Origin of the sequence: Micromonospora sp. NPDC002575, assembly GCF_042889525.1 — a bacterium.
GTDB classification, from domain to species: Bacteria; Actinomycetota; Actinomycetes; order Mycobacteriales; family Micromonosporaceae; genus Micromonospora; species Micromonospora carbonacea.
The window spans coordinates 111018-222612 of the sequence record NZ_JBIARA010000004.1 but is presented as its reverse complement, the minus strand read 5'-3'; the positions used below and the strand labels follow the sequence as shown (position 1 = coordinate 222612).

Here is a 111595-nt window from a genome sequence, read left to right as displayed (position 1 = left end):
CCCGCCGGCCACCTACGGCGGCGGGGAGGGCGAACCCCGGGTGAGCGCCCGCGAGGCGATCCTGCGCGACCCGGCCTTCACCGACCAGCAGCGCAGGACGCTGCTGGAGTTGCTCGACATCTTCCAGCAGGCCAACCGCAGCCGCCGGGCCTGAGCGCGGGTCGAGGGCGCAGACGCCCCGGCCAGGTCGCCCGTGGCCAGCCGTACGCCCAGGGTTGCGCCGTCGCCGGGCGCACCGGGCAGCCGATGCCGGCTGGCGGACGCCGCGCCGGCCGCCGGTCTTCCCATCGCCGCAGCGCTGCGGATCGTCCACGAGCTGACGGCATCGACGGGGCTGCCTGGGGCGAAAGATAGGCTTCGGGCGGCGTCCGAGCGGCCTGAGGAGAACGGGTGGTTGGCAACATGGTTCGCGCAGTGGTCGCGGCCTGCGGGCCTCCGGCGTGAACGACGGGCTGCGTCCCGGCGACCCGGCCCGACTCGGTGGGTACGAGCTGCTCGGCCGGCTCGGCGACGGCGGCATGGGCAGCGTCTTCCTCGCCCGGTCGCCGCAGGGGCGGCGGGTGGCGGTCAAGGTCGTCCGCCCGGAGCTTTCGCACGACGACGAGTTCCGGGCCCGGTTCCGCAGTGAGGTGAACCGGGCCCGCCAGGTCCCGCCGTTCTGCACGGCCGAGGTCCTGGACGCCGACCCGGACCACGACCCGCCGTACCTGGTGGTGGAGTACGTCGAGGGTCCCAGCCTGGCCCAGTTGCTCCAGGAACACGGGCCGCTGGGCGCGGCGCAACTGCACGGCATCGCGGTCGGGGTGGCCACCGCGCTCACCGCGATCCACGGGGCCGGGGTGATCCACCGCGACCTGAAGCCGGCGAACGTGCTGGTCGCGCCGGGCGGGATCCGGGTCATCGACTTCGGCATCGCCCGCGCGTTCGAGGCGACCAGCCAGCACACCCGGACCAACCAGATGGTCGGAACGGTCTCGTACATGGCTCCGGAGCGGTTGGACACCTCGTCCGGCCAGCCGGCCGGGCCGGCGGCGGACATCTTCGCCTGGGGCGCCCTGGTCGCCCACGCCGCGACCGGCCGCAACCCGTTCGGGGGTGACTCCGCCACCGCCATCGCCATGCGGATCCTCACCCAGCCTCCGGACCTGACGGGCCTGGGCGGGCCGCTGCGGGAGTTGGTCTCCCGGGCGCTGGAGAAGGATCCCGCAGCCCGGCCCACCGCCCGGGAGCTGCTCGACGAGTTGCTGACCGCAGCGGACCACGGGCTCGGAGCCGCCCCGCGGAGCGTGACGCCCGCGCGGGCCCCGGGCGCGGGGTCGGCGTCGGGCATTCCGCCGGCTGCCGCCGTCGAGCAGGGCCAGCGGCCGATGCCGTCGGAAACGGGCACGGCCAGCCGCACCGGCTCGAAACGGCGTCGTTGGCTCACCGGGCTGGGCGCGACCGCCGCGGTGGTCGCGGTGCTGGTGCCCGCCTTCCTGTTCGGTCCGAAGCTGTTTGGCCGCGCCGACCCGGACCCCACCGGCTCGACCGAGGTCGGCGGGCCGGCGACGACCGGGCCGGCCTCCACCACGCCGGCACCCGCATCGGGTACGCCGAGCGGGTCGCCGTCGCCCGCCACGGTCGACCGCACCCGGGCCATGCTGGCCGGCCAGCGGCGCGTCCTGCTGCACGTCGTGGAGATCGACCGTGACCTCTCGCTGCCGTACGACGGCAAGGTCCACGTCGGCGACGGCACCGGCCGGGACGCCCTCTTCGTGCTCGAACCGGTCGGCGTCGACTACATGATCAAATCGCTGAACCCGGACATCGCGCACCGGCCGTGTCTCGGGGTCAAGATCGATTCTGAGGGGTACGCGTCGCTGGTGGGCGCCGACTGCCAGCCGACCGACGCCACCCTGTTCGGGATCTCGCGGGAGGGCAAGGACGACAAGGGGCGCATCTCCTACTCCATCATCAGCGAGAAGTACGGGGTGGTGCAGTGGAGCCCGAGCCAGAAGAAGATCTACGTGGAGGTTCTCGGCGACGCCCCGGTCGGCACGACGTTCAGCCTCGTCGACCGAGGCGCGGCCTGACCGGGGCGCGGCCCAACCGAGGAGCGGCCTGACCGGGGCGCAGCGGCTTTGCCTGCCTCAGCCGGCGGCGCGTGGCCGGCCCGTCTCGTTGCCCGGACGTCGAACGACACCAGGTCCCCGCCGTCGAAGCCGGCCCGCCGGCTGCCGTCGCCTCAGCTCGTGCCCGCGGGGTCGAAAAGGGGATCCGGCGGGCCGGCGGTGACCCGCTCGGCGTGGTGTTCCGGCGGCGGGAGCTGCCTCGCCGGCTGGCGGGAGTGCAGGCGTACGCCCGCCTCCGCGCGCCGTGCGGTGACGCTGAGGGTGACCATCCGGACCGGCTCCGGCGGTGGGGCGAAGCCACGGGAGCCCCAGCGCACCCAGATCGGCACCCGCCCGGCGGCGGCTTCGGCGAGCAGCTTCTCGACCGTACGGCGTCGGTCGGTGTGGTCGACCTCGATCACCACCGGCGGCGCGGCCGGCCGGGCGCAGGCGACGTCCACGACCGAGTGTTGCCCGGACATCGGCGGGGGCAGCGGCATGACGCTGGCCGCCCGCCGGTACACCCGCCATCCCTGCGCCGCGCCCCACTCGGCGATCGTGTCGACGAGCAGTTCGGTGACCCGCTCGGTGGTGAGGTCGACGAAGGTGAGGGCGGCGAGCCGGTCGGACAGGTCCTCGACCAGGCGCGCGGTCATCGGCATGCCCGCACGATAGCCACCGCCGCCGCACCTACGCCATTGATCGACGCGCGACTATCATCAACGCATCCAGCCCACTCGATCGAGAGGCGCCCCAGTGAAGAAGCTCGTGCGGAACGCCGTGGTGGCCACCCTGCTGACGGTCGCCGGCACCACGGCGGTGGTGGCCAGCCCGGCCCACGCCCTCCCGTACCCGAAGGACAACGAGAGCATCACCATCATCTACTACTCCGACGCCAGCAGGACGGTGGAGGTCGGCATGGTCATCTACGGCAACTGTCTCGACGACTTCCAGTGGGGCGTCCGCACCGCCTACTCGACCATCAACCACGTCACCTGCCCCAGAGACCTGTAGGGGCTCGGGTGGGGCCGGCTCGTCGTCGGCCCCACCCGAGAACAGACCGCCGGCTCGGCTCCGGCGGCTCAGCGGCGGACGCCCACCCCGCCCTCCACGGAAAGTCCGCGCCCGCCGCGCGGCAGCCCGCGGTGAGCCGCGCCCCGAATGTCTGGCACCTCGCGTGGCTGCCCGCAGACCCGCCGTGTCGTTGATCCGGTTGTGTCCGTCGACCACCCGGACGACGGTGGGCTGCGGGTGTCGGCCAGGCCGACGCCGCGAGGTCGAGGAGGTCGCCATGACCCGCCAGCGGGAGACCGTCGAGGTCGATCCGGTCCTGTTCCGCGCCGTGTACGACTCACCGGCCTCGCTGCCCGGCCGACACCGCTGGGTCACCCCCGAGCACGACGTACGCCGGATCGAGAAGCTGCTCGGCATGCCGGCGCGCAGCATCGGCGCACCGCTGTGGGTCAGCGGCGACGAGCCGGACTGCCCGAAGTGCGGCCGGCGGATGACCTGGCTGGACATCGTCTCGTCGGCCCTGCACGGGGTGCACGAGCCCACGATGATCGCCCGGGTGATCCTCGGCGAGCGCCGGTACGTCAACACCGAGGTCCCGGACGCCATCCCCGGGGTGTACTGCGTCGACTGCCGGACCCCGATCGACGGGCTGCGCAGCTTCAAGTGCCACAACTGGGCGTACGCCTTCGAGGCGCTGGAGGACGTCGTCGAGCGGATGTCCGGCGGGGTGCAGCAGGCCGTCCCCGGCCCGGCGTGAGCGAGCTCGCCCCGGCGGTGTGAGGAGGGGACCCTTCTCTACCGTATGCGTTAACAAGGGGCCCTTCCTTACCTAGGGGCGGGGCGGCGGCCGGGTGGGGACGGCGGCTCCGTCGGCGGTCGCCCACGCGGCGTCGAGGGCGGCCCGCTGGGCGGCGAGCAGCCCGGCGAAGCCCTCGGCGCGGGCGGCGTCCGCCTCGTCGGCGACCAGGTCGGCCAGCTCGTCGGTGGGAGTTCCGTCGACGGTGGCGCACTCGTACGCGGCGAACTTGGTCAGCTCCAGCCGCTCGCCGGGGCACAGCCGGCCGCCGACGGCCAGCCAAAACCGGTCGGGGGTGCAGTCGGTGTCGGTGGTGAACCCGTCGGGGGCGGCGAGGTCGTGGGCCACGGCGACGGCGACCCGCTGCGCGCTGCGCGCGGTGCGGTGCACCAGCACCCCGTCGAGGCCACCGGCGCGACCGGCCTCGGCGGTCAGCGGGTCGTGGATCACCGAGGCGGCCCGGGGGTCGTCGGAGTTCTCCGGCACCCGCTCGTTGGCCAGCAGGTCGGAGCAGACGCGGACGTCGACCGGGGCGTCCACGGCCTCGACGGCGTAGCGGACGGCGGCGATCGGCCGGCGGGGCAGGGAGACCAGCCGGGTGCTGGTGATCCGGACCCGGTGCCCGCCGGGCGAGGTCCAGTCGGTGCGCCGGTGCACGACGCCGGCCCGCAGGTCGAGCACCCGCTCGTGCTGGCGCAGCGTGCCGGTGCGCACGTCCAGCGGCTCACGCGGGCCGCCGCCGGGCCCGACCCAGAGCCGGATCAGCGCGGCGTTCTGCGCGCTCACCACCGTGTCGGAGCGCTGCGGGAAGGCGTAGCCGTCCTCGGGGTACGTCAGCTCGCGCTGCTCGTGGAAGCCGTTGAGGTAGCTGCCCGGCATGCCGCACGGGACGCCCTCGTCGAGGTTGCCGCGCCAGCCGACCCAGCCGTTGCCCAGCGCGAAGACCGACTCGGTCTCGCCGAGCCGGTCCAGGTCGGCTTCGGTCCGTCGGATCCGCCAGCCGTCGTCGGGCGGCACGGGCCCGCTCGACTGTCGATCGGCGCTCGGATCACTGGGCACGGGGCCTCCCGGGGTCGGACGGTCTTCCTCCACCGAAGCAGACCCGGCCGGGTGCCGCCGGGACGGCCGATGTCCCGGGCTGGGCCGGTCGGCGCGGCCACACCCGGGCTCCGACCAGGGTCGGGGTGCCGGCCCGGCCTTCGTCCAGCGCGGTGGCCCGGTCAGTTTCCTGGCGCGAGGTCAGGTAAACAGCGGATGAACTTTTGGTAGGGTGAATCATGATCAACGCTGGTTTGTCATCGATTCCACCCTTCAGCGATGGTCTCTACCACGACGTCGTCAGCTTCGCCGACGGCACGCCCGAGCCGGTCCAGTGGTTCGCCGCGCACTTCACCGAGTGGTCGATCGTCCTGCTCGGGCTGCTCCTCGTGGCGGCCGCCCTGCCCAAGCTGGGCGCCGGGCCGCGCAACCTGGCCCTCGCCGTGGCCGCGCCGGTCACCGTGGTCCTCGCGTACGGCGGCAGCGAGTTGCTCAAGACCGCCGTGGACCAGGACCGCCCCTGCCGCGTCCCGACCGACCTGGCGATCATCGCCGAGCGGTGCCCGCCCGTGGGCGACTGGTCCTTCCCGAGCAACCACTCCACGATCGCCGGCGCGCTGGCGACGGCGATCGTCCTGCTCTCGCCCCGCCTCGCCTGGTACGCGGTCCCGCTGGCCGTGCTCGCCGCGTTCTCCCGCGTCTTCGTCGGGGTGCACTACCCGCACGACGTGCTCGCCGGCCTGCTGCTCGGCGCGCTGGTCACCGGCGTCGGCGCCCCGCTGCTGGCCCGGCCGACGGCTGAGTTCCTGCGCCGCCTGGCCCGCCCCGTGAAAGGAGGGGCCCCTTGTTAACGCATACGGTATAGAAGGGTCCCCTTCTCACCACCAAAGCGCGGAGCAGCGTGCGGGCGGAGCAGCGCGCGGGCGGAGCAGCGCGCCGGGGGCGGGTCAGTCAGCGGGCCAGCAGCAGGGCGGTGACCGCGCCGAGGGCGAGGAACGGGCCGAACGGCAGGTGGCTGGACCAGCGGACCCGGCGGGCCAGCAGCAGCGCCAGGCTGGTCAGCGCGGACAGCGTGAACGTCACCAGCAGGCCGAGGACGAGGACGGGCCAGCCGTGCCAGCCGAGCAGCGCGCCCACCCCGAGCGCCAGCTTGGCGTCGCCGAGGCCGAAGCCGCGCCGGCCGAGCAGCAGGGTGGTGGCGGCGAAGGCCAGCGCCAGCCCGGCCCCGGCGAGCGCGGCGCGCAGCCAGGGGGCGATCCCCGCCGAGGTCGCGGCGGCCACGCCGTAGAGGGCCAGGACTCCGGCGGCGGCCGGCCAGGTGAGCCGGTCGGGCAGCCGGTGCACGGCCGCGTCGATTCCGACCAGGGGCACCGCCCAGCACAGCCACCAGGCGAGGGCCGCCCGTTCGGCCGGCGCGCCGGGCACCGCTACGAGCACCGCCAGGGCCGCCAGGGCGGCCAACTCGACCGTGCCGGCCGGCGCGCCGATGCGGGCTCGGCAGCCGCCGCACCGGGCCGCCGGGCCCAGCGCCGGCCAGGGCCGGTCGAGGCCGAGCGGCGTGCCGCAGCGCGGGCAGGCGACCCGGTCCGGCTCCCCCGGCGGTACGGCGTACCGGGCGACCGCGAGGCGGAGCAGCGGCGTGCCGGCCAGCAGTGTCGTCAGGCGTACGCGAGAAGACCGGCCCGGCGCGGGGGCCGGGGCGGGCGGCTGCCGCAGCCGTTCCCCGGTCACGTCGGGCCCCGCGACCTGGACACCCCGGGACGGGGCGACACGGTGAGTAGTTCTCGGCTGGCCGGCGTGTAGCGGATGGCGCGGAATCCGGCGACGGCGCGTGCCTCCAGAGCGCCGGTCGAACGGGGCGTCTGGTCGGCGACGATTCCCCGCCGACTGGGGGGCAATTCGGGCCTACCCGCCTGGAGCGGGCCAGCATTCGAGCCGAACGGACCAATCGCCGGCGACACCCCAACACTGTGACGGCGGTCACCATACAGCACCGGGGCGCGAGACGGCACATCGACGCCCACCATCCGTGATCACCGCCGCCCATCACCCAAAGTATTCGGACAGATTGCCTCTGTTGCATCGCCAGGCGTCAGCTTATGCTCGCCCCTTGAGTACGGCGCAACCCCAGCATGAGGCGTCGGAGGCCCCAGAAGACATCGGCGCACGGCTCTTGGAAGATCAGCACAGGTAAATGCGGCGGTGAAGCGAGAGGCCCGGATGAGTTGATCCGGGCGCACTGCCGCACGCCCGGAGGCGGTCGGTGCACCGCCCGCCCGGGTCGCCAGCGAGGAGGCGCGGCGTTGCGAACACGGCATCCCGGCCGATGGATGATCTTACTGGTCACGGCCCTGATCGCCGCACCGATGGCCGCCTGCGGCACGGAGCCCGAGGCCACCGCGCGCCCCCATCCGGCGGCCCGGTCCAGCGCCCCCGCGACGCCGACCCCCGCCGAGGATAGGGCGGCCCGGGAAGCGGCGCTGGCCGCCTATTCCGGATATCTCGCGGCGTCGCGGGCGGCGAGCCGGCGCAGCGATCCGCGCCACCCCGAACTGGCCAAGTTCCTGGCCGACCCGTTGTTGACCAGGGTTCGACTGGCAATTCGCGAAGCTAAGGAGCACGGTGCCGTGCGTACCGGGACATTCGTTTCCGACCCCACCGTCACCTCGGTGAGCCTGGACTCCGTCCCCGCCACCGTGGAGATCCAGGACTGCCTGGACACCACCGGCTACCGGCTGGTCGACGCCAAGACCAAACGGGTGGTGCCCGGCTCGGGCGGCGGCCGGCACCTGGCCACCGCGACGGCCACCCGGTACCACGGCCGTTGGTTGATCAACTATGGCGCCGGCCACGAGGACCAGCCATGCTGACCCGGTGGGGTCGCCGCCCGGCCCGCTCCGCCGACGGCAGGGGACGGCTGCCCGCCGCCCGCCCCGGGCTGCTGCCCGCGACCCGCCCCGCACGGCTGCTGGCCGCGATCGGCCTGGTCCTCGCGCTCGCCGTGGCGGCGGCCCCGCCGACCGCCACCGTCGCGGCGGCCCGCGAGGGCGGCATCGAGTGCCCCATCGGCCAGAACGACTGCGACGTCTGGGACGACGACCCGGGCACCCCCGGAAACCCCGGCGGCGGGAACCCCGGCGACGGCGACGGATCGAGCGGCGGCAGCGGCACCTGCCAGTGGAACGGCAAGGTACTCCCCTGCTACGACGACCAACTCGGCTGGTTCAACAACGGCGACGGCTGCTACTACAAGCTGGCGAAACCGCAGCCGGAGGGCACCCCGGAGGGCAAGCAGTGGTACGTGGCCACCTGCAACGGGGGCGACCTCGGCAGCGTGGACACCGTCCTGCTGGACGCGCCCCCGCCCGGCTACGGCACCCCGCCCGACCCGGAGGAGCTGGCCCGCCGGGCCCTCGCCTCGATCTCGTTGCTGCCGCCCCGGGCGGCCATCGCCCCCCGCAAGGACGTGGGCCCCGGGCTGGTCGGCCTGCCGGTGTGGATGTGGGCGAGCCCCGGCGAGGACTACTTCGGCCCGCTCCGCGCCTCGGCGTCCGACCGGGGCCTGACGGTGAGCATCACCGCGAAGGTGGACAACATCGTGTGGGACATGGGCAACGGCGACAAGGTGACCTGCTACGGCCCCGGCACCCCGTACGACCCGCGGGGCCCGAAGGCCGGCGGTCCCTCGCCCGACTGCGGCTACCACGACGGCTACGCAAAGGCCGACAAGTACGAGACCTTCGCCACGACCCACTGGACCGTCGACTGGACGGCCACCAACGGCGTGAGCGGCGAGATCCCGCAGACCCGCACCAGCGGCATCATCCAGGTCCAGATCGACGAACTTCAGGTGGTGACGCGGTGAGTCTCGCTACGCGCAACGCGGCCGGGCAACCGGTGGACGCTCCCGTCGCACCGCCCCGGGTCGTCCGGCAGCGGCGCGTCCGGCCCGGCCTGCTCGGCCTCGCCGTGCTGCTGATCGCCCTCGGCGGCCTCGGCGCGGCGTTCGCGGTCACCTCCGTCCGGGCCACCGGCAGCTACCTGGCGGTCGCCCGCCCGGTCGAGGTGGGCCGCACGCTGGGCGCGGACGACCTGGTCACCGTGCAGGTGGCCGGCGGCCAGGGGCTGCGGCCGGTGCCGGCGGCCCAGCTCGACGACGTGGTCGGCATGCGGGCGGCCGTCGCCCTCACCCCGGGCACCCTGCTGACCCTCGGGCAGCTCACCGACGACCCGCTGCTCGGGCCCGGCCAGCAGCAGCTCGCGCTCGACCTCGCCCCGGGCCGGGTGCCGGCGAAGCGGCTGCACCCCGGCGACCGGGTGCTGCTGGTCAGCACCCCGGATCGCAGCTCCGGCGGGCAGGCCGCCTCCAGCACCCGGTTCGAGGCGACCGTCATCGACACGGCCACCCCGAGCACCAGCAGCGTGGTGGTCTACGTCGCGCTCACCGCCCGGGACGTGCCCGCCGTCGTGGCGCTCGCCGCCCAGAGCCGGATCGCGGTCGTGCTGACCCGGGCGGCCTGAGCATGGCGATCATCGCGCTGGTCTCGGCCAAGGGCTCGCCGGGCGTCACCGCGTCCGCGCTCGCCTGCGCCCTGACCTGGCACCGGCGGCTGATCCTCGCCGAGTGCGACCCGGCGGGCGGCTCGATCCTCGCCGGCTATCTCGGCGGGGCGCTGGACGGGCCCCGGGGCATCGGCGAGCTGGCCGTCGGGGAGCTGCGCGACGGCAGCCTGGAGACGGCGTTCTGGTCGCAGTTGGTCGACCTGGACGCCCCGCGCCGGGAGCGGCTGCTGCTGCCCGGCGTCGTGGACCCGGCCCAGGCCGGCAGCGTCGCCCCGCTCTGGCAGCGGTTCACCGACTTCTTCCTCGACCTGGAGCGCGGCGACCCCCCGTACGACGTGCTTGTCGACTGCGGCCGGCTCCAGGTCGCCGGGCCGCCATGGCCGATCCTGCGCGCCGCCGCCGTGGTCCTGCTGGTCACCCGGGCGCGGCTGCCCGACCTCTCCGCCACCCAGGCCATGGTCCGGGCGATCGAGCGGGACTTCACCGAGCACCGGGTGCCGCCGGGCACGCTGCGGCTGCTGCCGGTCGGCGACGGCCACGGCCGGGGCGAGATCAGCAAGGCGCTGCGGCTGCCGGTGATCGCGCGGCTGCCGGACGACCCGCGTACCGCGGAGGTGTTGACCCTCGGCGGAACCGTGCGGTCCGGACGGCCGCTGATGCGCGCGGCCGGCGCCCTGGAGGTGCCGGTCCGGGCGCTGCTGGACCGCCGCCGGGCGCGGCTGGCCTGGCCCGTCACCCAGGGGGTGCCGGGTGCGGTTTGAGCCGGTGTCACACGACCCCCGGGTGACGCGGCAGCCGGCCGCGACCTCCATCGCGCCCCCGCTCGCCCCCGCGCCGGCCGGCGGCCACCCGCAACCCGCGCCGCCGGCGGGGGCCGCGCCGGCGCCGCCCGTCGCGCCGGCGCCGCCCCGGCCCCGGGTCGACTTCGCGGTGGTACGCGAGCTGCGCCGCGAGCTGAGCGAGCGGCTCACCCTGTGGCAGCGCGGCCGGGAGTTCGACGCCGACGCCGAGGACGTCGAGCGGGCCCGGCTCGCCGTCGCGGTGGTCGCCGAGTACGCGGACGCGGTCCGCCGGGCCGGCACCCCGATGGCGGCCGGGGAGGAGCGGCTGCTGCTCGACCAGGTGACCGCCGAGCTGGTCGGCCTGGGGCGGCTCCAGACGCTGCTGGTCGACGACAGCATCGAGGAGGTGCACATCCTCGGCTGCGACCAGGTGCGCATCACCCGGCACGGCGGCGGGGTCGACTGGGCCGACCCGATCGCCGACAGCGACGACGAGCTGGTGGAGATCCTCCAGGCGGCGGCCCGCCGGGCCGGGGCGACCGAGCGATCGCTGTCCACCTCGAAGCCGACCCTCGACCTGCAGTTGCCCGACGGCAGCCGGCTCGCCGCGGTGTTCCTGGTCAGCCACCGCCCCTACGCGGTGATCCGCAAGCACAACACCCTCGAAGTGAGCCTCGACGACATCGCCGGCGGCCGTGGCGACCTGGACGAGATGATCGACCCGCTGCTGCGCGACTTCTTCCGGGCGTCCATGCGGGCCGGGCTGAACATCATGGTCGCCGGCCTGGCCGGGGCGGGCAAGACCACCGTCATCCGGGCGCTGATGGACGAGATCCCGGCCGACGAGCCGTACGTGCTGCTGGAGGAGAGCCGGGAGCTGCTGCCCACCCGCCGGGGCCACAAGCACCGGGCGGTGATGAGCTTCGAGGCCCGGGAGGGGCACGGCGAACGCGGGCTGGACGGCCGCCCGGCCGGCGAGGTGAGCATCGCCGACCTGATCCCCGTCTCGCTGCGGATGGGCGTGCTGCGGATCATCGTCGGGGAGGTGCGGTCCCGGGAGATCGTGCCGATGCTCCAGGCCATGACCACCAGCCGGGGGTCGATGTGCACCATCCACGCCCGGTCGCCGGGCGGGGTGGGCGAACGGATCGTCGAGCTGGCGCTCTCCCACGGCCGGGAGATGACCGTCGACCAGGCCCGCCGGATGGCCGGCAACGCCCTCGACCTGATCGTCTACGTCACCGTCGAGGACGAGACGGCGATCGGCGGGCGCAAGCACCGCTTCGTCTCCCACGTGGACGAGGTCATCGGCGTCGGCGAGGGCAGCCGGATCACCACCACCACGGTCTTCGGTCCGGGCCCGGACGGCCGGGCGGTCCCCCGGCACCTGCCGGAGCGCGTCCGCGACCAGTTGCTGCGGGTGGGCTACGACGCCCGGCTGCTGGGCCGGTGGATCGACGCCGGCACGGGGGCGTGGCGGCGGCCCCGGCACACCCGGCTCGGGGCGCGGGTGGTGGCCCGGTGACCGCCGACATCGAGCTGATCGCGGTGGTCTCGGGCGCGGCGTGCGTGGCCGGTCTGGTGCTGGCCGTCGTGGCGCTGGTCGGCACCACCCGACCGGCCGGTCCGGCCCCCGGCGTGGGGCCCGGCGGCGGGCTGAGCCGGCTCTGGCTGGGCTCCGGCACGCCCCGACAGCGGCGCAACCACCAGCTCCTGCTCGGCGGGGCGGTGCTGGCCGGCGCGCTGGCGTTCCTGCTCACCGGGCTGCCGGTGGTCGGCCTGCTGGTCGCCGTGGCGGTGCCCGGCGCGCCGTGGCTGTTCTCCGTCGGCCGGGCCGAGCAGCGGGCCATCGCCCGGATCGAGGCCGTCGGCGAGTGGACCCGCCGGCTCAAGGACGTCTCGTCGACCGGTCAGGGCCTCCAGCAGGCCATCCTCGGCACGCTGGCCACCGCGCCCGAGGAGATCGAGGAGGAGGTACGGCTGCTCGCCGCCCGCCTCCAGGCCGGCTGGCTGGCGAAGTCGGCGCTGCTCGCGTTCGCCGACGAGATCGGCGACCCGGTGTGCGACCAGGTCGTGGCGGCGCTGATCCTGCACCTGTCCGACCGGGGCGAGCGGCTCGGCGACGTGCTCGGCTCGATCGCGGGTGCCGCCGCCGCCGAGGTCGCCACCCGGCGGGAGATCGAGGCCAAGCGCACCCAGCCGCGTTTCGCGGTGCGCTTCCTCACCGGCATGACCCTGCTGACCGTCGCGTACGGGCTGGTCAACACCGACTACGTCCGCCCGTACGGGACGCCGGTCGGGCAGGTCGTGATGCTCGTGCTCGGCGCGGCGTTCGTCGGGCTGCTGGCCTGGGTGCGGTCGATGAGCCAGCCGCCCCGGCCGGCGCGTTTCCTGCCGGCCCCCGACCCGGCGGAGGCGATCGGATGATCCTCAACTGGCACCTCACCCTGGCCGTCGCCGGCGGGTCGGCGGTGGGCCTCGGGCTGTTCCTGGTGGTCCGGGAGGCGCTGCCGGCCGCCCCGGCGCTCGGTCCCGCCCTGCGCCGGCTGCACCAGCCGCCGGGCACCGGCCGGGCCGCCGCGGGGCGCGGGCTCGACTGGATCGGCGGGTTCGCCCGCTGGCTGCGCCCGCCGCACCGGCAGCTCGCCCTGCTCGACCGCACCCCCGAGCAGTACGCCCTGTCGCTGCTGCTCTCCGCCCTGGTGGGGCTGGTCACCCCGACCTTCCTCGGGGCGGTGTTCTTCCTCGGCGGCGTGTCCGTGCCGCTGGCCGTGCCGCTGCTGGGCAGCCTCGGCATGGCGTTCGTCGCCGCCCTGATCGCGCACCGCAGCGTGCTGACCCGCGCGGACGCCGCCCGGGACGAGTTCCGCCAGGCGGTCTGCACCTACCTGGACCTGGTGGCGTTGCAGCTCTCGGCCGCGCACGGCCCGGTGCAGGCGCTGGAGCGGGCCGCGGCGGTCTGCGACGGCTGGGTGTTCGACCGGATCCGGGAGTCGCTGCGGATCGCCCAGATGCAGATGCACTCGCCGTGGGACGAGCTGCGCGAGCTGGCCGACCGGATCGGCATCCCGGAGCTGGGCGACGTCGGGGCGATCATGCGCTCGTCGGGCAGCGAGGGCGCGCAGGTGCACGACACGCTGCGCAGCCGGGCCGACTCCCTGCGCGACCAAATCCGCACCGACAACCTGGCCCGCGCCGAGGGCGTGACCAGCCGGCTGGACATTCCGGGCTCCCTGCTGGTCTTCGTGCTGCTCGGCTTCGCCGTCTACCCGTTCCTCGCCCGGTTGTGAACCCCTCCCCCTCCGAAGGAGCACGTCATGCACCTCGTCACCTACCTGCACGTCGCGCTGACGACACGGCTGGCCGAGCTGCGCCGCGACGGCGAGCGCGGCGACAGCCCCGTACCGACCGCGGTGATCATCTTCGGGCTGGTCGCCGTGGCGATCGCCGTCACCGGGTTCGCCCTGGCCAAGGCCAACGACTGGATGAGCAACATCCCGGACCACCAGGCCCCGCAGGCTCCGCCGGCCCCGTAATGTCGAACCGCCCCATCCCCGTGGACCTGAGCCGGTCGGCACCCGCCGACCGGCCCGCCGGCCTGCGCCGGCACGGGCCACCCCGGTCAGGGGCCGGCCTCGGCCGGCGGGCCCGGCAGCGGCTTGGCGGCGGCGTACGGCTCGGCCGGGCGGTCCGGCGGCGGCTCATCCGGGGCGGGGCGGACCGGGGGGCCAACCCGGTGGAGCTGGCGGTGGTGATGCCGGCGATCCTGGTGCTGCTGTTCGCCTCGATCCAGGTCGCCGCCTGGTTCGTCGCCCGCGCCACCGCGCTCAACGCCGCGCAGAGCGCGGTCAACGCCCAGCGCCTGTACGAGGCCCCCGCCGGGGCCGGCGAGGCGCGGGCCGTCGACTTCCTCACCGCCGCCGGGGACTGGCTGGTCGGCTGGGACCAGCCGGGGCCCGCCTGCGTCACCGGCGTCGCCGAGGTGACCTGCACGGTCAGCGGGGACTCGCTGTCGGTCATCCCCGGCGTCAGCTTCCCGGTGCGCCAGACCGCGCGCGGCACGATCGAACGGTGGACGACGGGATGAGCCGGCGCCGTCGCCCCGCAGCCGAGCGCGGCTCGGTCGCCATCGAGGTGGCCGTCCTCGCCCCCGCGTTCATCGGGCTGATGGTGCTGGCCGGCGTCGCCGGGCGTACCGCGATCGCGCAGGAGGCGGTCCAGTCGGCGGCGCACGACGCCGCCCGCGCCGCGTCCATCTCCCGGGACGCCGATACGGCCCGCGAGCAGGCCCTGGACGCCGCGCAGAGCCAGCTCGACTGGCAGCGGGCCAACTGCGCCGGCCAGCCCACGCTCACCCTGCGCGGCTCGGTGGGCGGCTCGCCGGTCAGCTTCGCCGAGGCGTTCGACAGCGACCCCGGCACGACCGCCGCCGTGACGGTGCAGGTCACCTGCACGGTCAGCTTCACCGACATCGACCTGGCGCTGCTGCCCGACATGGCGGGCAGCCGGACGATCTCGGCCAGCTTCACCTCCCCGCTGGACCGCTACCGGAGCCGGTCGTGACCGCCCGCGTCCCCGGTGCAGCTGCGCACCCCGCCACCGCCGAAGATCCCGGCGAGGGTGTGGACACCGCCCGCGCCACCGGCGGGGGCGAGGGCGCGGGCACCGCCCGTGTCGCCGGCGCGGGGCGTCGGTGGCGCGGCGACGACGGCCGGGTCAGCCTGTTCCTGGCGGCGGCGATGATCGGCGTCCTCGCGATCATCGGCCTGGCCTTCGACGGCGCCGGGCAGCTCCGCTCCCGGCAACTGGCCGACAACCTGGCCGCCGAGGCGGCCCGCACCGGCGGCCAGTCCATCGACCGGGCGAAGGCCATCCAGGGCGGGCGCAAGGAGATCGACGAGACGGCGGCCAGGGCGGCGGTGACGAGTTACCTCGCCGCCGCCGGCGCCACCGACCACAGCGTCGAGTTCCCCGTCGTCGACGGGGAGAAGCTCATCCGCGTACAGGTCACCGTCACCTACGACCGCTACCTGCTCGGCTTCTTCGGCTTCGGTGCCGACGTCACCGTCTCCGGCGAGGCCACCGCACGCGCCCTCACCGAGGGCCCCTAGGAAGGGAAGGCACGCCATGGCCGCACCGGGTCGCTCCGCCGTACGGCGGGTCGGGCAGGTACTCACCGGGTTCGGCGCGCTGGTCGTGCTGATCGCCGTGCTGGTCGGGGGGCCGGTGGCGCTGATCGCGTTCGCCGGGAACCCGCTGCCCGACCACGTGCCCACCCTCGCCGAGGTCGGCGCCACGCTGACCAGCCGGGACGACGGCCAGCTCTTCCTGCGGGCGCTGGCCCTGGTCGGCTGGTTCGGCTGGGCGACCTTCGCCTTCTCCGTGGTCGTGGAGTTGGGCGCGCAGACGCTGCGCCGGCCGGCGCCCCGGCTGCCCGGGATGAGCCGGCAGCAGCGCGCCGCCGCGGCGCTGGTCGGCTCGGTGGCCCTGATCATCGCGGCGAGCCCGGCCGCCGCCAGCGCGGCCACCGTGCTGTCCGGCCCGTACCCCGCCGCCGCGCCCGTCGCCGTCGCCGGGACACCGGCGGCCCGCCCGGTCGCCGCGCTGCCGGTGGTCGACGCCCGGGCCACGACGCCGACGGCCGCCGACCTGCGGCAGGAGGCGGAACCGGCGGTGTACCGGGTGGCCAAGGGCGACTACCTGGGCGAGGTCGCCGAACGCTACCTCGACGACTTCGACCGCTACCGGGACGTGGCGAAGCTGAACCGGCTGGGCGACCCGGACCGCATCCGCCCCGGGCAGCTGATCACGCTGCCCGACGGCGTCCACGACGCCGGGGCCCGCCGGCACGCGACCGGCAAGCTGGTGGTCCGGCCCACGACGCCCGCCCCCGGCGGTACGGCCACCCCCCGGCCCCCGGCCGCCCCCGCCACCCCGCCTGCCGCCGACGCGCCGGCGGCACCGGGTGCGGCGCAGTCCTCGCCCACGCCGCCGTCACCCACCTCGCCACGGGCCACCCGTCCCGCCCCCGGTCCCTCCGCCGCCCAGCCGCCGGCCGGGTCGGCGTCGGACGGCTCGTCGCACGGCACCCAGCAGGTCGCCCAGCCGCCCTCCGGGCCGCAGCCGGCGATGGCCGCCGGGGCGTCCCGGGCGGGCGCGGGCGACCAGGTGAACCGGCCGCTCGCCGTCTCGGCGGTGCTCGCCGTCGCCAGCATCGTCGGGGCGCAGATCGGGGCCGTCCTCGGGCTGCGCCGCCGGCCCGCGGTCGTCAGGGCCACCAGCAGCGCGCGGGCCCTCGTCAGCGGCCGGCACCGCCGGGACTGACCCCCGAGCCGAGGCACGGGGCCGAGCCAGGCGGCCCCTTGATCGACTTCATGTCGCCGACATGGGGGTATCCGGCGCGCGGGAAGCCGCCATGTCGCCGACATGGCGGTGGGCTGCCCTGAGCCCGGCCGGCGGGCCCGCCGGCCGGGCTCAGGGCAGCCTCGCCTCCAGGACCCCGTCGACCACCCGGGTCGGCAGGATCTGTTGGTCGTTCCCGGACGGCCCGTGTACGACCTCGCCCCCGTTGAGCCGGAACGCGCTCCCGTGCCAGGGGCAGACGACGCAGGCGTGCCCGTCGATTTGGGTGACCTCGCCCTCGCCGAGGGGGCCGCTCTGGTGCGGGCAGCGCTCCAGCATGACCGTGACCTCGTCGCCGTGCCGGTAGAGGATCACCGAGACGTCGTCCACCTCGCGGGTGACCAGCTTGCGCTGGGGCAGCGTGGCCATGTCCGCCAGCGGGTGCCAGCCCTCACCGATCCGGTGCAGCTCAGAGATGCTCTGGTTGACCTGCGCCCCCTGCTTGTACGCGAGGTGCCCGCCGAGGTACGCCCCCGCGCTCGCCGCGCTCAGCCCGAGGTACGCCAGCGCCCGCCCAGTCCCGTGCCGCCCGCGCAGCCGGGCCGCCAGCGAGCCCGCGTACAGGGTCAGGCCGACGGTGTTGGCGGCGGCGTGCACCAGCCCGACGCGGCGCTGCTCCCGGGAGAGGGCCGCCCAGTCGTTCAGGCCGGCGATCGCCGCCGGGAGGGCACTGACGGTGCCCAGCCCGACCAGGGCGGTGGCCGCCCGGCGTTGGCCGGGCATGAGGTCGAGCACGGCCGCGCTGATCCAGGAGCCGACCGGCACCTGCACCATCGCCGGGTGCAGCGGATGACCGAGGAACACGCCGTGCAGCAGGTCGCGGACCCGCTGCGGGCGCAGGGTGGCCTGGACGACGCGCTGCAACCGGTCGCCGGTCCGGTCCAGGGCCGAGGTCTGTTCGAGTTTCGTCAAGAGTGCCCGCATTCCGTCCGACTTCCCGGCAGAAGCGGTCGCAAACCGGGCAGCCGGGCCGGGTGTGTCCGGCGTACGCGCGGGTCGGACGCGGGGCTCGGCTACAGCCAGGGGCCGCTGCGGCAGATGAACTGGGTGGTGCCGCTGTACTGGGTGCTGCTGCCGTCGAAGTAGCTGTAGCTGGCCCGCACGGGGTGGCCGAGGTTGCTGGCCGGGCAGGCGGCGAAGAGGGTCGGCCCGGTGGTCGTGAAGGTGCCGACGCTGCCGGAGTACCAGGTGACGGTCCAGGTCGTCGTGCCGGTGCTGCTGCCGTCGCAGTAGAACTGCGACGCGCCGGACTCGCAGAAGGGCGCCGGGGCGGCGGCGAGGGCCGGGGTGGCACCGGCGGCGAGGCCCAGGGCGGCGAGGGCGGACGCGGCCAGGGCCTTGACGGTGGTACGCATGAAACCCCTCCCGACGTAGCCAAGTGATGACTCAGCGCCACGCCAGCCTAGCCGTCGCATAGACCTGCCTGAATTAGCCGTTCGGTCGGTCGGTGACCGGCCAGCGGTCGTGGTGCACCGCCTCGGCGAGGGGCCGGCGTCGCCGCCACCCGTGCCGCTCCAGGTCGGGCACGGCCTCCAGGTGCGTGACCGGCCCGAGGCAGAGCCAGGCCACCGGCCGGATGCCCGCCGGCACGCCCAGCAGCTCGGCGAGGAACGACTCCCGGTAGAAGGAGACCCACCCGACGCCCAGCCCCTCGGCGGTGGCGGCGAGCCAGAGGTTCTGGATGGCCAGGCAGACCGAGTAGAGGCCGGCGTCGGCGATGGCGTGCCGACCGAGCACGGCCGGGCCGCCGCGCTGCGGGTCGTACGTGACGACGACCGACAACGTCGACTCCAGCACCCCGTCGATCTTGATTCGCGCGAACCGTTCGGCCGCCGCGCCGTCGAGGGTGGCGGCGAAGGTGGCCCGCTCGGCCTGCACGTGCCGGTGGAACCGGCGGCGTACGGCGACGTCCCGGACCAGGACGAAGTCCCACGGCTGCGAGTAGCCCACGCTGGGCGCGGCGTGCGCGGCGTCGAGGATCCGGTACAGGGTGTCGGCCGGCACCGGCGCCCCGGTGAACTGGGCCCGGACGTCCCGGCGGCGGTGGATGGCGTCGTAGAGTTCCACAGGCAGGCTCCCGCTGCGCTCGGCCCACCCCGGCGGGCCCGCGCCGGATTCGCACCGGCTTCCCGATTCTTCCCGCGCCCGCGGGGCGCCTCGCATGATCGTGCCGCCGGCGATGCTAACCCGCGTCAGCGGCTCAGGGTCCGGCCGGGCAGCTCCCCGTACGTGGCGAGGCAGCGGACGGCGAAGCGGCGCGGGTCGGCGAATCCCCAGCGCGCGGCGGTCGCGGCCACGGAGGTGCCGTCGCCCGGGGTGGCCCGGGACAGCTCCCGCCGGGCCAGGACGTAGCCGAGTGGTTCCGCGTCCACCCGCAGGTCGAGGGCGATGCTGATGTCGTCGATGCAGAACGCCCCGGCGTTCCACCGGTCGTGGCGCAGCGGGAACCGGTCGGCACGGCGGCCAGCCGCACGCGGCGGCCGTATGCGGCCTCGTGTCAGTTCCGCAGGGTCTGGCTCGGCGACCGCCCATAGGCCCGGCGGTACTCCGTGGCGAACCGGCCCAGGTGGACGAAGCCCCACCGGACGGCGACGGCGGCCACGGTGAGGCCCGCGCCGGGCTCGGCGGCCTGGAGTTCGTTGTGCACCCGCTCCAGGCGCACCCGTCGCAGGTAGCGCGTCGGGGTGGTGTCGAGGTACTTCCGGAATGCCTGCTGGAGCGCCCGCGCGCCCAGCCCGGCCGCGACCGCCACGTCGGTCACGGTCAGGGCCTGGTCCGCGTACTGCTCGATGTGGGCGATCGCGCGACGGACGGCGGCCGGCGCGACGGCCCCTGCGCCCCGCGTCGGCGCCCCGGTCATCGTCGTGTTGGGGAACGTGGCCAGCGCGACGGCCGCCAGCAGGCCCGTGGCCTCCGCCTGCACCAGGGCGTTGGCCCCGAACGCGGTGTCCGGCAGCGCCACCCGGGTGAGATAGCGCATGGTGTTGCGCCAGAGCTGCGCGGCGGACGGGGACACCGGCAGCAGCCCCTGGAACCGCAGGTCGACCGGCGCGAGACCGCACCGCTCCTGCGCCACCCGCCAGACGTCGGCGAGGGGGAGCTCGACGGCGACGACCTCCATGTCGCGGTGCAGGATCGCCCTGGTCCGCCGGGGCGGCACCAACATCAGGTCACCCGCGCCGGCCATCACCTCCCCGGCCCCGACGTCGACCCCCCAGCCGCCCGAGAGCACCTCCGCCACCCCGACGACGTCCCGGGTGAACACGTCGTTGTCCGCGTTCATCGGGTAGCGCACCCGGGCGAGGCTGGCCGAGCCGAACCGCGCGTGGTCGGCCCGGAAGACGACGCCCCGGCGGCGGTCGAATGTGCGCAGCCGATGGTCCGGATAGGCGGCCAGCAACCAGCCGTGCGCCTCGTCCGGGTCGTCCGTGACGAGTCGCGACCACGACCCCGGCGGGTCGGCGGGGCCCTCCTCCCCGCAGTCGACCCGCTTCGTCACGGACGACTCCACCCCGGTACGTCCTGTCACGGCATCTCCCCGCATCGCCAGCGGCAGCGCCGACCGGCGTCCCTCGCCCTCACCCTCACCCGGGCCCACGGCGGCGGGCGGCGCGTACCGCACGAGTTCGCGTCGCCACGTTGAGTGGCCCTTCAGCGCGCATTCTGGCCGTCGACAGGAGACAGGAGAAGTCGCCACGGGCCGGGCTGTCCGCCGCGCGAAGCCGATGTACGTACTACGAACACGAACCGTCGTCCGCACCGGGCCGCGTCCGCGCTGGTGCGTCGGCGTCCGAACAGGGCATGCTGTCCCGATGGGGGTACGGGTCGAGCACGCCGCCGCGGTGACCACGGTGATCCTGGATCGGCCGGCGGCCCGCAACGCCGTCGACGGTCCCACCGCCCGGGCCCTGGCCGACGCGTTCCGCGCCTTCGAGGCCGACCCGGCGGCGGCGGTGGCCGTGCTGTGGGGGGCCGGCGGCACGTTCTGCGCGGGCGCGGACCTGAAGGCGATCGGCACGCCGAGCGGCAACCGGGTCGAGCCGGACGGCGACGGCCCGATGGGCCCGACCCGGCTGCGGCTGTCCAAGCCGGTGATCGCCGCGATCGCCGGGTACGCCGTGGCCGGCGGGCTGGAGCTGGCGCTCTGGTGCGACCTGCGGGTCGCCGAGTCCGACGCGGTGCTCGGGGTGTTCTGCCGGCGCTGGGGCGTGCCACTGGTCGACGGGGGCACCGTCCGGCTGCCGAGGCTGATCGGCGAGAGCCGGGCGATGGACCTGATCCTCACGGGCCGGCCGGTGCCGGCCGAGGAGGCGTACGCGATGGGGTTGGTGAACCGGCTGGTCGCGCCGGGTGCGGCCCGCGCGGAGGCCGAGCGGCTGGCCGCCGAGATCGCCCGGCACCCGCAGGCGTGCCTGCGCAACGACCGGGCGGCGGTGCTGGCCGGCGCGCACCTGCCCGAGCCGGACGCCCTCGCGGTGGAGCTGGCCTACGGCGCGGAGTCCCTCGCGGCCGGCGCGGCGGCGGGGGCGGCCCGGTTCGCGGCGGGCGCGGGCCGCCACGGCGCCCCCGCCTGACGGGCGTCGCCCGGCTACCTCAGGTCGCGCAGGGCCGTCTCGATCGCCCGGTGGAACGTCGGGTACGCGTAGATCATGTGCCGGAGCCGGCTCAGCAGCACCTCCGCGTGCACCGCCACCACCAGGCCCGACAGCACCTCGCCGCCGGCCGGGCCGACCGAGGTGGCCCCGACCAGCACCCCCCGGTCGGCGTCCGCGACCAGCTTGACGAACCCGTCGCCCCGGTGGATCCAACCCCGGGTGGACGAGCCGAGCCGGCTCACCCCGACCTGCACGTTGATGCCCCGCTCGCGGGCCTGCCGCTCGGTGAGCCCGACCGCGCCGATCTCGGGGTCGGTGAAGGTGACCCGGGGCAGCGCCCGGTAGTCGGCGTGCGGCACCCCGCCCGCGATGCCGGCGCCCTCCGTGCGCGCCGCGCCGCCGACGGCGCTGGCAGCGCCGCTCGCGTCCGCGCCGGCCTGCGCCCGCCGGACGTGGTCGAGCACGTCGGCGACCACGATGGCCGCCTGATACATGGCGACGTGGGTGAACGCGCCCTCCCCGGTCAGGTCGCCGACGCCCCAGATCCCGTCGGCGGCGCGCAGCCGGTCGTCCACGGCCAGGAACCGCTGCCCCGGGTCGACGCCGACGGTGTCGAGGCCCAGCTCCTCGAGGTGCGCCCGGCGGCCGGTGACCACGAGCAGCCGCTCGGCGGTGAACTCGGCCCCGCCCGACGCCCGCAGCGTGAACGTCCGCCCGTCGTGGTCGACCCGTTCGGCCCGTACCTCGGTGGCGATCCGCACCCCGTCGGCGCGCAGGGCGGCGGCGGCCACCTCGGAGGACTCGGGCTCCTCGACGGCGAGCACCCGGCCCGACGCCTCCAGCACGGTCACCTCGACGCCGAACCGGGCGAAGACCTGGGCCAGCTCCAGCCCGATCGCGCCGCCGCCGAGCACCAGCAGGCTGCCCGGCAGCTCCTCGACCTCGATGGCCTGCTGGTTCGTCCAGTACGGCGTGTCGGCCAGCCCCGGCAGCGGCGGCACGAAGGGCCGGGTGCCGGTGCCGAGCACGATGCCGTGCCGGGCCTGGAAGACCCGCTCGCCGACGCGGACCCGCCCGGGGCCGTCGAGCGACCCGCTGCCCCGCACGAACCGGCCGCCCTTGCCGGTGAACCGCTCCACCGCGACCCGGTCGTCCCACGTGTCGGTGGCTTCCTCGCGGATCCGCTTCGCCACCGGGGCCCAGTCGGGGCGCACCTCGGCCTCCCCCGCGAACTCGTTGACCCGCCGGGCCTCGGCGACCGCGTTCGCCGCCCGGATCATCATCTTGCTCGGGATGCACCCCCAGTAGGGGCACTCGCCGCCGACCAGCCTCCGCTCGATGCCGACGACGCTCAGGCCGGCCTCCGCGAGCCGTCCGGCCACCTCCTCGCCGCCGACCCCGAGCCCGAGCACGACCACGTCCACCAGTTCCGGTTCCGCCATCGGACCAGCATTCCGCACCGGAGCACCGCCGGCCACCGTGAGGGCGGGCCGATCGCGGTACGGGTCATCGGCCGGCGGGGGCCAGAGCCGGGCCGGGCACCGCGACGGGGGTGCCGGCGGGGGTGAGCAGGGCCCGCCCGGCCACCGCCATCCGCCGCCGCCGGGGCACCAGCGCCCGCCGGGTGAACACGTCGTAGTCCTGGGCGGCGACCTCGTCGAGGATGCCGCCGTAGAGGGCGTACGCGGTGCGCATGCACGCCTGGGAGGCGGGGGCCAGCAGGGTCACGCCCGGCGCGGCGGCTGCGTAGTGCGTCTGGGCGCGGCTCACCTCGTACTCGACGAGGTCGCGGATCCTCGGGGTGGCCCGGCCCCGGGCGGCGGCGGCGAACAGGTCCTCGCGGGTGACGTCGAACTTGGCGAGGTCCTCGTCGGGCAGGTACGTCCGGCCGCGCGCGAGGTCCTCGGCGACGTCCCGGATGAAGTTGGTGAGCTGGAAGGCGAGGCCGAGCTGCCGGGCGGGCTCGCGGGCGGCGGCGGGGTCGCAGCTGCCGAGGATCGGCAGCATCATGGTGCCGATGACGGCGGCCGAGCCCTCCATGTAGTCGAGCAGGTCGTCGTAGCTGGGGTACGCGGTGACGGTCAGGTCCATCGCCATGCTGCGCAGGAACGAGGCGAAGTCGGCCCGGTCCAGGTCGAAGACGGCGATGGTGTGCAGCACGGCGGGCAGCAGCGGGTCGTCGACCGGGGCCCCGCCCAGCCCGGCCAGGAAGCGGGCCGACCAGTCGTCGAGCCGGGCGGCCCGCTCGGCGGGCGGCAGGTCCTCGGTGCGGTCGACGATCTCGTCGGCGTACCGGGTGAATCCATACAGGGCGTGCACGTGCCGCCGTTTCCAAGCGGGGAGCAGGCGGGTGGCGAGATAGTAGGTGCGGCCGTGACGTCTGTGCAGCTCGCGGCAGCGGTCATAGGCAGCGGTGAGGTCGACGTCCACCGGCCCTCCCTCGAATTCGACGCATCAATCGACGCAACTCGTAACCCTAGGGTACGCTCGCCGACATGGCCAACGACGCAGTTGCGGGTAATGCGCTCCGCGTCGCGCCGGCACAGCCGGAAGCGACGGACGATCCGGTCCGCGGCGTACTGGCCGCGTTCACGAAGGACCTGGTCAAGGGGGTCGACGCGACCCTCGCCACGTTCCTCGCCGCCGAGGTTTCCACGCTCGCCGAAATCGACTCGGCGATGGGCGAATTCGCCGCGGCGGCGCGCGACTGCGTGCTGGCCGGCGGCAAACGGGTGCGCCCCACCTTCGCCTACTGGGGCTGGCGGGGGGTCGCCGGCGGGGCCGAGCCGCTGCCGGTGGTGCTGCCGGCCCTCGCCGCCCTGGAGCTGCTGCACACGTTCGCCCTCGTGCACGACGACGTGATGGACGCCTCCGACACCCGGCGCGGCCGTCCCACGGCGCACCGGGCCGCCGCCGCCCGGCACGTCGCCGCCGGCCACACCGGCGACCCGGGCCGGTTCGGCGAGACGGTGGCCGTGCTCGTCGGCGACCTCTGCATGGTGTGGGCCGACCGGCTGCTCGCGCACGCCACCGTGCCGCCGGCCCGGCTGCTCGACGTCCGGCGCTGCTACGACCAGATGCGCGTCGAAACGGTCGCCGGGCAGTACCTCGACGTCCTGGGCGCGAACGACGCGGCCAACTGGTCGCTGGACCGGGCCCTTCGGGTCGCCCGCTACAAGACCGCCAGCTACACCGTCCAGCGTCCGCTGCTGTTCGGCGCGGCCCTGGCCGGCACCGACGCCGACGGGCCGCTGACCGCCGCGTACACCCGCTACGGCCTGGCCGTCGGCGAGGCGTTCCAGCTCCGCGACGACCTGCTGGGCGTCTACGGCGACCCGGCGGCCACCGGCAAGCCGGCCGGCGACGATCTGCGCACCGGCAAGCCGACCGCCCTGCTGATGCTCGCCCGCCAGCTCGCCACCGCGACCCAGCGCCGGGCGCTGGAGCGGGCCGGCACGCTCACCGCCGCGCACGAGGTGTCCCGGCTCGCCGAGCTGGTCGCCGACACCGGCGCGGTCGCCCGGGTCGAACGGATGATCTCCGAGCGGGTCGCCGACGCGCTGGCCGCGCTCGACACCGCGTCGATCGACGAGACCGCGCGCACCGCGCTGACGGGCCTCGCCACCGCCGCCACCGCGCGGCGGGCATGATGGGCAAACTCGTGAGGGAGGTGGTCGCGTGCGCACCGTGACCGGACGTACGGACCGGGTGGTGGTCGTCGGCGCGGGGCTCGGCGGGCTGGCCTGCGCGCTGCACCTGGCCGGCAGCGGACGACAGGTGACCATGCTGGAACGCGAGGCGGTGCCCGGCGGCCGGGCTGGGCGGCTCGGCGTCGACGGGTACGAGTTCGACACCGGCCCCACCGTGCTCACCATGCCCGACCTGATCGCCGAGGCGCTCGGCGCGGTCGGCGAGGAGCTGGGTGACTGGGTCGAGCTGATGCCGCTGGACCCGGCGTACCGGGCCCACTACCCGGACGGCTCGACGCTGGACGTCATCACCGACACCACCCGGATGGCCGCCGAGATCGCCTCGGTCTGCGGGCCCCGGGAGGCCGACGGCTACCTGCGCTTCGTCGACTACGCCCGGAAGCTGTGGCGGCTGGAGCGGGCCGACTTCATCGAGCGCAACCTCGACGCCCCCACCGACCTGCTCACCGGCAACCTGCTGAAGCTGCTCGCGGGCGGCGCGTTCCGCCGGCTCCAGACGAAGATCGAGCAGTTCTTCCGCGACCCGCGCACCCAGCGGATCTTCTCCTTCCAGGCCATGTACGCCGGGCTCGCCCCGCACGACGCGCTGGCCATCTACGCCGTCATCGCGTACCTCGACTCGGTGGCCGGGGTCTACTTCCCGCGCGGCGGCATCCACGCGGTCTCCCGGGGGATGGCCGGCGCGGCCGAGAAGCACGGCGTGCAGCTCCGCTACGGCACCACGGTGGCCCGGGTGGAGACCGCGAACGGCCGGGCGACCGGGGTGGTCACCGCCGACGGCGAGTTCGTCGGAGCCGACGTGGTGGTGCTCAACCCGGACCTGCCGATCGCCTACCGGGACCTGCTCCCGCCGACCCGCCGACGCCGGTTGACCTACTCGCCGTCGTGCGTGGTGCTGCACGTCGGCTCGCGGCAGGGCTATGAGAAGATCGCCCACCACAACATCCACTTCGGGCGCTCCTGGAAGGGCACGTTCGACCAGGTGATCCGGCGGGGGGAGCTGATGACCGACCCGTCCCTGCTGGTCACCAACCCCAGTCGCACCGACCCGGCGGTCGCCCCGGCCGGCGGGCACACGTACTACGTGCTCGCCCCGGTGCCGAACCTCGACCGGGCCCCGTTCGAGTGGCGCGGCGACCTCACCCGCCGGTACGCCGACCAGCTCGTCGAGACGCTGGAGGAGCGCGGGTACGTCGGCTTCGGCGCCGGCATCGAGGTGCTGCGCGCGGTCACCCCGGCCGAGTGGGCCGAGCAGGGCATGGCCGCCGGCACCCCGTTCGCGTCCGCGCACAGCCTCTTCCAGACCGGGCCGTTCCGCCCGTCGAACCTGCACCGGACCCTCGACAACGTGGTGTTCGTCGGCTCCGGCACCCAGCCCGGCGTCGGCGTGCCCATGGTCCTGATCTCCGGCAAGCTGGCCGCCGCCCGGGTGACGGGCGGCGACCGGTGAGCGCCCGAGCAGTGGGATGTACGCGGTGAGCGCCCGCGAGGAACACCTGGTCGAGCTGGTCGACGACGACGGCCGGGCGCGGGGCGAGGCGACCGTGTCCGCCGCCCACCAGCCGCCCGGCCGGTTGCACCGGGCCTTCTCCGTGCTGCTCGTCGCCCCCGACGGCCGGGTGCTGCTCCAGCGCCGGGCCGCCGTGAAGACCCGGTTCCCGCTGCGCTGGGCCAACTCCTGCTGCGGCCATCCCGCGCCGGGCGAGTCGCTGACGGCCGCCGCGAACCGCCGGCTGGGCGAGGAGTTGGGCGTCGGGCCCGTCGAGCTGACCGAGACCGGCGTGTACGTCTACTACGCCGAGGACCCGGCCACCGGCCGCGTCGAGTTCGAGTACGACCACGTGCTGCGCGCCGACGTACCGGGCGACCTGCCCGTGCGGCCGGACCCGGCCGAGGTGGCCGAGCTGCGCTGGGTCGACCCGGCGACGCTGGAGACCGACCTCGACGGCGACCCCCGGGCGTACGCCCCCTGGCTGGGCGGGGTGGTGAACCGCCTGCTGCACCCGTCCCCGCCGACGCGCGCCACCAACGGCCCCGGCGCGGCCCCGGCCGGTCCCCCCGTGGACGAGGCCGACGAGGCGGCGGAGCGGTCGGGTGGGCGATGAGGCGTTGAGCGCGGGGGCCGTGGCACGCCGCCTCGGTGTCGCGGTCACCACGCTGCGCACCTGGCACCAGCGGTACGGGCTGGGCCCGAGCCAGCACCTGCCGGGCCACCACCGGCGGTACACGGCGGCCGACCTCGCGCGCCTGGAGATCATGCGCAAGCTGACCGCCGAGGGGGTCACCCCGGCCGAGGCGGCCCGCTGGGCGCGGCAGGTGCCCGCCCCGGGCCCAGCCGGCGGGCCGGGCGGCGTCGTCGCCAACCGGGTCCGGCCGGGCAGCAGGCGCGACGGCGGCGGACAGACCATCCCGGTCGGCCGGGCCGGGCCGGCGGCCCGGGGGATGGCCCGGGCCGCCATGCGGCTGGACTCGGTGGCGATCGGGGAGACGATCGCGCACGCCCTGGCCACCGACGGCGTCGTGGGCACCTGGGATGGGCTGCTGCGCCCGGTGCTCGTCGGCATCGGCGAGCGGCACGCCGCCACGGCCGGCCTCATCGAGGTGGAGCACCTGGTGTCCCGGTGCGTCTCGGAGGCGTTCGCCGCCGTCGCCCGCGCCGCCTCGGCCCCCGGCCCGGCCCGCATCCTGCTCTCCTGCGCCGACGAGGAGCAGCACACCCTGCCGCTGGAGGCGCTCGCCGCCGCGCTGGCCGAGGCCGGCGTCGCGTACCGGATGCTCGGCGCCCGGGTGCCGGCGGCGGCCCTGGTCGAGGCGGTCAACCGCACCGGCCCGGCGGCCGTGGTGGTCTGGTCGCACACCCGGGCCACCGCCGACCCGGCCCAGCTCACCGCGTTACTGGCGAGCCCGCGCCGGCCGCTGCTGGTGCTGGCCGCCGGTCCCGGCTGGCGGGCCGACTCGCTGCCGGCCGGCGTGGTCCGCCCGGTCGACCTGGCCGAGGCGGTCTCGCTCGCCCTGGCCGTGCGGGACTCACTGGACCAGTCGACGGGGGACTGACCGCCCTGCCGCCGGTTGCGTTCCGTCCACTACGGTCGAGTGGCCCACGGTCCCCGACCCCTCGGAGTGACGATGAGCGCACGGAGTGCACTGGCACTCGGCCTCTGTCTGACGCTGTTCCTGGCCGGCTGCGGCGAGCGGACGACCGACCGGCGGCCGGAGGCCGCGGCCTCCCCCGCGACACCGACCGCGTCCCCGCCGGAGCCGACGCCCAAGCCGACCGTCGCGCCCAAGCCGACCCGCACCACCCCACCCCCGCTGCGCCCGCGCCCCACCAAGCTCCCGGCCGGGCTGCGCCGGACCACGGGCGGCAAGGCCGTGGCGTTGACCTTCGACGACGGGCCCGACCCGGCCTGGACGCCGAAGATCCTCGACCAGCTCAAGGCAGCCGGGGCGAAGGCCACCTTCTGCGTGGTCGGCACGCAGGTACGCAAGCACCCGCAGCTGGTCGCCCGGATCGCCCGCGAGGGGCACCAGCTCTGCAACCACAGCTGGCGGCACGACATCGACCTCGGCCGGCGGCCGGTCGCCGACATCCGCGCCGACCTGGCACGCACCAACCGCGCCATCCGGGCGGCGGCGCCGGACGCCAAGGTGACCCTCTACCGGCAGCCGGGCGGGCGGTGGACCCCGGAGGTGGTGGCGGTGGCGAAGCAGCTCGGCATGCGATCGCTGCACTGGGCCGTCGACCCGCAGGACTGGGCGAAGCCCACCGCCCCGACGATCAGGAAGCGGGTCACGGGCGCGACGAAGCCTGGCTCGATCGTGCTGCTGCACGACGGGGGCGGGAACCGGGCCGCCACGGTGGCCGCCTGCGCCCATCTCATCGGCGACCTGAAGCGGCGCTACGGGCTCACCCGGATCGGCTAGACCGCCCGTGACCTGCCGGTTTGTGGCTGGATGTGCCGCCGGCCATACCGATTTGTTTCGTGGGCCGACCGTCACGTATGCTTTCGAAGCCTCCGGCGGGGCCGGATGGGAGCAAGTCCGCTAGAAGTTGCGAGTGTGCAATGATGGCGGGGCCGCCCTCATCGTCTAGCGGCCCAGGACGCCGCCCTTTCAAGGCGGTAGCACGGGTTCGAATCCCGTTGGGGGCACGACCGGCGCAAGCCGGAGCAACACCGGTAACACCAGCAAGGTCCTGTGGAGCAGTCGGAGTGCTCGCCGCCCTGTCAAGGCGGAGGTCGCGGGTTCAAGTCCCGTCAGGACCGCAAGCGCTGACGCCGCGCGAAAGATGCGCGGCGTTCTGCGTATCGGAGCAGGTGCCCTGTCGGCGGCGACCCCGCCACTTGGGTACGATGAGCCGAGCAGCACGGCCAGGTAGCTCAGTTGGTACGAGCGTCCGACTGAAAATCGGAAGGTCGGCGGTTCGACCCCGCCCCTGGCCACATAGCCTTTCGCCGGGCTACAGAGGTCCCCACCAGCGGCAACGCAGGTGGGGATCTTGCTTATGCAGCCCCGGCGGGTCGTAACGATCGATGCTGTCCTTAGTTGACCGCTGGGCACCCATGATCAGTGCCGCTAGTTGCACGTAGGGTGCACGCCAGTTCACCCCCGCATGCGGGGGAACAACGACAGCGCCGTCACCTCGCCCACGTCGAGCGACTCCGGGCGATGCCCTACCCGTGGGAGTCACCACAAGCAGCATGAGTGGCCTCGGCGCAAGGCAGCACGGCGTGCCGCCACGACCACTCGGCGCTACTGTCCGACATTCGGGCGCAACGGGTCCGCAAGCCGGCACTTTGCAAGCTGCACTCCCGGACAGCAGCCGGTATGGTCCGGGCCTATGGGACAGGAGATCGACGGTCCGACAGCCGTCCGGCAGGACGTCGCACGATACTCGCTCCGCAGCAGCCTCCTCGTTCCCGCCTCCGCCGAACGGGCCTTCGCGGTCTTCACCGGCGCCCTCACCGACTGGTGGGTGCCGGAATACACCTGGTCCGGGCCGGCCGAGTTGGTCGAGTTGGGCGTCGAGCCACACGCCGGGGGCATGCTCTACGAGATCGGCCCGCACGGCTTCCGTGCCGACTGGGGTCGGGTGCTGACCTGGGATCCGCCCCGCCGTCTGGTGTTCGTCTGGCAGATCGGGCCCGACCGGGTTCCGGTGCCCGACCCGGCGCGGGCCAGCGAGGTGGAGGTGCTGTTCCTTCCCGAGGGCCCGGAGTGGACCCGGGTGGAGGTCGAACACCGGCACTTCGACCGGCACGGCACGGCCGCCGAGGGATACCGGGAGGCCCTCACGGCCGGCTGGCACGAACTGCTGACCCGCTACCTATCCTGCGTCCTGCACCCCCACGAAAGCTGACGGTCAGCGGGTGAGGCCCGGGGCCGGCCGGGTTGCGGGGGTCACCCCCCGGCCGCCGAGGTCCGCACGTCGACCCGCCGCCGCGCCCGAGCCGAAGCCGGTGCCGGCGAGCCGCCTCGGCGCGGCCGTGCGCAGCCGGGGATAGACCTCGGCCACCCGGCGCTGGACCCGGTCCGAGCGGTCGGCCAGCACCAGCGCGACGGAGGGCGCGCCCGATTCGGCGACCGCGCCGGCCTCCGCCGCCGCCAGCCGCGCGCCGACCGCCTGGGCGAACCCGGCGAGCCAGGACCGCCGGAACGCGGCCGGGTGCTCGCCCGCCGGGACCCCGGTGGCGGCCAGCCCGTGCGCGGCCTGCACCAGCAGCGACGTGAAGAGCAGGTCGACCCGTTCCAGGTCGCTGGCGAAGCCGAAGAGGTGCATCGCGAAGCCGTCGCCGTGCCGGCGGCGCACGCAACGGCAGCGCAGCGGGTCGGCGACGGCGGCGAGCAGGCCGGCCTTGTCCCGGGCGTACGGGGCGACGACCTCGACCACCCGGTCGCCGACCGGGTCGGTGGTCGGGTCGCGGGCCGCCAGCAGGGCCCGGTCCACGCCGTAGCGGGCGATCAGCTCGGTCGCCTTGGCCGTGAAGGCGGCCGACTCCTGGGGCGTGCAGGCCGGGTCCTCGGCCTGTGCCAGCAGCTTGCGCACCTTGGCGAGCATGGCCTGGGACATGCCACCAGAGCTATCACACCGTCCCCGCCACGGCGGGCCGACGCCGCGAAGATCGACCAGTATCATCGTCCCGGTCGGTCGGCCGTCCCACCCGGACGGTCAGCAACCCGTTGGAGGCACCCATGTCGTCCCCGGTCGTCCGCCTGCTGTCCAGCTCGACGGCCGCGGCCGTGTCGGCGCTCGCCGTCGCCGCGCCCGCCGTCGCCGCCCCCGCCCAGTCGCTGGTCGCCGGCAACCTCGCCGGCACGTACGCCACCTGCTACGGCGGCGCCGTGCGCTCGTACTTCCAGACCGGAAGCTGGGGCGGCGAGGCCGGCACCTACCGGACCACCAGCCGCTGCGCGGACGTCAACGTCCGTAACGACAGCAGCTTCGGCACCCAGGCGTGCGTGGTGTTCGTCGACAAGACCAACAACTGCAACTACTGGACCTACCTCCCCGCGAAGTCGGGGTGGACGACGGTGGCCACCAACGTCCGCGACGGGGTCAACTTCCGGGTCCGCTTCCAGAACCTGCGCTACGAGTACGAGCCGCTGATCGCGTACCACGCGTTCTGACCGGCGACGCCCGGTGCTCGGCCCCCTGGTCGGGCGTCGGGCGTCAGCCGGCCCGGCTGCGCAGGGTCGCCACCGTCGAGCCGGCGAGGGTGAGCAGGCAGTCGGGCAGCAGGCCGTCGGCGACCGCCGCGCCGAAGAGCGCCTCCCCGGTGTCGGCGTCGGCGTTGGCGTACGCGCTGACGAAGCGCGCCACCCAGCGGGTGTCGTAGCCGGCCTCGTCGATGCCGGGGAAGTCGAGCGCCGCGCCGCCGGTGGCGGGCACGTCCCCGACCATGGTGGCCGCGAGGCACCAGGCCACCCCGTACGCTCCGGCGAGGCCGGCCCGGTCGACCACCTTGTCGAAGGTGCCCACGACCGCGTCGCCGTCGCCGGCGAGGGCGGAGTGGAGCACGGCGGTCGCGTCGTCCAGCGTCTGCTGCGGTACGTCCGTCACCCGCCGAACTGTACGTCCGGTGGTCAAGCGGTGACCACCCGAGAGCGTGCGCCCCGTGACAGTCCGTGCACCGCCGGGGCTAGCAGGGGTTTGACCCTCCTCCACGGTCCCGCCGATCAGCCAGGCACGCTAATGTGCGCAGCGGACCTTTCCCGGAGGAAGGACGACCATGTTCTTATCACCCGGCTCGCGCGTCGCCGCTCTGGCGGCGTGCGGGGCGCTGCTCCTTGCCGGTGCTGGCTGCGGCACCGACAACTCCGAGGAGGCGACCACCACCCCACAGGTCCGCCTCTACGGCAGCGACGGCAACATGACCAACGCGTACGCCGCGGAGTTCAAGGAGCGCTCCGACCTGCTCGACGGCATGAAGGGCACGACCCCGCTCACGCCGTTGCCGGACGCCTTCAAGAACCGCCTCCGCGCCATCAACCCGAAGCTGGGGGACTATCTCTACTCCGCCGAGTCGTACGACGCCGTCATGATCAGCGCGCTGGCCGCGCAGCTGGCCGGCAGCACCGAGCCGGCCGCGATCGCCAAGCAGATCGTCGGCGTCACCAACAACGGCGAGCGGTGCGAGAAGGCGGCGGACTGTCTGCGGCTGGCGCGGGACGGCCGGGACATCGAGTACCGGGGCGTGTCGCTCAACCGGGCGGGCTTCACCGACGCCGGTGAGCCGGCCACCGCCAGCTACGCCACCCTGACCTTCGGCGAGGAGAAGCTCGACGACGGCAAGACCGAGTTCGTCGGCGCCGGCGACGAGTCGGCGGCGAGCACCAAGAACCCGCCACGGCCCCACCGGCAGCGCGGCGCGGCGAAGGCCCCCTCGGCGCCCCTGGTCCTCGGCGGCCTGCTGCCGCGCACCGGCGACCTGGCCATCGCGTACCCGCCGCTGGCCGCCGGGGCCGCGCTCGCCATCAAGGAGATCAACGCCGCGGGCGGCGTGCTCGGCGAGGACGTGGTCTGGGTCGACGGGGACGACGGCACCAATCCGGCCGTGGCCAAGGCGACCGTGGCGAAGCACATCTCCGAGGGCGTGCACGTCATCATCGGCGCGGGCGCGTCGGGCATCTCCCGGGCCGTCCTGCCGGACGTGGTGGCCGCCGGCCTGGTGCTCTTCTCGCCGTCCAACACCGACGCCGGGCTGACCTCGGTCGAGGACAAGGGGCTCTACTTCCGCACCGCCCCGCCGGACAGCCTCCAGGGGCGGGCCCTGGCCGACGTGATCCTGCGCGACGGGCCGCACCGGATCGCCCTGGTCGCCCGGAAGGACTCCTACGGCGAGGGCCTCCAGGAGAACGTCCGCGCCGAGCTGGAGCGGGCCGGCATCGACGGCGACCGGGTGAAGCTGCTGACGTACGAGCCGCCGGCCGACGCGAAGGCCCCGCCGCTGGACTTCACCGCCGGGGCCCGCGAGATCAAGCAGTACGGCGCGGACGCCGTGCTGGTCATCGGCTTCGGCGAGTCCGCGCAGGTGATCCGGGCGCTGGCCGACTCCGGAGTGCAGATCCGGCACTGACCCGACCTGGTCGCGCGACGGCCGCCCCACGATCCTCGCGGGGCGGCCGTCGCGGTTCCGGCCGGAGCTGTCGTCGAGCTGTGGTCAGCGGCCCCGGCGGCGCTCCAGGAACTCGGTCATCCGCCGGCGCTTCTCCTCGTCCTCGAACAGCACCGCCTGGCTGACCAGGTCGAGGTGCGGGTGGGCGGCCGGGGGCGCGTCCACGGCCAGCTTGGTCAGCCGCAGCGCCAGCGCGGACCCCTTCGCCATCTCGTCGAGCAGCCCGTGCGCGGTGGGCAGCAGCTCGGCCGGGTCGTCGACCACCCGGTTGACCAGGCCGATCCGCAGCGCCTCGGCGGCGTCCACCCGGCGGCCGGTGAAGAGCAGCTCCTTGGCCCGCGCCTCGCCGACGAGCGCCGGCAGCCGGTGGGTCGCGCCCGCGCCGGCCAGGATGCCCAGCCGCACCTCGGGCTGCCCGAACACCGCGCGGGCCGTGCACACCCGCAGGTCGCACGCGTACGCCAGCTCGGCCCCGCCGCCCAGCGCCGGCCCGTCCACGGCGGCGACGGTGGGCATCGGCAGCGCCCGGACCCGGGCGAACGCCGCCGAGTTGATCGCGGCGAGCGCGTCGAGCCGGCCGCGTTCGCGGAGCTGGCCGATGTCCGCCCCGCCCGCGAAGATCCCCTCGGCGCCGCCGGTGAGCAGCAGCAGCCGGGGCCGGGCCTCCAGCTCGGCGCAGACGGCGTGCAGCTCGGCGATCAGGTCGGCGTCGATCGCGTTGCGCTTCTCCGGCCGGTCGAGCGTGACCACGAGCCGGTCCTGACCTTCCTCGACGCGCAGCCCGCTCACCGCTTGCCGCCCTCGTCCCAGCGGTAGAAGCCCTGCCCGGACTTCCGGCCCAGCTTCCCCTCGGCGACCATCTTCTCCAGCAGCGGCGGCGGCGCGAACCGGTCCCCGTACGCGGCCTGGAGGGTGCGGGCGATGTCGAGCCGGACGTCCAGCCCCACCAGGTCGGTCAGCTCCAGCGGGCCGACGGGGTGCCGGTAGCCGAGCACCATGGCCTTGTCGATGTCGGCGGGGCTGGCCACCCCGTCGGCGACCATCCGGATCGCCTCCAGGCCCAGGGTCACCCCGAGCCGGGAGGTGGCGAAGCCGGGCATGTCGCGTACGACGACGGGGTCCTTGCCCAGCCGGCCGGCGAGCGCGACGGCCGCCGCGGTGGTCTCGTCGGCGGTGGCCGGGCCCACCACGACCTCCAGCAGCGCCATGGCCCAGACGGGGTTGAAGAAGTGCAGGCCGAGGAAGCGCTCGGGCCGGTCCAGCCCGGCGGCCAGCTCGGCGATGGCGATGCTGGATGTGTTGCTGCCGAGCAGCGCGGGGCGCAGGGCGGCGGCGTCGCGCAGCACCGCCCGCTTGAGGTCGAGCCGCTCGGGGACGGCCTCCACCACCACGTCGGGCCCGGGCGCGACCTCGCCGAGCGAGGGGCGCAGCGTCAACCGGTCCCGGTCGGCCGCCGCCGCGTCGGCGGTGAGCTTGCCGCGCTGCACCGCCCGCTCCCACAACTCGCCCAGCCGCGCCGCGGCGGCGGTGGCCCGGCCCGGGTCGACCTCCACCAGCTCGACGCGGTATCCCGCGCCGGCCGCCACGTAGGCGATGCCGAGGCCCATCGTGCCGGCCCCGACGACGACGAACCGACCGCTCATGACGTCTCCTCGCTCCGCCCGGCGCGCGGGGTCTCCGCCGCGCCGGGGCGCTCGCTGCACTGGCTCATGGGTGCGACCCTATGCAGCACCGCCACCCGGCGGATGCGTGGGGGCGCGTCGATCCGGGTAAGGACGGCCGTCAACCGAGGGAAGGACCCGACATGAGCCAGGCACCGGAGAGTGTGGAGACCAACGAGACCGTGGAGACCCGGGGCGACGAGCGGGTCGACCTGCTCCGCGCGGACACCAACAACGACGGGAAGACCGACGTCTGGGTGGTCGACACCGACGGTGACGGCCGGGCCGACCTGTTCCAGTTCGACACCGACGGCGACGGCAAGGTGGACATCACGATGGTCGACCTCGACGAGGACGGCACCCCCGACGAGGTCGTCGACGGCGACGGCGGCCTCCCGCCCGAGCAGCTCCCCCCGACCGTCGAGGTCTGAGGTGCAAGGAGGGGCCCCTTGTTAACGCTTTCTGTTGCACAGGGGGCCCCTGCAAACACCTCAGCCCGTGAGCGTCAGCGTCGCCAGGTAGTACGGGGCGTCCCGGTCGTCCACGTCGGCCAGCCGCCACGGGGTGCCGCGTACGAGGTCGGCCAGCTCGGCCACGGAGCACACCAGGTAGTCGAACCACTCGGTGCCCAGTTCGCGGTAACGCAGGCGGAGCCGAAGCTGGCCGCCGAGCCGGCCGAGCCGCCGGTTGCGCTCGTGGTAGCCGGTGTGCACCGGGTCGCTGGTGCCGTACGGGTCGGTGCCGTGCGCGATGACCTGCGCCCCGGGCCGGGCGAGCGCGGCCAGCGCGGCGAGGAACGCCGGTGCCCGGTCCCGCCCCTCGATCAGTCCGAGGTTGTTGCCGAGCAGCAGGAACGTGTCGTACCGCCGGCCGTCGGCGACGTGCTCGTCGACCGTGCCGTGCACCAGGTCGCGTACGCCGCGCCGCCGGCACACCTTCAGCGCGCCGAGCGAGGTGTCCAGCCCGGTCACGGGCACGCCGCGCTCCTGGAGCAGCAGCGCGATGCGGCCGGCGCCGACGCCGACGTCCAGCGTCTCGCCGCGCACCCGGTCGACGGCCCGGTGGTCGTACGGCTGCCAGTCCTCGGGCCCGGCCAGGTAGTGGGCGGCGGGCGCGCCGTTGATCAGGCCGTCGTCCCGCTCGATGACCTCGATGACCGGCCGGGGCAGTCGCCCCCCGGCCAGCGGCCGGGCACCGACTCCGCGCTGGACGGCGAGCGCGTCGCGCAGCAGTTCGCCGAAGACGTCGCCGATCCTGGGTTCTCCGGTCACAGGGTTCACGCTATCCCCGCTGTCCCCGGGCCGCGCGGTCGTATCCTGGCGGCGTGACCACCTTGGACCGGCTGGGCGCCGAGAAGTACGTGCTGTTGACCACGTTCCGCAAGGACGGGCGGGCGGTGCCCACGCCGGTGTGGGTGGTCCGCGACGGTGACGCGCTCGCCGCGTGGACCGTCACCGACTCGGGCAAGGTGAAGCGGATCCGGCGTAGCGGCGAGGTGACGGTCGCCCCGTGCGACGTGCGGGGCCGCCCGCACGGTGCGGCGGTGCCCGGTCGGGCGACCATCTGCGATCCGGCGCAGACCCGCCGGATCCGCGAGTTGCTGAAGCAGAAGTATCGGCTGGTGGGCCGCCTGAGCCTGCTGGGCAGCCGGCTGCGCCGGGGCGAGGGCGGCACGGTGGGCATCCGGGTGACCCTCGCCGAGGGGGCCGCGCCGGGGGACGAGGGGGCGCGGTGAGCGGCCCGGACGCGGATCAGGGGCGGCAGATGCGCTCTGCCACCCCTGATCCGATCGTCTGAAGGAACTTGCTCAGTCCCCTTGGCGTTGCTGGGGGATCTGCCCCTGCAGCAGGGCGCGAACCTCCGACTCGCGGTAACGGCGGTGGCCGCCCAGGGTGCGGATGGCGCTGAGCTTGCCAGCCTTGGCCCACCGGGTCACCGTCTTCGGGTCGACACGGAACATCGACGCCACCTCGGCCGGTGTGAGCAGCGGCTCCGGTTCGTGCGTTCGCGATGCCATATCGGTCACTCCTCCACAGGTATAGACATCGGCCGGGGTCCCGCCGGCCGACGCGTCTCCCATGGTCCGGCTAGTCCCCGATGTCCGACATGGGCCGAACGGCCGAAGGTCCCTAGACGGACGGATGAACCATGCCCGATTTATACGACTAATACACGCCAGAATCCACCTTATTTGGACTCATAATCACTGGTCGTGATGCTCCAACTACGAGACCATCTCACCTTGGGAGCGCTTCCATGGGTGGTTTGCTCCCCCTTGGGGCGTTCTTTCCCCAGGTCAGCGCTAGTTACACCGCTCGAGCAACTGGACCGCCCGCCACCGCGCGACGAGCCGGTCGTACGCCGCCGACGCCTCCTCGGCCTCCCCCTTGGACAGCCCGGCGAGGCCGCCGGCGACGAGCGCCGGGGAATCGTCCTCGGCGAGGGTCTCGTCGGAGAGCAACTGGACCAGGCCGCCGTAGTCCAGCTCCACCACCGAACGCGGGTGGAACTCCTCCAACCACCGCGCGGCCTCCTCGACCGCCTCGGTGATCGGCGCCTCGCCGACGGTCTTGCGCAGCACCGACAGCGCCCGGGACGACCGGCGGCGGGCCTTCGAGATCTCCGTCCGGTAGCGCAGCGCGCGCCGCCCGGGCCGGGTCACCAGGTCCCGCTCCTCGAAGTCGAACAGGACGAACCAGCGCAGCGGCACGCCCCACGTGGCGATCTGCTCGTGCACCCTCGGCACGCCGTGCTCCAGCACCCGGGCCCCGCTGCGCCAGTCCTCCACGACCGCCTTGGCCTGCCCCGCCAGGACCGGCGGGACGAACGCGTCGGCCAGCACCGACGGCACGCCGTCGCGGGCGCTCAGCGCCGCCTCGGCCACCCGGATCCGCAGGTTCCACGGGCAGACCAACAGGGCGTCGTCGACCTCCAGGACGTACGCCTCCTCGGGCAGGTCGGGCAGGCGGGTCCAGCCCGCGCCGAGCGCCTCGATGACCGCCGTCCGCTGCCGCAGGGGCCCCTCCGACGGGGCCACCGCCCGCCCCTGCTCGACGTAACGCCGCCAGAAGGATTGGCGATCGCGGTCGAAGGCGGTCAGCGGCTCGTACACCCGCAGGTACGAAGCGAAGAGCGACGGCACGGCGCGATCCTCCCACGAGACGGAACCCGGACGCCCGCAGCGCCCCCCGATCAGGCGCGCTGGCCCCCGGACGCCCGCGGCCGGGCGCGCTGCGCACGACGGTACGGCGTCGGCCGGTACTAGGCTCGGCAGCACCGGCACCATCCCGCCGGACGCGCCACCAGGTCCGCGTCCCACAAGGACGCACACCGTCACAGGAGTCAGCCATGGGCGTTTTCACCAGCACCGACGACCCGTCGTCCACCGGCCACGAGCAGGTCGTGTTCTGCCAGGACACGCAGACCGGCCTCCGCGCGATCATCGGCATCTACTCCACCGCGCTGGGCCCCGCGCTCGGCGGCACCCGCTTCTACCCGTACGCGAGCGAAGAGGCCGCGCTGGCCGACGTGCTCGACCTGTCGCGCGGGATGGCGTACAAGAACGCGCTCGCCGGGCTGGACCTGGGCGGCGGCAAGGCGGTCATCTGGGGCGACCCGGACCAGCTCAAGAGCGAGCCGCTGCTGCGCGCGTACGGCCGCTTCGTCGAGTCGCTCAACGGCCGCTACTACACCGCCTGCGACGTCGGGACGTACGTGGCCGACATGGACGTGATCGCCCGGGAGACCCGCTACGTCACCGGCCGCAGCGTCGAGCACGGGGGCGCCGGGGACTCCTCGGTGCTGACCGCCTGGGGCGTCTTCCAGGGCATGCGGGCCGCCGCCGAGCACGTCTGGGGCGCGCCCACCCTCAACGGCAGGCGGGTCGGCGTGGCCGGGCTGGGCAAGGTCGGCAAGCACCTGACCCGGCACCTGCTCGACGACCACGCCGAGGTGGTGGCGACCGACGTCGACCCCCGGGCCCGCGAGTGGGCGCGCGCCAACCACCCGCAGGTCGAGCTGGTCGACGACGCCGCCGCGCTCGTCGCCGCCGACATCGACGTGTACGCCCCGTGCGCGCTGGGCGGCGCCCTCGACGACGACACGGTGCCGGCGCTGCGGGCGAAGGTGGTCGCCGGGGCGGCGAACAACCAGCTCGCCCACCCGGGCATCGAGAAGCTGCTCGCCGACCGGGGCATCCTCTACGCCCCCGACTACGTGGTGAACGCCGGCGGGGTGATCCAGGTGGCCGACGAGATCGAGGGCTTCAACTTCGAGCGGGCCAGGCTCCGGGCCACCCGCATCTACGACACCACGCGGCAGATCCTGCGGCTCGCCGACGACGAGGGGGTGCCCCCGGCGGTGGCGGCGGACCGGCTCGCCGAGCGCCGGATGGCGGAGGTCGGCCGGCTGCGGACGATCCACCTGAGGTGAGGACCACCGCCCCGCGGCGCGGGACCGGGCCGCGGTGAGGGGTGCGCGCTGCGGTGAAGGTCACAGTCCGGCCCGGGACGCCACGGCCCCGGCTCCGGCGACCGGGCCGGGCCCGGGGGCGGGCGGCGTTAAGCTGGAAATCGGGGTGATTACTACCCAACTGCCCGATGTCACGAGTGATTCGGCAACCGCCCCTTACCTCAGTACAATCGGTGACGGCTGGATGACTGCGACGCGCAGAGCCGGCCTGCGGTAACCCGAGGTGCCGAAGGGCGGCATCCCCATGTACCGTAAGAGCCACGAGAGATGCCTGACGTCATCGGGGCCCGCCTTCGGGCTGCCCCGAATTCTGTGCGAGGGGGTCGAGCCATGGGGCGCGGCCGTGCTAAGGCCAAGCAGACGAAGGTGGCCCGGGAGTTGAAGTACCACTCCCCGAACACCGACCTCACCGCCTTGCAGCGCGAACTGGCGGGTGCTGGTAAGTCGAACCACGACTTCGACGACGACTACAAAGAGTATGTCGACGACGACGACGAGGATCACGCGGACGAGGACCCGGACCCCTGGGTCCGTCCGACCCGTTGACCCCCGGGAGCAACTGAGCACGCGGCAGTCCGCGTGCTTGCGTTTGTGCACGTCCCGGGGCCGGCGTACCAACCGATGATCAAGGATCTGTCCACCGGACCCCGTTCCGGGCGATCGGCAGGTCCTTGATCTCGGAGCCGTACCCTCAGCGGGGCCGGTTGTTCCAGTTGTAGAACGTCGGGATGTTCTCGAAGTGGTTCCAGGCGCACACCGCGCCCGTGCCCTCCCCTCCCGCCGCCTCCGACCGCAGCCGGCGCGCGTCCTCCGCCTCCTGGAGCAGCGCGACGAGCCCGTCGGCGGCATCCCGCACCCGGTCGACGACCGGGCCCTCCGTGGCCCCTCCGACGCGCTCAGGCTGCCGGTGTCCGGTGTTCTCGGGCATGGTCCAACACTCCCTCCAGTAGGCGGATCTTGCTGTTGCGGCAGTGCTCGGTCTCCGTACCGTCGAAACGCCCCAGCTCGAAGTAACGGTTGGCGGCGTGCCCGCCCCCGCAGAACCCGAAGTACGGGCAGGACGTTCGGCACGCCTCCACGCCGGCCAGGAACTCACCCACCCAGCCGGTCGACCGCTCCGCGCCGGCCACGATCTCGGCCAGCGGGGTCGTCAGCACGTTGCCGCTGCTGAAGTCGCCGTACCGGGGGTCGGAGAAGCCGGCCAACTCCGGGGAGAGCACGACCACGGAGCCGTCGTGGCCGACCGTGGGGATCGGGTCCAGCCGCCGGGGCAGCAGCCCGTCGGCGTTGCCGTCGAGGACCGCCGCCGCATACCGCAGCGACCACTCCACCTCGCGCAGGTGGATGCGGGGATCCCGACGCCAGGCGGCCACCAGCTCCGCCCAGAACGCCCGCACCTGCGCCGCCTCGTGGGCGTTGCCCCGGGTGTTCACCCCCTCCTTCTCCTCGATGTTGACGCCCAGCACCTCGCAGCCCAGGCCGAGGAAGTAGTCGTACAACTCGGCGGCCCGCCCCGGCTCCGGGTCGTTGACCACGGCCAGGGCCGAGAAGGGCAGCCCGTGCCGGCGCAGCGCCGCCACGCCCCGCACGATCCGGTCGTACGCCGGCCGCCCGGCCCGGGTGACCCGGTCGCCGTTGCGCCCGCGCGGCCCGTCCACGCTCACGCTGACCCGCACCCGGTGCGCGGCGAGGAACTCGCACCAGGCGTCGTCGATGAGGGTCGCGTTGGTCTGCACGTGGTGCTCGACCTCTGGGCCGAACGGGGCGATCAGCGCGGCCAGGTGCTCCCGGCCGGCCGCCAGGGGCTCCCCGCCGTGCCACACCACCGAGAAGCGGCCAGCCGCCGCCCAGCGGTTCACCGAGACCGCGACCGCCTCGGCGACCGCGACCGGCATCCGCCGGTCGGCCGCCCGCATGGGGAGGTAGCAGTATGCGCAGTCGAGGTTGCACAGGGTCGTTGGCTGCATCACGACGTACGACGGGACCGGGGAGATCCCCCGCATCCCGCTGAACGGCCGTCCCCGAGCAGCCATCGCCCTCCTTCCCGACCCGAGGGGCGCCCCTCAGGCTAGGCGGCGACGGCCGCTCGGGTGAACCCCCGACCAGACGCCGAGCAAATCAATGGCTCTCGATGTTAACCCCGCGTGTGCTGGCCGACCATCTGCACCTTGCCGGTGCCCTCGATAATCTCGCCGGCCTGCCAGGCGTCCACGCCCCGCCCGGTCAGCGTGGCCAGCGCCCGGTCGGCGTCCTCGGCGGAGACGATCGCGAACATCCCGACGCCCATGTTGAACGTCGCCTCCATCTCGTGGTCCTCGATCCGGCCCTTGGACTGGATCAGGTCGAAGATGGGCTGCGGCTTCCACGTGGAGCGGTTGACCACCGCGTCGACGTGCTCCGGCAGGATGCGCACCAGGTTGCCCGGGATGCCGCCGCCGGTGACGTGCGCGATCGACCGCACCTCGGCCTCGGCGATCAGCTTGAGGCAGTCCTGGGCGTAGATCTTCGTCGGGGTGAGCAGCTCCTCGCCGAGGGTGCGCTGCCGGCCGAAGTCCTCGATCACCACGTCGAGCCGCATCCGGCCCGCGCCCAGCAGCACGTGCCGCACCAGGGAGTAGCCGTTGGAGTGCAGGCCCGAGGAGCGCATCGCGATGACCACGTCGCCGGTCTCGACCCGCTCCGGGCTTAGGATCTCGCTCTCCTCCACCACGCCGACGCCGGTGGCGGAGACGTCGTACTCGTCCGGACGCAGGACGCCGGGGTGCTCGGCCGTCTCGCCGCCGAGCAGCGCGCAGCCGGCGTACCGGCAGCCGTCGGCGATGCCCGCGCCGATCTCGGCCACCTTGTCGGGGACGACCTCGCCGCAGGCGATGTAGTCGAGCAGGAACAGCGGCTCGGCACCGCAGGCCACCAGGTCGTCCACGACCATGGCGACCAGGTCGATGCCGATCGTGTCGTGGATGTCGAGCTGCTGCGCGATCACCAGCTTGGTGCCCACCCCGTCCGTGGAGGACGCCAGGATCGGGTTCTTGTATTTCTTCGTGTCCAGCCGGAACAGGCCGGCGAAGCCACCCAGGTCGCCCATGACCTCCGGGCGACGGGTCTGCTTGACCTTGGACTTGAGCAGCTCGACCGCGCGGTCGCCCGCCTCGATCGAGACGCCGGCGTCCGCGTACGAGACCGAGCGTTTGCGCGCCAGGCGGCCGTTGCCGGCCGTCCAGGGCTGGCGGTCGCCGCCGGCGCCGGTCGGGCTGCTTCCTGTGCCGCTGCGCTCGGAAACGTGCGTCACGGTTCTCCCCTTTTGTGGTTCTCGCGGGATCCGGCGGTGGCCGGTCGGCCCGCGTCGGGCGGTGCTATTGGCGGTGTACGGTCGCGCCGCCCGAAGTGGCGACGAGCGGTGGGACGGCGTGCCCGGGGGCGTCCGGGGCATCGGCGACCCGGCGTCCCACCCCTTCGAGCACGTGCTTGCCGATCAGGTTCCCGGCTGGCAGCTCGATCGGGTATTCCCCGTCGAAGCAGGCCCGGCAGAGCCGGGTCTTCGGCTGCTCGGTCGCGGCGATGAGGCCGGGAAGCGAAACATAGCCCAACGTGTCGGCGCCGATGGACCGCCGGATGCCCTCGTTGTCCAGCCCGTTGGCCAACAGCTCGGCCCGGGTGGCGAAGTCGATGCCGTAGAAGCACGGCCAGTTGACCGGCGGGGAGGAGATCCGGACGTGGACCTCCAGCGCGCCCGCCTCGCGCAGCATCCGCACGATCGCCCGCTGGGTGTTGCCACGCACGATCGAGTCGTCGACCACCACCAGCCGCTTGCCCCGCACGTTCTCCCGCAGCGGGTTGAGCTTCAGCCGGATGCCGAGCTGGCGCAGGGTCTGCGAGGGCTGGATGAACGTCCGGCCGACGTACGGGTTCTTCATCAGGCCGGCGCCGTAGGTGATGCCGGACTCCTCGGCGTAGCCGATGGCGGCCGGGGTGCCGGACTCCGGCACCGGGATGACCAGGTCGGCCTCGACCGGGTGCTCCTTGGCGAGCTGGCGGCCGATCTGCACCCGGGCGGCGTGCACGTTGCGCCCGGCGATGGTGGCGTCCGGGCGGGCGATGTAGACGTACTCGAAGAGGCAGCCCTTCGGCTCGGGCGCGGCGAACCGGGCCGAGCGCAGGCCGTTCTCGTCGATGGCGATCAGCTCGCCCGGCTCCACCTCGCGGACCACGCTCGCGCCCACGATGTCGAGCGCGGCGGTCTCGCTCGCCACCACCCAGCCGCGCTCCAGCCGGCCGAGGACCAGCGGGCGCACGCCGTGCGGGTCGCGGGCCGCGTAGAGCGTCGACTCGTCCATGAAGACGAAGCTGAACGCCCCGCGCAGCTGGGGCAGCACCTCCAGCGCGGCGGCCTCGACCGAGAGATCCGGACGGCTGGCCAGCAGCATCGTCACCAGCGAGGTGTCGTTGGTCGAGCCGTCGGCGGCCAGGCCCCGCTCGGCCACCTCGCGCTGCAACTCGGCGGTGTTGACCAGGTTGCCGTTGTGCGCCAGCGCGATGGTGGTGCCGGCGCTGGTGGACCGGATGGTCGGCTGGGCGTTCTCCCAGGTCGAGCCGCCGGTGGTCGAGTAGCGCGCGTGCCCGATCGCGAGGTGCCCGCGCAGGCTCGCCAGGGTCGGCTCGTCGAAGACCTGGGCCACCAGGCCGAGGTCCTTGTAGACCACCACCCCGGAGCCGTCGCTGACGGCGATCCCGGCGGCCTCCTGGCCACGGTGTTGGAGGGCGTAGAGCCCGAAGTAGGTCAGGTTGGCGACCTCCTCCCCCGGCGCCCAGACACCGAAGACGCCGCAGGCGTCCTGGGGGCCGGGTCGTTGGGGATCGAGATCGTGGCTCAGCCGGCCGTCGCCTCGGGGCACCTGCCGCTCCCTCATGCTGGTCGGGACTGGCCGGGCCGGACGGATGTGCTGGTCCGCGTTGCCCGGCCGGGACCACTGTCGTCGCCTGACAGTGTACGCGAATCGGTGTCAATACAGTAAGTCACGATTCGCCTCCGCTGCGTGACCACACGGGTGGGCTAATCACCCAGGTGGAGCGGAAGGTGCGCGGAGAGGTCGGCACGGACCCCGCTGACCCGTACGCGGCCCTCGGTGACCGCGTCCGCCCAGCTCCGCCGGCCCGTCGCGAGCTCCAGCCAGGTGGTCGGGTCCAGCTCGACGACGTTCGGCGGGGTGCCCCGGGTGTGTCGGGGACCGGGAATGCACTGAACTGCACCGTAAGGTGGGACACGCACCTCCACCGATCGGCCGGGGGCACGCTCCGTAAGGGCGGCCAACAAGGCACGGACCGCCGCCCGGAACACCGGCCGTTCGGGGGTGCGACCCTCGTCGAGCGCGGCGAGCGCCTCGGCGACCGCTGCGGACTTATTGTGCGGAGAGGACACGACGGGACGATACGACCCGGCTCCGGCGCTTTCGACGTTGGCCCTGGGTCGCGCCGATCCGGTCAGACAAGGCATAGTTGCCGACGGCGTATTCGTACCGTGATGATCCCCGGCCCGGCGCCCCGCCGGCGGAGGGAAGTCAGACCGGAAGGCGGTGGACGTGTCAACACACCGACGTGCCTGGCAGCAGCGGGCGGGTGTGGTCGTGGCGCTGGCAATCGGCGCCCTGCTCGCCGTCCCCGCCACACCCGTACTGGCCGCCCCCGGTGTCGGCAACGTGTCGGCTTCGCCGAGTTCGGTCGACGCTGGTGGCACCGTGAAGGTCACCTACAGCCTGAACTTCGCCAATCCCGACGAACCGGCCGACGTGCAGGTCAGCTCGAACAACTCGAAGCTCACCTGCCTCGATGGCTGTTCTCGCGGACGCGTTGACCAGAGCGGCAGCTACACCGCGACCTTCCGGCTCGCCCCCGACGCCGCCAACGGCTCCGCCGTGATCACGGTCAAGGCCACCGACTCGAACAATCAGAGTCAGCAGGGCTCGACGACGGTCACCCTTGTCGGCAAGGCCGCGCCGACGACCCCGTCTGAGGTGGAGACCGTCAAGTCGGTCTCCGGCAAGGTGGTCGCGGCGGCCAACGGCGAGGCGGTGCCGAACGCCGTCGTGATGCTCCAGGACAGCGCCGGGCACCGCTACGAGACCACCAGCAACGGCAGCGGCAACTTCAGCTTCACCGGCAGCACCTCCCGACCCATCGCCCCCGGCCGGCTCGACATCGGCGCGATCCAGGGCGAGGTCCGCGTCACGAAGTCCTTCACCGCCAGCGCCGGGCAGAGCGTGAGCGGGCAGCGGCTCAGCCTCGCGATCAAGGTCGAGGTGAGCCCGAGCCCCAGCCCGTCGGCCAGCGAGGAGCCGCTGCCTTCCGACGAGGCCACCGACGACGTCACCGACGAGCCGACGGAGGCCGCCCCCGCCAACGCGAACAACGCCGCCTCGACCGAGGAGGACAGCGGCATGTCGTGGCTGCTCATCCTGCTCGGCGGCCTGTTCGTGGCGGTCGGCGTCGGCACCATCGTGCTGCTCTGGATGAAGCGCCGGGAGACCGGCGACGACGGCGACGACGCCCCGAAGGGCGCCGCCGCGGCGGGCGCGATCCCGGCCGCCCGGGGCGCGTACGGCGGGGCGGACGACCAGACGCGGGTGGTGAACCGGGTCGGTGCCGGGCCGGACCCGACGATGGTCGGCGGCACCTCGCTCAGCGACGCCCCGACGATGATGCACCGGCCGGTCGTCGACGACGTCCCGCCGGACCCCTACGGCGCTCCGCCGGCCCCGTACGGCGCGGGCGGCCAGCAGCAGGGCGGCTGGGGCGGCGGCTACGGCGACGAGCCCCAGACCGGTGGCTACGGCGCGGCCGGCGGGTACGGCAACGCCCCGGCCTCCAGCGGCGGCTACGGCAACGCGGGCGGGTACGGCGCCGACGCCCCCGCCTCGGGCGGCGGCTACGGCACTGCGGGCGGCTACGGCGCCGACGCGCCCGCCTCGGGTGGTGGCTACGGCTCCGCCCCGGCGTCCGGCGGCGGCTACGGCAGCGCCTCCGCGTCCGGCGGCTACGGCAGCGCGCCGGCCTCCGGTGGTGGCTACGGCTCCGCCCCGGCCTCGGGCGGCGGCTACGGCAGCGCGCCCGCCTCGGGCGGCGGCTACGGCAATCCCGGCGGCGGGTACGGCGCCGAGGCGCCGACCTCCTCCGGTGGCGGCTACGGCAACCGCGACTACGGCGCGCCCGCAGGTGCGCCGGCCGGCGGGTACCCGGGCCAGGGCGGTGGCGGCTACGGCGGCGAGCGCTACGACGAGCCGACCGGACGGTACACCGGCGACGGCACCGCCTCCTACCCGCCGCCCGCCGCGGACCCGTACCCGACCAGCACCTACCAGCCGGAGCAGGGCCACGGCGGCTACGGCCAGCCGGAGCCCTCACCGTACGGCGGCCGGGGCGGCGAACCCACCGGCGGCTACGGCGCGGCCGAGCCCACCGGCGGCTACGGCGGTGGCGGTTACGGCCAGCAGGGCGGCGGCTACGACGCCGGCCAGCAGCAGGGCGGCTACGACCAGCGCGGCGGGTACGGCTCCGAGGGCTACGGTCAGCAGGGCGGGTACGGCCAGCAGGGCGGCTACGGTCAGGAGCCTCCGCACCAGCGCGGCGGCGGCTACGACGACCGCGGCTACGAGCAGCCGACCAGCTACGACCAGCAGCAGGGCGGCGGCTACTACGGCGACCAGGCCCCGCAGCAGGGCCGGGGCCGGCCCGACGGCCCGCCGCCGCAGCAGCAGGACCGGGGCGGTCGCCGGCTGGACTGGCTGGACGACTGACCGACCCGGGCCGGCGGCCCGCACAGCACGCGACGACGCGGAAGGCGGCTGCCCGGAAACGGGGAGCCGCCTTCCGCGGTAGGAACGCGTGAGCCGCCGGGTCGGCCCCGCTCAGGGCCGGGCGGCGGAGAAGACGCCCCGCCGCAGCACCGGCACCACGCCCGAGACGCCGACCTGGACGGCCACCTCCACGTCCCCGCCGAAGCCGCCCTCGGCGAGTTCCCGGCCGGAGACGCAGCCGCGCACGGCGGCCGGGACGTCCGGCGTGGCGGCGAGCGCCGCCAGTGCCATCGCCGCCTCCACCGACAGCCCGCCGGGGACACCGGAGAGCGCGTCGAGCACGCATGCCGCCCCGAGCTGGTCCTCCACGGACGGGCGCAGGGACCCGTCCGGCCAGCGTTCCCCGGAGGCCACCACGCCGACCGGGGCGTCGATCGAGCCGTACCCCTGGTCGGTCAGCCAGCGCCCGACGGCGCGGGCGTTACGCAGGCAGGCCGCGACCACCGGCAGGCCCGTGGCGCTGGCGGCAGCGCTGATCGCCGAGCCGTTGGGCGAGGGCAGCACCAGGTCGGCGACGGCCGGCGCGGTGCGCAGGGCCGCCGGGGAGAGCGACCACGGCTGTTCCGGGGTCGTCTGCCGGCGGCCCACGGCGGCGACCGCGCCGACCCGGCGGGCGTACTCGGCGGCCTGCTCGCCCCAGGGGAACGGGTGCACCCGCATGCCCCGGGCGACGGCCACCTCCACGGTGGTGGTGAACGAGAGGACGTCCACCACCACCAGGACGGCGCAGACCCGGCCGAGTTCCGCCGCGCCGGCCAGCCCCCAGTCGAACCGGGCACCCGAGCCGGGCTGGGCGTGGACCGTCGCGGTCACGCCTCAGCGCTGATCGGGTACGGCCGTCGGACCTGCCTCACCGGAGTCGGAGCCGTCGGTCGCCTCCACGCCGTCGACCCGCTGCGGCTCGGCCCCGGCCGGCGATTGTCCACCGTCGGCCGGCTGCGCCGCGTCGCCGACCGGGGACGGCTCGGCGACGGCCGGGGCTGCCGTGTCGGCGGGCGGTGCCGGCGTCGTCGCAGCGGCAGGCGGTGCCGCCGCCTCGACGGGCTCGGCCGGCGTCGCAGCGACCGGCTGGGCCGGCGCCTCGACGGCGGGCGGCACCGGCGGAGCGGCGACCGGCACCGCGGCGGTGGCCCGCGCGGTCGGGTCGGCCGGCTCGGCCGGCTCCGACCCGCCGAAGAGCCGGGGCAGCGTGGCGGTGTGCGCGGCGGACAGCTCGTCCAGGCCGATCCGGAACTGGTCGCGCACCTCCAGCGCGCCGCTCGCCGAGTCGGTGACCCCGATGAACTCCCACGGCACCCCGCGCTCGGCGCACAGCGCGGTGAACGCCTTCTCGTGGCCGCGCGGCACCGAGACCAGGGCCCGCCCGGCCGACTCGCTGAACAGGAAGACGAACGGCATCGAGCCGCCGGCGAACTGCTCCGGCACCGCGATCACCGCACCGACCCCGCGCCGCAGGCAGGACTCGACCAGGCTCTGCGCGAGACCGCCGTCGGAGAGGTCGTGCGCCGAGCTGAGGTGCCCGACGCGGGCCGCCTCGGCCAGCAGGTCGGCGAGCTGCCGCTCGCGGCCCAGGTCGACCTGCGGCGGGATGCCGCCGAGGTGCTCGTGGGTCACCCAGGCCCACTCGGAGCCGGAGAGCTCCACGTGCGTCTCGCCGAGCAGGAAGATCTGGTCGTGGTCGCCGCCGCCGCGGGGGACGAAGCCCATCGGGACCCGGCTGGCGACGTCGTCCAGCACGCCGAGCACGCCCACCACGGGGGTGGGGTGGATCGCCGCCGCGCCGGTCTGGTTGTAGAAGCTGACGTTGCCGCCGGTCACCGGGATGCCCAGCTCCAGGCAGCCGTCCGCCAGGCCGCGCACGGCCTCGGCGAACTGCCACATCACGCCCGGGTCCTCCGGCGAGCCGAAGTTGAGGCAGTTGGTCACGGCGATCGGCTTCGCGCCGGTCACGGCCACGTTCCGGTACGCCTCGGCCAGCGCCAGCCTGGTGCCGTGGTACGGGTCGAGGCGGGCGTACCGGCCGTTGCCGTCCAGCGACAGGGCGACGCCGAGGCCGGTGCGCTCGTCGATGCGGATCACGCCGGAGTCCTCCGGCTGGGCGAGCACGGTGTTGCCCAGCACGTACCGGTCGTACTGCTCGGTGACCCAGGTCTTGTCGGCGAGGTTCGGCGACGCGATCATGCGCAGCACGGTCTCGCGCAGGGCCTCTGGCGTCGACGGCCGGGGCAGCGTCTCGGCGCGGTCGGCCTGGAGCAGGATCAGGTCGGCCGGCTCGCGCATCGGGCGGGCGTAGACCGGACCGTCGTCGACCAGCGACCCCGGCGGGACGTCCACGACGAGCTGGTCGCGCCAGGTGATCACCAGGCGGCCGGGGCGCCCGTCCGGCGACGGCGCGGTGACCTCGCCGATCGCGGTGGCCCAGACGCCCCACTTCTCGGCGGTCTTGAGCACCGCCTCCAGCTTGTCCGGGGCGACGACCAGCAGCATCCGCTCCTGGGACTCGCTGGCCAGGATCTCCTGCGGCTCCATCGACGCCTCGCGCAGCGGGACCCGCTCCAGCCAGACCCGCATGCCGGTGCCGGCGGACGCCGCCGTCTCGGTGAGCGCGCAGGTCAGGCCCGCGCCGCCGAGGTCCTGGATGCCGACGACCAGCTCGGCGTCGTATAGCTCCAGGCACGCCTCGATCAGCAGCTTCTCCATGAACGGGTCGCCGACCTGCACGGACGGGCGGCGCTGCTCGCTGCCCTCGTCGAAGGTGGCGCTGGCCAGCACCGACACGCCGCCGATGCCGTCGCGGCCCGTCCGGGCGCCCATCAGCACCACGACGTTGCCGGGGCCGGTGGCCTCCTTCTTCTGGAGCCGGTCGACCCGCAGCACGCCGAGGCAGAGCGCGTTGACCAGCGGGTTGCCCTGGTAGCACGGGTCGAAGACGACCTCGCCGCCGATGTTGGGCAGGCCGAGGCAGTTGCCGTAGCCGCCGACGCCGGCCACCACGCCGGGCAGCACCCGGGCGGTGTCGGGGTGCTCGGCCGCGCCGAAGCGCAGCGGGTCCATCACGGCGACCGGGCGGGCACCCATGGCGAGGATGTCCCGGACGATGCCGCCGACACCGGTCGCCGCGCCCTGGTACGGCTCGACGAAGCTCGGGTGGTTGTGCGACTCGACCTTGAAGGTCACCGCCAGCTCGTCGGAGACCTGGACCACGCCGGCGTTCTCGCCGATGCCGGCCAGCAGCCGGTCGCTCGGCGGGGCCTTCTCGCCGAACTGGCGCAGGTGCACCTTGCTCGACTTGTAGGAGCAGTGCTCGCTCCACATGATCGAGTACATGGCCAGCTCGGCCTGGGTGGGACGCCGGCCGAGGATCTGCCGGATCCGGTCGTACTCGTCGTCGCGGAGGCCCAGCTCGGCGTACGGCTGGAGCTCCTCGGGGGTTTCGGCGGCGCGCGGCACGGTGTCCAGGCCGTGCGCCCAGTCGACGGCCGGGACGGGCCGGGACGACTCGGGGTGGACCGGCTCGCCGGGACGGGCGGCCGGGTCGACCGGGCCGGCCTGCGGCGCCACGGTGGCCGCGAAGGGCTCCGCCGGGGCGGCCGGAAAGCCGCCCGGGGTCTCCCGTACCGCCGGGTCCGGATGGGTGGTCATGACCTCTCCTCGCTGCGCTCGCCGCCCGGGGGGCGGTGGAGCCGACCGTTGGTGCCGCGCACGGTCACGCCGGCGCCCCCACCAGGTGCTTGAGCACCGAGGTGAAGAAACCGAGGCCGTCCAGGGAGGGGCCGGTGAGCGCCTCCACGGCGTGCTCGGGGTGCGGCATGATGCCGACCACGTTGCCGGCGGGGTTGGTGATGGCGGCGATGTCGCGCTGCGACCCGTTGGGGTTGCCGCCGACGTAGCGGGCGACGACCCGGCCCTCGGCCTCCAGCTGGTCCAGCGTGGCGGCGTCGGCGACGTAGCAGCCCTCGCCGTTCTTGACCGGGATCAGGATCTCCTGGCCGGGCTGGAAGGCGTTCGTCCACGCCGTGCCGCCCGCCTCGATCCGCAGGACCTGGTCGCGGTTGCGGAAGTGCAGGTGCTGGTTGCGGGTCAGCGCGCCGGGCAGCAGGTGGGCCTCGCAGAGGATCTGGAAGCCGTTGCAGATGCCGAGCACCGGCAGGCCGCCCCGGGCGGCGTCGACCAGGGTCTCCATCACCGGCGCGAACCGGGCGATGGCACCGCAGCGCAGGTAGTCGCCGTAGGAGAAGCCACCGGGGAGGACGACGGCGTCCACCCCGCGCAGGTCCGGGTCGCCGTGCCAGAGCCGGACCGGCTCGGCGCCGGCGATCCGGACCGCACGGGCCGCGTCCCCGTCGTCGAGCGAGCCGGGGAAGGTGACCACACCGACCCGGGCGGTCACGGGTGCGCGCCCGCGGTCTCGTCGGTCTCGACCAGGCGGACGGTGAAGTCCTCGATGACCGGGTTGGCGAGCAGCTTGTCGGCGATCTCCCGGGCCCGGTCCAGGTCCGGTTCACCGGTGAAATCGATCTCGATCCGCCTGCCGATCCGGACAGAGGCGACGTCGCTGACGCCGAGCCGGGGCAGCGCGTTTGCGACGGCCTGGCCCTGAGGATCGAGGATCTCGGGCTTGAGCATGACGTCGACGACGACGCGAGGCACTGGGCACTCCTGACTGTGTACGCAGTTGGGTGCCGACCCACAACGGGCGAGCGCAGCCAGCCTACCTGGCAGATACCGCCTCAGCCGCACCGGCCGGGCGCGGTTCAGGCAGTGATCAACATTACCGCCGGGACGCGGGGCCGCACCGCGTCCGATCCCACGCGAAACGTCCCGGAGCAGGCGGTTTACCACGCCAGTGGTCGCCAAATTGTTACATCAGCTAGTCTCGATCAAAGCCTTGCCGCCGGAATTGACCACCCCTAGCATTCATCGGCATAGGTCAATGCAGACCTGGCGGGTGACCCCCGCGCCCGCCGGCACAACCGACCCGGCGACCCCGGGTCCTAGGCAAGGAGTACGTCCCGATGCGTATCCGTTCCCTGCTCGCCGTGGCCGGCGCCGCCCTGGCCGGCGTCCTCGGCGTCACCAGCGGCGCCACCGCCGCCCCGGCCGGCCCCCAGCCCATCATCGGCGGCGGCACCGTCTCCTCCGCACCGTGGGCCGCCGCCGTCTTCAGCAACGGCTCCTTCACCTGCTCCGGCAGCGTAATCGCCTCGACGTGGGTGCTCACCGCCCGACACTGCGTCAGCGGCACCATGTCCGTCCGGATCGGCAGCGTCTACTACGCCTCGGGCGGCACCACCCGCACCGTGAGCGCCTCGTACACCCGCTACGACCTGGCGCTGCTGCGGCTCTCCAGCGCGGTCAGCACCTCCACCGTCTCGCTGGCCAGCAGCAACCCGCCGGTCAACTCCACCAACACGATCTACGGCTGGGGCATGACCTGCTACAGCGGCTGCGGCGCGTCCAGCCAGCTCAAGACGGCCAGCGTGCGGGTGACCAGCACGAACGTCACCGACGCGTACGGCGGCCAGGCGATCCGGAGCACCGCGGTCAACGGCAACGCGTGGCGGGGCGACTCGGGCGGGCCGCAGTTCTACAACGGCCAGCAGGTGGGCGTCGCCTCCACGGCCAACGGCGTGAGCATCCAGAACTACGGCAGCGTCGCGTACAACCGGGCCTGGATCACCTCCGTGGCCGGTGTCTGACGGTTAGCGCCCGCCTCGGCGCGGATGGTCGGCCAAGCGCCGACCGTCCGCGCCGACCCCTTTTGCAGCATCCGATCAGGTGACCACAGCCGACGAACCGCCGCCCGCCGGTGCGACAGCATCAGAACCGTGCTGGTCGTGACGACGGATCAACTGCCCGGCTACGAGATCCGCCAGATCCTCGGCGAAGTGGTGTCCTCGATGGCCAGGACGCGCAACCCGTACCGCGAGGGGGTGAAGAACCTCCGCGGCGGCGCGTACGACCCCATGGCGCCGGACAACCTGACCCGCTGGCGTACGGACTCGGTGGCCCGCCTCGGCGAGGAGGCCCGCCGCCTCGGCGCGAACGCCGTGATCGGCATGCGCTTCGACAGCCGGGACTGCGGCGAGATGTGGATGGAGATCTGCGCGTACGGCACCGCCGTCATCGTGGCCGCCAAGACGCCGGACGTCATGCCCCCGGACCAGCCGATGATCGCCGCCGACACGGCCCACGACCCGGCGATCGCCGAGGCCCCGGGGGGCATAGCCGAACCGGCCAGCGCCCCCAACCTCTCCTCGGCCGCCGAAACCCCCACCCGCAACCCCTGACCCCAACCCACCCACCCCACTCCCGCCCACCGGCCCGCGCTCGCCCACCCCGGCTCGGGCCGGCCGCGCTCGGGCCGGCCGCGCTCGCCCCGGGCGCGCTCGCCCCGGTGATCAAGAGAAAAGTGTCAAAGTTGATCTTCCGCGTGACGCAAACCTCTTGATCACCGGGGCGAACCGGGGGGCGCACCGGGGGCGGCGCGGGTGGGTGGGGCGGGGCGGGGGTGGGTTAGAGGATGGGGGGTGGGGTGTAGGTGGCTGCCTTGGGGTGGGTCAGGGCGATCTTGGCGATGCGGGTGGTCACCCGGTCGACCTGGGCGCCGGCGGTGCCCACGAAGGCGGTGCGGTCGGCGATCAGCGCGTCGATGTCGGCGCGGGACAGGCCCAGGCGCGGGTCGGCGGCGAGGCGGTCGAAGAGGTCGTTCTCGGTGACGCCCTGCTCCCGCATGGCCAGCGCCACGGCCACCGCGTGCTCCTTGATCGCCTCGTGCGCCGCCTCCCGGCCGACGCCCCGCCGCACCGCCGCGACCAGGATCTTCGTCGTGGCCAGGAAGGGCAGGAAGCGCTCCAGCTCCCGGTTGACCACCGCCGGGTACGCCCCGAACTCGTCCAGCACGGTGAGGAACGTCTGGAACAGCCCGTCGGCGGCGAAGAACGCGTCCGGCAGGGCCACCCGGCGGACCACCGAGCAGGAGACGTCCCCCTCGTTCCACTGGTCGCCGGCCAGCTCGCCGACCATCGACAGGTAACCCCGGATGATCACCGCGAAGCCGTTCACCCGCTCGCTGGACCGGGTGTTCATCTTGTGCGGCATCGCGCTGGAGCCCACCTGGCCGGGCTTGAAGCCCTCGGTGGCCAGCTCCTGGCCGACCATCAGCCGGATCGTGGTGGCCAGCGACGACGGCGCGGCGGCGACCTGGGCCAGCGCGGCGAGCACCGCCAGGTCGATCGAGCGCGGGTAGACCTGGCCGACGCTGTCCAGCACCCGGGCGAAGCCGAGGTGCTCGGCGACCCGGCGCTCCAGCTCGGCCACCTTGTCGGCGTCGCCGTCGAACAGGTCGAGCTGGTCGGCGGCGGTGCCGACCGGGCCCTTGATCCCCCGCAGCGGATACCAGTTGATCAGGTCCTCCAGCCGCTCGTACGCGATCAGCAGCTCCTCGGCGGCCGACGCGAAGCGCTTGCCCAGTGTGGTGGCCTGCGCGGCGACGTTGTGCGACCGACCGGTCATGACCAGGCCGGAGTGCTCGTTGGCGAGCCGGGCGAGCCGGGCGAGGGTGGCCACCACCCGGTCCCGGACCAGCTCCAGCGACGCGCGGACCTGGAGCTGCTCGACGTTCTCCGTGAGGTCCCGGGAGGTCATCCCCTTGTGCACGTGCTCGTGCCCGGCGAGCGCGCTGAACTCCTCGATCCGGGCCTTCACGTCGTGCCGGGTGACCCGCTCCCGCTCCGCGATCGAGGCCAGGTCGACGTCGTCGAGCACCCGCTCGTACGCCTCGACCACGCCGTCGGGGACGGCCACGCCGAGGTCCCGCTGGGCGCGGAGCACGGCGAGCCAGAGCCGCCGCTCCATCCGAACCTTCTCCTCCGGCGACCAGAGGGCGACCAGTTCGGGCGAGGCGTAGCGGTGGGCGAGCACGTTCGGGATCGTCGTCACGGTGCCCATTCTCCCGTACGCCGAGACCGCCGCCCGCGCCAGCCCGTCCCTTGCGGCGGGGCGGGGCCGGGGCGGGACGGCGGTGACGTCGCTGGTCAGACGCGCGGGATGTCGTGCACCTTCGCGGTCACCACGAGGGTCTTCGACTGCTTGCCGTGCGCGTTGCGGACCGTCAGCGTGTAGGTGTGCTCCTGGACGTCGCCCTCGCCGCCGGAGCAGGGGAAGTTCACCGTCTCGCTGCCGGCCGGCGGGTAGTTGTCGCCGTACACGCCGGGGCCGTCGACCGAGAGGGCGACCGAGTCGACGTTGCTGGTCTTCCACTCCACGACGACCGGGGCGCCGGCGATCGGGTTGACGTTGGTCCCGGCCGGGCAGGTGGGCTTCTGGGCGACCCGGAAGTATCCGATGGTGGGGCCGCTGGGCTTCGTGCCGGACCCGCCGCCGCTGCTGCCCGTGGACCCGCCGCCCGTGGCACCACCCCCCGTCGAGCCACCTCCCGTCGAGCCGCCGCCGGTGGAGCCGCCGCCCGTCGAGCCGCCGCCGGTGGAGCCGCCGCCCGTCGAGCTGCCCCCCGTGGACCCGCCGTCGGTGGAGCCGCCGCCCGTCGTGCCGGTGCCGGTCGCGCCGGTGCCTTCGTCGCCGGAGCCGGCGGCGGCCGGTGCGTCGGCGGGCGCCTCGGTCACGGTCGTCTTCGCGGTGGACCCCCCGGAACCCGTGGCGGTGGACGCGCAGCCGGCGGCGGCGAGCGCGACGGCCAGGCCGACGACGACGGGGGCGACGTGGACGGTGCGGAGCAGGACTCGACCGGGCATGGCCACTCCTCGACGGGTGCCGCCGGTGACGTCCGGGCGGGCTGGATCCACAGTAGGAACGCCCGGCAACAGGGGTCAGTACGGCGCGGGCCGACCCGTCAGCGCCGCGTAGAGGCCGGCGGCGGCGGCCTGCTCGGAGTCGTACGACTGGCGGACGTCGTGCGTCCCGCGTTCGTACAGGCCGATCTCCCAGCGCCCACCCGGCGAGCGGCGCAGGAACCAGAAGTCGGGCGGGACCGGCACGTGCTCGTGCACGTCCTCGATCTCGAAGGCGTCCGGGGACAGCCCGGCCGCCAACAGCGCGGCGCGTACCTGGTGCCGGTCCACACCCGACCTCCGTTCATCCGATTCGTCGTCAGCAGACGGCCGGGACGCCGCCGCGCTGGAGCGGGACGGCGCACGGCGTCGCCTCCAGGTTCTCTTCCACCAGGAAACCGTGCGCGAGCAGCCAGGTGACGCTCAGGTTGCCCCCGGCCTGCGGCAGGTACGCCGGGTTGAGCTGGAACTGGGTGCCCATCCCCGGCTGGGCGAACCACGGGGCGATCGGGCCGGAGTCCACCGGGAGCGGCTTGACCACGCAGTAGACGTGGTAGTTGGCCAGCGGCGCGTCGGCCGGCGTGTTCAGGTTCGACGGCGGCAGCGACCGGGCGCTGAACGGGGTGCCGAGCGGGGCGAGGAACGCGCCGCCCGGGAAGCCGAAGCGGTCGAGCCGGTAGCCGGGCAGCAGGGTCTGCTTCTCCTTGATCGGCACCCCGTCTGGACCGAGGACGAACCCGTTCGCGGGCGGGTAGACGTACGCGGTCTGGGTGGCGTTGCCGTACTGCTGGAGGAACTGCGCCTCGGTGAGGCCGCCGAAGCGCTGGTAGCCGGCGAGCAGCGGACCGACCGGCGGCGCGGCGGGCAGCGTGGCGGGGCCGAGCAGGGGGTTGTCGTCGTAGAACTGGGTGGTCGGCGGCGCGTTCGGCGGGACGCCGGGGCGGCACAGGCTGTCGCCCACGGGCGGCTGCGGCTGGGCGGGGCCGGCGGGTGCGGCGTCGCCGGAGCCCCGGAGACCAGCACCCTGGAGACCAGCACCCTGGAGACCAGCACCCTGGAGACCAGCACCCTGGAGACCAGAGCCCCAGAAACCGGTGCCGGCGCCCCCGAGGCCGGCGGCGGGCCGGTCGGCGATGAGCCGCGTGCCATCGGCGTCGGTCGGGGCGGCCTGGGCCGCCACGGCGGGAAGCAGGGCCAGGGCCGCGCCGGCGAGCGCCGCCAAGGCCCAACGAGGCAGTTTCACATCAAACCTCCAAAAACGGGACAGAAGCTGCCCTCATCCTCAGGAGGTCGGAAACCTGATGTGAGACTTCGTGCGCTTTTCTACCGCTAAGGGGTCAACGCAGGCGGTACACGGTCACCGGGCCGGCGACGAACGCCACCTCGGCGAGCCGGGCCAGTTCCGGCGACACCGGGCCGGCGGCCGAGTCGGCGAGCAGCCACCGCACGCCGTCCTCTCGACGCGCCCGGTCCAGCTCCGGGGCGGCCGGCGCGGTGAACAGCCGCTCGTTGCGGGCGAACAGCTCGGGGTCGGGGGCGGGCTGCCGGGGGTACGAGAAGCCGTCGCGGGCGTGCCCGGCCAGGGCCTCGTCCGTGTAGCCCCAGCTCTCCACGAGCGTCCGCCGACCGCCCAGCCCGCTCACCCAGAAGGCCCGCGCGTCGCAGTGCGCGACGGTCGGCACCGGCCGGCAGTGCACGTTGGTGGCCACCACGTCCTCCGGGCCGGCGTGGGCGTCCAACCACAGGGCGGCCCGCGCCTCGTCCCGGGTGAGCGCCCAGGGGCGTTCGGCGGCGGTGAGCGACCGGGGCGGATCCCCGATCCGGCGCGCGGTCCACTCCAGGCCGCCGGCCACGCTCGCCCCGCAGAACGCGGCGACCAGCCCGGCCAGCGCCGCCCGCGTGCGCCACGACGCCCCCGCCGTCCGCGCGCGCCACGACGCCCCCGCCGTCCGCGCGCGCCACGATGCCCCCGCCGCCCGCTCGTCCCCGGGCACCGTCGCAGCCCGGGGCCGCAGGGCCGCCGGGAGCCGGCCCCCGGGCGGCACCGGGCCCCGGGCGCGCCGGGCCCGCAGCCCGACGAGCAGGACGGCCAGCAGCGCGGCGACGCCGGCCAGCAACAGCACCCGGCCCGCCGGCACGGCCATCGCCCACAGCCAGGCCCGCCGGGTCCGCTCGGGCGGGGCCAGCGGGTCGAGCAGCCACTGGGCCGCCGCGCCAGCGGTCGCGGCGACCGCCACGGCCGGCCACCACGGGCGCGCACCGGCCAGCAGCCACGCGGCCAGCAGCGCCCCGAACGGGACCACCGCCATGAAGAAGTAGAGCTGGCTGACCGACGGATGGAAGAAGGACCAGGCACCGCCCGCCCCGGCCAGCAGCGCCCCGGCCAGCAGCCACGCCGCCGGGTCGAGCTTGGCGCCCCGGCGGGCCAGCAGCAGCACGCCGACGAACCGGGGCGCCTGGAGCGTCAGCCACCAGCCGAGCACGGCCAGCGCGAAGAGCCACCCGGCAGCGCCGGCCGCCGCGAGCCCGGGCGGCAGCAGGCCGCCCGCCGCGATGCCCCCGCCCGCGCCGACGGTCTCCCGCCACGGCGCGAGGAACCGCAGCACCCCGAACACCTGCGGCGAGAGCACCCCCGCGCCGCCACCGGCGAACAGGCGATACCCGACGGCCATGGCCGCGACCAGCACCGCGAACAGCGACGCGACCGCCCACGGCACCCGGCGGGCCCGCCGGGCGGCGACCACCCCGGCCAGCGCCACGCCGGCGATCAGCGGGGGCAGGCCGCTGGACTTGGCCCCGGCGACGGCCAGGCCCGCCGCCGGCACCAGCGCCCAGCCCCACCCGGGCCGCCGGCCGCGCACCACGTCCGCGCAGACGCCGGTGAGCAGCAGGAGCAGGGGCAGCAGGTACGTCTGCGACGGGCTCTCCACGGACAGCGGGAGGGTGCCGCTGGCCGTCGCAGCGGAGCCGAGGGAGAGCGACACCCCGAGATACGCCGTCGCGGCGGCGACCGGGCCGGCCCACCAGCGTCCGCTGAGGTCACGGGCCAGCCCGGCGGTGACGACGACCGCCGTCGCGGCGACCGGCACCAGCCACAGCCGGAGCAGGACGGTCGCCGGGTCCGTACCGGTGATCATGCTGGCGCTGGCCAGGTGCGCGTCGACCAGGTAGTGGTAGCGCAGCGGCTCCCCGGCCAGTTGCGGCAGCTCGAAGGGCATCGTCCGGGTCAGCTCGTGCACCAGCCCGAGGTGGTAGAGCAGGTCCTGGTAGTAGACGTGGTCCACCGGCGGCAGCGGGTTCGCCCGCCAGCCCACGGCCGCCCAGGCCACCACGAGGACCAGCACCCCGGCGACCGCGATCGTCCAGCGCAGCGGCAGCGGCCGGGGTCGGGCGATCCGCCAGTGCCGGCGCAGCCGGGGCGCCGCGACGAACAGCGCCAGCACCGGCACCGGCCACCAGCGCAGCGCTGGCTGCGTGCCGGTGGCCGTGGCGAGCGCCCAGGCCGCGAGTTCCAGCAGCAGGCCGACGGCGGCCCCGTAGCCCAGGTCCTCCGGCAGGTTGCCCCGGCTGCCCCGCAGCGCCCGGTGCACGAGCGTGCCCGGCAGCACGAGGGCCAGCGCCCAGTAGGCGACGTAGCGGGCGACGTCGCCGCCCGGGGTGCCCGTCCACCACCAGCCGGCGACCAGCGCGGCGAGCACCGCCGCCCAGGCGAGGGCCGCCGCGACCCGGCGCGCCGCCGGACCGCCCCGGCCCGCCGGTGCGTCCGGTGGGGCGGGCGCGTCCGCCGCCACCGGCGAGCCCTGCGTCAGCACCGCCGGTTCAGTCACCGGCCCGGCCAGCCGCCACCGTCACGGCCGGCGCGTCGGCCGTGCCGGCCGGGTCGACGCCGCCCGCCGCCGGGCCGGGAGCCCCTGCCAGGTCGGCGGGCACCCCGCCGGAGCCGAAGGGCGCCTCGGCGGAGTCGAAACCGACGAGGTGGGTGGGCCGATCCTGCACGGTGCGGTAGATGCGGCCGACGTACTCGCCGAGCAGGCCGAGGCAGATCAGCTGGACGGCGCTGAACAGCAGGACCGCCACGAACAGCGAGGTCCAGCCCGGGATGGTCGCGCCGTCGGCGTACGCGACCAGGCCGAGGACGGCCAGCACCAGGCAGGCCGCGAAGCTGACCACGCCGAGCCAGGTGGCCAGCCGCAGCGGCGCGGCGGTGAAGTTCGCCGTGCTGTCCCAGGCCAGCGCGATCATCCGGCGCAGCGGGTACTTCGTCTCCCCGGCGGCCCGCGCTGCGCGGGAGTAGCGCACCTCGGCGGCGGCGAAGCCCAGCGAGGGCACCAGGAGCCGGTAGACCGGGGTGCGCTCGGGCAGCCGGCGCAGCACCTCCACCACGTCCCGGCTGACCAGCCGGAAGTCGCCCGCCTGCGCGGGCAGGTCCGCGCCGACGATGCGCCGCATCAGCCGGTAGTACAGGCCGGCGGTGCCGCGCTTGAACGGCGTGTCGGTACTGCGGTCGGCGCGCACCCCGTACACGACGTCGACGCCCCGCTCCCGGGCCGTGGCCAGCATCTCGGGGATGACCTCGGGCGGGTCCTGGAGGTCGGCGTCGATGGAGACCACCCAGCGGCCCCGCGCCCGGTGCAGCCCGGCGGTGAGGGCGGCTTGGTGGCCGCTGTTGCGGCGCAGCCGGACCAGCCGGAGCTGGGGCCAGGACCGGGCGTGGTCGAGCAGCAGCCGGGCCGTGGCGTCCCGGCTGCCGTCGTCGACGGCGACCACCTCGTACGTGGCGTCGGTGCCGTCGAGCACCGGCCGGAGCCGCTCGACGAACACCGCGACGACGTCCTGCTCGTTGTACATGGGGACGACCACGGACAGGTCCAGTGCTGCCCCGCCTGCGCTGATGTCCATCGCCGGCCACCCTGCCGGTCCGAGGCCACCACAGCCACACGCCGAGTTGAACGCCCGGTGAACGCCGGGCGTCAGCGCTCCAGGATCGCGGTGACCCCCTGGCCTCCGGCCGCGCAGATCGAGATGAGCCCCCGGCCGGAGCCGGCCTGCGCGAGCAGCTTGGCCAGCGTGGCGACGATCCGCCCGCCGGTGGCGGCGAACGGGTGGCCGGCGGCCAGGGACGAGCCGTTGACGTTGAGCCTGTCGCGGTCGATCGACCCGAGTGGGGCGTCCAGCCCGAGCCGGTCCTTGCAGAACTCGGGCGACTCCCAGGCGGCGAGGGTGGCCAGCACCTGCGAGGCGAACGCCTCGTGGATCTCGTAGTAGTCGAAGTCCTGCAACGTCAGCCCGGCGCGGGCCAGCATCCGGGGCACCGCGTAGGCCGGGGCCATCAGCAGCCCCTCGTCGCCGTGCACGAAGTCGACGGCCGCCGTCTCCGACCAGGAGAACCAGGCGAGCACCGGCAGGTTGCGCTCGGCCGCCCACTCCTCGCTGGCCAGCAGCACGGTGGACGCCCCGTCGGTGAGCGGGGACGAGTTGCCGGCGGTCATCGTGGCCTGTTCGGCGTTCGGGCCCCGGTGGCCGAAGACGGGCTTCAGCGAGCCGAGCTTCTCCAGGGTGGTGTCGGGGCGGAGGTTCTGGTCCCGGGTGAGCCCCAGGTAGGGGGTCAGCAGGTCGTCGAAGAACCCCCGCTCGTACGCGGCGGCGAGCCGCTGGTGGGAGCGGAGCGCCAGCTCGTCCTGGGCCTGCCGGTCGACGTGCCAGCGCAGGGCGGTGCGGGCGGCGTGCTCACCCATCGACAGCCCGGTACGCGGCTCGGCGTTGCGCGGGATCTCCGGCTGGAACGGCTGGAGCGGGCGCAGCTTCGCCGCGACCTTGAGCCGCTCGCCGAGGGTGCGGGCGGAGTTGAGCCGGAGCAGGGTGCGGCGCAGCTCCTCGTTGACGGCGAGCGGGGCGTCGGAGGTGGTGTCGACGCCCCCGGCGATGCCGGCCTCGATCTGCCCGAGGGCGATCTTGTTGGCGACCAGGATCGCCGCCTCCAGGCCGGTGCCGCACGCCTGCTGGATGTCGTACGCCGGGGTGTGCGGGTCGAGCTTCGAGCCGAGCACCACCTCGCGGGTGAGGTTGAAGTCCCGGGAGTGCTTGAGCACCGCCCCGGCGACGACCTCGCCGACCCGCTGCCCGGCCAGCCCGAACCGCGCGACGAGCCCGTCGAGGGCCGCGCCGAGCATGTCGGCGTTGGACGCGCTGGCGTACCGCGAGTTGGACCGGGCGAAGGGGATGCGGTTGCCGCCGATGACCGCCACCCGCCGGATGCTCTGCACGATCCCGCCTCCGTTTCAGGACTTGCCCACAACCTACTGGCCAGTAGGCTACGCCTATGACCGACAGGTACGCGAGCTTCGTCCGATCGGGGGCCGGCCGCGCGCTGGTCAAGCGCCTCGGGCTGCCCGACCCGCCACGACTGCGCCGGCACGCCCCGGGGGACCCGCTGCTGACCGGGCCGGCCCTGCTCGGCTCGGCCACCGGCGGCCGGCTCGCCGGGCCGGTCGGCACGATCCTGACCGCCGCCGGGGTCGAGCTGCGCGACCCGGCCACCGCCGAGGCCCAGGAGCGCTTCGGCGCCCTGGTGTACGACGCCACGGGCATCACCGACTCCACCGGACTGCGCCAGCTCTACGACTTCTTCCACCCGCGCGCCCGCGCGGTGCTGCCCGGCGGCCGGGTGATCGTGCTCGGCACCCCGCCCGACGAGTGCGGCACGCCGCGCGAGGCGACCGCCCAGCGGGCCCTGGAAGGGCTGACCCGCAGCATCGGCAAGGAGTTCGGCCGGGGCGTCACCGCCCAGCTCGTGCACGTCACGGCGCACGGCGACGCCGGCACGGCCACCGGCCTGGAGGCCACCCTGCGGTTCCTGCTCTCGGGCCGCTCGGCGTACGTCTCGGGGCAGGTCGTCCGGGTCGGCGTCGGCGCGGCCGAGCCGCCGGCCGACTGGGACCGGCCGCTCGATGGCCAGCTCGTCCTGGTCACCGGGGCGGCCCGGGGGATCGGCGCGGCCCTGGCCCGGGTGCTGGCCCGCGACGGCGCGCAGGTCGTCGCGCTCGACGTCCCGGCCGCCGGGGACGAGCTGGCCGCCGTCGCCAACGAGATCGCCGGCAGCGCCGTGCAGCTCGACCTGACCGCCCCGGACGCGCCCACCCGGCTCGCCGACCACCTCGCGTCCCGGCACGGCCGGGTCGACGTGGTGGTGCACAACGCCGGCATCACCCGGGACCGGACGCTGGGCCGGATGGACGCCGACCGGTGGGACAGCGTCATCGACGTCAACCTGTCCAGCCAGGAACGCATCAACGACGTGCTGCTGGAGCGCGGGCTGATCCCGGCCGGCGGCCGGATCGTCTCGGTCTCCTCGATCGCCGGCATCGCCGGCAACCGGGGCCAGACCAACTACGCCACCTCGAAGGCGGGCGTGATCGGGCTGGTGCAGTCACTCGCCCCGGCGCTGCGCGAGCGCGGGATCAGCGTCAACGCGGTCGCTCCCGGGTTCATCGAGACGCGGCTGACCGCCCGCATCCCGCTCGTCGTGCGGGAGGCGGGCCGGCGGATGAACAGCATGGCCCAGGGCGGCCTGCCCGTGGACGTCGCCGAGACGATCGGCTGGCTGGCCTGGCCGGCGAGCGGCGCGGTCAGCGGCAACGTCGTCCGGGTCTGCGGCCAGAGCCTGCTGGGGGCGTGATGACCGGCGCGGACGCGCAGGGCCGGGCCCTGCTGGAGCTGCCCCGGCTGCCGCAGGCCGGCCCGCTCTACCGGCGGGCCCTGCTCGGGGCGCTGCCCGGCCCGGGTCGCCGCCGGGGCGACGCGCTGCCGCAGGTCGAGCTGGCCGTCGCCGGGGTCGCCGTCGACCGGGCACACCTGGCCGACTACGACCGGGTCTGCGGGTTCCGGCTGGCCGACCGGCTGCCGGGGACGTACCCGCACGTGCTGGGGTTTCCGCTGGCGCTGCGGCTGATGACCGCGCCGCAGTTCCCGCTGCCGCTGGTCGGGCTGGTGCACGTGGCCAACCGGATCACCGTGCGCCGGCCGGTCGAGGCGGGCGAGACGCTGGACTTCCGCGCGTACGCCGAGAACCTGCGCCCGCACGAGCGGGGGCGGCAGGTCGACGTGGTGCTGGTCGGGTCGGTCGGCGGGGCGGAGGTGTGGCGCGGCGTGTCGACGTACCTCGGCAGGGAGCGCACGGCCGGCGGCGGCGCGCGGCGCGACCGGGGTGAGCGGCCCGCGGCGCCGGCCGCCACCGCCTCCTGGCGGGTGCCGCCGAGGGTGGGCACCGACTACGCCCGCGTCTCCGGCGACCACAACCCGATCCACACCTCCCGGCTGGGCGCGCGGTTGTTCGGCTTCCCCCGCCCGATCGCGCACGGCATGTGGAGCAAGGCGCGCTGCCTGGCCGCGCTGGAGAGCCGGCTGCCGGAGGGGTACACGGTCGAGGTGGCGTTCAAGCTGCCGGTGCCGCTGCCGTCCACGGTGGCCTTCACCGCCACCGCCGACGGCCCGGCCTGGGAGTTCGCCCTGCACGACGCGCGGACGGGCAGGCCGCACCTGGCGGGCTCCGTGCGCTGATCGGCGGCTCAGGCCGGCGCTTCGACGCGAGGGCTTGGCATTCACTCTTTCGTGCGCTAAGTTGTTCTCACGTTGAGATGTTCTCACAGTGAGAGAGACGCCGTGAACGAGCAGGAGTTCCTCGCCGCCTACGACCCCCGGGCCTACCCGGCGGTCGCCGTCACCGTCGACGTGGTCGCCCTGACCGTCCGGTCCGACGCGCTGCACCTGCTGCTCGTCCGCCGGGGCGGGCCGCCGTTCGAGGGCCACTGGGCGCTGCCCGGCGGGTTCGTCCAACCCGATGAGGACCTGGCGGCCGGGGCGCGGCGGGAGCTGGCCGAGGAGACCGGCCTCGGCGGCGAGCGGCTGCGCCGCGTCCACCTGGAACAGCTCGGCAGCTACGGCGACCCCGGCCGCGACCCCCGGATGCGGATCGTCTCGGTGGCGTACCTCGCGTTCGCCCCCGACCTGCCCGACCCGGCCGCCGGCAGCGACGCCGACGACGCGATCTGGCTGCCCGTGACCGCGCTGAGCAGCCGGCAGCTCGCCTTCGACCACGACCGGATCATCGACGACGGCCTGGAGCGGGCCCGGTCCAAGCTGGAATACACCCCGCTGGCCACCCGCTTCCTCGACACCGAGTTCACCATCACCGAGCTGCGGGCCGTCTACGAGACCGTCTGGGGGCACCCGCTGCACCCCGGCAACTTCCACCGCAAGGTGCTCTCCGTGCCCGGCTTCGTGGAGAGCACCGGCGCGAGCACGGAACGCGGCGGCACGCGCGGCGGCCCCCGCGCCAAGCTCTACCGGGCCGGCGACGCCCGGCTGCTGCACCCGGCGCTGCTGCGCCCCGCCCGGGAGGAGACGGTGCGGTGAACACCCACGAGGCCATCCGGCTGGTCACCGCCGCCCGCACCGACGCCGACCTGTTCGGCGCGGACGCGTCGGCCCACCGCTACCGCGAGCTGGTCGCGGCCCTGCACCCCGACCGGCTGGGCGCGCTCGACCCGGCCGTACGCGCCGCCGCCACCGACGCGTTCGTCCAGGTCACCAACCGGTGGCGGGCCGGGCGGGCCAGCGCCGACCCGGTGGTCCTCGGCGGCCACCGGCTCGGCCCGCTCGCCCACACCGGCGACCTCGCCGACCTCTACGACGTCGGGTCGGACCGGCTGCTCAAGCTGCCCCGCGACCCCGCCGACAACGACCTGATGGCCCGCGAACAGCACGCGCTGCGCACCATCGAGGAACGCGGCGACCCCCGCTACCTGCCGTACGTGCCCCGGCTCGTCGACACCCTCCGGCACCGGGACCCGGCCACCGGGGCGGAACGGCGGATCAGCGTGCTGGCCACCGCGCCCGGTCTGCACAGCCTCGACGAGGTGCGCCGCGCGTACCCCGGCGGGCTGGACGGCCGGGACGCGGCCTGGATGTGGCGGCGGCTGCTGGTCGCCCTCGGCCTGGCCCACCGGGCCGGCGTCGTGCACGGCGCGGTGCTGCCCCGGCACGTGCTGATCGAGCCCGACGGGCACGGCGTGGTGCTCGTCGACTGGTGCTTCTCCGCCGCCACCGGGGGCACGATCCCCGCGCTGGTGCCCGGCCACGAGGACTGGTACCCGCCGGAGGTCGCCGCCCGGCGGGCCTGCGGGCCCGGCACCGACCTGGCGATGGCCGCCGCGTGCATGGCGTGGCTGATGGGCGACCGGGCCCCACGCGAGCTGCGCGCCTTCGCCCACGGCTGCCGCCGCCCGGCGCTGCCGTCCCGGCCCGACGACGCGTGGCGGCTGCTGCGCGAACTGGACGAGGTGCTCGAACGGCTCTACGGGCCGCGCACCTTCCGACCCTTCACCCTCAACCCCTAGGGAGGCTGCCATGGGCAGTGGAATGTGGTCCACCGACGTGTACGACGCCGCCGACCGGTACCGCCGGGCCACCGGCAAGAGCGCGTTCGCGTACAGCGACAGCGGGGCGCGCAAGGTGCACCCCGCGCTCGACCCGCGCGACGCGATGCGGGAGAGCCGCGACTCGGCCGAGCACCCGCAGTCGACGGCCATCTCGGTGCTGTTCGACGTCACCGGCTCCATGCGGAACGTGCCCCGCACCCTCCAGGCCAAGCTGCCGCAGCTGCTCGGGCTCCTGCTCCGCCAGGGATACGCCCGCGACCCGCAGATCATGTTCGGCGCGATCGGCGACGCCACCTGCGACCGGGTGCCGTTGCAGGTCGGGCAGTTCGAGTCGGACAACCGGATGGACGACGACCTCGGGCGGATCGTGCTGGAGGGCGGCGGCGGCGGCCAGATGACCGAGTCGTACGAGCTGGCCATGTACTTCATGGCCCGGCACACCGTCACCGACTGCTGGGAGAAGCGGGGCCGGCGCGGCTACCTGTTCATCATCGGCGACGAGCTGGCCTACCCCCGGGTCGACCGGCGGCAGGTGAGCCGGCTCGTCGGCGACGACCTCCGCGAGGACGTGCCGCTGGCCCAGATCGTCGACGAGGTGACCCGGCGCTGGGACACCTACTACCTGCTCCCCGCCGGCAGCAGCTACGCCGGCAGCACGAAGGTGCTGGACTTCTGGCGCGACCTGCTCGGGCAGAACGCCGTCGTGCTCGACGACCTCGACGCGGTGTGCGAGACCATCGCCCTCACGGTCGGCCTCGGCGAGCAGGCCGTCGACCTCGACCAGGGCCTGGCCGACCTCAGGAAGGCCGGCTCGAAGGCCACCGGCACCGTGTCGAAGGCGCTGGCCCGCCTCGGCCGGGGCAGCCGCGACCAGGTGGCCACGCTGCCCGCCCCGTCGACGCCGCCCACCCGCGGGGTGACCCGGCTGTGAACCACGTGCTGGTGGTCGACCTCGGCTACGGCGACGCAGGCAAGGGCACCGTCGTGGACTGGCTCTGCGCCACCCGGCCGGTCCACACGGTGATCCGCTTCAACGGGGGCGCGCAGGCGGCGCACAACGTCGTCCTGCGCGACGGGCGGCACCACACGTTCGCGCAGTTCGGGGCGGGCACCTTCCGCCCCGGCGTGCGGACCCACCTGTCCCGGCACGTGGTGGTGGACCCGCTCGCCCTGGCCGCCGAGGCCGACCACCTCGCCACGGTGGGCGTGCCCGACGCGCTCGACCGGCTCACCGTCGACGGGGAGGCGCTGCTGGCCACCCCGTACCACCGGGCCGCCAACCGGGCCCGCGAGCTGGCCCGGGGGGCCGACCGGCACGGCTCCTGCGGGCTGGGGGTGGGCGAGGCCGTCGCGTACGGGCTCGCCCACCCCGACTCCGCGCCCCGGGTGGCGGACTGCCGCACCCCGGCCGTGCTGCGCCGCCGGCTGGCCGCCCTGCGCGACCGGCTCACCGCCGAGCTCGGCCCGCTGGACGCCCCGCCCGTCGACGACTGCCTGCCCGCGTTCACCGCGTTCGGCGACCGGGTGGCCATCGTCGACCGGTCCCACCTGGCCGGGGTGCTGCGCGCCGGGACCTGCGTCTTCGAGGGGGCGCAGGGGGTGCTGCTCGACGAGTGGCACGGCTTCCACCCGTACACGACGTGGAGCACCACCACGTTCGCCAACGCCGAGTCGCTGCTCGCCGAGGCGGGGCTCGCCGGCGCCGCCGAGCGGCTGGGCGTGCTGCGGATCACCACCACCCGGCACGGCCCCGGCCCGCTGGTCACCGAGGACCGGGCGCTGCCGCTGGCCGACGCGCACAACGCGACCAACCCGTGGCAGGGCCGGTTCCGGTTCGGGCACTTCGACGCGGTCGCCCACCGGTACGCCCTCGACGTGGCCGGCGGCGTCGACGGCCTCGCCCTCACCCACCTGGACCTGGCCGGCCGGGGCCTGCGGATCTGCCGCCGCTACGACGGCACCGACCGCCTGGAGCCCGGCCCGCCCGGCGACCTGGACCGCCAGGCCGCCCTCACCGACCGCCTGCTCGCGGCCCGCCCGGTCTACGACGACGGCCCGCCGGCCGACTGGCCGGAGGCGGTCGAGGAGGCCCTGGGCGCCCCGGTGACGCTCACCTCCCACTCGCCCACCGCCGAGGGGAAGCGGGTAAGGAGGGGCACCTTGTTAACGCCTTTTGTATAGGAAGGGCCCCTTCCTAACGCTGCGACGGCAGAGCATGAGGGCATGCAGTCGGTCCTCGGCCTGCTCCACGACACGGTCACCTCACCGTGGGTCTACCTGGTGATCTTCGCGGTCACCGCGGTCGACGCCGTCTTCCCGGCGGTGCCCGGCGAGACGATCGTGGTGACGGCCGGGGTCTTCGCGGCCGGCGGGCAGCCGGACCTGACCATGGTGATCGTGCTGGCCGCGTGCGGCGCGCTGGCGGGCGACCACCTGTCGTACGCCATCGGCCGGGGCGGCGGCGCGCACCGGCTGGCCCGGCTGCCGGCCGACAGCCGGCGGCGTACCGGGTCGGAGTGGGCCCGCCGGGCGGTCGACCGGCGCGGCGGGATGATGCTCGCCACCGCCCGCTACGTCCCCGGCGGACGCACGGCGGTGACCCTGACGATGGGCGCGGTCCGCTATCCGCTGCGGTCGTTCGTGCTCTTCGACGCGCTGGCCGCCGGCACCTGGGCGGCGTACAGCGGGCTGCTCGGCTACTTCGGCGGGCTGGCCTTCGAGCGGGAGCCGATCCTGGGCATCCTGGCCGGGATCGGGCTGTCGGTCGCGATCACCGGCCTGCTGGAGGCCGCCCGCTGGCTTCGACTCCGCGCCCGCCGCCGCGCCGCTGACCGGCACCGCTGACCGGCGCTGCTGACCGGAGCTGCTGAGGCGGATGCCGGCGGGCCGACGAGGGTCGGGCCGGCGGGCCGACGAGGGTCAGGCCGGCGGGCCGTCGAGGTACGCCAGCATCGCCTCCCGGCTGCGCGGCAGGCCGTAGTCGCCGACGAGCAAGCTGAAGTTGACGAACGTCGAGTCGCCGAACAGCCACACCTCGGGCGACCGGGCCAGCACCTCGACGAGCCGCCGTTGCCGGGGAGCCAGCGCCGCACACGGCGCCCCCTTGGGCAGGCTGCCGTCGGGGAACGCCAGGCGCAGGGCCTCGGCCGCCACCGGCAACGCCTTTTCGCCCGTGACGGCGGGCAGCCGGTCGAGCAGCGCGTCGAACGCCCGATCGGTGTGCCGGGTGTCGAGCAGGCGCAGGGACAGCCCCGCGTAGCCGTTGAGGTCGCCGTCGAGGAAAGGCACCTCGGCCCCGTCGGCTGCCGGCCGGTGGCCCGGCCCGGCGGCGGCCGTCCAGGCGAGCAGCTCGTCGACCGTCGCCTGGTCGGCATCGACGCCGAGCACCCGGGCCCGGCCGATCGCGGCGGCCCAGCGGATCACCGGGCGCGGGTCCGCCAGCAGCCCGGCGTCGGGCGCTGCGCCGAGCAACCCGGCCGCCACCAGGGCGGTCGCCGCCTCGTCCTCGTCCACCTCCAGTGCGGCCTCGGCCGCCGCGACGAGCGCCGGAAGGCTGCCGGCCGCGTCCTCCGGGAACCAGGCGAGCGCGTACGCCGCACCGGCGCGCAGCCCCGGGTCGGCATCGGTGAGCAGGTCGCGGAACAGGGGCACGCCGGCCCGCACCGCGTCGTAGACGGTCAGCTCGATGTGCGCCCACAGCCGCTGCTGATCCGCCTCGTCGAGCGACTCCACGTACGCGTACTCGACGTACTCCTTCTGGGTCTCGTCGTCGCCGTGCCACGGGGGCGGTTTGGCGGCGAGCAGCTCCCGCCCGCCGTCGGCCACCCGGCGGAACTCGGCCACCGGGACGCCCTCGGGCAGCCACCGCTCGTCGTAGCCCACCGCGAGCGCCGTCGCCAGGTAGAGCACCAGCTCCCGGTCAGGGGTGGCCGGGTCGGCCAGCAGCTCCAGCAGGAACGGCACGGCGTAAGCCGACGCCTCGTAGCGGGTGCCCTGGTGGAAGATGTTGGCGTAGAGCGAGCCGAAGGCGGCCTGGCGTTCCCCCTCGTCGGGCGAGCGCAGGGCGCGGAGCAGGCCGGGCACGTCGCCGGCCGAGCCGTAGGCGTGGCCGAGCCGCACCCAGTCGATGTCGTCGATCCCGTCGAACACGCGCCCATCCTCGCGCACCCCACCGACAATTCCGTCGGGCGGGTTTGCAGGGGGCCCTTCCTATACAGAAAGCGTTAACAAGGTGCCCTTCCTTACCCCTCCGGGTGCCAGGTGAGGCCGCGGAGGAGTTGGTCGGCGCCGAGCCAGGCGACGTTCATCATCCGGGTGGCGGTCTTCTCCGGGTCGGCCTCCGGGTGGTCGGCGAGCCAGTCGCCCAGCGACTCGCTCGCGCCGACCAGGGCGTACGCGACGACCTCCAGGTCGGTGGCGCTCACCTCGCGGCCCCGGGCGCGCAGGGCGTGGTCGAGCATCCCGGCGACCACCTCGACGAGCCGGGCCCGCATGGCGGCGAGTTCCCCGGCGAACGGCTGGGAGCCGCGGGCCTGCCGGTAGAGCACCGCCCAGCCGTCGCGGTGCGCCCCGACGAAGCCGAAGAACGCGCGCAGGCCGCGCCAGAGCCGCTCGTCGGCGTCGAGGTCGGGGGCGGCGGCACCGGCGATGGCCTCCATCATGCGGGTGCCCTCCCGGTGCAGGCAGGCGACGAAGAGCTCCTCCTTGCTGCCCAGGTACGCGTACACCATGGGTTTGGAGATGCCGGCGTCCTCGGCGATCTCGTCCATGCTCGCCGCGTGGAAGCCGCGTCGGGAGAAGATTCGGACGGCCGCGTCCAGCATCTGCTGCTCGCGGACGGCCCGGGGAAGGCGCTTGAAGGTGGGGGTGCCGGACACCTTGCGAGCATACCTACTCGTGCGTAAGGTTACGCTAGAGTAACCACAGTCGTCGCCCGAGAGGTTCCTTTCCATGACTGACTTCGACCCGGCCAACTTCGCCAACTACGGCCCCAAGGAGTTCGCCCAGTTGGTCAAGTCCACCCCCGACGACAAGATCGTCGAGGTGATGTCCGGCGAGCTGCGCGGCAAGGTCCTGAGCGAGGTCTTCGGCCGGATGCCCACGCTGTTCCGCGCCGACCGGGCCGGCTCGACCAACGCGGTGATCCACTGGGGCATCACCGGCCGCCCCGACGGCGGCACGGACACCTACGAGATCGTCGTCGCCGGCGGCGCGTGCACGGTCAACGAGACCCCGCAGCACGACCCCAAGCTGAGCCTGACCATGGGCCCCCTGGACTTCCTGAAGATCGTCTCCGGCGGCGCGAACCCGGTGATGATGTTCATGACCGGCAAGCTGAAGGCCAAGGGCGACCTCGGCCTCGCCGCCAACATCGCCAACCTGTTCGACATCCCCAAGGGCTGACGATGGCCGAGTTCTCGCTCGACCTGAACGAGGAACAGCGGGACCTGCGGGACTGGGTGCACGGCTTCGCCGCCGAGGTCGTGCGCCCGGCCGCGGCCGAGTGGGACGAGCGGGAGGAGACCCCCTGGCCCGTCATCGCCGAGGCGGCGAAGGTCGGGCTGTACGGCTTCGAGTTCCTCGCCACCTGCTGGGCCGACCCCACCGGCCTGTCCCTGCCGATCGCCAGCGAGGAGCTGTTCTGGGGCGACGCCGGCATCGGCCTGGGCATCTTCGGCACCTCGCTGGCCGTGGCCGCCATCTACGGCGCGGGCACCCCCGACCAGCTCGTCGAATGGGTTCCCCAGTGCTTCGGCGACGCCGACGCCCCGGCCGTCGCCGCGTTCTGCACCACCGAGCCGGAGGCCGGCTCCGACGTCGGCGCGATGCGCACCCGGGCCAGCTACGACGAGGCCAGCGACGAGTGGGTACTGCGCGGGCAAAAGGCGTACGCCACCAACGGCGGGATCGCCGGGGTGCACGTCGTCACCGCCTCGGTCGACCCGACGCTCGGCTCGCGCGGGCAGGCCGCGTTCGTCGTACCCCCGGGCACCGCCGGGTTGAGCGCGACCCGGAAGCTGCGCAAGCTGGGGCTACGCGCCTCGCACACGGCGGACGTCTTCCTCGACGACGTCCGGGTCCCCGGCCGCTGCCTGCTCGGCGGCAAGGAGGCCCTGGACGAGCGGCTGGCCCGCGCCCGCTCCGGCCAGCGGGCCTCCGGCCAGGCCGCCATGCGCACGTTCGAGCTGTCCCGGCCGACCGTCGGCGCGCAGGCGCTCGGCGTGGCCCGGGCCGCCTACGAGTACGCCCTGGACTACGCCAAGGACCGGGTGCAGTTCGGCCGGCCGATCATCGAGAACCAGGCGGTCGCGTTCGCGCTGGCCGACATGAAGATGGAGATCGACGCCGCCCGGCTGCTGGTGTGGCGGGCCTCCTGGATGGGGCGCAACAACCGCCCGTTCACCGCGGGCGAGGGCTCGATGTCCAAGCTCAAGGCCGGCGAGGTGGCCGTGTCGGTCACGGAGAAGGCCGTGCAGCTGCTCGGCGGGGCCGGCTTCCTGCGGGACCACCCGGTCGAACGCTGGTACCGGGACGCCAAGATCTACACCATCTTCGAGGGCACGTCGGAGATCCAGCGGCTGGTGATCTCCCGGGCCATCTCCGGCGTCCACGTCCGCTGACCCGACCACGCACCGACTCGACCCGGACGTCCCGGGTGGGTCCCGCACGCCCGGAGGAGGCCCGCGCATGGACCTGCCGTTCACCGTCGCCACGCTGACCCGGCGCGGGCTGCTCACCCCGGGCCCGCCGGTCCGGGTCGCCGCCCAACTCAACGCGCTGCGCCGGTGGGGCTGGAGCCTCGCCGGCGAGCTGCGCCAGGCCGCCGCCCGGGACCCGGGCCGCGCCGCCGTCGTCGACGAGCAGGGCGCCGAGCTGACGTACGGCGTCCTGCTCGACCGCGCCGAACGGCTGGCGAAGTCGCTGCGCGGCGCGCTCGGCGTGCACAGCGGGGACCGCATCGGGCTGCTCTGCCGCAATCACCACGGGCTGATCGAGGCCATGGTCGCGACCACCCTGCTCGGCGCGGACGCGGTGCTGGTCAACACGGGGCTCTCCCCCGCGCAGCTCGCCACCGTCGCCGAGGAGCAGCGGCTCAGGGTCCTCGTGCACGACGCCGAGCTCGCCGAGCGGGCCCTCGGCCTCCCCGCCGACCTGCACCGGATCGACGAGGCCCGGCTGGAGGAGCTGATCGCGGCGGCGCTGCCCGGCGACCTCCAGCCGCCGCCGCGCGAGGGCCGCACCATCGTCCTGACCTCCGGCACCACCGGCGCGCCCAAGGGGGCACGCCGGCCCACCCCGCACGGTTTCGGCCCGCTGGTCTCCATCATCGACCGCATCCCGCTGCGCGTCCGGGACACCGTGCTGATCGCCGCGCCGCTGTTCCACACCTGGGGGTACGCGGCGCTCCAGGTCTGCTTCGCCCTGCGGGCGACGATCGTGCTGCACCGCCGCTTCGACCCGTCCGCCACGCTCGGCGCGCTCACGGCACACCGCTGCGACGCCATGTTCGCCGTCCCCGTGATGGTGCAGCGGCTGATGGAGGTGCCGCCGCCCGAGCCGAGGCCGCCCCTGAAGGTGGTCGCCCTCAGCGGGTCGGCGCTGCCCGGCGGGCTCGCCCTGCGCTTCATGGACGCCTACGGCGACGTCCTCTACAACCTGTACGGCTCGACCGAGGTGTCCTGGGCGTCCATCGCCGGCCCCGCCGAGCTGCGGGCCGCACCGACCACCGCCGGCCGCCCGCCGCACGGCACCCGGCTGCGCATCCTCGACGACGACGGCCGGCCGGTCCCCGCCGGCCGGGTCGGGCGGATCTTCGTCGGCAACGAGATGCTCTTCGAGGGCTACACCTCGGGCGTCGCCCGGGAGAGCCGGGACGGGCTGCTGGACACCGGCGACCTCGGCCGGGTCGACGCCGACGGGCTCCTCTTCGTCGACGGACGGGCCGACGACATGATCGTCTCCGGCGGGGAGAACGTCTTCCCGTCCGAGGTGGAGGACCTGGTCGCCCGGCTGCCCCAGGTCCGCGAGGTGGCCGTGATCGGCGTGCCCGACGACGAGTACGGCCAGCGCCTCGCCGCGTTCCTCGCCCTGCGCCCCGGCGAGACCCTCGACGCGGAGGCGGTCCGCGAGTACGTCCGGCACTACCTGGCCCGGTTCAGCGTCCCCCGCGACGTGGTCTTCGTGAAGTACCTGCCGCGCAACGCCACCGGCAAGGTGCTGACCCGCGAGCTGCGCCGCTACTTCGGCTGACCGGGGATTCCCCCGAGGCCGCCGCCCGGGTCCGTCGGGGGACTTGCCCGGATGCTCCCGGCCACGCCCCGCCGGCAGGCTGACGGCATGACAATCATGAATCGGCGTACGGTCGCCGCCGCGGCACTCGCCGCCCTGCTCACCGTCGCCGTGCCCGGCGCGGCCACCGCCGCCCCACGCGCCACCGCGCCCCTCGGCCCCGCGCCCGCCCCGCTCGCCGCCGACCAGGTCGACAACGACCCGTCCGGGGTCGACTGCCGACCCGGCACCCTCGACCCCGCCCCGTTACGGGCGGCGATCGCCGGCCTGCCCGACGCCGACGCGACCAGCGCCCAGGTCCGGATCACCACCCCGGACGGCTGCTGGACGGGCACCAGCGGGGTGCGGGACCTGCGCACCGGGGCCCCGGTGCCACCGCACGCCCGGTTCCGGGTGGGCAGCGTCACCAAGGTGTTCACGGCCGCGCTGGTGCTGCAACTCGCCGCCGAGGGACGGGTCGACCTCGACGGGTCCGTGCAGGGCTACCTGCCGGGCCTGCTGCCCGCTGACTACCCGACCGTTACCGTCCGCCAACTCCTCGACCACACCAGCGGCATCCCCAGCCCGACGTCGCCGGGCGACATCGGGTGGCAGCTCGCCCACCGGTACGACCGGTGGACCCCGGAGCAGATCGTCCGGGCGGGGCTGGAGAACCCGCGCGCGTTCGACCCCGGCGAGAAGCAGGACTACACCAACATGGGCTACATCGTCGCCGGGCTGCTCGTCGAGAAGGTCACCGGCCACACGTACGAGCAGGAGCTGGCGCGGCGGATCGCCCGGCCGCTCGGCCTGCGCGACACGTACGGGCCCGGCGACGACCCGCGCATCCGGGGCCCGCACGCCCACGGCTACCAGGCCGTCACCCGGGACGGGGCGACCGGACTGGTGGACGCCACCGTGTGGAGCCAGACCTACACCCCCGCCTCCGGTGACGTCATCTCCAGCCTGGCCGACCTGGACACCTTCATGACGGCGCTGTTCGCCGGCCGGGTCGTGCCGGAGCCGCAGCTCACCGAGATGTTCACCCTCCCGCCGGTGGACGACGTCGAGGGCGGCCCGGCCCGGTACAGCGCCGGCCTGTCCGCCATGCCGCTGGACGACGGCACGATCCTCTGGGCCAAGACCGGCTCCCGGTACGGCTACCTGGCCGCCGTGGCGTCGACCCGCGACGGCCGGTTCCGGGTCGAGTACTCGATCACCGCAACGGACGCCAAGGGCGAGGAGCTGAGCGCGACCGCCCAGGCCGTCATCGCCGCCGCGCTCGGCATGGCCTGACGGTCACACCGGACCCCACTCCCTGACCGCCCCGCCGGAACCCGCTCGGTGGGGAGCGCCCCGGTCAGCCGGGGATCGTGATCCGGCCGTCGACCGCCGCGGCGGCGATGTCGGTGCGGTGGTGCGAGCCCGCCAGCCCGATGCCGCCCACCAGCTCGTACGCGGCGTCGCGCGCGGCGGCGAGGGTGGGGCCGGTGGCCGTACCGCAGAGGACCCGGCCCCCGGCGGAGAGCAGCGCGCCGTCGGCGGCCCGGCGGGCGGTGCCCGCGTGGATGACGCCCGGGCGGTCGGCGCCGGTGATCACGTCGCCGGTGCGCGGGGTGCCCGGGTAGTTGCCGGCGGCCACGACCACGGTCACCGCCGCGCCGTCGCGCCAGCGCAGCGGGGGGTGCTCGGCCAGGGCGCCGGTGGCGGCGGCGTGCAGCAGGCCGCCGAGCGGCGTCTCCAGCAGCGCCAGCACGACCTGGGTCTCCGGGTCGCCGAAGCGGGCGTTGAACTCGATCACCCGGGGGCCGGTGGCGGTCATCGCCAGGCCGACGTAGAGCAGGCCGGCGAACGGGGTGCCCCGGCGGCGCATCTCGGCCAGCGTCGGGTGGACGACGTCGGCCATGACCTCGTCGACGAGGCCGGGCGGGGCCCAGGGCAGCGGCGCGTACGCCCCCATGCCGCCGGTGTTCGGGCCGGCGTCGCCGTCGCCGACACGCTTGAAGTCCTGCGCGGGCAGCAGCGGCAGCGCCGCCTCGCCGTCGGTGACCACGAAGAGGGAGACCTCGGGGCCCGCCAGGTGTTCCTCGATCACGACCCGCCCGCACTCGGCGGCGTGCGCCAGCGCGGCGGCCCGGTCGTCGGTGACGACGACGCCCTTGCCGGCGGCCAGCCCGTCGTTCTTCACCACGTACGGCGCGCCGAACTCGTCCAGCGCCCGCGCCGCGCTCTCCGGATCCGTGCAGGTGAACGCCCGCGCGGTGGGCACCCCGGCGGCGGTCATCACGTCCTTCGCGAACGCCTTCGAGCCCTCCAGCCGGGCGGCCTCGGCGGACGGCCCGAACGCGGCGATGCCCTTGGCGCGTACGGCGTCGGCGACCCCGGCCACCAGCGGCGCCTCGGGGCCGATCACCACCAGGTCGACGCCGGTCTCCACGGCCAGCGCGGCGACGGCGTCGGGGTCGGCTGCGTCCACCGACCGCAGCTCGGCGACCTCGGCGATCCCCGGGTTACCCGGTGCCGCGATCAGCCCCTCGACGGCCGGATCGGCCGCGAGCCCCAGGGCGAGCGCATGCTCCCGCCCGCCACCACCCAGAAGAAGTACGCGCACGCCCACGAACTCTACCCACCCCATCTCCCGCCCCGCCCTCCCCGGTACGCCGCCCCGCCTCTCCCCGCCCCCGCTCTCCCCGGCACGCCCGCCCCGGCTCTCCCCGGTGATCAAGAGGTTTGCGTCAACTTTGATCTTCGAGCTGACCGAATTCTCTTGATCACCGACGTGGGTGGGGTGGGGGTGGGTGGGTGGGAGGGGGTGGGGTGGGGTGGGGGGGTCAGTGGGGGGTGGAGAGGGCCTGGCGGATGGTCCAGGGGATGTAGTCCGGGTTGAGGGTGTCGGCCCAGGTGAAACGGAGCACTCGCCAGCCTGCGTTGACCAGTCGGTTCTGCCGTCGGCGGTCGGCCAGTAGCGCCTCCGGCGAGCTGTGCGGGCCGACCCCGTCGGCTTCGGCGATCAGCCGAGCGGCCCGCCAGCCCAGGTCACCGACGCCGAGGAGGTGACCGTCCCCGTCGCGTACCTCAAGTTGCAGCGTGTCCGGGCGGACGCCGCCGTCGACGCATCTCAGCCGGGACCGGGTCTCCAACGGTGACTGCGCCCGGCCGTCCGCCTCGCGCAGGTATCCCCGAGCGGCGACGGCGCCGCGGCGCCCCCGGATGAGCGCACCCGCCCTGGCCAGGTCGTCCGGCGTGAGAACGCCCCGGTTCAGCGCGGAGTCGAGCACGGACACGGCCGGGTAGCGGTCCTGCCGGAGGATCACGTCGGTCACGGTACGCAGCACGGACGTCACGGGAATGCCGGCCACCCGGACGATGTCACCCGCAGCCGTGGTGAGCTGGTGCACCGTCAACGCGGGATCGCTGTGCCGCTGCGGGCGGGGGTGGTCCACCGGCACGGAGACGTGGATGGTGGGGCTGCGCCGCAGGCCGGCGATGCCGTGCAGCTCCAGTGCCGTGTCGAGCACCGCGAAGGCCCCCGGCCCGAGACTGGCCACCGCGGCACGGACCCGGGCCCGGGTGGGCGCCGGGCCGCCAGGCTGGCCGGCGGGGACGAAGCAGCCACGCGCCAGTCGCGTCCACCGGCCGGAACGCCAGAGCTGCCGGATCTGGTCCCGGCTCAGGCCGGCCGCCTGCGCCTGGGCGAGGGTGACCATGCCGTCCTGCTCGGCGGCGACTTGGTGGATGAGTTCGAGCGGTGTCACCGCCCCACCTTGCCCCGCCCGCCCCCAAGCCTTCGACCCCTGTGGATAACTCTGTGGATATCGAGGCCGACCACTCGGTGATCAAGAGAAAAGCGTCACCGCGAAGATCAAAGTTGACGCTTTTCTCTTGATCACCGACGACGACGGGCGGGGCGGCCGGCGACGGGCGGGGGCGGGGGCGGGGGTGGGGGTGGGTGGGGCGGGGGTCAGGGGAGGAGGGGGTGGCGGGTCACGTTTTCTTCGCGGCCCGGGCCCACGCCCACCACGCTGACTCGGGTGCCGCAGAGCTCCTCGATCCGCGCGATGTAGCGCCGCGCGTTCTCCGGCAGCTCGTCCTCCGTCCGCGCCTTGGTGATGTCCTCCCACCAGCCGTCGTGCTCCTCGTAGATCGGCGTGGCGTGGTGGAAGTCGGTCTGCGTCATCGGCATGTCGTCGAAGCGCTCGCCGTTGATCTCGTAGCCGACGCAGAGCGGGACCTTCGGCAGGCCGGTGAGCACGTCCAGCTTGGTGATCACCAGGTCGGTGACGCCGTTGAGGCGGCACGCGTACCGGGCGACGACGGCGTCGAACCAGCCGCAGCGGCGCTCCCGGCCGGTGGTCGTGCCGTACTCGTGGCCGACCTTGCGCAGGTGCTGGCCGTTGTCGTCGAACAGCTCCGTCGGGAACGGGCCGGACCCGACCCGGGTGGTGTACGCCTTGCTCACCGCGATGACCTTGTTGATCGCGGTCGGCGGGATGCCCGCCCCCACGCACGCCCCGCCCGCCGTCGGGTTCGACGAGGTCACGAAGGGGTACGTGCCGTGGTCCATGTCGAGCATGGTCGCCTGGGCGCCCTCCAGCAGCACCGTCTCGCCCCGGTCGAGCGCGTCCCAGAGCATCACCCGGGTCTCGGCGATGTACGGCTTGAGCCGCTCGGCGTACGCCAGGTATTCCTCGACGGTCGCGTCGACGTCGATCGCCTTGCGGTTGTAGACCTTGAACAGGATCTGGTTCTTCTCGCGCAGGGCGAGCTCGAGCTTCTTGCGCAGGATGCCCGGGTCGAGCAGGTCCTGGAGCCGGATGCCCATCCGGGCGACCTTGTCGCCGTACGCCGGGCCGATGCCCCGGCCGGTGGTGCCGATCCGGGCGCTGCCCAGGTAGCGCTCGACCACCCGGTCCAGGGCCCGGTGGTGCGGCATGATCAGGTGGGCGTCGCCGGAGATGCGCAGCCGGGACACGTCCACGCCGCGCTCGGCGAGGCCGTCGATCTCGGTCAGCAGCACCTTCGGGTCGACCACGACACCGTTGCCGATGATGATCATCGCGCTCGGCGAGAGCGCGCCCGACGGCATCAGGTGCAGCGCGTACTTCTGCCCGTCCGGGGTGATCACCGTGTGGCCGGCGTTGTTGCCGCCGGAGTAGCGCACGACGTAGTCGACCCGCTCACCCAGCAGGTCGGTAACCTTGCCCTTGCCCTCGTCGCCCCACTGAGCGCCGATGAGCACGATCGCTGGCATCTTCTCCGCCTCCAGAAGGCTCGGGTGCCAGGTGGCGACCGGTAAGCGAGCCCGGGGTGTCAGGCTAACAAGAGGTCACGGCGGGACCGGCAGGGGTTCGTCGAGAGGCAGGAGGCTCCTTCGTGTACGACGTGGTGCTGCTCACCCTCGGCTCGGAGCGGGACGCTCCCGGCGGGGCCTGCGGCAGCGGCGCCTGCTGCGGCGGCGACGGCACGAGCGGTGCGGCCGCCACCGGTGACGAGGGTCACGCGCCGGCCGAACAGCGGTGCGAGACTCCCCGGGTGCCGGTGCTGGCCTGCGCGGACGCCCTGACCGCCCGGGGCGCCCGGGTGGAGGCGGTCACCGCCCGCTCGGACGCGGAGATCGACGAGGTGCTCTCCCGACTCGACGGTCCGCCCCGCCCCGACGGGCTCGCCTGGCCCGACCCTGACTCGAAGACCCGGCTCGTCGTCGCCACGGCCAGCGACGGTCAGTTGCGCGCCGTCGTGCGCCGGCTCGTCCGGCGGTACGCCCCACCGCCCAGCCGCCGCCCGGCCGACCTGCCCGGCAACCGTACGGTGCCGGACCTGCCGCCGGTGGGCGTACTCCCGCTCGATCCGGCCCGGGCCGGCGGGCAGCGCGACCTGGCCGCGCAGCTCGGCCTGCCGCGCGACCCGGCGGCGGTGGCCGCCGCGGTGCTGAACGGCGCCGTGCGGCGGCTGGACCTGCTGCGCAACGACGGCGGCTCGGTGACCCTGGACGGCGCGCTGATCGGCGCCGCCGACGACGCCGGCCGGCCGCTGCACTGGCGGGGGCGCGTCGAGGTGGACGACGCCGTGCTCTCGGCCGGCGACGACCCGTTGCTGGCGTGCGCGATCGGCAATGCGGCCGGGTACGCCCGGCTCGACGAGCTGCCGCTGCTCACCGCCGGCGACCCGACGGACGGGCTGGTCGAGGTGGCGGTGGCCGTTCCCGTGGTGACCCGCTCGACGTTGGGTAGGAAACGGGTGCGGTTCGAGGTGCGCCGCGCGCGGGGGCGCGCGGTGGCCGTCGTGCCGCGTGACGAGCGGGTGCCGTACCTCGACGACGGGGTCGAGGGCGAGCTGAGCCGGAAGCGGTCCTGGTGGGTCGAGCCCGCGGCCTGGGCGGTCTACGCGGCCTGACCCGGCGCGCCTGCGGGTCGGCCGTCGCCAGCCGGGGGAATGCCGGCGGAGACCTGCGTCGATCCCGGCGGGCTCGGCTCCGGGGCCTATCCTCGGCAGGAGGAATTGGGAGGAACCGCGTGGACGACAACGCCGACCGGGTCCACGTGCCCGGCCAGCAGCCGGTGCCGGAGCGGGACATCGAACCGCTCTGGCCGCCGGAAGCGACCGATCCCGGCCGGGGCGGCTCCGCCCCGGCGTGGGCCACGACAGCCGCGGCGGGTCCCGTGCCGTACCAGGAGGACGCCGAGCCGCCGTTCGTCGCCTCCGACGCCTACCCGTCGCTGGGAGCCGCGCCGAGCGCCTACGCGCCCTACCAGGCGGCGGCCGGGCCGCAGGACGAAGGGTCCGCGGCGACGGGCCCGGAGCGGGACGGGCCGGGGTCGGACACCTGGGCCGCGCACGACGCGGGCGGGCCCGCGCCCTGGGCGGCCCACACCACGGGCGGGCCCGATGCCTGGGCGGCGCACGACACGGGAGGGCCCGACGCCTGGGCCGCGCACGACGCGGGAGGGCCTGCGCCGGTGCCGGCGGAGACCGCCTGGGCGCCGCCGGCCGTGGGCGGGGTGCCGGCTCCCCGGGCTGGGCAGCCGGCCCCCGGGCCGGTCGACCTGCACCTGCCCTTCACCCTGGACCCGCAGGCGTCGCCCGGCCCGCTCCCGGGCGACGGGGGCGGGGACGGGTTGCCGGGCGACGCGACGGCTTCGGAGCAGCCGACGACCGCCGGGCCGCACCGGGCCGCCGACTCGGGCCAGCGCGATCAGGGCCGATGGGCCGAGACGGCCGCCGCCGGGCCGGTCCCGGTGGCACCGGGCGTCACGGCGGTCGGGTCATTGGTGACACCGGGCGTGGCAGCGGCCGAGGTCAGCGGCACGAGCAGCAACGGCACGGCCGGCCACGCGGAGGGGCCGGGCGGCGCCGACGGGCCGGGCGGCGCGGGCGGATCGGCTGCCACGCCGTCGAGCAGCACGTCGAACGGCGGCTCGGCCGTCACGGCGTCGAACGGCGGGGGGCGGGTGGCCGAATCGCCGTGGGCGCTGCCGCCGCAGCGACCCGCGCCGCCGCAGCCGGCCGAGACGGCGGCACGGATCGTGCCGCCGCAGCCGACCGAGACCGCAGCACGGGCCGCGTCACCGCAGCCGACCGAGACCGCAGCACGGACCGCGCCACCGCAGCCCGCCGAGACCGCAGCACGGACGGTGCCGCCGCAGGTCGACGGGGCGCCGCGATCGGCCGAGTCAGCGCCGCCGCCGCAGCCGCCGGGGCCGTTCCCGCCGGTGATGAACCCGCCCGGGCCGCTGCCCCCCAGCCCGTACCCGCCGGCCGTCGCCGGGCAGGCCGCCGGGCCGGTCGACCCGTACGCGGGGAGCCATCCGGCCACGGCGGGCGAGGCAACGACGGGGTGGGTTCCCGGACCGCCGCAGCCGCCCGGCCCGGTCCGCCCCGACGCGCCCCCGCCCGGCCCGAGGCATCCCGAGCAGGGCCAGCCCGAGCAGGCTCACCCGGTTGCGGGGCAACCCGGGCCCGGGCAGCCGGCCGCGCCGGGGTGGTACCCCCCGGGCTGGCCGCCGCAGCCCCCGCGCCCCGTGGCGCCACACCCGGTGGCCCAGCAGCCGGTGGCACCGGTGCCGCAGCCGCCGTACCGGGAGGCCGACGGGGTGACCCGGGTGCCGCCGGGATACCCGGAACCGGCGTGGACGCCGGAGACGGGAATCGCCCCGACCGCCGAGGACTTCGCCCGCCGCCGGCAGGTGCGCCCGGCCGACCCGGTCGCCACGATGGGCGTACGGGCCGTGGTGAACAAGACGGGGCTGATCAAGCTCCCGCCGGGGCGGCACGAGCAGGAGATGCGCCGCGACATCGAGATGGTGCGCCGCAACTTCGGCGGGCTGCGCCAGGTGACCGTGGTCAACCCGAAGGGCGGCGCGGGCAAGACCGTGGCCATCCTGCTGCTCGCCATGACCTTCGGCCAGAAGCGCGGCGGATACGTGCTGGCCTGGGACAACAACGAGACCCAGGGCACCCTTGGGATGCGCGCCCAGCAGGACTTCCACTCCCGTACGGTGCGCGACATGCTGCGCGACCTCGGCCAGTTCCAGGGCGCGCACGGGCGGGTCGGCGACCTGTCGCAGTACGTCCGCTCGCAGGGCGAGGGAATGTTCGACGTGCTCGCCTCGGACGAGTCGGCGACCGGCGGGGAGATGCTCACCGCGTCGGCGTTCGCCGAGATCCGGGAGGTGGTCAGCCGGTTCTACAAGCTGATCTTCGTAGACACCGGCAACAACGTCCGGGCGCAGAACTGGCAGGCCGCGATGGACGCCACCGACCAGCTCGTGGTGACCATGTCGGCCCGTAACGACTCGGCGGAGACGGCCGCCCGGATGCTCGACCACCTGGAGCAGAGCGGTAGGCACCGGCTGGTCCGGCAGGCGGTGACGGTGGTGTCCATGCCGCCGTCGCGCAAGGAGATCGACCTGCCCGCCATCCAGGAGCACTTCGCGGCCCGCACCCGGGCCGTGCTGCTCGCCCCCTACGAGCGGTTGATCGACACCGGCGAGCCGATCCGGTACGGGCAGCTCTCGTCGGCCACCCGCGACGCCTGGCTGAAGATCGCCGCATCGGTGGCCGAGGGGCTCTGACCGGCACCGGGCTCTGCCCGGCGCAGGGCCCTGACCAACGCGGCGGCCGGTCCGACATCCGTCGGGCCGGCCGCCACACCTGCTCGGGAGGGTTCAGGCGCTGGCCAGGGCGTCCCCGGCGGCCGGGTCGCAGTCGCGCAGGAACTGGGCGCAGCGGGCGGCCTCGTCCGCCTCGCCGATCTCGCCGGCGGCCCGGGAGAGCACGTAGAGGCAGCGCAGGAAGCCCCGGTTCGGCGCGTGCGACCAGGGCACGGGGCCGTGCCCCTTCCAGCCGCTGCGGCGCAGCTGGTCCAGGCCCCGGTGGTATCCGGTCCGGGCGTAGGCGTACGCGGGGACGACCTGGCCGTCGGCCAGGGCCCGGCTCGCGAGCGCACCCCAGCCCGCGCTGTAGGTCGGGAAACGGGCCGCGACCTCGGCGTACGCCTCGTCGGTGCCGGCCTCCCCGGCGGCGGCCAGGGCGGCGTCGGCCTCGTCGTGGGCCGGCAGGAGGGTGGCCGGCGGCTCAGGCAACAGGTTCTGCATCGTCCCATTCAACCCGCTTCGCTCTGCGCCGCGCGAGGGGGTCCGCAGACCCGGCCACCTGAACGGTTGAGGCTTTCGTCACGCCTGCGGTCGCGCCGCCGGACCTGCGGTCCACGATGGCCGGACCTGCGGTCCGCCACGGCCGGACCTGCGGCTCCCGGGGCCGGACCTGCGGCCCATGCCGATGGGTGATGTTTTCCACTACAACTATTGGTCCGGAGCCTCCCCAGGACCCGGTTGGAGCAGGAGCCCGGTGGCCTCGCCGCCGGGCTCCTGTGCGTACGGGATGGTTTGCGGGGTTGACCCGGGCGGGCAGGATGACGTCGTGCCGACCCCACCTCCCGCGGACGTGCTCTCCCCGCACGACGCCAGCGCCACCGAGATCGAGACCCGCAGCGCGTTCGAACAGCGGCTGACCAGCGGAAGCCTGGCCGGGCTGACCGTGCAGGGCCTGCGCCTCGACGTGGACCCGGTCCCCGACCTGAGCGGTACGGAGGTGACGGGCACCCTCTTCGTCGGCTGCCGCTTCGCCTCCCGCGAGGTGGGCGCCGACCTCGTCCGGCGCGGCGCGAACGTGGTGCCGCCCTTCTCCGGGCTGCCGTACCCGACCCAGCCGTCGCACCTCTACACGCCCGAGGATCTGGCCGCCGGGTTCGCCGAGGGCGGCTTCGCCGGCATGTACGACACCCGGGTGTACGAGCACTTCCGGGCGCACGGCGGTGCGCTGCCGGAGGTGAAGGAGGCGCTCGGCCAGCGGCTGCACGACCACGGCGTGGACAACGCGCTGGTCGACGCCACCCGCGCCTGGCTGGCCGCGCACGGGCCGCAGTCCGTGGTGGGCGTGATGGGCGGGCACGCGGTGCGCCGGGGCAGCGTGCCGTACCGGATGGCGGCGGTGCTGGGCTGGGAGCTGGCGCGGGCCGACCGGCTGGTGGTGACCGGCGGCGGGCCGGGCGTGATGGAGGCGGCCAACCTGGGCGCGTACCTCTCGGCCCGGCCGGCCGAGGAGCTGACGGCGGCGATCGACCTGCTCGCGACCGCGCCGGACTTCACCGACCACGACCGGTACACGTCCGCCGCCCTGGAGGTCCGGGTGCGGTACGCCCCGGCGGCGCCCCGCCAGCGCGACCCGGATCTCAACCTGGACCTGGGCTGGGCGCGGGCCGGCGGGCTGGCCATCCCCACCTGGCTGTACGGGCACGAGCCGGCGAACCTGTTCGCGGGGCGGATCGCGAAGTACTTCTCGAACGCCATCCGGGAGGACACGATCCTGCGGCTGGCCCGGGGCGGGATCGTCTTCGCGCCCGGCCGGGCGGGCACGGTGCAGGAGGTGTTCCAGGCGGCGACGAAGACGTACTACGGCACGGACGGGGCGAGCGGCGCGTACGTCTTCCTGGACCGGGCGTACTGGACGACGGAGCTGCCGGTGGAGTCGCTGCTGCGCCCGCTGCTGGCCGCCTCGCCGTTCGGCGACCTGTCGGGCACGGTGCACCTCACCGACGACGTGCGCGAGGCGGTCCGCGTCCTGACGGCGGGCTAGGCGCAAGGAAGGGCCCCTTGTTATCGCCTGGGCGATAACAAGGGGCCCTTCCTTGCGTTTACTTGAGCTTGGTGCCGGTGGAGCGCAGGTGCTCGCATGCCTCGACGACGCGGGCGGCGAGCCCGGCCTCGGCGAGCTTGCCCCAGGTGCGCGGGTCGTACTGCTTCTTGTTGCCGACCTCGCCGTCGATCTTCAGCACGCCGTCGTAGTTGCGGAACATGTGGTCGGCGACGGGCCGGGTGAAGGCGTACTGGGTGTCGGTGTCGATGTTCATCTTCACCACGCCGTAGTCCAGCGCCTCGCGGATCTCGGACAGCAGCGAGCCGGAGCCGCCGTGGAAGACCAGGCTGAGCGGCTTCTCCTTGCCGTACTTGGCGGCGACGGCCTCCTGGATGTTGTTCAGGATCTCCGGGCGGAGCTTCACGTTGCCCGGCTTGTAGACGCCGTGCACGTTGCCGAAGGTCAGCGCCGCCATGTAACGGCCCTTCTCGCCCAGGCCGAGCGCCTCGACCATGGCCAGGCCGTCCTCGACGGTGGTGTAGAGCTTGTCGTTGATGGCGTTCTCGACGCCGTCCTCCTCGCCGCCGACGACGCCGACCTCGATCTCCAGGACGATCTTCGCCTCGGCGGCCCGGTCGAGCAGTTCGGCGGCGATCTCCAGGTTCTCCGCCACGGGCACGGCGGAGCCGTCCCACATGTGCGACTGGAACAGCGGCTCCTGGCCGGCGGCGACCCGCTCCTTGGAGATCTGCATCAGGGGCCGGACGAACTTGTCCAGCTTGTCCTTCGGGCAGTGGTCGGTGTGCAGCGCGACGTTGACCGGGTACTTCTTGGCGACCTCGTGCGCGTACGCGGCGAACGCCACCGCGCCGGTGACCATGTCCTTCACGGACGGACCGGAGAGGTACTCCGCGCCGCCGGTGGAGACCTGGATGATGCCGTCGCTCTCCGCGTCGGCGAAGCCCTTGAGCGCCGCGTTCAGCGTCTGCGAGGACGTCACGTTGATCGCGGGGTACGCGTACCGGCCCGCCTTGGCGCGATCCAGCATCTCCGCGTAGACCTCGGGGGAAGCGATGGGCATGTCGAACGCTCCTTACTTACCGCTGTCGGCCGTCACCGGCCGCTGTCTTCCGTGGGTGCGCCGGACCGCGCTGTCCTCCGCCGGAAGTATCCCGCAGGAGGTGGCCACGGACGAAACCGGGCCATGGCCGACCCGCCGCGTGGGCCGCCGGCACGGCCCGGGACAACCGGTCGGAGCCTCACCGGTCCGCCAGGCTGTCCGGCACGGCGACGCTGATCAGCCAGGTCACCACCGCCATCACGATGGCCCCCCAGAAGGCGGGCCAGAAACCCTCCACCCGAAACGGCAGGTCCAACTGGCGGGCGATCCAGTCGGTCAACAGGAACAGCAGCGCGTTGACCACCAGCGCGAACAGCCCCAGGGTCAGCAGGTAGAAGACGCAGCCCACCACCTTGATCACCGGCTTGAGCACGGCGTTGACCACGCCGAAGATCAACGCCACCGCCAGCAGGGTCAGCGCGGTGTTGCCGCCGGTGCGACCACCCACGTCGACGCCGGGCACGATCAGCGTGGTGATCCACAACGCGATCGCGGTGATCGCCAGCCGGATCAGGAAGCCCACGGCACCATCCTGGCACCGCCGGCCGGGTCCGGAGGAGGGAATCCACGGACTCGGCCCCCCGCCGCCGAGCGGCAACCCCGACCAGCCCGTACGGTGTGGGTAGCTTTCCGCCGATTCAGGGAGGGACGATGGGTCAGCCCGACGAGGACTTCACCCCGAGCGACCATCTCGCGCCGGAGGAGCGTGACCCGGAGGCCCCGGCGGCCGACGCCGTGGAGCAGGCCGCCTCCACCGACCCGGCCGACAGCGAGGGCGAGCCGAGCCGGGGTCTGGAGGTCGGCGACTGGGACGCCATGGAGCAGGCCCGGATCGTCGCGGCCGACGAGGACGACTACCGCTGATCGGGCCCGCCGCTCGGGACGCCGGCCGCCGGACGTTGCGGCAGACCTGGTCAGCCGTTCGGCCCGTTCGGCAAAAGATCGACGGAACGGGTTGACCTGCTGCCTTAAGGAATATTTAAGATCCACGGGCTCCACCTGCACCCTCACGGGGAGGAACCCTTCATGCTCAAGCACTCGACCCGGCGCTGGCTGGCCGGGCTCGGGGTCGCGGGCGCGCTCGTCGCCGCTGCCGCCCCCGCCGCCGCCGCTCCCACGGCCGACATCGAGCTCTACTTCCAGGACACCACCCTGGCGGCGGACTCGCCGGGCAAGTCGCAGTTCCTGCGGCTGTTCGCCGACCAGCCGGCCGTGCTCCCCGACGTGACGGTGCGGTACGACTACCGCTCCCTCGCCGGAAAGGTCACCCTGGCCGACGACGGGAACGCGCAGTGCACCACCCCGGAGGCGGGCGTGCTGGTCTGCGCCGAGACCTTCGAGGTGCCCCTCGACGAGGTCTACGGCGGGCAGACCGAACCGGTGCTCATCGCGCCCACCGACACGGCTGAGCCCGGCGACTCCGGCGATCTCAAGATCAGCCTCCAGGTGGCCGGCAAGCAGCGCGCCAGCTACACGTCCCGGATCCGCATCGGCGAGGGCGTCGACCTGGCGGGCGGCCCGGACAGCAAGCTGACCGCCGCGCCGGGCGGCTCGTTCGAGGCCCCGCTGACCGTGGTCAACGTCGGCGACAAGAGCGTCAAGGGCGTGGTCGCCTTCTTCGACCTCGACTACTCGATCCGCACCAAGGAGCGGTTCAGCAACTGCCTCTACGTCGAGGACCACCTGCTCGCCTGCCAGTTCGACGAGGAGATCCCGGCCGGCGAGGGGCGCACCACGACGCTGAACTACCAGCTCGGCAAGGACACCTACGCCCCGGGCCGCCAGTACGGCAACGCCGAGTTCATGACGAACGCGGACTTCGAGGACCTGTTCGGGCTGCGCGAGGACGCGGGCGCCCGGGCCGCCGCGCACGGCACCGGTTCGTCGAAGCTGACCCTGCGCGACGCCCCGAAGAAGTTGCGGGCGGCAGCCGCCCAGACCGACACCGACCGGGGCAACAACTACACCTCGTGGAACATCACGGTCACCGGCAAGAACGGCACCGACCTGGAGGCGATCGGCGACACGGTCGAGGGCGCGGCCGGCAAGGTGGTCACCGCGACCGTTGGCTTCCGCAACAACGGCCCGGCGACGCTCAACTACATCCGCGGCGACATGTCCGTCACCTACCTGGACGTCGACGTGCCGGCCGGCACCACCGCCGTCGAGGTGCCCGCCGAGTGCGCCCCGCGCAACGGCAACGGCACCGACTGGCGCGACCTCGGCAAGCCGGGGGCCCGCGCGTACCGCTGCCTCGCCGACACGATCTCCGTGGCCGGCGAGACGTCGACCGGCGACTTCCGGCTGCGCATCGACAAGGTCGTGCCGAACGCCCAGGGCGCGGTGCTGGTCAACGCGAAGTGCGAGTGCGAGGGCGGCTTCCGGGACGACCTGAAGCCGGCCAACGACCGGGCCCTGCTCGTGGTCAACGCCGACAGCAGCGGCGGCGGGGGCGGCACGCTGCCGATCACCGGCGCCTCCACCGGGCTGATCGCCGGCATCGGCGGCCTGCTCCTCGTGGCCGGCGTCGGCGGCTACCTGGTGGCCAAGCGCCGCCGCACCCACTTCGTCGCCTGACAACCGACGCCGAGAAGGGTTTCCGGGGAGCCCCGCCCGCGCAGGGATCAAGCCTGACCGCCCGGAGCGGGTGGGGCTCCCCGGAAACCCCCACCGCAACCAAGCACCACAACCAAGCACGCAAGCCAAAACCCGCGCCTGTGAGGCGGGTCCGGGGTGGTCGCCGCGCGCCTGTGCGGGCGACGGCCGCCCCGGTCGGGGCGGCGGGGGACGCGGCCGGTTCCGGGTTCGGTACCCTGTGTGGCCGTGGACACAGCAGAGAAGGCACGGGCGGTCTCCGAGACCGTCGCCCTGAACCCGCTCGATCCCAAGGATCTGCTCCAGACCTTCGGGCTGATCGGCGTCTGGGTGATCCTGTTCGCCGAGACCGGGCTGCTCGTCGGCTTCTTCTTCCCGGGCGACTCGCTGCTGTTCCTGGCCGGCGTCGCCGCCTCGCCGGTGGCGGACGCGATCTTCGGCGACGGCACCCGGCTCTCCCTGGCCGGCCTCCTGATCGGGGGCCCGATCTGCGCGATCGTCGGTGCGCAGCTCGGGCACTGGCTCGGCGCGCGGTACGGACGGCGCATGTTCGAGCGCCCCAACTCGCGGCTGTTCAAGCGGGAGTACGTGGAGAAGGCCGAGCACTACTTCCGTAAGTTCGGCCCGGCCAAGGCCGTGGTGCTGGCCCGGTTCATCCCGATCGTCCGCACGTTCCTCAACCCGGTGGCCGGGGTGCTCGGCATGCCGGCGAAGCAGTTCTTCCTGTGGAACGTCGTCGGGGCGATCCTGTGGGTGGACGGCATCCTGCTGATCGGCTACCTGCTCGCCGAGCAGATCTACAACGCGATCGGCGACAAGATCGACCGGTACATCCTGCCGGTGGTCGCGCTGATCATCCTGATCTCGGTGCTGCCGATCTTCTTCGAGTTCCTCCGCGACCGGCGGGCCCGCAAGCGGGGTGAGGTCATGACGGTGATCGCGACCGCCAGCGCGGCCGGCGCGGTGGACGCCGTCCGGGACGCGGTGGAGCACCACCACGACCACCACGGCCGGGCCCCGCACGGCGAGCAGGGGCAGGGGCAGCAGCAGCCGCAGCAGGGCGGCGGTCGATGGCCGGAGCACGGCGCGGGCCGCTGACGGAGAGGGCGTACGCCGATGGCCGGTCCCGTCGGGACGGGACCGGCCATCGTTTCGAGCCGCAATGAAGTAACGAGGCGACTGCCGGTGACCCGGGCAGGCGTCACCGTCCGGTGGTGGCGCCACCCCTGGCACGCCACCCGATGCCGTCCTGAGGCGGGACGGCCCGGAACGGAAACCTCGTCAGCGGGCCTTCTTGGTGGCCCGCTTGCGCGGCGGGGTCAGCAGATCCGCGATCGTGGCGATCGCGGTCGGCACCAACCGGTAGTACGCCCAGACCCCGCGCTTCTCCCGCTCCAGCAAGCCGGCCTCGGTGAGGATACGCAGGTGGTGGCTGACCGTCGGCTGGGAGAGGCCGAGCGGCGCGGTCAGGTCGCACACGCACGCTTCGCCCTCGGGGGCCGACTGGATCAGGCTGAGCAGCCGCAGCCGGGCGGGGTCGGCAAGGGCCTTGAGGACCCCCGCCAGCCGCTCGGCGTCGGCGCGTTCGATCGGCTCGCCGGCAAGCGGCGAGATCTGAGGCATGGTCATTTCAGCCAACGCAGTTCCCACGTATTCCATCCTTCCACCAGCAGCATCGATCCGCCTGCATATCAGCAGATCCGAATCGGCAAACTTTTAGGCCACAAGGCCGAGGTCAGCCAACGTATAGGCCGCCCGATACGGCAGTCCGGCGGCTTCCACCGCGTCGCCGGCGCCACGATCAACAATAACCGCCACACCCACTACTTCGGCCCCGGCCTCGCGCAGCGCCTCTACTGCGGTCAGCACGCTGCCACCGGTCGTCGACGTGTCTTCGACCGCCAGTACCCGCCGTCCGGCCACGTCCGGCCCTTCGATGCGGCGTTGCAGACCATGAGCCTTACCCGCCTTACGGACGACGAAAGCATCGAGCGACCGGTCGGTCGCCGACGCGGCGTGCAACATGGAGAGCGCCACCGGATCGGCGCCCAGGGTCAGGCCACCGACGGCGTCGTACTCCCAGTCGGCGGTCAGGTCGAGCAGCACCCGACCGACCAACGGTGCGGCCTGGTGATGGAGCGTGACACGTCGCAGATCGACGTACCAGTCCGCCTCCCGGCCCGAGGAGAGCACCACCCGCCCGTGGACCACAGCCAGGTCGATGATGAATTTACGCAGGTCGTCGTGGTCCCCCATGGCGATAGAGGGTACTGCGCAAGTCTGGGAGGCGTGTGTGGGGTCCACCCCGGTCAGCCCCACGGGCGACCGATGGATGGCGATATTCCGCTACTCTGTGCGATCGATCCGCCGGGCCGGTCGGCCGAACCGCCGCCGGGGCCGCCCGCCGACGCTGCGCCGCAGGTCAGCCGGGGTGGCGGTCGTCGCGGCCCCGGGTGTCGCGGGTGAACCGGCGCAGCAGCCCGCGTGGGGCGTGCCGCACCGCCGCGACGGCCAGCTTGTAGCGCCGTGACGGGACGCTGACCGAACGCCCTTTCCGCAGGTCACGCAGGGCTTCGTCGACGACCTGCTCGGCGCGCAGCCACATCAGGCGGGGCGTGCCGGACATGTCGATCCCGGCCCGCTCGTGCGCGCCGGTGCGGGTGTAACCAGGGCAGAGGGCCATCACGCGCACCCCACGCGGGCGGGTCGTCAGGTCGACGGACTCGCTGAAGGCCGTCACCCACGCCTTGCTCGCCGGATACGTCGATCCCGGCATCACGGGGCCGAAGCCGGCGACCGAAGAGACATTTATCACTGCCCCGTCGCCCCGCCGGATCATCGGGCCGACCGCCGCGCGGGTCAGCCGCAGCACCGCGTGCACGTTCAGCCGCAGCAGGCGGGACTCGTCGTCCGCCGAGGACCGCAGGAACGGCTGGTTGAGGCTGATCCCGGCGTTGTTGACGAGCAGGTCGACCTGCTCGTCGCCGGCCAGCCGCCGTTCGACTTCGGCGCAGCCGTCGTCGGTGGACAGATCCGCCGGGATCACCTCGACGGGGTGGCCGTGCTGGGCCGTCAGCTCGGCGGCCTTCTCCGCCAGCCGGGTCGCGTCGCGCGCCACCAGCACCAGGGCCCAGCCGTCGGCGGCGAGCCGGCGGGCGAACTCCGCGCCGATGCCGGCCGTCGCGCCGGTGACCAGCGCCCGGCGCACGGCGGGGACCTGCTCTGACGTCACGGACGATCCTCAGCGGGGCGGGGGTGCGGGGTGGCGGTCGGTGCCGGCGCGGGGTGCCGCCGACGGAACCAGGCGCTGGCGCTCGGCGAGACCAGCAACACGGCTACCACAAGGTAACCGAGCGCCTGGCCCACCGAAAGTGCGGCGTTGGCCCCGAGCCAGGTTCCCGGATACGCCTCGCCGACGAGGCCGAGCAGCTCGGCGGCGGACCGGTCGCCCGTGGACAGCCGCAGCGGCACGGCCCGCTGGCCGACCAGCGCGCCCACCGCGCAGCAGCCGAACAGCGCGCCCAGCCCGCAGACCGCCCAGGTCGCCACCCGGGCCCCGGGCCGGCCGGCGAGCAGCCCGGCCGCCAGGCCGACCAGCACGACGCCCACCAGCACCGTCACCACCGCCGACGCGATCGTCGCGCCCCGCAGCAGGAGGACCACGTCGTCGACCTCCGCCGCATCGGCCGACGTGCCGGCCGCCGCCGACCGGAACCGCTCGACGGTGCCGCCGAGGACGAGCAGCGCGGCGACCGCCGAGGCCACGGCGCCGACGGCCATCAGCACCAGCACCGCCGCCGCCAGCCCGACGGCCGCGGGGCGACGGGCCGGCTTATCGGGGTACGACACGACGAGGTCCCTCCGGTAGGCGTCCGGTTGGAACCTACTCGGAGGGACCGTCGGTGTCGCCGTTATCCGGCGCGGCCCCGCCCGGCGGTCGCGGGCGGGGCGGCGTCGACGTTCAGTCCGACGACGAGGAGGACGACGAACCCGAGTCCGACGAGCCGCCGGACGAGGAGCCGGAGTCCGACGAACCGCCGGACGACCAGCCCGAATCCGACGAACCGCCGGACGACGACGGCCCGGAGTCGCCCCACTGCCCCTGACCGGGAGAGTCCGGGCGATCGGACGCGGACGGCCCCGGCTGGTCCGGGTAGGGCGGCTGGTCCGGGGTGGACGAGCCATGGGTGCCGTGCGGATGGGTCGGGTGGCCGGGCTGGTAGCCGGGGGCGCCCGGGTAGCCCGGGGCCGGCGGGTAGCCGGGCTGCTGCGGATAGCCCGGCTGCTGCGGGTACGCCGGGTAGGCGGCACCCGGGACCGGCGGCTCCCAGCCCTGCTTCGGCTTGCGGAAGAACTCGTTCGTCTTCGGCAGGGCCAGCAGGATCAGCGCGGCCAGCACGGCGAGCAGGCCCGCGACCCCGAGCAGCAGGCTGACCGGGGTGTACCAGGAGGGCAGCGCCGCGGTCAGGCTGCGCTCGATCTCCTCGGCGCTCGGCGCGTCGCCGCCGGCCGACGGCCCGCCCATCGAGCCGGCCGCGCCGTTGATCATGCTGCCGCCGACGCAGCAGAGCAGGATGCCGCCGAGCACCCAGGTGGTGATGCGGCTGCCGTTGCTGCCCCGGTTGTTGAAGATCGCCAGTACGACGAGGACCAGGGCGAGGACCAGCATCAGCACGGCGCTGCCGATGGCGAAGCCGACGACGAAGGTGCCCAGCCCCTCGGCCCCGCTCGTGGTGCCCTCGAACGCGTCCTCGAAGCCCTGCCGGAGCTTGCCGGCCACGGCGATCGTCGTGACGAGGTTGAGGAGCTGGAGCAGAGCGAAGAGCATGAGCAGGTAACTGGAGATCGTCACGATGCCCGGACGGGCCCGCGACGGCGTGCTGTGGGTATCGACCATGACTTCTCCCTTCTAGATCACGACGTCACGGTATCGTCCGGAGTCCCGTGCCGCCCGTCGGTGAACCGCGCCGGGCCGCCCGTCGCGTCGGACGGGCCGCCCGGCCCGGCGCGGTGGGCGTCAGCATCAGCCGGCCCGGGACAGCCGGCGGTGCTCGGCCGTCACCACGGCGAGCAGGAACAGGTCGAAGGCCAACGCGGCGACCGCCCCGAACTGGTTGACGGTGAAGTTGAAGATCTGCCCGAACAGCAGGTCGACCAGGATCGCCAGCTTGAACAGCCGGAACGCGCCGATCCGGTCCCGCCGCAGCCGGACCGCCGCCGTGATGCTGAGCACCGCCGTGGCCAGCGCGGACGCCGAGACGCCGAGCACCGCGCCCCACTCCCGCTGCTCGTCCAGCGCCCCGGTGACGCCGTCGACCGCCACCCCGACCACGGTCAGCGCCGGCTCCGCCACCAGGTAGAGCACCACGAAGCGGACCACCCACCGCTGGTCGGTCAGCCCGACGGCGACCCGGCGGACGCGGGCCAGCCAGGGCTGCCAGAACCTGGGCGGCGGCGGTTCCCGGCGGGGCACCGCGTCGAGCAGGGCGGCCACGGCGGCCTCGGTCTCCGCGCCGGAGCCCCGGGCCAGCCGCAGCACCTGCGCCCGCCGCCGGTCCGTGAGCCCGTCGATCAGGCCGCCGGCCACGGCGTCCAGGGCGTTCGCGGTCCGCTCGGCCGGGATCAGCCGGGTCCGCTCCCGGACCGCCTGGGTGATGACCACGAGCGCCGCGAAGACGGCGTAGATGATGCCGGCGGCGGGGGCGTAGAAGTAGTCGGTGTGGGCCGTGACGAACTTGCCCACCTCGTCGATGAACAGCCCGAACCCGATCCCGCCGAGGATCGCGCCGGTCATCCGGGCCGCGCCGCCGAGGAAGACGAGCGCCACGCCGAGGCCGGCGGCCAGCAGCAGGCCGCCCCAGAGCACGTGCGCGATGTGCAGGCCGCCGCCGCCGAGCTACGGGTAGCCGGTGGCCCGCAGGATCGCCCGGGTGAGCAGCACGGCGGCCACCCCGGACAGCACGAACGCCTGGAGGTACGCCGCCGCGGCCAGCGCCCGGGGCGGCATCCAGTGACGACGCGACGGTCCGCGCAGCATGGTCCCGACGCTAGTAGCCGCGCCACTCGACGCGGGCGTACTCCAGCACCCTTGGCCGCAGCAGCGTGGAGGCGGGCACGTCGAGCCGGCCCCGGTCGGCGGGGAAGTTCGCGGCCGACGCCAGCGTGCCGGGGGTGAGGAAGCGCAGCCGGGGCGCGTCGGCGGGCAGCGCCAGCGCGGGCGGGGCGGCACCCGGGGCGGCGAGCAGGAAGCCCCAGTCGCCGAAGCTGGGCACGTCGACGTGGTACGGCACGGTGGCGAAGCCGGCCTCCCGCACCGACGCCTCGATCGACCAGTACGACCGGGGCGCGAAGTACGGCGAGCCGGACTGCACGACGAGCCGCCCGCCGTCGGCGAGCACCGCCCGGACCAGCGCGTAGAACTCGACGGTGTAGAGCTTTGCGGTGGCCGTCTCGTCGGGGTCGGGCAGGTCGGCCACGACCACGTCGAACCGCTCGGCGGCGGCGCGCAGCCAGGCGAACGCGTCGACGTTGACCACCCGCACCCGGGGGTCGGCGAACGCGTCGCCGTTCAGCTCGCGTAGCTGCGGCTCGCTGCGGGCCAGCGCCACCACCGCCGGGTCGAGGTCGACCACGGTCACCCGCCGCACGTCGGGGTAGCGCAGGATCTCCCGCACCGCGAGCCCGTCGCCGGCGCCCAGCACCAGCACCTCCCCGCGCGGGCCGTTCAGCGCCGGATGCACCAGCGCCTCGTGGTAGCGGTACTCGTCGATCGAGCTGAACTGGAGGTCGCCGTTGAGGAACAGCCGCAGGTCGGTGTCGGCGTGGCCGACCTCCCGCACCGAGCGGGTCAGCACGATCTCCTGGTAGCGGCTGCGCTCGGCGTGCACCACCGGGTCGCGGTAGAGCTGCTGGCGGGCGGTCACCTCGAAGTCGGCGGCGGTGATCCAGGCGTACCCCAGGCAGAGCGCGACCACAACGGAGCCCGCGCCGACGGCGACGCGCGCCCGGCGGCTCAGCTCCGCCCGGAACACGGTGCAGACCAGCGCCACGCCGGCCACCGCGTTCACCGCGCCGACCACCAGCGCGCCCTTGAGCTGCCCGAAGACCGGGATCAGCAGGAACGGGAAGGCCAGCCCGCCGAGCAGCGCGCCGACGTAGTCGGCGGCGAAGAGGTCGGCCACGGCGCTCCCGGCGGACTGCTCCCGGATGCGTTGCAGCATGACCATCAGCAGCGGGATCTCCGCGCCGATGAGCAGCCCGAGCACGAACGCGGTGCCGACCAGCGCCGGGCCGTACAGGTCGAGCCAGGCGAACGCGGCGTAGAGGCCGAGCACCGACAGCCCGCCGAGCAGGGCGAGGATCAGCTCGACCACGGCGAACGCGGCGGCGGCCCGGGACTGCAACGGCTTCGCGGCGAGCGCGCCGACGCCCATCGCGAAGACCATCACGCCGAGCACGATCGACGCCTGCCCGACGGTGTCGCCGATCAGGTAGCTGCCGAGCGCGACCAGGGCCAGCTCGTAGACCAGGCCGCAGGCGGCGCAGACGAAGACCGCGACCAGCACCGCCGAGCGGGCCAGCCGCCAACGCGGCCGGCCGGCGGCGGGGGCGTCGCCGTCGACCGCCGCCGGCGTCTCGGTGGTCACGCCTTCCCCGAGGTACGTCCGGCGGGCGTCGCCGCCCGCTGCCGGCCCCGCTGCACGAAGCCGACGGTGAACAGCAGCGCGGTGACCAGCAGCAGCCCGCCGGTGGCGAGGAGCCAACCCCAGCGGTCCCGCCAGAAGTCGCTGCCGGCGTCGGGCAGCGGGGCGGCGGTCGCGCCGGGCTGCGCGCTGGGGGCGGCGGCGGGCCGCACCACGCCGGTCTCGGCGAGCAGCAGCGGCAACGCGACGGCGGCCCGGCAGACCGCCCAGCCGGGGTCGTCGACGAACACGTCGGAGTCGAGGCCGAAGCGGGCGAGGCCGGTCTCGACGGCGTACAGGTCTGCGCGGTCGATGTCGGGCGAACCGGTCACGTCGACGACCGCCGAGTCGCTGCTCTCGCTGCTCTCCGACGTGTAGCGGACCTCGGCGGTCACCTCGACCCAGCGCGGGCAGGCGGGGTCGTCGACCACGGGGACCCCGTCGCCGAGGTTGGAGCCGACGCTGACCGGGTCGGAGCCGCCGTACCAGCTCTCCAGTCGCCAGCCATAGCAGATGCCCTGGCTGTCGGCGGCCTGGGCGAGGATCGGCACGGTGTCGGCCCGCTCGTCGACCGCCGGGGCGGAGACGGTGGTGCCGCCGGAGTCGCCGTTGGCCACGCCGATGCCGATGCAGCCGCCGACACCGACGACGGTCACCAGCGCGATGACCCAGCCGCCGGCGGCGGACGACTTCTTCGCCGTCGCCGGCTGGCCGGGCCGCCCGCCGCCCGGGTGCTTGCCGGCGGCCATCAGCTGATCGCGGCGGCGATGATCGCGCCGGTGGCGAGGTGCACGACGGCGGACACCCACACGGCGGGGTGCGGCTCCGGGTCGACCAGCAGCTCACCGAGCCGCCCCGGGGTCACGGCGTCGAGCAGCAGGAACGCGGCGGCCATGATGACCAGGCCGACGATCCCGTACGCCGCCGCGCCGACGAGGCCGAGCACGAAGTCGTCCTCGCTGGCGACGATCGCGGCGACCACGATGGTGCCGACGCCGAGCAGGTTGGACGACAGCAGCAGGGCGGCGTTGCGGTTGCGCTCGGTCCAGATCAGCTCGTGCAGCTTGCCGGGGGTGGCCACGTCCACCAGCCCGTAGCCGACGCCCATCAGGACGACGCCGACCACGCCGTAGGCGAGGGTGACCAGCAGATCGGTGACGAGGTTCTGCAAGGGGGACACTCCAGGGTGAGGGGCGTTCGTCGGGCTACTTGCCGGCGCCGGGGCCGCCGCCCCGGACGGTGCTGCCGCGTCCCCAGCCCCAGTGCGACCCGACGGTCGAGTGGTAACGGGGGTAGGCGGTGGTGAGGCGTTCGAGCAGGATCACCGAGCCGGCGGCGATCGGCAGGATCACCACCGAGTCGTCGTCGTAGCGCAGGTAGACGCCGCTGCCGTCGACGTACTGGTCGGCCGGCTGCCAGGCGTCGGTGACCTCCTTGGCGACCTGGCTGGGCGTCTTCGTCGACGTGTACGCCACGGCGTCCCTGCCGATGTCGCGGCTGGTCGCCCGGTGGTACCGGTCCTGCACGTACCCGCGCGGGGAGAAGTTGCCGTAGAAGATCGCGAAGGCGGCGAGCAGCGCGCCGACCACGGCGACCGCCGTTCCCACCACGAACCAGCGTCGGTACGTCATAGGGACACCACCGTCTCGGTCAGGACCAGCTCGTTGGTCTGGGGGTACGCGTGCCAGGTGCGCCAGCCGACCGCCCCGTCCGGCGGGTCGGTGCGCACGGCGAGGGCCGTCACCGCGTCGGCGTCGCCGGGAAACACCCCGACCAGCGCGTACGGGTCGCCGGCCAGCTCGGCGCGGAGCGCGGCGACCCGGGTGCTCAGCTCCGCCCCGGCCGGGCGCATCACGGTGGCGGTGAACCGGTAGCCGTTCGCCTCGTCCAGCCGGGTGGCGGGCAGCTCGGGCGGGCGGCCGGGCAGGCAGGCGACGGTCTCGGTCAGCTCGGTGCCGGGCGCGCGCAGCACCACCTGGTGGGACGCGCCGAGCAGCCGCAGCCGCAGCCGGATCCCGCCGGGCAGGTCGAGGTCGAGCACGTGCAGCGCGGGTCGTTCGCCGTCGCCGAGGGCGAGGCTGAGGTCGGCGGCGCTGGTGTCGACGTACGGGGCGTCGAGGGTGACCAGCACGGGTCAGCTCACCTTCCCGGTGCCGGCCTGCGGGTAGATCATCACGTCGGAGCGGTGCAGCTCGTCGCCCCGGGCCACCTCCCAGGCGGCGTTGCCGTACGCCTCGAAGGAGAGCCGCAGCCTCCCCGGGCCCCGGTAGTCGTGGTAGCGCATCGCGCCGGACGGGTCGAGGCCGGTGCTGCCGGTGGCGGTGAACCGCGCGTGCCCGGCCTCCTTGCTGACGTACCGGTGGCCGTCGAGGTCGATGCTCGGCGCGCCCGGGGTGATGGTGAGCGCCGGATCGGTCGTCCAGAGCACCATGATCACGTCCGGGTCCTCCTCGACGGAGAGCCAGAGCTGGCCGCCGGCCGCGTCGTCGAGCAGGTGCTCCGACCAGGTCCAGCTGCCCTCCTTGAGCAGCACCGAGCCGCGCACCCCGTACGACGTGCCGCGGATCTCGACGATGTCGCCGGGGCTCAGCCGGCGCGGGTCGCCCCGCAGCGCGTCGGCGTCGCGGTCCCGGAACGGGTCCACCGGGCCGGGCCGCCCACCCGTGCGCCTGCGGGAGCGCTGCATCGCCACCACGGCGATGACGACACCGGCCACCGCGATGAGGCAGCCCGCCGCCGTCACCAGATACGCCACCGAACCGTTCAACCCGATCGCCTCCCCAGTCGCGTCGGCGGAGACGGTAACAACCCCGCGCACGTGGGGAAACCCGAGCGGAGTTGAGTGATGGCTCAGTTACGTACCGTCCTCGGGCCGGTTGAGCTGCGTGTTCGCGTACTCGCCGAGTTTGGTCCGGCCCATGATGCAGCCGGCGAAGGTGACGAGCTCGGCGTCGGAGCCGCGCAGCGCCTCCCAGGCGGCACGGGCGGCGGCCGGGTCGACCCGCCCCAGCAGGGTCGCCGCGTACGCCCGGCCGGCGGGCGAGCCGTGCGCCAGCAGCCAGTCGACCTTCCGCCGGGCCTGTTCCGGGTGCGCGTCGAGCTGCCGCTCGACCTCGAAGTACGCCTCGGTCTCCGGCAGCACCGTGCCGGCGAAGCCGACCCCGCCGAAGGCGAGCGTGTCGGCGCCCGCCAACTCCCGCACGGCCGCGTCGAGCGGTTCGCCCATCCCTAACCCCCTAGAAGGAAGGGCCCCCTGTTAACGCAAAACGTTGTGCAGGGGGCCCCTATTAACATTCACGCCAGCGGGTCAGGCCGCGGCGACCGTCAGCCCGTCCTTGCCGTCGGCCAGGTCGACCTGGACCGTGTCGCCGTCGCGGATCGCGCCGGAGAGCAGCGCCCGGGCGAGCTGGTCGCCGATGGCGGACTGCACCAGCCGGCGCAGCGGGCGGGCGCCGTAGATCGGGTCGTACCCGTGCTCGGCGAGCCACCCCCGCGCGGCCTCGCTGACGTCCAGCGTCAGCCGACGGTCGGCGAGTCGCTTCCGCATCCGCATCAGCTGAATGTCGACGATGGCCCGCAGGTCGTCGCCGAGCAGCGCGGCGAAGACCACGATGTCGTCGAGCCGGTTGAGGAACTCCGGCTTGAAGTGCGACCGGACCACCGCGAGGACGCCCTCCCGGCGCTGCTCCTCGGTCAGCGTCAGGTCGCTGATCACCGACGACCCGAGGTTGGAGGTGAGGATCAGGATCGCGTTGCGGAAGTCCACCGTGCGGCCCTGGCCGTCGGTGAGCCGGCCGTCGTCGAGCACCTGGAGCAGCACGTCGAAGACGTCGGGGTGGGCCTTCTCGACCTCGTCGAGCAGGATCACCGAGTACGGCCGGCGGCGCACCGCCTCGGTGAGCTGGCCGCCCTCCTCGTAGCCGACGTAGCCGGGCGGGGCGCCGACCAGGCGGGCGACGGAGTGCTTCTCGCCGTACTCGCTCATGTCGATGCGGACCATGGCCCGCTCGTCGTCGAAGAGGAACTCGGCGAGCGCCTTGGCCAGCTCGGTCTTGCCGACGCCGGTCGGGCCGAGGAAGAGGAAGCTGCCGGTGGGGCGGTCCGGGTCGGCGACGCCGGCCCGGGCGCGGCGCACCGCGTCGGAGACGGCCGAGACGGCCTCGGCCTGGCCGACCACGCGCGCGCCCAGCGACTCCTCCATCCGCAGCAGCTTGGCGGTCTCGCCTTCGAGGAGCCGGCCGGCGGGGATGCCCGTCCAGGAGGCGACCACGGCGGCGATGTCGTCCGCGCCGACCTCCTCCTTGAGCATCGCGCCGTCGGCCTGGAGCCGGGCCAGCTCCTCCTCGGCCTTCGCCAGGTCGGCCTTGAGGGCGGGGATGCGGCCGTAACGCAGCTCGGCGGCCCGCTCCAGCTCGCCGTCGCGCTCGGCCCGCTCGGCCTCGCCGCCGAGCCGCTCCAGCTCCTCCTTGGCCGTGGAGAGCTTGGTGATGTGGCTCTTCTCCGTCTGCCAGCGCTCGGACAGGGCGGTGAGCTGCTCGCGCTTGTCGGCCAGCTCCTTGCGTAGCCGGTCGAGCCGCTCGGCGGAGGCGGCGTCGGGCTCCTTGGCCAGCGCCATCTCCTCGATCTCCAGGCGGCGCACGGCCCGCTCGATCTCGTCCACCTCGACCGGCCGGGAGTCGATTTCCATGCGCAGCCGGGACGCCGACTCGTCGACCAGGTCGATCGCCTTGTCGGGCAGGAACCGGTCGGTGATGTAGCGGTCGGAGAGGGCTGCGGCGGCGACCAGGGCGGCGTCGGTGATGCGTACGCCGTGGTGCACCTCGTAGCGCTCCTTGAGCCCGCGCAGGATGCCGATGGTGTCCTCGATCGTCGGCTCGCCGACCAGCACCGGCTGGAAGCGGCGCTCCAGGGCCGGGTCCTTCTCGATGTGCTCGCGGTATTCGTCGAGGGTGGTCGCGCCGACCATTCGCAGCTCGCCGCGCGCGAGCATCGGCTTGAGCATGTTGCCGGCGTCCATCGAGCCCTCGCCCTTGCCCGCGCCGACGACGGTGTGCAGTTCGTCGAGGAACGTGATGACCTGGCCGTCGGAGTTCTTGATCTCCTCCAGCACGGACTTGAGGCGCTCCTCGAACTGGCCCCGGTATTGCGCGCCGGCCACCATCGCGCCGAGGTCGAGCGAGACCAGCTTCTTGTCGCGCAGCGACTCGGGCACGTCGCCGGCCACGATCCGCTGCGCCAGGCCCTCGACGATCGCCGTCTTGCCGACGCCGGGCTCGCCGATCAGCACCGGGTTGTTCTTGGTACGCCGGGACAGCACCTGGATGACCCGCCGGATCTCGGAGTCCCGGCCGATCACGGGGTCGATCTTGCCGTCGCGGGCGCTGGAGGTGAGGTCGACGCCGTACTTGGCCAGGGCCTGGTAGGTCTGCTCCGGGTCGGCGGTGGTGACGCGGCGGTCCCCGCCCCGGACGGTCGGGAACGCGGCGACCAGGCTCTCCTCGGTCGCGCCGGCGCTGCGCAGCGCGGTGGCGACCGCGCCGCCCACCCGGGCCAGGCCGGCGAGCAGGTGCTCGGTCGAGGTGTACTCGTCGCCGAGCGGCCGGGCGATCTGCTCGGCGGCGCCGATGGCGTTGACGAACTCGCGGGCCAGCGTGGGCTCGGCGATGCTGGAGCCCCGGGCGGCCGGCAGGGCGTCGACGGCGCGCTGGGCGGCCCGGCGCAACTCGGCGGGGTCGGCCCCGGCGGCGCGCAGCAGGCCGGCGGCGGTCGACCCCTGGGTGTTCAGCAGCGACAGCAGCAGGTGCCAGGGCTCCACGGTGGCGTGACCGCGCTGGTTCGCCAGCGCGACGGCACCGGTGATGGTCTCGCGGCTCTTGGTGGTGAGACGTTCCGTGTTCATGGGCTCCCCCGGATCGGCGTGTCCACTAGGAAGGACACAACCAGAGTTGAGCCTATTCCGCTCAACCTTGCCCGTGTGACCTGAGTCACTTCAGCCCGGGGCGGCCGAGACGGCGGGGCGGCACCTGGTCGGTGCGACCGCTAGGGAGCTGAGTCACCAACGCCATCACGCGGGCCGCCCAGCCTGGCCCGCACGCCCGGCCGGCCTCTCGGGCGGCGGGCGAGGGGCGGCGGGCGGCGAAGGCGCGCAAGATCAGGCTCGATCGCGGAACGAGTGGCGTCGCGCCGGCTCCGAGGCCACTCGTTCCGCGATCGAGGCCACTCGTTCCCTCATCGAGGGCGGCCTGGCCAGCGGGCCTGATAGCACAAACGACTCAGCTCCCTAGGCGCGGCAACGAGTCCCACCCCCAGCCCCAGGCGAGGTGGCGGCACGGCACGGGCCGCCCGGCCCGCGGGCGCGCGGCATGCCCGGTCAGGCCGGGGCCAGCACCACACGCGCCCAGCGGCGGTCGCCGACCGGCCCGGCGGCCAGCAGCACCTCGTCGGCGGCGCGTCCCACCAGCGTGCCGTCGGCCAGCAGGGTCAGGTGGTGCTCGGGGGTGACCGGCCAGTCGAGCGGGCCGTACCGGCCGTCGGCCACCACGCCCACGCCGTCCGGGCCGTTGACGGCGAACCGGCCGGTGGTCAGGGGCACCACCGAGCTCGCCCGCGCGGGATGCCCCGTGGCGAGCACCGGCACCCACCGGCCCAGGTAGCGCCAGAGGAAGGGAAACGCCGTACGGTCCGGCGGCCAGCCGACCAGGCGCGCCTCGCCGTCCGGCCCGACCGTCGGCCGCAGCACCCCGACCTCGCCGCCGGGCGTCGGCACCGGGGTCCGCTGCCAGGTGCGCCCCCGGTCCGCCGAGACCGCGGCGTACGGCTTGCCGCCGTCGACGCCGGCCACCACCAGCAGGCCACGGGCCTCGACGACGCCGTGCGGATCCCGCACGGACGGCTGGGCGGGCAGGGGCGTCGCCCGCCGGCCCTCCCAGCGGGCCACCCGGCCGGTGGCCTCGTCGATCTGGAACCGGCCCTGGGCGGCCCGCCACGCGACGGGCTCCTGCGCGGTGTGCGCGAAGGTGTGCCCGCCGTCGGTGGAGGTGTACCAGCCGTGCGGCTCGGCGAGCAGCGCCAGCACCCCCGGGGCGGCGTAGAGCTGCGGGTGCTCGGCAACGACGCGGGGAAGGACGAGCCGCCGCCAGGACCGGCCGCCGTCGACCGTGGCGTAGAGCACCGCCGGGCAGTCCCGCGCCGCCGGCCGGGCCGGGCAGCCGGAGAAGAGGGCGTACGCCTGCTCGGCGGTGACGAACTCGACGTACGGGAAGTCGTACCCCTTGCCGACCGGGACCCGGACCTCGCGCAACTCGACGGCGGTGGCCGGGGGCGACGGCGTCGGTGGGATCGCGGGCGACCGGGGCGGCGGGACGGCGCGGTCCGGCGGCGGGCGACGGACGTCGCCGATCGAGCAGCCGGTCAGCAGGGCCGCGAGCAGCAGCGCGACCGTCCTACGGCCGAACCGACGAGTCATCGGCCTACCCCCCAACCGGTAGCCTGACGCCGTGCGAGTACGTGTCGAACAGACTGCCCTACCCGGGATCGGAATGCGTCACGACCTGATGACGGAATCCGGGCGCCGGCTTGGTGTGGTTTCCCACCGCAATGGCCGCCGGGACCTTGTCCTCTACGACCCCGATGATCCCGATTCCTGCCAGCACGACATACCGCTGACAGACGACGAGGCGGAGGCGCTGGCCGACATCCTCGGCGCGTCGTTGATGCTCGGCCAGCTCTCCGGGCTGCGCGAGCAGGCAGCCGGGCTGCTCACCGAGCAGATCGCCCTCCCCGCCGGCTCCAAGTACGTCAACAGGCGGCTCGGCGACACGAAGGCCCGCACCCGGACCAGCGCCTCGATCGTCGCGGTGCTGCGCCAGGGCGAGGTGATCGTCTCGCCCGACCCGGCCTTCCGATTCGACGCCGGTGACGTGGTGGTCGTGGTCGGCACCCGCAAGGGGCTCGACGGCGTGACCGCCATCCTCGCCGACAGCGACCCGGACGGCTGAGGCGCGGATGCACGAGACCACAACGCTGCTCATCGAGGTCGGTGCGCTGCTGTTCCTGCTCGGGCTGCTGGGGCGGCTCGGGCGGCGGATCGGCCTCTCCCCCATTCCCCTCTACCTGCTCGCCGGGCTCGTCTTCGGCCACGGCGGCGTGCTGCCGCTGACCGCCAGCGAGGAGTTCTTCGCCGTCGGCGCCGAGATCGGCGTGATCCTGCTGCTGGTCATGCTCGGCCTGGAATACTCGGCCGGCGAACTCGTCGGCAACCTGCGCTCGGCGGCGCCCGCCGGCGTGATCGACGGGGTGTTCAACGCGCTGCCCGGCGCGGCCTTCGCCTTCCTGCTCGGCTGGGACTGGGTGGCCGCGATCGTGCTGGCCGGCATCACCTGGGTCTCCTCCTCGGGCGTGATCGCCAAGGTGCTGGCCGACCTGGGTCGGCTCGGTAACCGGGAGACGCCGGTGGTGCTGTCGGTGCTGGTCATCGAGGACCTGGCGATGGCGCTCTACCTGCCGCTGCTCACCGCCGTACTGGCCGGCACCGGCCTGCTCGGCGGCGGCATCGCGCTGGGCGTCGCCGTCGGCACCGTCGTGCTGGTGCTCGTGGTGGCGATCCGGTACGGCCACCTGATCTCCTCCGCCATGTCGGCGAAGGACCCAGAGGCGCTGTTGCTCGGCGTGCTCGGGCTCACCCTGCTGGTCGCCGGCGTCGCGGCGAAGCTCCAGGTGTCGGCGGCGGTCGGCGCGTTCCTCGTCGGCATCGCCCTGTCCGGCCCCGTGGCGCACCACGCCACCGAGATGCTCTCCCCGCTGCGGGACCTGTTCGCGGCGGTGTTCTTCGTCTTCTTCGGCCTGGTCACCGACCCCCGGGACATCCCGCCCGTGCTGCTGCCGGCGCTCGCGCTGGCCGTGGTGACGATGGGGACGAAGACGCTGACCGGGTACCTGGCCGCCCGGCGGGTGGGGATCAAGGAACCCGGCCGGTGGCGGGCCGGGCTGGCCCTGGTGCCGCGCGGCGAGTTCTCCATCGTCATCGCCGGGCTCGCCGTGGCCGCCGGCAGCGTCGAGCCGAAGCTGGCGGCGCTGGCCACCGCGTACGTGCTGATCACCGTGGTGACCGGGCCGATGCTGGCGCGGCTGCCCGACTTCGCCTGGTTCAAGGTGTGGCTGCGGCAGCGGGCCGTCGCCCAGCGCGCCGAGCCGCTGGTCACCACCGACTGAGTCGACACTCAGTCTCGTCCCGCCGGGGGCGGGGTCGGCCGTACGGCCGGCCCCGCCCCGCGTCCATCGGATGCCGAATTGTGCTGGGAGCCCCTTCCCCCTGGTCGACGGGCCGGGTTACCGTTCGCCCCAGCAGCAAGGGTCCGCGGGAGGCCGGTCGGCCGGCCGCCCTCGGGCGGGAGCGGAAGGTTGGCCGGTGAGCGTGCAGGACTCGACGTTCCACGGCTTCGCCAACCCCGTCGACCCGTCCCCGGCGGAGTTGCGGGCGTGGGCGTACCACCCCGACTCGGTGCCGTTGACGTCGATGCCGCCGGACTGGGACCTGCTGGTCTCCGGGGACCACCTGGTGCAGACCCTCTTCGAGCTGGCGATGGACCCGGCCTGCCCGGCCCGCCGGTTCGCGCTGCACTGCCTCTACATCTACGCCGCCGACGGCATCCGGACGAACTTCCGCGCCCATCCGAAGCGGCGCTTCCGCAAGCTGGTCGAGCAGTCGGAGCGGACCGGCGACGAGCTGATGCGGACGTGGGCGCACAACAGCCGCGTGCTGCTGGCGCGCCCGCACCTGTTCGTCTACCGGGACTGGTGCGAGGGCGGCCTGGTCCGGGAGAACCGCCGCATCGGCTGACGCCGGGGCGTCCTCAGGCGGCCGATCCGCCCCGCTGCTCGCCCCACGCGCCCTGCTCCGAGCGCCGGTCAGCCCGCCCCCGGTCGGCATCGTCGCCCCGCTCGGCGAACCGGCCCTCCCGCACCTTGTCGGTGAACCGCCCCCCGGTGATCTTGTCGAACTGCTGCCGGGCGGCCTTGGCGACCCGGTCGAGCCGCTCCTCCGCCTGCTGCGCGACCTCCCTGGCCTGCTCCGACATGGCTCCCCCTCGCCAGCGCGGCAGCCCCGGATCGATCGGGCCGGCCCTGATTCGCAGGTTAGTGGAGCCGGCCCGGCCCGCGCCGGGGTTCCGGGAAGCGGACCGGGCCGGTGGGGCTCCGACGGGGTGATCGGTGGGTCAGCGGTCGCGCCGGGGACGCCAGACCACCAGGGCGGTGGAGGTGCGGTTGGTCGGCACCAGGTCGCTGCCCGGGAACCGGGCGAGGGACTCCAGCTCCGCCACCCGCCGGTACGCGGCGTCCAGCTCGGCCTCCAGCCGCGCGATCCGCTGCTGGGCCTGCTCCAGCAGGCGTTCCAGGCCGATGATCCGCTTGACGCCGGCGAGGTTGACGCCCTCGTCCTGGCTGAGCCGCTGCACCTCGCGCAGCAGCACCACGTCCCGGACGCTGTAGCGACGCCCGCCGCCGGCCGCCCGGCCGGCCTGCACCAGGCCGAGCCGGTCGTACTGGCGCAGGGTCTGGGGGTGCATCCCCGCCATCCGCGCCGCGACCGAGATCATCAGCACCTTGGCCTCGTAGGCAGGGTCACCCGAGCCGACGTGCTCTCCCGCCATCCCCGCTCACCTCCGCACACACTCCAGCAGGCTCAACTGAACCGACGCACCCGGGCGTCGAGATGTTCCCGGGCGGCCGGCGGGGTCTGCTCGGCGAACGCCTCCAGCGCCGCCCGCGCCTCGTCGGACACCCCCGCCGGCACCACCACGTCGAGGGTGACCAGGAGGTCACCGGCCTTTCCGTCGCGGCGCACGACGCCCTTGCCCCGGGCGCGCAGCACCCGGCCGCTCGGCGTGCCCGGCGGGACCCGCAGGGTCACCGTGCCGTCGAGCGTGGGCACCCGCAGGTCCGTGCCGAGCACGGCCTCCGGGAAGGTGATCGGCACGGTCAGGGTCAGGTCGTCCCCGGTACGCCCGAACAGCTCGTCCGGCCGCACCTTGACGTGCACGTACAGGTCGCCGGCCGGGCCGCCGCGCTCGCCCGGCTCGCCGCGCCCGTTCAGCCGGATCCGCTGGCCGTCGGCCACCCCGGCGGGGAAGCGGACGTTCAGCGTGCGGGTCTTGGTGACCCCGCCGGTGCCGTGGCACTCCGGGCACTTCTCCTCGACGACCGTCCCCACGCCCTGGCAGTTGCGGCACGGCTCGGAGAAGCTGAACGACCCCTGGTTGCGGTTGGTCACCCCGGCGCCGTGGCAGACCTGGCAGGTCACCGGCGAGGTGCCCGGCTTCGCCCCGCTGCCGGCGCACGTGTCGCAGATCCCGGGCGCGCGCAGGGTCAGCGGGAGGGTGACCCCGCGTACCGCGTCGCCGAAGTCGAGCGCCACCTCGGTCTCGATGTCCCGGCCCTTCGCCGGGCCGCGGGCGCGGGCCGGGCCGCCGGCGCCGCCGCCGGAGAAGATCGAGCTGAACAGGTCCTGGAAGCCGGCCCCGCCGAAGCGCCGGTCACCGCCGCCCGCCGCGCCGCCGAACAGGTCGGACACGTCGAACGGCTGCCCGCCGGGCCCGCCGGGACCCCGGGCGTTGCGCCGGAACTGACCCGAGCCGAACAGCGAGCGCATCTCGTCGTACTCTCGGCGCTTGGCCTCGTCGCCGAGCACCGCGTACGCCTCGGACACGGCCTTGAACCGCTCCTCGGCCCCGGTGTCGCCCGGGTTGTGGTCCGGGTGCGACTCCCGGGCCAGTTTCCGGTACGACTTCTTGATCTCGTCCGAGGAGGCGGACTTCTGCACGCCCAGCGTGGCGTAGTAGTCCTTCTCGATCCAGTCCTTGGTACTCACCGGTCCACCCCCTTCCACGGGACGTACCCCGGACGTCCCGCCCGCCCGGTGCGGGCGGGCGGGACGACACGGGTCGGCACTACTCCGGGTCGGCGACCGCGACCATGGCCGGCCGCAGCAGCCGCTCGCCGAGCTGGTAGCCCCGGCGCATGACCTGCACGCAGGTCGGCTCGGTCACGTCGGCAGAGGTTTGGTGGGCCACCGCCTCGTGCCGGGTCGGGTCGAACGGGTCGCCCTGCTCGCCGAACGCCGACAGGCCGAACTTGCCCAGCGCGGTGGTGAGCTGCTCGGCGACGGTGCCGAACGGGCCCACCAGGTCGCCGTGCTCGCGGGCGCGGTCCAGGTCGTCGAGGATCGGCAGCAGCGCGGCGAGCACCGAGCCGGTCGCCTGCTCCTGGACGAGGCTGCGGTCCCGGTCCACCCGCTTGCGGTAGTTGGCGTACTCCGCCGTCACCCGTTGCAGGTCGCGGGTCCGCTCGTCCAGCTCGGCCCGCAGCGCCTCCAGCTCGGCCCCGAGCGGGGCCGCGGTGGGCGGCGCGCCGCCCTCGACCGGCTCGGCCGGGGCGTCGACGACGGGCGGCCCGTCCACCGAGGCGGCCTCGACCTCGATCTCGTCGACCACGATCTCGGCGTCCTCGACCAGGCCCTCCGCCGGGGTGTCGGCCCCGGCGTCGGCTGCGGCGGGCACCTCGGACTTGCTGATCTTGCGATTGTCACGGATGACGACCCGCGGCTGCTCACCGGCGGACTGCCCGGCGGTCGCGGAGCCACCCGGCGTCGACCCGGACTCCACCGGGTCGGCGGCTCGTGGCTTCTCCGTCATGCGGTTACCTCATCCCTTGGCCGTCGATACGTGTCCGAGGCGGATCGTCACTTCTTGTCCTCGTCCACGATCTCCGCGTCGACCACGTCGTCGGCGCCGCCGGCCTTGGCACCGCCGGTCGCGCCGGCACCCGGGCCCGCCGCCCCCGGCTGCTCGCCCTGCTCGGCCTGCTGCGACGCGTAGAGCAGCGAGCCGGCCTGCTGGGAGACCTGCGCGAGCTTCTCGTGGGCCGCCTTGATCTTGTCGATGTCCTGGCCGCCGAGCGCGCCGCGCAGCTCGCCGAGCGCCTCGTTGAGCTGCTCCCGGTTCTCTCCCGGCAGCTTGTCGCCGCTCTCGGCGAGGAACTTCTCGGTCTGCCACTGGAGCGCCTCGGCGAGGTTGCGGGTCTCCGCCTCCTCGCGGCGACGCTTGTCGTCCTCGGCGTGCTCCTCGGCGTCGCGGCGCATCCGCTCGATGTCGTCCTTCGGCAGCGAGGAGCCGCCGGTGATCGTCATCTTCTGCTCCTTGCCGGTGCCCAGGTCCTTCGCGTGCACGTTCACGATGCCGTTGGCGTCGATGTCGAACGTGACCTCGATCTGCGGCACGCCGCGCGGCGCGGGCGGGAGGCCGGTCAGCTCGAAGGTGCCGAGCTTCTTGTTGTAGGCCGCGATCTCCCGCTCGCCCTGGAACACCTGGATCAGCACCGACGGCTGGTTGTCGTCTGCCGTGGTGAAGACCTCGGAGCGCTTGGTCGGGATGGTGGTGTTGCGCTCGATGAGCTTGGTGAAGATGCCGCCCTTGGTCTCGATGCCCAGGCTCAGCGGGGTCACGTCGAGCAGCAGGACGTCCTTGACCTCGCCCTTGAGCACGCCGGCCTGGAGGGCCGCGCCGACGGCGACGACCTCGTCGGGGTTGACGCCCTTGTTGGGCTCCTTGCCGGTGAGCTGCTTGACCAGGTCGGTGACGGCCGGCATCCGGGTGGAGCCGCCGACGAGGATGACGTGGTCGACGTCGGCGACCTTGATCCCGGCGTCCTTGACGGCCTGCTCGAACGGGCCCTTGCAGCGGTCCAGCAGGTCCTGCGTCATCCGCTGGAACTCGGCGCGGCTGAGCGTCACGTCCAGGTGCAGCGGGCCGGCGGAGCCGGCCGTGATGTACGGCAGGTTGATGTTGGTGGTGGTGGCCGCCGACAGCTCGATCTTGGCCTTCTCGGCCGCCTCGCGCAGCCGCTGGAGGGCCATCTTGTCCTGGGCCAGGTCGATGCCGTGCTCGCCCCGGAAGGTCTTCACCAGGTGGTCGATGATCCGCTGGTCCCAGTCGT

113 protein-coding genes, 3 tRNA genes and 1 pseudogene (2 of these 117 only partly in view) are annotated in these 111595 nt (G+C 74.3%); 56 read left to right on the top strand and 61 right to left on the bottom strand.

Annotated elements, in window-relative coordinates:
* Both ACFYWL_RS08740 and ACFYWL_RS08735 read left to right on the top strand, forming a co-directional pair.
* A protein-coding gene (locus tag ACFYWL_RS08740) for a multiprotein-bridging factor 1 family protein (RefSeq protein ID WP_386969306.1) crosses the window boundary here: on the top strand, positions 1-154 show its end. The gene continues 239 nt to the left of window position 1, outside the view; 154 of the gene's 393 nt are visible here — the last part of the coding sequence; its start codon lies off the left edge, out of view; its stop codon occupies positions 152-154.
* 286 nt (positions 155-440) lie between these two features.
* Positions 441-2072, top strand: coding sequence for a serine/threonine protein kinase (locus ACFYWL_RS08735; RefSeq protein WP_386969303.1), 1632 nt, complete (start codon positions 441-443; stop codon positions 2070-2072).
* Between the two features lie 152 nt (positions 2073-2224).
* Here ACFYWL_RS08735 and ACFYWL_RS08730 read toward each other — a convergent pair whose 3' ends face one another.
* Positions 2225-2752 (bottom strand): hypothetical protein, encoded by a 528-nt coding sequence (locus ACFYWL_RS08730; protein ID WP_386969300.1) that lies wholly within the window; start codon positions 2750-2752, stop codon positions 2225-2227.
* A 94-nt stretch (positions 2753-2846) separates the two neighbouring features.
* Between ACFYWL_RS08730 and ACFYWL_RS08725 the strand changes: the two genes are divergently transcribed.
* The gene (locus tag ACFYWL_RS08725) at positions 2847-3104 is read left to right on the top strand and encodes a DUF6289 family protein (protein ID WP_386969296.1); all 258 of its coding nucleotides are present in this window, start codon (positions 2847-2849) and stop codon (positions 3102-3104) included.
* A gap of 277 nt (positions 3105-3381) precedes the next feature.
* Entirely contained in the window at positions 3382-3861 is a 480-nt protein-coding gene (locus tag ACFYWL_RS08720) for a hypothetical protein (protein ID WP_386969294.1), read from the top strand.
* A gap of 72 nt (positions 3862-3933) precedes the next feature.
* Here ACFYWL_RS08720 and ACFYWL_RS08715 read toward each other — a convergent pair whose 3' ends face one another.
* Positions 3934-4959 (bottom strand): hypothetical protein, encoded by a 1026-nt coding sequence (locus ACFYWL_RS08715; protein ID WP_386969291.1) that lies wholly within the window; start codon positions 4957-4959, stop codon positions 3934-3936.
* A 218-nt stretch (positions 4960-5177) separates the two neighbouring features.
* On the opposite strand from ACFYWL_RS08715, the gene ACFYWL_RS08710 reads away from it, so the two are divergent.
* A complete protein-coding gene (locus ACFYWL_RS08710) occupies positions 5178-5789 on the top strand; it encodes a phosphatase PAP2 family protein (RefSeq protein WP_386969288.1) in 612 nt (203 codons plus the stop codon).
* Positions 5790-5889: 100 nt separating this feature from the next.
* On the opposite strand, the gene ACFYWL_RS08705 is transcribed toward ACFYWL_RS08710, so the two are convergent.
* Positions 5890-6654: a prepilin peptidase gene (locus ACFYWL_RS08705; protein ID WP_386969769.1), complete on the bottom strand. Its 765-nt coding sequence runs from the start codon at positions 6652-6654 to the stop codon at positions 5890-5892.
* A 614-nt stretch (positions 6655-7268) separates the two neighbouring features.
* On the opposite strand from ACFYWL_RS08705, the gene ACFYWL_RS08700 reads away from it, so the two are divergent.
* The 12 genes from ACFYWL_RS08700 to ACFYWL_RS08645 all read left to right on the top strand — a co-directional run bounded on the left by ACFYWL_RS08700 (position 7269) and on the right by ACFYWL_RS08645 (position 16607).
* The gene (locus ACFYWL_RS08700) at positions 7269-7808 is read left to right on the top strand and encodes a hypothetical protein (RefSeq protein ID WP_386969286.1); all 540 of its coding nucleotides are present in this window, start codon (positions 7269-7271) and stop codon (positions 7806-7808) included.
* Positions 7802-8803 (top strand): hypothetical protein, encoded by a 1002-nt coding sequence (locus tag ACFYWL_RS08695; protein WP_386969283.1) that lies wholly within the window; start codon positions 7802-7804, stop codon positions 8801-8803. The genes ACFYWL_RS08700 and ACFYWL_RS08695 overlap by 7 nt, the downstream gene beginning before the upstream one ends.
* Entirely contained in the window at positions 8800-9459 is a 660-nt protein-coding gene (locus ACFYWL_RS08690) for an SAF domain-containing protein (protein WP_386969281.1), read from the top strand. The genes ACFYWL_RS08695 and ACFYWL_RS08690 overlap by 4 nt, the downstream gene beginning before the upstream one ends.
* A 2-nt stretch (positions 9460-9461) precedes the next feature.
* Complete coding sequence (locus ACFYWL_RS08685; protein WP_386969279.1) at positions 9462-10262, top strand: ParA family protein; 801 nt, start codon at positions 9462-9464, stop codon at positions 10260-10262.
* On the top strand, positions 10252-11808 hold the full coding sequence (locus ACFYWL_RS08680) for a CpaF family protein (RefSeq protein ID WP_386969276.1): 1557 nt from the start codon (positions 10252-10254) through the stop codon (positions 11806-11808). Before ACFYWL_RS08685 ends, ACFYWL_RS08680 begins: the two co-directional genes overlap by 11 nt.
* Complete coding sequence (locus ACFYWL_RS08675) at positions 11757-12710, top strand: type II secretion system F family protein (RefSeq protein WP_386969273.1); 954 nt, start codon at positions 11757-11759, stop codon at positions 12708-12710. Before ACFYWL_RS08680 ends, ACFYWL_RS08675 begins: the two co-directional genes overlap by 52 nt.
* The gene (locus ACFYWL_RS08670; RefSeq protein ID WP_386969766.1) at positions 12710-13573 is read left to right on the top strand and encodes a type II secretion system F family protein; all 864 of its coding nucleotides are present in this window, start codon (positions 12710-12712) and stop codon (positions 13571-13573) included. Before ACFYWL_RS08675 ends, ACFYWL_RS08670 begins: the two co-directional genes overlap by 1 nt.
* 27 nt (positions 13574-13600) lie before the next feature.
* Positions 13601-13819, top strand: coding sequence for a hypothetical protein (locus ACFYWL_RS08665; protein ID WP_386969269.1), 219 nt, complete (start codon positions 13601-13603; stop codon positions 13817-13819).
* A 62-nt stretch (positions 13820-13881) separates the two neighbouring features.
* Positions 13882-14370, top strand: coding sequence for a TadE/TadG family type IV pilus assembly protein (locus ACFYWL_RS08660; protein WP_386969763.1), 489 nt, complete (start codon positions 13882-13884; stop codon positions 14368-14370).
* Complete coding sequence (locus ACFYWL_RS08655) at positions 14367-14846, top strand: TadE/TadG family type IV pilus assembly protein (protein WP_386969267.1); 480 nt, start codon at positions 14367-14369, stop codon at positions 14844-14846. The genes ACFYWL_RS08660 and ACFYWL_RS08655 overlap by 4 nt, the downstream gene beginning before the upstream one ends.
* 176 nt (positions 14847-15022) lie before the next feature.
* The gene (locus ACFYWL_RS08650; protein WP_256095607.1) at positions 15023-15394 is read left to right on the top strand and encodes a hypothetical protein; all 372 of its coding nucleotides are present in this window, start codon (positions 15023-15025) and stop codon (positions 15392-15394) included.
* A 16-nt stretch (positions 15395-15410) separates the two neighbouring features.
* Entirely contained in the window at positions 15411-16607 is a 1197-nt protein-coding gene (locus tag ACFYWL_RS08645) for a LysM peptidoglycan-binding domain-containing protein (RefSeq protein ID WP_386969264.1), read from the top strand.
* Between the two features lie 150 nt (positions 16608-16757).
* Here the strand turns inward: ACFYWL_RS08645 and ACFYWL_RS08640 are convergent, their stop codons facing one another.
* The 5 genes from ACFYWL_RS08640 to ACFYWL_RS08620 all read right to left on the bottom strand — a co-directional run bounded on the left by ACFYWL_RS08640 (position 16758) and on the right by ACFYWL_RS08620 (position 20214).
* Complete coding sequence (locus ACFYWL_RS08640; protein ID WP_386969262.1) at positions 16758-17609, bottom strand: Rieske 2Fe-2S domain-containing protein; 852 nt, start codon at positions 17607-17609, stop codon at positions 16758-16760.
* Between the two features lie 89 nt (positions 17610-17698).
* Positions 17699-18040: a hypothetical protein gene (locus ACFYWL_RS08635; protein WP_386969260.1), complete on the bottom strand. Its 342-nt coding sequence runs from the start codon at positions 18038-18040 to the stop codon at positions 17699-17701.
* 73 nt (positions 18041-18113) lie between these two features.
* Positions 18114-18752 (bottom strand): 5,6-dimethylbenzimidazole synthase, encoded by a 639-nt coding sequence (bluB, locus tag ACFYWL_RS08630; RefSeq protein WP_386969258.1) that lies wholly within the window; start codon positions 18750-18752, stop codon positions 18114-18116.
* A gap of 125 nt (positions 18753-18877) precedes the next feature.
* Complete coding sequence (locus tag ACFYWL_RS08625) at positions 18878-19057, bottom strand: hypothetical protein (RefSeq protein ID WP_386969256.1); 180 nt, start codon at positions 19055-19057, stop codon at positions 18878-18880.
* 125 nt (positions 19058-19182) lie between these two features.
* A complete protein-coding gene (locus ACFYWL_RS08620; protein WP_386969253.1) occupies positions 19183-20214 on the bottom strand; it encodes an AraC family transcriptional regulator in 1032 nt (343 codons plus the stop codon).
* 283 nt (positions 20215-20497) lie between these two features.
* Here ACFYWL_RS08620 and ACFYWL_RS08615 point away from each other — a divergent pair, with 283 nt between their 5' ends.
* Positions 20498-21259, top strand: a complete 762-nt coding sequence (locus tag ACFYWL_RS08615; protein WP_386969251.1) for a crotonase/enoyl-CoA hydratase family protein — start codon at positions 20498-20500, stop codon at positions 21257-21259.
* Between the two features lie 14 nt (positions 21260-21273).
* Here the strand turns inward: ACFYWL_RS08615 and ACFYWL_RS08610 are convergent, their stop codons facing one another.
* Together ACFYWL_RS08610 and ACFYWL_RS08605 are read right to left on the bottom strand one after the other, a co-directional pair.
* Positions 21274-22722 carry a dihydrolipoyl dehydrogenase family protein gene (locus tag ACFYWL_RS08610; protein WP_386969248.1) on the bottom strand — a complete coding sequence of 483 codons (1449 nt, stop codon included), beginning with the start codon at positions 22720-22722 and terminating at the stop codon, positions 21274-21276.
* Between the two features lie 64 nt (positions 22723-22786).
* A complete protein-coding gene (locus tag ACFYWL_RS08605; RefSeq protein WP_386969246.1) occupies positions 22787-23710 on the bottom strand; it encodes a phytoene/squalene synthase family protein in 924 nt (307 codons plus the stop codon).
* 65 nt (positions 23711-23775) lie between these two features.
* Here ACFYWL_RS08605 and ACFYWL_RS08600 point away from each other — a divergent pair, with 65 nt between their 5' ends.
* The 9 genes from ACFYWL_RS08600 (at position 23776) to ACFYWL_RS08560 (ending at position 30349) form a co-directional block, all read left to right on the top strand.
* Entirely contained in the window at positions 23776-24930 is a 1155-nt protein-coding gene (locus tag ACFYWL_RS08600; protein ID WP_386969243.1) for a polyprenyl synthetase family protein, read from the top strand.
* A gap of 28 nt (positions 24931-24958) precedes the next feature.
* On the top strand, positions 24959-26440 hold the full coding sequence (gene crtI / locus ACFYWL_RS08595) for a phytoene desaturase family protein (protein ID WP_386969240.1): 1482 nt from the start codon (positions 24959-24961) through the stop codon (positions 26438-26440).
* A 25-nt stretch (positions 26441-26465) separates the two neighbouring features.
* Entirely contained in the window at positions 26466-27095 is a 630-nt protein-coding gene (idi, locus tag ACFYWL_RS08590) for an isopentenyl-diphosphate Delta-isomerase (RefSeq protein WP_386969237.1), read from the top strand.
* Positions 27085-28044, top strand: coding sequence for a MerR family transcriptional regulator (locus ACFYWL_RS08585; RefSeq protein ID WP_386969234.1), 960 nt, complete (start codon positions 27085-27087; stop codon positions 28042-28044). Before idi ends, ACFYWL_RS08585 begins: the two co-directional genes overlap by 11 nt.
* A 72-nt stretch (positions 28045-28116) precedes the next feature.
* Entirely contained in the window at positions 28117-28914 is a 798-nt protein-coding gene (locus ACFYWL_RS08580; protein WP_386969231.1) for a polysaccharide deacetylase family protein, read from the top strand.
* Positions 28915-29068: 154 nt separating this feature from the next.
* Positions 29069-29141 (top strand) — tRNA-Glu (locus ACFYWL_RS08575).
* Between the two features lie 40 nt (positions 29142-29181).
* A tRNA-Asp gene (locus ACFYWL_RS08570) sits at positions 29182-29255 on the top strand.
* Between the two features lie 103 nt (positions 29256-29358).
* Positions 29359-29432: transfer RNA gene (locus tag ACFYWL_RS08565), tRNA-Phe, on the top strand.
* 398 nt (positions 29433-29830) lie between these two features.
* Complete coding sequence (locus tag ACFYWL_RS08560) at positions 29831-30349, top strand: SRPBCC family protein (RefSeq protein ID WP_386969229.1); 519 nt, start codon at positions 29831-29833, stop codon at positions 30347-30349.
* A gap of 3 nt (positions 30350-30352) precedes the next feature.
* Here the strand turns inward: ACFYWL_RS08560 and ACFYWL_RS08555 are convergent, their stop codons facing one another.
* Positions 30353-31060 (bottom strand): DUF2786 domain-containing protein, encoded by a 708-nt coding sequence (locus ACFYWL_RS08555; protein ID WP_386969226.1) that lies wholly within the window; start codon positions 31058-31060, stop codon positions 30353-30355.
* A gap of 122 nt (positions 31061-31182) precedes the next feature.
* On the opposite strand from ACFYWL_RS08555, the gene ACFYWL_RS08550 reads away from it, so the two are divergent.
* Complete coding sequence (locus ACFYWL_RS08550; RefSeq protein ID WP_386969224.1) at positions 31183-31617, top strand: hypothetical protein; 435 nt, start codon at positions 31183-31185, stop codon at positions 31615-31617.
* A 43-nt stretch (positions 31618-31660) separates the two neighbouring features.
* Here the strand turns inward: ACFYWL_RS08550 and ACFYWL_RS08545 are convergent, their stop codons facing one another.
* Entirely contained in the window at positions 31661-32050 is a 390-nt protein-coding gene (locus ACFYWL_RS08545) for a hypothetical protein (RefSeq protein ID WP_386969221.1), read from the bottom strand.
* A 169-nt stretch (positions 32051-32219) separates the two neighbouring features.
* Here ACFYWL_RS08545 and ACFYWL_RS08540 point away from each other — a divergent pair, with 169 nt between their 5' ends.
* Positions 32220-33566, top strand: a complete 1347-nt coding sequence (locus ACFYWL_RS08540; RefSeq protein ID WP_386969218.1) for an ABC transporter substrate-binding protein — start codon at positions 32220-32222, stop codon at positions 33564-33566.
* 84 nt (positions 33567-33650) lie between these two features.
* Here ACFYWL_RS08540 and ACFYWL_RS08535 read toward each other — a convergent pair whose 3' ends face one another.
* Positions 33651-34394 carry an enoyl-CoA hydratase/isomerase family protein gene (locus ACFYWL_RS08535; protein WP_386969215.1) on the bottom strand — a complete coding sequence of 248 codons (744 nt, stop codon included), beginning with the start codon at positions 34392-34394 and terminating at the stop codon, positions 33651-33653.
* A complete protein-coding gene (locus ACFYWL_RS08530) occupies positions 34391-35248 on the bottom strand; it encodes a 3-hydroxyacyl-CoA dehydrogenase family protein (protein ID WP_386969214.1) in 858 nt (285 codons plus the stop codon). The genes ACFYWL_RS08535 and ACFYWL_RS08530 overlap by 4 nt, the downstream gene beginning before the upstream one ends.
* A 161-nt stretch (positions 35249-35409) precedes the next feature.
* On the opposite strand from ACFYWL_RS08530, the gene ACFYWL_RS08525 reads away from it, so the two are divergent.
* Complete coding sequence (locus ACFYWL_RS08525; RefSeq protein ID WP_386969212.1) at positions 35410-35697, top strand: hypothetical protein; 288 nt, start codon at positions 35410-35412, stop codon at positions 35695-35697.
* Positions 35698-35757: 60 nt separating this feature from the next.
* Here ACFYWL_RS08525 and ACFYWL_RS08520 read toward each other — a convergent pair whose 3' ends face one another.
* The gene (locus ACFYWL_RS08520) at positions 35758-36537 is read right to left on the bottom strand and encodes a bifunctional 2-polyprenyl-6-hydroxyphenol methylase/3-demethylubiquinol 3-O-methyltransferase UbiG (RefSeq protein ID WP_278130689.1); all 780 of its coding nucleotides are present in this window, start codon (positions 36535-36537) and stop codon (positions 35758-35760) included.
* 53 nt (positions 36538-36590) lie between these two features.
* Here ACFYWL_RS08520 and ACFYWL_RS08515 point away from each other — a divergent pair, with 53 nt between their 5' ends.
* Positions 36591-37001, top strand: coding sequence for a PPOX class F420-dependent oxidoreductase (locus tag ACFYWL_RS08515; RefSeq protein ID WP_386969209.1), 411 nt, complete (start codon positions 36591-36593; stop codon positions 36999-37001).
* A gap of 72 nt (positions 37002-37073) precedes the next feature.
* Here the strand turns inward: ACFYWL_RS08515 and ACFYWL_RS08510 are convergent, their stop codons facing one another.
* Both ACFYWL_RS08510 and ACFYWL_RS08505 read right to left on the bottom strand, forming a co-directional pair.
* Positions 37074-37283 (bottom strand): BldC family transcriptional regulator, encoded by a 210-nt coding sequence (locus ACFYWL_RS08510; protein WP_007073996.1) that lies wholly within the window; start codon positions 37281-37283, stop codon positions 37074-37076.
* A gap of 285 nt (positions 37284-37568) precedes the next feature.
* Positions 37569-38408, bottom strand: a complete 840-nt coding sequence (locus ACFYWL_RS08505) for a hypothetical protein (protein WP_386969206.1) — start codon at positions 38406-38408, stop codon at positions 37569-37571.
* 206 nt (positions 38409-38614) lie between these two features.
* On the opposite strand from ACFYWL_RS08505, the gene ACFYWL_RS08500 reads away from it, so the two are divergent.
* Both ACFYWL_RS08500 and ACFYWL_RS08495 read left to right on the top strand, forming a co-directional pair.
* Positions 38615-39697, top strand: a complete 1083-nt coding sequence (locus tag ACFYWL_RS08500) for a Glu/Leu/Phe/Val dehydrogenase (RefSeq protein WP_386969203.1) — start codon at positions 38615-38617, stop codon at positions 39695-39697.
* A 369-nt stretch (positions 39698-40066) separates the two neighbouring features.
* Positions 40067-40282 (top strand): DUF3073 domain-containing protein, encoded by a 216-nt coding sequence (locus ACFYWL_RS08495; RefSeq protein ID WP_036373645.1) that lies wholly within the window; start codon positions 40067-40069, stop codon positions 40280-40282.
* A 145-nt stretch (positions 40283-40427) separates the two neighbouring features.
* Here ACFYWL_RS08495 and amcA read toward each other — a convergent pair whose 3' ends face one another.
* The 5 genes from amcA to ACFYWL_RS08470 form a co-directional block, all read right to left on the bottom strand.
* Positions 40428-40664, bottom strand: coding sequence for a multiple cyclophane-containing RiPP AmcA (amcA, locus tag ACFYWL_RS08490; RefSeq protein ID WP_386969200.1), 237 nt, complete (start codon positions 40662-40664; stop codon positions 40428-40430).
* Complete coding sequence (amcB, locus tag ACFYWL_RS08485) at positions 40633-41739, bottom strand: cyclophane-forming radical SAM peptide maturase AmcB (protein WP_386969760.1); 1107 nt, start codon at positions 41737-41739, stop codon at positions 40633-40635. Before amcB ends, amcA begins: the two co-directional genes overlap by 32 nt.
* Before the next feature lie 131 nt (positions 41740-41870).
* A complete protein-coding gene (purM, locus tag ACFYWL_RS08480) occupies positions 41871-43025 on the bottom strand; it encodes a phosphoribosylformylglycinamidine cyclo-ligase (RefSeq protein ID WP_386969198.1) in 1155 nt (384 codons plus the stop codon).
* Between the two features lie 64 nt (positions 43026-43089).
* A complete protein-coding gene (gene purF, locus ACFYWL_RS08475) occupies positions 43090-44628 on the bottom strand; it encodes an amidophosphoribosyltransferase (protein WP_074475589.1) in 1539 nt (512 codons plus the stop codon).
* Positions 44629-44786: 158 nt separating this feature from the next.
* Positions 44787-45152, bottom strand: a complete 366-nt coding sequence (locus ACFYWL_RS08470) for a sterol carrier family protein (RefSeq protein ID WP_386969195.1) — start codon at positions 45150-45152, stop codon at positions 44787-44789.
* A gap of 160 nt (positions 45153-45312) precedes the next feature.
* On the opposite strand from ACFYWL_RS08470, the gene ACFYWL_RS08465 reads away from it, so the two are divergent.
* Positions 45313-47523 (top strand): carboxypeptidase-like regulatory domain-containing protein, encoded by a 2211-nt coding sequence (locus ACFYWL_RS08465; RefSeq protein WP_386969193.1) that lies wholly within the window; start codon positions 45313-45315, stop codon positions 47521-47523.
* Between the two features lie 111 nt (positions 47524-47634).
* On the opposite strand, the gene ACFYWL_RS08460 is transcribed toward ACFYWL_RS08465, so the two are convergent.
* The 4 genes from ACFYWL_RS08460 to purS all read right to left on the bottom strand — a co-directional run bounded on the left by ACFYWL_RS08460 (position 47635) and on the right by purS (position 52233).
* Complete coding sequence (locus ACFYWL_RS08460) at positions 47635-48396, bottom strand: 2-phosphosulfolactate phosphatase (protein WP_386969190.1); 762 nt, start codon at positions 48394-48396, stop codon at positions 47635-47637.
* Between the two features lie 3 nt (positions 48397-48399).
* On the bottom strand, positions 48400-51225 hold the full coding sequence (gene purL, locus ACFYWL_RS08455) for a phosphoribosylformylglycinamidine synthase subunit PurL (RefSeq protein WP_386969188.1): 2826 nt from the start codon (positions 51223-51225) through the stop codon (positions 48400-48402).
* A gap of 64 nt (positions 51226-51289) precedes the next feature.
* A complete protein-coding gene (gene purQ / locus ACFYWL_RS08450) occupies positions 51290-51973 on the bottom strand; it encodes a phosphoribosylformylglycinamidine synthase subunit PurQ (RefSeq protein ID WP_386969186.1) in 684 nt (227 codons plus the stop codon).
* Positions 51970-52233 carry a phosphoribosylformylglycinamidine synthase subunit PurS gene (gene purS / locus ACFYWL_RS08445; protein ID WP_043961200.1) on the bottom strand — a complete coding sequence of 88 codons (264 nt, stop codon included), beginning with the start codon at positions 52231-52233 and terminating at the stop codon, positions 51970-51972. The genes purQ and purS overlap by 4 nt, the downstream gene beginning before the upstream one ends.
* Positions 52234-52598: 365 nt before the next feature.
* Here purS and ACFYWL_RS08440 point away from each other — a divergent pair, with 365 nt between their 5' ends.
* Positions 52599-53282, top strand: coding sequence for a S1 family peptidase (locus ACFYWL_RS08440; RefSeq protein ID WP_386969183.1), 684 nt, complete (start codon positions 52599-52601; stop codon positions 53280-53282).
* Between the two features lie 24 nt (positions 53283-53306).
* Positions 53307-53873, top strand: a complete 567-nt coding sequence (locus ACFYWL_RS08435; protein WP_386969180.1) for a YbjQ family protein — start codon at positions 53307-53309, stop codon at positions 53871-53873.
* 226 nt (positions 53874-54099) lie between these two features.
* On the opposite strand, the gene purB is transcribed toward ACFYWL_RS08435, so the two are convergent.
* From purB to ACFYWL_RS08400, 7 genes are all read right to left on the bottom strand, one after another.
* Positions 54100-55524, bottom strand: a complete 1425-nt coding sequence (gene purB, locus ACFYWL_RS08430; RefSeq protein ID WP_386969177.1) for an adenylosuccinate lyase — start codon at positions 55522-55524, stop codon at positions 54100-54102.
* A 95-nt stretch (positions 55525-55619) separates the two neighbouring features.
* A complete protein-coding gene (locus ACFYWL_RS08425; protein WP_386969175.1) occupies positions 55620-56336 on the bottom strand; it encodes a hypothetical protein in 717 nt (238 codons plus the stop codon).
* Between the two features lie 75 nt (positions 56337-56411).
* On the bottom strand, positions 56412-56663 hold the full coding sequence (locus ACFYWL_RS08420) for a hypothetical protein (protein WP_386969172.1): 252 nt from the start codon (positions 56661-56663) through the stop codon (positions 56412-56414).
* 28 nt (positions 56664-56691) lie between these two features.
* Entirely contained in the window at positions 56692-57615 is a 924-nt protein-coding gene (locus tag ACFYWL_RS08415; protein WP_386969169.1) for a TNT domain-containing protein, read from the bottom strand.
* A gap of 94 nt (positions 57616-57709) precedes the next feature.
* Positions 57710-60199, bottom strand: a complete 2490-nt coding sequence (locus tag ACFYWL_RS08410; protein WP_386969167.1) for a hypothetical protein — start codon at positions 60197-60199, stop codon at positions 57710-57712.
* The gene (locus tag ACFYWL_RS08405; RefSeq protein WP_386969164.1) at positions 60192-61271 is read right to left on the bottom strand and encodes a glycosyltransferase family 2 protein; all 1080 of its coding nucleotides are present in this window, start codon (positions 61269-61271) and stop codon (positions 60192-60194) included. Before ACFYWL_RS08405 ends, ACFYWL_RS08410 begins: the two co-directional genes overlap by 8 nt.
* 71 nt (positions 61272-61342) lie before the next feature.
* On the bottom strand, positions 61343-62635 hold the full coding sequence (locus ACFYWL_RS08400; RefSeq protein WP_386969162.1) for an acetyl-CoA C-acetyltransferase: 1293 nt from the start codon (positions 62633-62635) through the stop codon (positions 61343-61345).
* A 56-nt stretch (positions 62636-62691) separates the two neighbouring features.
* Between ACFYWL_RS08400 and ACFYWL_RS08395 the strand changes: the two genes are divergently transcribed.
* From ACFYWL_RS08395 to ACFYWL_RS08365, 7 genes are all read left to right on the top strand, one after another.
* Positions 62692-64047, top strand: coding sequence for a 3-oxoacyl-ACP reductase (locus ACFYWL_RS08395; RefSeq protein WP_386969159.1), 1356 nt, complete (start codon positions 62692-62694; stop codon positions 64045-64047).
* Entirely contained in the window at positions 64047-64928 is an 882-nt protein-coding gene (locus tag ACFYWL_RS08390; protein ID WP_386969157.1) for a MaoC/PaaZ C-terminal domain-containing protein, read from the top strand. Before ACFYWL_RS08395 ends, ACFYWL_RS08390 begins: the two co-directional genes overlap by 1 nt.
* 102 nt (positions 64929-65030) lie before the next feature.
* Entirely contained in the window at positions 65031-65783 is a 753-nt protein-coding gene (locus ACFYWL_RS08385; RefSeq protein ID WP_386969154.1) for an NUDIX domain-containing protein, read from the top strand.
* Positions 65780-66766, top strand: coding sequence for a serine/threonine protein kinase (locus tag ACFYWL_RS08380; protein WP_386969152.1), 987 nt, complete (start codon positions 65780-65782; stop codon positions 66764-66766). Before ACFYWL_RS08385 ends, ACFYWL_RS08380 begins: the two co-directional genes overlap by 4 nt.
* 10 nt (positions 66767-66776) lie before the next feature.
* Positions 66777-67739 carry a hypothetical protein gene (locus tag ACFYWL_RS08375; RefSeq protein WP_386969149.1) on the top strand — a complete coding sequence of 321 codons (963 nt, stop codon included), beginning with the start codon at positions 66777-66779 and terminating at the stop codon, positions 67737-67739.
* A complete protein-coding gene (locus ACFYWL_RS08370) occupies positions 67736-68989 on the top strand; it encodes an adenylosuccinate synthetase (RefSeq protein WP_386969147.1) in 1254 nt (417 codons plus the stop codon). The genes ACFYWL_RS08375 and ACFYWL_RS08370 overlap by 4 nt, the downstream gene beginning before the upstream one ends.
* Positions 68990-69031: 42 nt before the next feature.
* Positions 69032-69652: a DedA family protein gene (locus tag ACFYWL_RS08365; RefSeq protein ID WP_386969144.1), complete on the top strand. Its 621-nt coding sequence runs from the start codon at positions 69032-69034 to the stop codon at positions 69650-69652.
* Between the two features lie 75 nt (positions 69653-69727).
* On the opposite strand, the gene ACFYWL_RS08360 is transcribed toward ACFYWL_RS08365, so the two are convergent.
* Both ACFYWL_RS08360 and ACFYWL_RS08355 read right to left on the bottom strand, forming a co-directional pair.
* A complete protein-coding gene (locus ACFYWL_RS08360; protein WP_386969141.1) occupies positions 69728-70957 on the bottom strand; it encodes a hypothetical protein in 1230 nt (409 codons plus the stop codon).
* Between the two features lie 92 nt (positions 70958-71049).
* A complete protein-coding gene (locus tag ACFYWL_RS08355) occupies positions 71050-71685 on the bottom strand; it encodes a TetR/AcrR family transcriptional regulator (protein WP_386969138.1) in 636 nt (211 codons plus the stop codon).
* A gap of 73 nt (positions 71686-71758) precedes the next feature.
* On the opposite strand from ACFYWL_RS08355, the gene ACFYWL_RS08350 reads away from it, so the two are divergent.
* The 4 genes from ACFYWL_RS08350 to ACFYWL_RS08335 all read left to right on the top strand — a co-directional run bounded on the left by ACFYWL_RS08350 (position 71759) and on the right by ACFYWL_RS08335 (position 76372).
* The gene (locus tag ACFYWL_RS08350) at positions 71759-72211 is read left to right on the top strand and encodes an SCP2 sterol-binding domain-containing protein (RefSeq protein WP_386969135.1); all 453 of its coding nucleotides are present in this window, start codon (positions 71759-71761) and stop codon (positions 72209-72211) included.
* Between the two features lie 2 nt (positions 72212-72213).
* Complete coding sequence (locus tag ACFYWL_RS08345; protein ID WP_386969133.1) at positions 72214-73428, top strand: acyl-CoA dehydrogenase family protein; 1215 nt, start codon at positions 72214-72216, stop codon at positions 73426-73428.
* A 67-nt stretch (positions 73429-73495) separates the two neighbouring features.
* Entirely contained in the window at positions 73496-75058 is a 1563-nt protein-coding gene (locus ACFYWL_RS08340) for an AMP-binding protein (RefSeq protein ID WP_386969130.1), read from the top strand.
* Between the two features lie 87 nt (positions 75059-75145).
* Positions 75146-76372, top strand: a complete 1227-nt coding sequence (locus ACFYWL_RS08335) for a serine hydrolase domain-containing protein (protein WP_386969128.1) — start codon at positions 75146-75148, stop codon at positions 76370-76372.
* Positions 76373-76436: 64 nt separating this feature from the next.
* Here the strand turns inward: ACFYWL_RS08335 and purD are convergent, their stop codons facing one another.
* The 3 genes from purD to ACFYWL_RS08320 form a co-directional block, all read right to left on the bottom strand.
* Positions 76437-77687, bottom strand: a complete 1251-nt coding sequence (purD, locus tag ACFYWL_RS08330) for a phosphoribosylamine--glycine ligase (RefSeq protein ID WP_386969126.1) — start codon at positions 77685-77687, stop codon at positions 76437-76439.
* Between the two features lie 220 nt (positions 77688-77907).
* Positions 77908-78831: a type IV toxin-antitoxin system AbiEi family antitoxin domain-containing protein gene (locus ACFYWL_RS08325; protein ID WP_386969125.1), complete on the bottom strand. Its 924-nt coding sequence runs from the start codon at positions 78829-78831 to the stop codon at positions 77908-77910.
* A gap of 206 nt (positions 78832-79037) precedes the next feature.
* Entirely contained in the window at positions 79038-80327 is a 1290-nt protein-coding gene (locus ACFYWL_RS08320; RefSeq protein ID WP_043961166.1) for an adenylosuccinate synthase, read from the bottom strand.
* 122 nt (positions 80328-80449) lie between these two features.
* Between ACFYWL_RS08320 and ACFYWL_RS08315 the strand changes: the two genes are divergently transcribed.
* Positions 80450-81469 carry a hypothetical protein gene (locus tag ACFYWL_RS08315; RefSeq protein WP_386969122.1) on the top strand — a complete coding sequence of 340 codons (1020 nt, stop codon included), beginning with the start codon at positions 80450-80452 and terminating at the stop codon, positions 81467-81469.
* A 119-nt stretch (positions 81470-81588) separates the two neighbouring features.
* Positions 81589-84147: a chromosome partitioning protein gene (locus ACFYWL_RS08310; protein WP_386969119.1), complete on the top strand. Its 2559-nt coding sequence runs from the start codon at positions 81589-81591 to the stop codon at positions 84145-84147.
* A 93-nt stretch (positions 84148-84240) separates the two neighbouring features.
* On the opposite strand, the gene ACFYWL_RS08305 is transcribed toward ACFYWL_RS08310, so the two are convergent.
* On the bottom strand, positions 84241-84669 hold the full coding sequence (locus ACFYWL_RS08305) for a DUF3151 domain-containing protein (protein ID WP_386969117.1): 429 nt from the start codon (positions 84667-84669) through the stop codon (positions 84241-84243).
* A gap of 325 nt (positions 84670-84994) precedes the next feature.
* On the opposite strand from ACFYWL_RS08305, the gene ACFYWL_RS08300 reads away from it, so the two are divergent.
* Complete coding sequence (locus ACFYWL_RS08300; protein WP_386969115.1) at positions 84995-86209, top strand: LOG family protein; 1215 nt, start codon at positions 84995-84997, stop codon at positions 86207-86209.
* Between the two features lie 58 nt (positions 86210-86267).
* Here the strand turns inward: ACFYWL_RS08300 and fbaA are convergent, their stop codons facing one another.
* A complete protein-coding gene (gene fbaA / locus ACFYWL_RS08295) occupies positions 86268-87290 on the bottom strand; it encodes a class II fructose-bisphosphate aldolase (RefSeq protein WP_007073962.1) in 1023 nt (340 codons plus the stop codon).
* 178 nt (positions 87291-87468) lie between these two features.
* The gene (locus ACFYWL_RS08290; RefSeq protein ID WP_386969112.1) at positions 87469-87852 is read right to left on the bottom strand and encodes a phage holin family protein; all 384 of its coding nucleotides are present in this window, start codon (positions 87850-87852) and stop codon (positions 87469-87471) included.
* A gap of 128 nt (positions 87853-87980) precedes the next feature.
* Between ACFYWL_RS08290 and ACFYWL_RS08285 the strand changes: the two genes are divergently transcribed.
* From ACFYWL_RS08285 to ACFYWL_RS08275, 3 genes are all read left to right on the top strand, one after another.
* Positions 87981-88193 (top strand): hypothetical protein, encoded by a 213-nt coding sequence (locus tag ACFYWL_RS08285; protein WP_386969110.1) that lies wholly within the window; start codon positions 87981-87983, stop codon positions 88191-88193.
* Between the two features lie 162 nt (positions 88194-88355).
* Positions 88356-89906 (top strand): LPXTG cell wall anchor domain-containing protein, encoded by a 1551-nt coding sequence (locus tag ACFYWL_RS08280; protein ID WP_386969108.1) that lies wholly within the window; start codon positions 88356-88358, stop codon positions 89904-89906.
* Positions 89907-90146: 240 nt separating this feature from the next.
* Positions 90147-91022, top strand: a complete 876-nt coding sequence (locus ACFYWL_RS08275; protein ID WP_386969105.1) for a DedA family protein — start codon at positions 90147-90149, stop codon at positions 91020-91022.
* Positions 91023-91205: 183 nt separating this feature from the next.
* Here ACFYWL_RS08275 and ACFYWL_RS08270 read toward each other — a convergent pair whose 3' ends face one another.
* The 15 genes and pseudogenes from ACFYWL_RS08270 to ACFYWL_RS08200 all read right to left on the bottom strand — a co-directional run bounded on the left by ACFYWL_RS08270 (position 91206) and on the right by ACFYWL_RS08200 (position 105071).
* Positions 91206-91583: a helix-turn-helix transcriptional regulator gene (locus ACFYWL_RS08270; RefSeq protein ID WP_007073957.1), complete on the bottom strand. Its 378-nt coding sequence runs from the start codon at positions 91581-91583 to the stop codon at positions 91206-91208.
* Positions 91584-91640: 57 nt separating this feature from the next.
* Positions 91641-92180, bottom strand: coding sequence for an orotate phosphoribosyltransferase (gene pyrE, locus ACFYWL_RS08265; RefSeq protein ID WP_043963685.1), 540 nt, complete (start codon positions 92178-92180; stop codon positions 91641-91643).
* A 166-nt stretch (positions 92181-92346) separates the two neighbouring features.
* Positions 92347-93156, bottom strand: coding sequence for an SDR family NAD(P)-dependent oxidoreductase (locus ACFYWL_RS08260; RefSeq protein ID WP_386969102.1), 810 nt, complete (start codon positions 93154-93156; stop codon positions 92347-92349).
* Positions 93153-93773 (bottom strand): hypothetical protein, encoded by a 621-nt coding sequence (locus tag ACFYWL_RS08255; protein ID WP_386969100.1) that lies wholly within the window; start codon positions 93771-93773, stop codon positions 93153-93155. The genes ACFYWL_RS08260 and ACFYWL_RS08255 overlap by 4 nt, the downstream gene beginning before the upstream one ends.
* 112 nt (positions 93774-93885) lie before the next feature.
* Positions 93886-94821 carry a hypothetical protein gene (locus ACFYWL_RS08250; protein WP_386969097.1) on the bottom strand — a complete coding sequence of 312 codons (936 nt, stop codon included), beginning with the start codon at positions 94819-94821 and terminating at the stop codon, positions 93886-93888.
* A gap of 126 nt (positions 94822-94947) precedes the next feature.
* Positions 94948-95931 (bottom strand): annotated as a pseudogene (locus ACFYWL_RS08245) (hypothetical protein).
* A 40-nt stretch (positions 95932-95971) separates the two neighbouring features.
* A complete protein-coding gene (locus ACFYWL_RS08240; RefSeq protein WP_386969093.1) occupies positions 95972-97570 on the bottom strand; it encodes a polyamine aminopropyltransferase in 1599 nt (532 codons plus the stop codon).
* Positions 97567-98355 carry a hypothetical protein gene (locus ACFYWL_RS08235; protein WP_386969091.1) on the bottom strand — a complete coding sequence of 263 codons (789 nt, stop codon included), beginning with the start codon at positions 98353-98355 and terminating at the stop codon, positions 97567-97569. Before ACFYWL_RS08235 ends, ACFYWL_RS08240 begins: the two co-directional genes overlap by 4 nt.
* Complete coding sequence (locus ACFYWL_RS08230) at positions 98355-98777, bottom strand: DUF350 domain-containing protein (protein ID WP_229405662.1); 423 nt, start codon at positions 98775-98777, stop codon at positions 98355-98357. The genes ACFYWL_RS08235 and ACFYWL_RS08230 overlap by 1 nt, the downstream gene beginning before the upstream one ends.
* 34 nt (positions 98778-98811) lie before the next feature.
* Positions 98812-99237, bottom strand: a complete 426-nt coding sequence (locus ACFYWL_RS08225) for a DUF4247 domain-containing protein (RefSeq protein WP_386969089.1) — start codon at positions 99235-99237, stop codon at positions 98812-98814.
* Positions 99234-99737, bottom strand: a complete 504-nt coding sequence (locus tag ACFYWL_RS08220) for a DUF2617 family protein (protein WP_386969087.1) — start codon at positions 99735-99737, stop codon at positions 99234-99236. The genes ACFYWL_RS08225 and ACFYWL_RS08220 overlap by 4 nt, the downstream gene beginning before the upstream one ends.
* A 3-nt stretch (positions 99738-99740) precedes the next feature.
* Positions 99741-100373, bottom strand: coding sequence for a DUF4178 domain-containing protein (locus tag ACFYWL_RS08215; RefSeq protein WP_386969758.1), 633 nt, complete (start codon positions 100371-100373; stop codon positions 99741-99743).
* A gap of 87 nt (positions 100374-100460) precedes the next feature.
* Positions 100461-100832 carry a hypothetical protein gene (locus ACFYWL_RS08210; protein WP_386969084.1) on the bottom strand — a complete coding sequence of 124 codons (372 nt, stop codon included), beginning with the start codon at positions 100830-100832 and terminating at the stop codon, positions 100461-100463.
* Positions 100833-100913: 81 nt separating this feature from the next.
* Positions 100914-103505: an ATP-dependent chaperone ClpB gene (gene clpB, locus ACFYWL_RS08205; RefSeq protein ID WP_386969082.1), complete on the bottom strand. Its 2592-nt coding sequence runs from the start codon at positions 103503-103505 to the stop codon at positions 100914-100916.
* A 471-nt stretch (positions 103506-103976) separates the two neighbouring features.
* Positions 103977-105071 (bottom strand): hypothetical protein, encoded by a 1095-nt coding sequence (locus tag ACFYWL_RS08200; protein ID WP_386969079.1) that lies wholly within the window; start codon positions 105069-105071, stop codon positions 103977-103979.
* Between the two features lie 31 nt (positions 105072-105102).
* Between ACFYWL_RS08200 and ACFYWL_RS08195 the strand changes: the two genes are divergently transcribed.
* The 3 genes from ACFYWL_RS08195 (at position 105103) to ACFYWL_RS08185 (ending at position 107444) form a co-directional block, all read left to right on the top strand.
* Positions 105103-105603 carry a cation:proton antiporter regulatory subunit gene (locus tag ACFYWL_RS08195; RefSeq protein WP_386969077.1) on the top strand — a complete coding sequence of 167 codons (501 nt, stop codon included), beginning with the start codon at positions 105103-105105 and terminating at the stop codon, positions 105601-105603.
* Between the two features lie 7 nt (positions 105604-105610).
* Positions 105611-106816, top strand: coding sequence for a cation:proton antiporter (locus ACFYWL_RS08190; RefSeq protein WP_386969074.1), 1206 nt, complete (start codon positions 105611-105613; stop codon positions 106814-106816).
* A 196-nt stretch (positions 106817-107012) separates the two neighbouring features.
* Positions 107013-107444 carry a hypothetical protein gene (locus ACFYWL_RS08185; RefSeq protein WP_386969072.1) on the top strand — a complete coding sequence of 144 codons (432 nt, stop codon included), beginning with the start codon at positions 107013-107015 and terminating at the stop codon, positions 107442-107444.
* 13 nt (positions 107445-107457) lie between these two features.
* Here ACFYWL_RS08185 and ACFYWL_RS08180 read toward each other — a convergent pair whose 3' ends face one another.
* From ACFYWL_RS08180 to dnaK, 5 genes are all read right to left on the bottom strand, one after another.
* On the bottom strand, positions 107458-107682 hold the full coding sequence (locus ACFYWL_RS08180; protein ID WP_386969069.1) for a hypothetical protein: 225 nt from the start codon (positions 107680-107682) through the stop codon (positions 107458-107460).
* A gap of 138 nt (positions 107683-107820) precedes the next feature.
* Positions 107821-108255, bottom strand: a complete 435-nt coding sequence (locus tag ACFYWL_RS08175) for a heat shock protein transcriptional repressor HspR (RefSeq protein ID WP_043961133.1) — start codon at positions 108253-108255, stop codon at positions 107821-107823.
* 32 nt (positions 108256-108287) lie between these two features.
* Entirely contained in the window at positions 108288-109472 is a 1185-nt protein-coding gene (dnaJ, locus tag ACFYWL_RS08170; RefSeq protein WP_386969065.1) for a molecular chaperone DnaJ, read from the bottom strand.
* Between the two features lie 79 nt (positions 109473-109551).
* The gene (gene grpE / locus ACFYWL_RS08165; RefSeq protein ID WP_386969062.1) at positions 109552-110295 is read right to left on the bottom strand and encodes a nucleotide exchange factor GrpE; all 744 of its coding nucleotides are present in this window, start codon (positions 110293-110295) and stop codon (positions 109552-109554) included.
* A gap of 47 nt (positions 110296-110342) precedes the next feature.
* Positions 110343-111595, bottom strand: partial view of a molecular chaperone DnaK gene (gene dnaK / locus ACFYWL_RS08160; protein ID WP_074475639.1) — the 3' portion only. Its footprint extends 604 nt past the window's final position; only the last 1253 of its 1857 coding nucleotides appear in the window; its start codon lies off the right edge, out of view; its stop codon occupies positions 110343-110345.

Excerpts from the sequence above, each read along its gene's own strand:
- grpE (WP_386969062.1), bottom strand. The coding sequence starts at position 110,295 with ATGACGGAGAAGCCACGAGCCGCCGACCCGGTGGAGTCCGGGTCGACG.
- ACFYWL_RS08225 (WP_386969089.1), bottom strand. The coding sequence starts at position 99,237 with ATGACGTACCGACGCTGGTTCGTGGTGGGAACGGCGGTCGCCGTGGTC.
- ACFYWL_RS08650 (WP_256095607.1), top strand. The coding sequence starts at position 15,023 with ATGATCGGCGTCCTCGCGATCATCGGCCTGGCCTTCGACGGCGCCGGG.
- ACFYWL_RS08285 (WP_386969110.1), top strand. The coding sequence starts at position 87,981 with ATGGGTCAGCCCGACGAGGACTTCACCCCGAGCGACCATCTCGCGCCG.
- ACFYWL_RS08720 (WP_386969294.1), top strand. The coding sequence starts at position 3,382 with ATGACCCGCCAGCGGGAGACCGTCGAGGTCGATCCGGTCCTGTTCCGC.
- ACFYWL_RS08580 (WP_386969231.1), top strand. The coding sequence starts at position 28,117 with ATGAGCGCACGGAGTGCACTGGCACTCGGCCTCTGTCTGACGCTGTTC.
- ACFYWL_RS08560 (WP_386969229.1), top strand. The coding sequence starts at position 29,831 with ATGGGACAGGAGATCGACGGTCCGACAGCCGTCCGGCAGGACGTCGCA.
- ACFYWL_RS08365 (WP_386969144.1), top strand. The coding sequence starts at position 69,032 with ATGCAGTCGGTCCTCGGCCTGCTCCACGACACGGTCACCTCACCGTGG.
- ACFYWL_RS08350 (WP_386969135.1), top strand. The coding sequence starts at position 71,759 with ATGACTGACTTCGACCCGGCCAACTTCGCCAACTACGGCCCCAAGGAG.
- ACFYWL_RS08495 (WP_036373645.1), top strand. The coding sequence starts at position 40,067 with ATGGGGCGCGGCCGTGCTAAGGCCAAGCAGACGAAGGTGGCCCGGGAG.
- ACFYWL_RS08700 (WP_386969286.1), top strand. The coding sequence starts at position 7,269 with ATGATCTTACTGGTCACGGCCCTGATCGCCGCACCGATGGCCGCCTGC.
- ACFYWL_RS08600 (WP_386969243.1), top strand. The coding sequence starts at position 23,776 with ATGGCCAACGACGCAGTTGCGGGTAATGCGCTCCGCGTCGCGCCGGCA.
- ACFYWL_RS08645 (WP_386969264.1), top strand. The coding sequence starts at position 15,411 with ATGGCCGCACCGGGTCGCTCCGCCGTACGGCGGGTCGGGCAGGTACTC.
- amcA (WP_386969200.1), bottom strand. The coding sequence starts at position 40,664 with ATGCCCGAGAACACCGGACACCGGCAGCCTGAGCGCGTCGGAGGGGCC.
- ACFYWL_RS08550 (WP_386969224.1), top strand. The coding sequence starts at position 31,183 with ATGTCGTCCCCGGTCGTCCGCCTGCTGTCCAGCTCGACGGCCGCGGCC.
- purL (WP_386969188.1), bottom strand. The coding sequence starts at position 51,225 with ATGACCACCCATCCGGACCCGGCGGTACGGGAGACCCCGGGCGGCTTT.
- ACFYWL_RS08655 (WP_386969267.1), top strand. The coding sequence starts at position 14,367 with ATGAGCCGGCGCCGTCGCCCCGCAGCCGAGCGCGGCTCGGTCGCCATC.
- ACFYWL_RS08710 (WP_386969288.1), top strand. The coding sequence starts at position 5,178 with ATGATCAACGCTGGTTTGTCATCGATTCCACCCTTCAGCGATGGTCTC.
- ACFYWL_RS08510 (WP_007073996.1), bottom strand. The coding sequence starts at position 37,283 with ATGGCATCGCGAACGCACGAACCGGAGCCGCTGCTCACACCGGCCGAG.
- ACFYWL_RS08340 (WP_386969130.1), top strand. The coding sequence starts at position 73,496 with ATGGACCTGCCGTTCACCGTCGCCACGCTGACCCGGCGCGGGCTGCTC.
- ACFYWL_RS08555 (WP_386969226.1), bottom strand. The coding sequence starts at position 31,060 with ATGTCCCAGGCCATGCTCGCCAAGGTGCGCAAGCTGCTGGCACAGGCC.
- ACFYWL_RS08345 (WP_386969133.1), top strand. The coding sequence starts at position 72,214 with ATGGCCGAGTTCTCGCTCGACCTGAACGAGGAACAGCGGGACCTGCGG.
- ACFYWL_RS08525 (WP_386969212.1), top strand. The coding sequence starts at position 35,410 with ATGAGCCAGGCACCGGAGAGTGTGGAGACCAACGAGACCGTGGAGACC.
- ACFYWL_RS08665 (WP_386969269.1), top strand. The coding sequence starts at position 13,601 with ATGCACCTCGTCACCTACCTGCACGTCGCGCTGACGACACGGCTGGCC.
- ACFYWL_RS08235 (WP_386969091.1), bottom strand. The coding sequence starts at position 98,355 with ATGGCCGCCGGCAAGCACCCGGGCGGCGGGCGGCCCGGCCAGCCGGCG.
- ACFYWL_RS08685 (WP_386969279.1), top strand. The coding sequence starts at position 9,462 with ATGGCGATCATCGCGCTGGTCTCGGCCAAGGGCTCGCCGGGCGTCACC.
- ACFYWL_RS08530 (WP_386969214.1), bottom strand. The coding sequence starts at position 35,248 with ATGAGCGGTCGGTTCGTCGTCGTCGGGGCCGGCACGATGGGCCTCGGC.
- ACFYWL_RS08250 (WP_386969097.1), bottom strand. The coding sequence starts at position 94,821 with ATGGTCGATACCCACAGCACGCCGTCGCGGGCCCGTCCGGGCATCGTG.
- ACFYWL_RS08305 (WP_386969117.1), bottom strand. The coding sequence starts at position 84,669 with ATGCAGAACCTGTTGCCTGAGCCGCCGGCCACCCTCCTGCCGGCCCAC.
- ACFYWL_RS08500 (WP_386969203.1), top strand. The coding sequence starts at position 38,615 with ATGGGCGTTTTCACCAGCACCGACGACCCGTCGTCCACCGGCCACGAG.
- ACFYWL_RS08730 (WP_386969300.1), bottom strand. The coding sequence starts at position 2,752 with ATGCCGATGACCGCGCGCCTGGTCGAGGACCTGTCCGACCGGCTCGCC.
- ACFYWL_RS08200 (WP_386969079.1), bottom strand. The coding sequence starts at position 105,071 with ATGACTCGTCGGTTCGGCCGTAGGACGGTCGCGCTGCTGCTCGCGGCC.
- ACFYWL_RS08395 (WP_386969159.1), top strand. The coding sequence starts at position 62,692 with ATGACCGACAGGTACGCGAGCTTCGTCCGATCGGGGGCCGGCCGCGCG.
- ACFYWL_RS08280 (WP_386969108.1), top strand. The coding sequence starts at position 88,356 with ATGCTCAAGCACTCGACCCGGCGCTGGCTGGCCGGGCTCGGGGTCGCG.
- ACFYWL_RS08180 (WP_386969069.1), bottom strand. The coding sequence starts at position 107,682 with ATGTCGGAGCAGGCCAGGGAGGTCGCGCAGCAGGCGGAGGAGCGGCTC.
- ACFYWL_RS08405 (WP_386969164.1), bottom strand. The coding sequence starts at position 61,271 with ATGGACATCAGCGCAGGCGGGGCAGCACTGGACCTGTCCGTGGTCGTC.
- ACFYWL_RS08210 (WP_386969084.1), bottom strand. The coding sequence starts at position 100,832 with ATGGGCGAACCGCTCGACGCGGCCGTGCGGGAGTTGGCGGGCGCCGAC.
- fbaA (WP_007073962.1), bottom strand. The coding sequence starts at position 87,290 with ATGCCCATCGCTTCCCCCGAGGTCTACGCGGAGATGCTGGATCGCGCC.
- ACFYWL_RS08635 (WP_386969260.1), bottom strand. The coding sequence starts at position 18,040 with ATGCGTACCACCGTCAAGGCCCTGGCCGCGTCCGCCCTCGCCGCCCTG.
- ACFYWL_RS08175 (WP_043961133.1), bottom strand. The coding sequence starts at position 108,255 with ATGGCGGGAGAGCACGTCGGCTCGGGTGACCCTGCCTACGAGGCCAAG.
- ACFYWL_RS08435 (WP_386969180.1), top strand. The coding sequence starts at position 53,307 with ATGGTCGGCCAAGCGCCGACCGTCCGCGCCGACCCCTTTTGCAGCATC.
- pyrE (WP_043963685.1), bottom strand. The coding sequence starts at position 92,180 with ATGGGGGACCACGACGACCTGCGTAAATTCATCATCGACCTGGCTGTG.
- ACFYWL_RS08695 (WP_386969283.1), top strand. The coding sequence starts at position 7,802 with ATGCTGACCCGGTGGGGTCGCCGCCCGGCCCGCTCCGCCGACGGCAGG.
- ACFYWL_RS08270 (WP_007073957.1), bottom strand. The coding sequence starts at position 91,583 with ATGGAATACGTGGGAACTGCGTTGGCTGAAATGACCATGCCTCAGATC.
- ACFYWL_RS08440 (WP_386969183.1), top strand. The coding sequence starts at position 52,599 with ATGCGTATCCGTTCCCTGCTCGCCGTGGCCGGCGCCGCCCTGGCCGGC.
- amcB (WP_386969760.1), bottom strand. The coding sequence starts at position 41,739 with ATGCGGGGGATCTCCCCGGTCCCGTCGTACGTCGTGATGCAGCCAACG.
- ACFYWL_RS08320 (WP_043961166.1), bottom strand. The coding sequence starts at position 80,327 with ATGCCAGCGATCGTGCTCATCGGCGCTCAGTGGGGCGACGAGGGCAAG.
- ACFYWL_RS08610 (WP_386969248.1), bottom strand. The coding sequence starts at position 22,722 with ATGGCGGAACCGGAACTGGTGGACGTGGTCGTGCTCGGGCTCGGGGTC.
- ACFYWL_RS08640 (WP_386969262.1), bottom strand. The coding sequence starts at position 17,609 with ATGCGGGCACTCTTGACGAAACTCGAACAGACCTCGGCCCTGGACCGG.
- ACFYWL_RS08335 (WP_386969128.1), top strand. The coding sequence starts at position 75,146 with ATGACAATCATGAATCGGCGTACGGTCGCCGCCGCGGCACTCGCCGCC.
- ACFYWL_RS08390 (WP_386969157.1), top strand. The coding sequence starts at position 64,047 with ATGACCGGCGCGGACGCGCAGGGCCGGGCCCTGCTGGAGCTGCCCCGG.
- ACFYWL_RS08425 (WP_386969175.1), bottom strand. The coding sequence starts at position 56,336 with ATGCCCGGTCGAGTCCTGCTCCGCACCGTCCACGTCGCCCCCGTCGTC.
- ACFYWL_RS08375 (WP_386969149.1), top strand. The coding sequence starts at position 66,777 with ATGGGCAGTGGAATGTGGTCCACCGACGTGTACGACGCCGCCGACCGG.
- clpB (WP_386969082.1), bottom strand. The coding sequence starts at position 103,505 with ATGAACACGGAACGTCTCACCACCAAGAGCCGCGAGACCATCACCGGT.
- ACFYWL_RS08190 (WP_386969074.1), top strand. The coding sequence starts at position 105,611 with ATGCACGAGACCACAACGCTGCTCATCGAGGTCGGTGCGCTGCTGTTC.
- ACFYWL_RS08615 (WP_386969251.1), top strand. The coding sequence starts at position 20,498 with ATGGGGGTACGGGTCGAGCACGCCGCCGCGGTGACCACGGTGATCCTG.
- ACFYWL_RS08540 (WP_386969218.1), top strand. The coding sequence starts at position 32,220 with ATGTTCTTATCACCCGGCTCGCGCGTCGCCGCTCTGGCGGCGTGCGGG.